The following is a 115,343-nucleotide window of genomic DNA, read 5'->3' on the forward strand; positions in this document are numbered from 1 at the left end:
TCTCTGTTTTCCTAAAGCCTTAACATCAAATCCTGCATTCCGTAGTATTTCTAATGGCATTTTCCCGGTATTATATTCAGAAACATAATACTCCTTAAATTCATCTGTATAAGTAATAGCTTTATTACTAGCTTTTTTTACAAATGGATTTACTGATAAATCTTTCAATTGTTCATCTGTAAAATAGATTCTTCCCATAACTACAATCCTCCTTTAAAATATTTTACAATAAAAAAAGACCCTATAAAATAGAGTCAGTTAAATAAATGTTTAGCACTTTTTTTCTAACTGTCCATTCTATAGGTACCAGTTTAAAACTTTATTGCAGTTTTTTTTATAAGGGTAACCCAGCGTTGGTATAATAAATGAAAGTATTACATCAAATTATAAGTGGGAGTGATTAGAATGGAGCAGAAGTCAAAGTATAAGAGTATATCAAAATTTATAATTATATGTATTTTTGTAGCATATATTGCAATAATATTTAAGATAGTTGTATTTAAATATCATGGATTTATAGATATATTTTCAAAAAAGTCAGTTAGTTTTACAAGCTTAAATTTAATTCCATTTAAGCTATGGGCGGATTTCTTTGAAAATGCATCCGGTATGGGATGGGCATGGGCTATATCTAATTTATTTGGTAACATAATAATATTTATTCCACTAGGATATTTATTGCCTTTAATATTTAAAAAGGCTAAGAATATATTGCCAGTAGCCTGTATGGCATTTGTATTTAGCTTAGTGCTTGAGTCTTTACAATATGTATTAGCAATAGGAAGTTCTGATATTGATGATATTATTTTAAATACATTAGGTGGAGTAATAGGATATTTATGCTATAAAATAGTTGCTAAAGTATTAGTAACTAATAAAAAAATATATATAGGTACAATAATACTAACAGTTTTATTTTTAGTAAGTGGATTTACTGTTGCAAAGTATGAATTTGGAAATATGCTTGGAATAACAAAATTTGAGCAAGAAGTAATCGGAGGAGATGTTATACCAGAATCAAGGGCCGATTATATAGGAGCTTTTATTAGTTATGATGATAATATTATAAATATGTATGATGGTATGATTGTAGATAGCAATGTAGACACTTCATTAATGGAAAAATTAAATGTAAAAGTTAATAAAAATACAAAGATATATTTAAATACAATGAAAAGTAAAGAAAATAAAATGACTGCTGAATATAATGAATATACGGACCCAGTAAGTAGTATAGAAAAAAATTCTACTTTATCTATTTGGGGAAAAGAGGTAGATGGCACGATAGTAGCAGAAATAATTGTTATACAAAAACCAATCATAAATCAAGAAGAGTCTACTATAACTCATACAGAGGATAAAAGAAATAAGAAGACTACAGACAATAGATCAAAAGATGATATTCAAATTCCAGAAGAAAAGTCTGATATAGAAGGTTGCTTTAAAGAGTATGAAAATGATGTAATAATAATTAACCGTATAGATAATTTCGAAAGTGGGGAGTCTACTATTTCCGTTTCATCAGATATTAAGGTGAAAATAAAAGTACAGGATGATACAAATTATATTATTAAAGTTATAACTTCAGCAGGAGAAGTAAGGTCTATAAAATCAACTTCTATAGATGATATGAAAAAGGGCGACAAGTTAGATGTTTGGGGAGCAAGTGTTGATGGAGCACTAATAGCTGATAAGATAGTAATTATAAGGATAGAATAAAATTAAAATTAAATGAAATCCACGATAGAATTCTATCGTGGATTATTATTTAAAAGTAATATATTTTTATAAAATTTCTAATATTTCTATATTATATTTTTCTCCGGGAGCATCAACTTCAACCTTAGCTCTAGCTTTTTTGCCAGATAATGCTTTTCCTAAATCAGACTCTATACTTATACACATATTTTGAGGGTCTAAATCCATAGTAGTTACTAGTGTAACAATAGTTTCGTAGTCATCCTCTATAAATTTAATTTTAGCTTTACTATTAATTCCTAATGTTAATTTATTTAAATGCGTATCATCTATTAGAGTTGCTGTTGAAATCATAGTCATTAAATATTGAATTCTATTATCATTTTCTCTATAGTTTGCGCAAGCTTCTTTATATTCTGCGTTTTCTGATCTATCGCCATGTGCAGCAGCTACTAATTTTTCCTTTGATATTTCAGCCCTTTTTACTGTTAATCTATATTCCAATTCTTCTCTTAATTTTTTTATATTTTCTTCTGTTAATTCATTATTCATAAAAATTTAGCCTCCCCTAAAATATATTTCCCTATATATTATATAATATATAGAAAAAAATGAAAGGTATTTAGTTATATTTATTCTACTATATTGATAAAGAGAATTAAGAAGGAAATTAAGAAGGAAATTAAGAAGGGAATTAAGAAGGGAATTGATAGCTTTTTACTTGACTCAAATATAGGAAAACTTATGTTTGCTATATTATGAAATACAACATATAATGAACTAGAAGATTTAGATAAGATAGATGATTGGTGTTAAGTTGTCACAATTAATTGTGCCGCGCTATTGTTTAATAAATTTGTATATTTGATATATATTGAAGTATTTATACTTCAAGCTTTAAGTCACGGTACTTAAGGCTTTTTTTGAGTAAAAGTATAGAGGATTTACATAAGTAATCTGCAAATAAATAATAGACTAGTATTCTTGATTTTGAGTCTGTTAATTATCTTACGATGACAAATAATTTATAAAGACATGTCTAAAAATTTTTATTAAAAGCATTAGGTATTTAAAAAATAGACTAAAACATTAATTTGTTGTTTTTAAAAAATATCTAAGCAAAGAAACTATATAAAAATTAAGGGGGACATATAAGATGATAGTAGGCGTATTAAAAGAAATTAAGTGTGGAGAATCAAGAGTAATAGTAACACCGGTAGAGGCAGAAGAATTAATAAATGATGGACATGAGGTGTTAGTTCAGAAAAATGCAGGGTATATAGCGGGCTTTAATGATGAGGAATATGCAAGAATAGGTGCTAAAATTATAGATAATAGAGAAGAGATATATGGTAAATGTGATATGGTATTAAAGGTTAAAGAATTTTTTGAAGAAGAATACCATTTATTAAGAAGTGGACAAATACTGTTTGCATGTATACATCCAGCTTCAAATAGAGAAGAGGTAGATGCATTATTAAAAAATAAAGTAATAGCGTTTACTGCAGAAGATACACATAGATATGGGTCACCTAATTGCGAAGTAGCTGGGAAATTAGGTGCATTAATGGGCGTGCAATACTTATTAAATAGTAATGGTGGAAAAGGTCAATTAATTAGTGGAATAGCAGGGGCACCCGGTGCAAATGTTATAGTTCTTGGAGCTGGGATAGTTGGAAAAGGAGCTATACAAATATTGTCATCACTTGGAGCACAGGTAACAGTTATGGCTAGAAGTATAGCAACTATGAGAAGCTGTCATGAAATATATCCGGCTAATGTGAGAACAATGTTTTCTAATCAGTCAAATATAAAAGCACTTTTACCTACAACAGATTTAGTAGTAAATTGTGTTAAGTGGCCAAAGCATAGAGAAGATAATTTAATAACTAGAGAAATGCTTTCATTAATGAAAAGAGGTTCAGTAATAGTTGATATAAGTGCAGATGTAGGTGGTGCAATTGAAACATATAGACCTACAACTCATGAAGATCCTGTTTATGAAGTAGATGGAATAATTCACTATGGAGTAGATAATATACCAGGAGCCGCGGCTCATACTACCTCAATAGCATATGCTGCAAGTGTACTACCTCATATAAGAGCTATTGCAAATAAAGGAGTAAGAGAAGCTTGTAGAAAAGATGGATTTTTGAGAAGAAGCTTAACTGCATATAATGGAATACTTACTCATGAAGAAACAAGCATAATTCAAAATAGAAAATGGAGCACACCAGAAGAAATTCTAGAATTAGATTTGGATAATATAGATTTAGCTCCAATTGCAACTACAATATAATACACATTATTCAATTTTAAAGCGAGTTAAAAGGTGTTTATAATATAAAGGCAAAGGAATGGATTTAAAAATGACGAATAATACTGAATTAAAACAAAAACAATTTATAGCGGCTATGGAGCTTTATGAGGATAAAAGAATTTATAAGTTGTTTGGAAAATTTATTTCTACGGTGAATATTTCACTTCAAATTATTATAGCATATGTTGTTATACCTATTAATATAGGTATTTGGTGGCAAGTATTTTCATTTATTGTAGCGTATTTTCTTACTGACTTTATAAATGGATTAGTACATATGTATATGGATAATAATGAAAATTACAAATCCGTAGCAGGCCCACTAATAGCAAGTTTTCATTTGCATCATAAAACACCTCTCTACAAAAAAAACAATCTTTTATTGGTCTATTTCAATGAATCAGGTTCAAAGATTTGGCTTTCGGGGTTTTTAATAATTGTTTCAATAGTAATGAGTATATTTAATATTAATAGGATAATTTTATATATCATATTATATTTTAGTATATTATCATCGGTAGCTGAGGTTGCTCACTATCTTTGCCATGGATCAAATACAAGATTAGTAATTTTTTTGGGGAGAAGTCATTTATTACTTGATAAACATCATCATGGAAGGCATCATATTGAAGATAATGTTAATTATGCATTTTTAAATGGTATGTCTGATCCCTTAATTAATATAATTGCTAAGAGGTTTTATTGTGGATATAAAAATACAACAGATAAACATTATGCATATTATAAAGGGAAGGGCACAAAAAACAGGGGACAAGCCTAGTAATTAAGGGTTCATCATTAAATAAATAATGATGAACCCTATTTGTTTTAAACTTCTATTTGTTTTAAACTTCTATTTGTTTAGTAGCTATAGTATCTTCTGTTTTAGTTACTACTGAAGCATTAGCACTAGCCATATTAGCTAAAACCATGCTCATTATGCCTTCCATTGCATTAGGTGTTTTTCCATCAGTGCCACCCATAATTATTGTTTGTGGAACTAGTGGAGATTTACTTATTTTTAGTGCGTCTGCAAAGGCTATCATAACACTTTGTTGTACTTGTAATTCTGGTCCGCCATAGGCTTCAACTAAAGCTTTAGCCGCAGTACCTTTTGCAATACCAACCTTTGTTTCTTGTTCTGCAGTAGCATCTGCAACGGATTTAATATTTAATGCTTGTGCTTTACCAACTGTTTCAAGTTTAAAGGCTTCTGCACTAGCTTGTAGTTGCACTTGCTTGGCATTAGCTTCTGCATTTAGTTCAGTAGCTTTTGCATTAGCAGCAGCTTCAGCTTCTTTTGTATACCTTGAAGCATCAGCTTCTTGAGTTCTCTTATATTTATCAGCTTCAGCAAGCTTTTGTGTTTTTAGTGCAAGCTGCTCTGCGAGTCTTAATTCTGATTTACCTTTATTATCTGCAACTTCTATGTCGATACTTGATTGTGTAAGAGCTGTTTGAGCAGAACTTTTTGCAATTGCCTCATTAAGTTCTCTTTGTTTTTCAGCTGATTTTTGTTTAGCTTCATTAGTTTTTATTTCTTCCATAGCAACTTGTCTGTCTCTTAATTGTGCTAGTATAAGTTCAATTCTCTTATCTGTTGCGGATGCGGCAGGTGTGCCAATTAATACTTCTTGTAATTCTAAGTCATACAACTTGAATTTCTCTTTCATTTCCGCTGAGGCTTGGTCTTGAATAGTACTTCTATCTTGAACTAATTCAATAAGTGTCTTGGTTTGACCAATATTTTTGAAGTAACCAGATATCATAGGATCAAGTGATTGTTCAATAAGCATTTTAATATCACCAAATCTTTGGATAACTGAAGAAGCTTTCCTATAATCAATATTAAATACCACTGTAAGCGGTAAATTTGGTTCAAAGGCATCTTTAGTTATAAGACTTATTTCTTTCAAATTATCATCTAATTTATGATCGCCGGTTTGACCGCTAATCCATTTTAATATAACATTAGTAGTTGGAACTGGAACAACTTTACCTGCATATGTGTTAAAGGCATATTTACCTGGCATCATAGAATCTCGCCAAATACCTTTTTTACCTTGTTCAACTAGCTCTCCATGTGAATAAGTTGATCCAGATACATCTTCACCTTTATCACCAAAGTAGCTTACAACTACGCCAACATATCCAATATCTATTATACTTTTTGGTACTATATCAACGTTTGCAAACATTCTGTTTATAAAATAAACTCCATCTGTTAATACTTGCATTTGCTTACCTTTTCTACCGTTAGCAGCTAGGAATTTTTCTGGTTCCTGGAAATTATTATGATAAAATTCATTAGTTATACCATCTCCAACTATAGGAGCAATAATAGCACCATTATCTGGAGTAGGGCCTTCATTAATAGTAACAATACCTATAGTATCTTTACTTCTTATAGTGTTACTAGATTCATATTGTTCAACTGTTTTTGAACTTGCTATAACTACAGGATTAAATCCACCCACTTTAGCTAAATCACTTCTCATTGTTTCTATTTGTGCGGATTCATCTTTTGAAGTAAATATTGAATGTACTTTATCTCTTGTAATTATAATAAATTGAGCTAAATTAAATGCATAAGTACCTTCACGAAGAATTTGTCTTTGTGGACCTTTTTGTCCTCCGTTACCTAGAAAGGCAGCCACATCTTGAAAAGATTTACTGGAAGATACAACTCTTCCTAGAGTTTGACCATCACCTAGGCTTTCACCAGATCTTGAAAATACATAAGCTATTTGACCTTGTGGTATGGTTACTAACCTTACCTTTTTTACTTTATACTTAAAAGGAGTCTTAAAATGGACTCCAGCTCTAAGTACTTGTGGTTGATAACCAGCCTCGCCTTTAAGAGCAATAAGACCATCAGAAGGTACAGACCCACCCATACTCCACCATTTTTCAACAATACCGACTTCGTCGGTTCCGATACTTGTAAACCCTATTCCATAGAGTAATAAAACTAATACGACTAATACTGCTCCTACTATAATTAAAATTGACAATGGTTCCATAATCTTAACCCCCAAATTTTATTTGTATAAAGATTTTATACTTTACTATTTTATACTATTAGTTGTTTATAACTTTTATGTATCTACAAACTATAGTAATAAATCTTTATATTGGATATATTCGACAGAGTTATACAATACCCTTTATATAAAAAGATAATTATATTAGAAGGAGACCCCTTTTACAAATTAAAAACAAATACTATTTTAATTTGCTTTTTAAATTTTCTTTATAAATATACATCCTTTCATCTGCAATCTTAATAAGTTGGCTATAGCTTACAGCATCAGATAAAAAAGTTGCAATTCCATAGCTATAATTATAGGTAACTTTATTTCCTTCTAAAATGATAGGATTATCAATAAAATACTTATTTAGTTCTTCAAACTTTTCTGATAGGGCATCAACTGGTGTATTAGAAAATACACCAATGAACTCATCGCCACCATATCTGGCTAAAATATCAGTTTCACTTATAGAGCTTTTAAGTTTATTAACAAAGCTTTTAATAAACTCATCTCCTTGCAAATGACCATAAGTATCATTAACTAATTTTAATCCGTTTAAATCAAAAATAACTAATAAAAAAGAATTATTGTGTCTTAGCGCTTCACTTAAAACCTTATCGAAAATTTCTTCAAATGATCGTCTGTTATAGATATTAGTTAATTTATCATATTTAGATAAATACATTATTTCATTATATAAATTATGTGTGCTTATAGTATTTTCTATTTGATATTTCATATAATTCATAATATCTATATCATCTTCATTAAATATATCTTTTTCATCACTATCAATATTCATCATACCAAATAATTTATTATTAATTATTATAGGAGTACTAATACATGATACAATTTTCCAGTCATTTTGACCAAGAACAACATATTTGCTACTATATAAATTAAATACATCATCTATTATTATAGTAGAAGTTATTTTACCCTTTGTTTTAAGATAATGGAATGAAGATTCTAATGGTAAAATAAAATCTTTTGTTTTTTCATCATCATATCCAATGGAGCTAGCTATTACTAAGTTAATATCTTCTTTTAATAATAAAACACTACCATATTTTGCTCCTTTCATAAGTGCAATACATTTACTTAGTATTAAATCAAATAATTCATTAATGTTAGTTAGTTCAATGATAGATTGGTTTACTTCAATCATTACTTCCTTAAATTTTAATAATCTATTAAGCTTATGTTCATTTTTTTTGAGCTCTGTTATATCGATGATAACGCCTACGATTCCAATAGCTTCATAATTAGATAATATACTTGATTTATTAAAAATTACATCCTGTTTTTCCCCGTTGATACCTATTAATTGTGTTTCATAATTTTGGTTGCCCTTTCTGTCCATTAATTCTAAATCTGCTTTATGATATACCTCAGCAAGTTCAAATTGGTGGATATCATAAACTGTTTTGTTAATTATCTGATCTTTTGATAGTCCTACATATTCTTCAAATGCATAATTACAATCTGTGTATTTACCATTAATATCTTTGCAAAATATTGGAGTTGTTATTGTATCTAAAAGAGTCCTTAAAAAATTGAAATTATTGTGAAGATTTAATTCACTTTCCTTTAGCTTTTTTTTAGTTTTTATTAGCTTTTGAATATTAATAATTAAGAAAATAATTATTAATGTAAAAAAAGAAAGTAATGAACAAAGAAGTATGGTCCATTGTTTTTTTGTAATTGAATACATAGAGCTAGGTTCATTTATTATTATACTGTTTTTGGGTAATTGAGATTTGTTTATTTTAAAGCGAACTAATTCATTATAGTCAAACATATAATTGGAACCAATATCATTCATTATAGGAATATTTTTTATTAGTTCACCATTTATAATCTTTTCGGCAATTTTACCAGCATAAACGCCTTGATCAAATCCAGAACTTATTTTTCCACCGATAATACCATTGCCTAAAAGGATATCCCAAATTCCATAGATCGGAATACTGGTTTTATTTTTTAGATTATGTATAATTTCAACAGGATATAAGGTAGAGCCATCATTTGTTTTAATTGAAGTTGATGTGAAAAGGACAACACTATTTTTATCATTTGAATTTATTTTTTTGATGGTATCTTCTAAGGTGATATTTTTTATTTCTTGAAAATGTACATTAGAATAGTTACCATAAATTAATTTATTTAAATCAGTAGAGAGTTCAGTTCCTGTTATAGTAGTATCATCAATAATAATTATATTTTTAGTATTTGGATGCATTGTTAGTATTAAATCTATGTTACCCTTAATATCAATACTCTCTAAAACACCGGTTGAATTTTCAATTAATTTATCTTGTGATTTATAACTTTCAAAGTTATTTAGTCCAGTAAAAATTAAAGGTGTGCTTGGAAAAAGTTCCTCTCTATGTTTTTGAAAAAAGTCATACGCCCAATTATCACTACATATAACCATATCAAATTTACTGTTTTTATATTTATCTTTATACAAAGTAAGTAACTTATCATAATAATTTTCATCATTATTATTGAGAGCATCCATGTATTCTATCTTAATATTAATATATTCACCATAATTTTTTAGAATTGAAAGAAATCCTTGTTCTATAATATCATTCCACTCATAACCACGATGATATGAAGTAAGGATAAGGATGTTTTTCTTAAAAGAGGTTGCATAAACATTAATAGTTAAAAGAAATGTTATGAAAATAAAATAAAAAAACACTTTAAATTTTTTTGGCAATTTTAAACACCTCAAATATATACAGCAAAATAGTGTATAAATTTTATTTTTTAATCTTAGTTTACACTGTTTTGAGCTGGAAAGGAAGCTAAATGTGCATAATAAATAGTTGTTAAATAAAGGTATGATGCTCAATAATTTCTAAATTTATAGTAAAATTAGAAATAAGATTTAAAGCATTATTATGAAATATAGGGATTAAGCATGACTAAAGTTTAATTAAGTAAAATGAATAAAAATGAGGAAATATGAATTAATATTGCTTTATTTGAAAAAAACTGTATAATAAATATGAAATTTATAATTTATTAGGAGGAAAACAAATGATTAAGAACAGAAGCTTTTGGTGGTATATTTTACTAACTACGATTACCTTTGGTATTTACGGTATAATATTTATGTATGACTACACAGAAGATTTAAACAAAATTTGTGAGGGGACAGGCAAGCCAAGCAAGAATTACCTAATAGTAATTCTATTAAGTATTATAACTTGTGGAATATACTACTATGTATGGTTATATAAACAAGCAAATAGAATGAATAAACAAGGATTTAGCTATTCAATAAATATTCCTGAAACTGGTTCTACTATTTTACTTTGGAATATACTTGGTAGCCTTTTATGTGGTGTTGGTCCATGGGTTGGAAAATACATAATGATTAAGAATTTAAACTTGCTAGCTGAAGAGTATAATAGAAAATTTGCTAATTAATTTTATAAATTAATAAATAAGGAGCTACATATGTAGCTCCTTATATTTTGGGAGAGATAATATGGATTTTATAAAAAAAAAATTAGAAAAACATGAAATAATAATATTAATGTTCTTGATTTTCTTTTTAACTGGTGGAGAGTGCATAATAAAAAAAATAACTGGTGTGCCATGTCCAAGTTGTGGCATAACAAGAGCCTTTTATTATTTTGTAAATTTGGATTTTAAACAAAGCTTTTATTACCACCCATTATTTTGGTTAATACCTATTGTTTTAATTATTGTTATTTATGGAAAGAAGCCTTTGTTTAGAAGTAAAAAAATTGAAGTAACTTTTTATATTATAATAACTGCCCTTATATTAGGAGTATATATAATTAGAATGGTTAATTTATTTCCTTATATATCACCTATGGATTACAATAAATCATCATACATATGGAGATTATTGAACTTTATAAATAGAATCACAGAAGACTTTAGTTTCTTTTGAATATTTCTTTGTGCTATTTAAAATATTAAGGGTATTATTTTGCTTCATTACTGGAGTTAATTGTATTTAAAAATAAGGTTTGAAACTTTTTTTAAAACTCAACTTCAGATGGATTAATTGTAAAATTAATGATAAATATTATTTAATTAACAAAAAGAATAAAAAAACCCAAAAAAACATTTACACTAAAAAGAAAATAATGTATAATAAAGTCATAAAAATCTAAAAATAATATTTTGGATTTTATAAGATATCATTATGATATTAAAAAAAGGGGGACAAGAATATGTTAGAATTCAACCAAAACATGCAAAATACTTGTAACAACATGGAAGAAGTTTCTGTAGCACCAGGAGCATGTTGCTGCTGTAGCTGTTGCTGTTGTGTAGCAATCGGTGTAAATAACGGAACTGCTTCAACATCAGCTAATTTAACGCCTGGAAACTAATAAGTGGACAAGCATTATCGCCTTAGTAATTATAATTAATATTTTATAAAAGGGAGATGACATTATGTTAGAATTCAATAAAAATGTACAAAATACTTGTAACAATATGGAAGAGGTTTCTGTAGCACCAGGAGCATGCTGCTGTTGTAGCTGTTGCTGTTGTGTAGCAATTGGTGTAAATGGAACTGCTACATCAGGAGTGACAGCAGGAAAGTAATATAATTGTACAAGCAATTATATAGTTAAGAGGTCCGTGAAGGTTATTTATAAACTAGTTAGTTAACTATAAATACCTTGCGGGCCTTAAAACTATATAAATAATTAATTGTTAATAATGTTAAATATGATAACAATACAGTTTGATAAAAAGAGGTGAATTATGCTTAAAAGAAAAAATAAAAACAAAGAAAAAGAAAAAGAAAAAGAAAATAAAAAACCAGTTAATAAGTACCCTTATGAAATGAAAATAATATCATTTAATACTCAATACTGTAGTATGAGTGCATATGCAGATACTACAGTTTTAAAGACTCCAGATTCAGTTTTAAAAGGAAGTCTTTATTCAAAGGAAAATAGATTTAATTCAGAAGAATATCTTTTAAATTATAGAACGAACAACAACAATTTGGGATTTAGAGCAGGTCTTTCAAGTTTTTTTCAACAAAATGCAGCTATGACTGCAGCTAACAAGAATTTAGAAGAAGAGATAACAGATGTAATAAAACTTCCAAAAGCTAAAGGTATAAAGGCACCACTAGGTGCAAGCATTGAGCAAAGAAGAAGTGTTAGAAATTATACAGAAAATAAATTATCTATGCAGGATTTAGCAAGCTTACTTTATTATGGACAGGGAATATCAGGAGCAATAGAGCTTAAGGATGCTATAGCAGGTAATGATAACATAAAGCTTAGAAATAACCCATCAGCAGGGGGATTATATCCTATTAATCTATATGTATATTTAAAAAATGTTCAAGACATAGAAGATGGTTTTTATTTATACTACCCTTATGCACATGGTATAAAGCCAATTAATTTAAATGATGAAAATATAAATCAGTATGATTTTGCTGAATTTTCAAATATAACTGCAAATAATGTGAATGTATTTTTTATATATGTGTACAACATGTATATTAATAGCAGAAAATATGGTGATGCAGGAGCAGCCTTTGCTTTTATTGAAGCGGGAGAAATAGCACAAAATGTACAGCTAACAGCAACAGCACTTGGATATGGAAGTTGTGATATTGGTGGATATGAAAAACAATATTTAGAAAAAAAACTTAAATTAGATGGTGTAACAAATCATGTAATCCATATGACTATAGCTGGAAAAGAAGGGGAATAGTATGGAAAAAAATTATTGTATAAATGACAGTCTTAGAATTTTTGATAATGGACAAAACGAAATAAGATTTAAATTAGGTCTTTGGAATTATAATGAAGCAGTTCTTGATTTGAAAAATGAAAGGGATGAATTTAAGATTTCGTTAAGGGAAATCTTAAAAAAATTAAGGCTTGGTATGGAAGTATCAGAAGAAAGTGTTCATGATATGGATATAACAGATGAAAGTAAAAATAATATATTAAATATATTAAATGGATTATCTTTAGCTGGAATGCTTATAAATGAGGAACAAAGGAAGCTTTCCAATGAAATAACAATGAGTTTATTAGGTGATTATAAATACTTTATAAGAGAAGACTTAGTAAATAGTAAGGGAAGGAAATTATTATTTATATCTGATAATACTTTTTCAAATAGTATGGCAAAACTTTTAATTGAAGAAATGGAACTTAATATGGATATAGCATCAGAAGATTTAATAAATACTATAAGAGATGTAGATTTAACAACTAATATAGATGCTATAAATATAATTGAAAATATAAATGCTATACAAGCGCTTATAAAAGATTATGAAGGTATAGTTTTATGCCTAAAGAGGCCAGAACTTACAATGATTAGAAATGTAAATAGAGTTGCTATAAAAAGAGAAATACCAGTTATATGCTCATTTATAGATGGACCATTTATTACAGCATTTAGCACTAATTATCCAAAGACAGGATGTTTAGAGTGTTTCGAACAAAGAACACTAACTAGATTAGAGGATCATATATCTTATCATGCATTTGAGAATTTTAAATTTTCAAATGAGACAAAAGACATGAATAAAGGAATAATACCAGTTTTAAATACAAGTACTAATTTAGTAGTTTCAGAAGCTTTCTTATTATCTAATTATGGAACAAGTAAATTTGAAAATAGAGTATTAAATATTTACGTTCCAACATTAGAAATACAAGTACAAGATTTATTAAGAGTTCCGTATTGTCCTGCCTGTGGAAATGTATCAAAAGCAAAATTCCAAGAGCTTAATGTATCTTCTAGAACCGTAGTAGATAACATAATAGATAGCATAAGATAGGAGCTTAAATTATGAGATTTTATCCAAGTTTTAATAAGGTTTTAGATACATTTAATAAGGTTTCAGGCAATCAAACAGGAATAATAAAAGCCACTGCAATGCCTCTTATAAATCAAGATAAGAGTATAAGTTTAAAGAGTATAACAGGAAATATGCCTAAATACCATAAGGTATTACTAGAGAGACAAAGCGGAGATGTACAATATCATGTAATTGGATATGGAAACTTTTATGAAGAAGCGTTAATAAAGTATACAGGAGAGAGCGTAGAGAGATATTCTTCTATGGTAGCACCAAAGCTTGTTGAAGATAAGGTTGTATATGATACATATAAGAATATGTGTAAAAGAGGAAAAGTTATGCCTCTAAAGTATATAGATGTATTTACAAAAGAACAATTAGAGGAAATGTCAACATACATAAGTGATTTTTCAAAGGAAAAAATTACTGAAGATGATGTTGTAGGCTGGCTTCAATGTCCTTCTCTTGTAAATAAAGGTGAAAACATATGGGTGCCTGCAATAATGCTATTTGTTGGGTATCAAGTTAATTTAGAAAAGGGTGAAAAACAATATATACAAGGATTTAGTACGGGTACAGCATCCCATACTGATCTTAAAAAAGCACTTGTAAATGCAATTGTTGAATATTTGCAAATAGATTCATTTATGATAACTTGGCATACTAAACGTAAATGCAAAAGAATTAATATAGATGATGAAACTGTAAAAAAAGCACTTGATGAAATTGGATTAGGTGATGATTCTATATATGAAATCATACCAGTTGAAATGACATTGCCAGATAATTCAGTTCCAACTTTTGGTACGTTTTTAAGAAGAAAAGATAATAAAATGCCCTATTTATTATTTGGAGTTCAAGGTGATTTTGATGTGAAAAATGGTGTTTATCGTTCAATTATGGAGGGCATATCAATAGCTCATAGTGGATATTTCAATACTATATATAATAGAGATTTAATAGAGCATGTTATGAATAATGATTCGAAATTTTTAGATTTAGATTTAAATGTATTATATTATAGTGCACCTAAACATATTGATGAGAAAAATAAACTTATAGAAGAATTTATAGATGGAGAAATTAACTTAAGTGACATAAAAACAATAGAAAATTTAGATACTGATTCACAACTTAAAGAATTATTAAAAACAGTATCAGAAATAAGTGAGTATGCCGTTTATATGGACATGACATCACCAGAACTTAGAGATAAAGGATGGTATACAATGAGAGTTTTAATACCAGAAATACTTGAAATGTGTATTCCAGAATTCCCGTTTAAAGATCATCCAAGAATGAAAGAGCATGGAGGTATAATAAATGAATACCCACACCCTATGCCTTAATATACTTATAATACTATTTACTATAAGCCCTGTGTTACTAATTGGTATTGTTTCAAACTTTCCTGGAATGAAAATGAAAAAAGATGATGTGTTTTTTACAAAGGCATTAGCTTATTTATTAATAATAGAGTTTACTTTTATATTAATAATGAAATTCCATATTTTAAAAGTAAGTTTGCCTGAAAATATTTATTGGTATGTTATAGCAATAGTTTGTGTGCCTTTAATAATAGTATTAGAAATATTATTAGCATTCATAATGATTAAAGCTAAGGGCAAAAATGTAAAAAAGTTATCTTTTTGGGGAAGTGGGAAAAAGCTTGATAAATATCATATGATATTTATACTTATAATAGCTATATTTGAAGAATTAATATTTAGATGTGTATGGTTTAATATATTAGGAAATGATTTTGGTATAAATTTATATATAGTTATAGCTATATCTGCTGTAGTTTATGGGTTTAATCATTTGTTTATGGGAAGTAAAATAATAGTTCAAAAAATAGTTACAGGATGCATATATGGGCTTATATATTTTTTAAGTGGATCTATTATTATTCCTATAATTACTCATTGTGTTCAAAACTATTTTGTTATAGCAAGAGGTGAGCGTTGTGAATAATTGGTGGATAAAGATTTCGGTGCTAGGTTTTATAGTTTTGATTACAGTGCTTTTAAATCTTATAAATAGAATAAATATAAAAAGTGTAAAAGCAAAACAAACATACCTAAGTGTAAACAGAGTTATAAGTATTTCAAAGCAGTCATACATGTACAGTTTGAGAGCTATAATATATATCACTGTATCTATTATTTCATTAGTAGTTATAATAAGAATTTTTAAAGTTGATATTAGAACCTTGGTATTTATGGATGGACAAAATATATTAAAAGCAATAATGTCACTTATACTTGGGATATTCGTAAGTATGAAAATGTTTTTTATAACATCAATTTTATTTATATCATTTATACTTAAAAAAGATTTAACAGGATGTATTACAAAAGTTAAATGGATAGATAAAAGTGAAAAATATGCTTTTTATACAAAGATCATAAGACCCTGTGCAATAGCAATATTTGAAGTAATATTGTATTGTGTGATATTTAATAATATACTTTTACTCAATACAGATATAAATTTTGTTGTTTCAGCCCTTATAGTATCAGTTATTTATGGCATTGGAAAAAGTCTTTTAGTTTGTGATTTAGAGCTGAAGGTGCTTATGTTTTCCTATGGATTTTGGAGTTTGTTTACTGCAAACTTAGTTTATGGATTTACAGGAAATGCACTATATTCTATATGCTTATTTATTGTTACCGTTAGTTTTTGGGTTTTTAAAAGATAGGAGGAAAAGTAATGAATATATTAGAAATTAGAGAACTGTCTAAGGAATTCGGGGATTTTAAAGCTGTAGATGGTATAAATCTTACAGTAAAACAAGGTGAAATTTATGGTTTACTAGGGCCAAATGGAGCAGGAAAAAGTACAATTATAAACATGATTTGTGGGCTTCTATCTAAAAGTTCTGGTGAGATATTTATTTTAAATAAAAATGCTCAGAAGAACTCCAATGATATAAAAAGAGAAATAGGAATAGTACCTCAAGAAATTGCTATATATGAAGATTTGACCGCTTTAGAAAATGTCATATTTTTTGGATCTATATATGGTCTTAAAGGAAAAGATTTAAAAGAAAAGGCAATGAAAGCTTTAGAATTTGTGGGATTACTAGATAAGAAAAAGCAATTTCCATCAAAATTTTCAGGTGGTATGAAAAGACGATTAAATATAGCTTGTGCACTTGTACATGAGCCAAAGCTAGTTATAATGGACGAGCCAACAGTAGGGATTGATCCACAATCAAGAAATCATATTCTAGAGTCAATTAAAAAATTAAATGAAACTGGCACTACTATAATATATACAAGTCACTATATGGAAGAGGTAGAAGCTATATGCACTAAGATTGCCATAATTGATAATGGGAAGGTTGTTGCAGAAGGAACTAAGGAAGAATTAAAGGCGCAGTTTAAAGAATTTAATAAAATTATACTAAAGGTATCTAACATAGAAAATGTGGATATATCTAAGTTAAAGGAAATACATGGAGTAGATAAGGTTGACTGCATGGGGAATACTATAGAAATAAGTACTAACACAAGTATTGATAATTTAGATAAGATACTTATGGTTATTATGGATTCAGAGGTTTCTATAAAATCTATAGAAAAAACAAGTATTGATTTAGAAACTGTATTCCTTAATCTTACTGGGAAAAAATTGAGGGATTAAGGAGTGATATAAGTGATTTTAAATATAATAAAAAAGGAAATATTACAAAACCTTAGAGATAAAAAAGCGATGTTTTGGATGATTTTTTTCCCTATAATTATGATATTTATATTAGGAAATGCATTATCATCCGTCATTGGAGAAAGTAGCACAGCAGTACCTAAAACTAAAATTGTATACACTATAGAAAAAGAAACAGACGATACTAAAAAACTTGAAAATTTCTTTAATGATTCTAAAGAAGAGCTTAATATGGATTTTATAAAAAATGATGATAAAGAAAGTGTACTTAATGATATAAAAAGAGGAAAATTTGATTGTTATTTAGATATCGAGAATGCAGAAAACATAACCGTATATAGTAATGACATAAAAACTTTCAATGCAGCGTTAGTTACAAATCTTTTAGAAATCTATGGAGAAAAAAATAATGCACTTTCAAGTATAGCAAATGAAAATCCACAAGGATTACAATTTGTAGATGTTGATTCTAAACCAGATTTTATAAAAATTAGAAGTTTAGATAAGTTAGAGAAGCCTACAGCTTTAGATTATTATTCAGTAACTATGCTTACAATGATAATTCTATACGCAACTTTAACAGGGGCTATGACTATATTAGGAGAAAGAGTTAGAAGAACAATGCCAAGAATAGCATGTAGTCCTATAAATAGGGGGACATTATTCTTTGGGAAGCTTATAGGTGCCTTTGTAATTGTAACTATTCAAGTAGGTATATTATTTCTTTTCACAAAATATGTGTTTAGAGCAAATTGGGGAAGTGATTTATTACCTATAATAGGAATTCTTTTAACACAGATACTTATGGCAATATCATTAGGTATGGGGCTTTCTAGATTGTTTAATAACCCAAACTTAATTAGTGTATTTTCAAATTTAATAATAATTTTATTGAATTTCTTAGGTGGAGCATATATTCCTTTAGAAATATTTGGACCAAACAATATATTAATTTCAATATCAAATATATCTCCTTTAAAATGGACTAACGAATCCATATTTAAGATAATATATGGACAAGACTATTCTTTAGTGGCAATGGCTATATTTGTTAATTTAGCTGTAGCGTTAGTCTTTATGGTTTTACCTTTGGTATTTAGAAGAAGGGGGGAAGTTTAATGAGAGATATATTAAATATTACAAAAAATGTTTTGAAATTAATATTTAGGAAAAAATCAAGTATACTAGTTTTTATGCTTCTTCCTATAATGAGTATATTTATAAGTAAATATTTTAACACCACAACACAGCAGGATATAAAGATAGGGATTTATGATGAGGATAAGAGCACGGTATCAAAGGATCTTGCTGAATACCTTATAAATAAAGAAAATTTTAAGGTCTTTTATATAGAAAAAGATTATATAGATTCAAAGATATTAAATAAAGCTGTTGATTCTGTAATAGTCTTAGATAAGGGATTTGAAGAGAGCATAATTAATGGAAGTTTATCTAAAATTGATATGGTTTCTATAAAGGGGCAAGAGGTAACTGTTTGGCAAGAAAACTATATAAACTATTATATATCTGATCTTTTAGATATAAGTAAGTCATGTAGTGGTAACTCAGAACAGTTTTTTAAAGTTTATAATGATTTTAAAGAGCAAAAATTATCAATTAAAAATGAAAAGGTAAGTGATATTACACAAAGTCTTGGAGTTTCAAAGCAAAGTATAGCATTCCTTTTAGTATTTATGCTTACAGGAGCAACTATATCAGCTGGAACAATTGCTAGAGATAAGTCAAATAGAGTATTTAAAAGACTTATGGCATCACCCCTTAAAATGTATAAATATATATTAGGAAATTTTATTGCTAATTTTATAATGAATATACTTCAGATAGTTGTAATATTAATAGCAGCAAAGATTTTGAAATTAGATTTCCATATGAGTATGGCAATGATATTTATAACATTAGGAGTATTTTCATTAGTTTCAGTAGCACTTGGAATGTTTATAGCATCTATTAGTAGTTCTAGTGCACAGGTTGGACAAATATCTAATGCTATAATAGTTCCAACATGTATGCTTTCAGGATGTTTTTGGCCAATAGAGCTTATGCCAAGTATAATGCAGAAAGTAGCACTAATACTTCCGCAAACATGGGTTATAAAAACTGTGGATTCCCTTCAATCAGGAAAAGTATTTACTGATGTAGTTCCATATATACTTATAATTTTAGCTTTTGCGGTAGGTCTTTTCTTATTATCAGTTATAAATATTAAAAAAGATGAACAATTAGGAAGCTATGTTTAGAAAATATTAAAAGTACAACCTTCAATTATAAGATTGGAGGTTGTTTATTGTTGTGGATAAGTTGGAAAATATTACATCGGTTTAGTAGGCAATAGTAACGAGACTGACAAAATATTGTTATATTGTTATGTTATAATAATATAACAAATTTCAATGGGAAGAGGAGAACGTAATGGCACTAAAGATGTTTGGATTTATAGATGATATAATTAATACTTTAGAAGATGAGAGGGAATATCTTGAAAGAGTTGGCAAGGATATAGAAGGATATTTTGAGGATATTTTAAGAGGAAATCATGAAGGCTATATAAATATAAATACTAGGGTTAAGTCGAGTAGTAGCTTGAAGGAGAAGATTTTAAGAAATAACTACTATAATAAGAAGCTATCACCAAGAGAATTAGTTTATAGTCGTTCGGATTTAATTGGAATAAGGATAGAGTGTAGATTTATTAAGGATGAAGATGAAATATATAAAGTAATACAAGAGCATTTTAAATTAAAAAATAAAAACAATGAAAAAATATTCCTTGAAGTAAGCGGAATTCAACCTCAAAAGCAAAAAAATGGATTTAAGATATATAAGATAGATGGAGTTTATGAGGAAGATAATATAAAAGTTCCATTTGAACTTCAGATAAAAGCATTAGTAAACATATTTTGGAGTGAAATAGAACATAAAATTATATATAAGAATAATTCGTATTTACTAATGGATTCATATCTAAAAGATATTATGAAATCAATAAAAAAGAATTTAATGATGATAGATAATCAATTACTTATAACATATAATCAATTTAAGGTGCAAGGATCAGCTGTTTATTTAGAAAGTAAAAGCAACTTTGAAAAATTCCTATCAAAAATCATTTATGATGCATATGCTCTGAAAATGAAAAATGATATAGGGTTTGTTGTAGATTTTAAAAAGTCTTGCGATACAATAATAAAATATTTTCTTAGAGGGGAAGAAGGAAAATATGGCAATAAGATGATAAAGACCCTTGAAAGATTAAATGAAATATATACACTTGATACTAAATTTGATGAAGAAATTTTATTTGAAAGGGATATTAATTTTAAAGATGAATTTTCAGAAATAGTTGGTAAAAAAATATTAGAATCTATAAATAGTGAGTTTCAATGGAATTTATTCTTTAGAATAATATTTGAAATTGAACGTGGAAATAATTCCGAGGATTTTGAAGCTTTTATTGAGTTTTATAGAGATAGGTTTAGTGAAAATAGTAGGTTCTTGAAACTAAATTCAACTTTAGGAAATGAAGAAGGAATTATGATAAAGGGTGATATTATGAGGGTAATTGCTAAAGCATTTACAGAAATAGATTCAATTGAATTTGTTAATGAAAACAATATAAAAAATATAAATTCTATTATTAATTATGAGGTAAATAATATTTATGAAAATATATCCTCATATGGAGAATGGGAAAGCAAGATGGATATTTATTTAAAGGTAATACATATAAAGATTTTAGCTATATTTAATTTTTAGAGAAGACATTTTAAAAAAATGGAGCAATTAGGATAGTCTATTATTTTTTTAACCTTCCTAATATAGAAATTAATGTCTTCATTTCTATTAAGTAATTACTAGAAATAAAGACTTTTTCTTATTTTCTTATTGAATTAATATTAATTGTTGTATTTGATAAGGGTAAATAATGCTTGTTGAAAGCAATTGGATATTTACTATCTGAATATATAGCTTCCTCAATTAAGTAGTATTGTGATTCGGAGGAAATAGAATATTTTTTAGTTGCGAATGTACCAGAAGATGAAAGCTTAATATGTATAGATGTACTACTACATTTGTTATAAATTTCATCTTCTATAAAATGAAGAATCTCATCATTATTATTTAAATCAAGGTTAAAAGTAGATATAGTTTCGATTGGTATAATTGTATATGTATAGGCAATGGCATTTTCATTAGATTTATACCATCTGTCAATGCTAACTGCTGCAACTGTTATCCTACCTAAAACCTTTGTAAAATAGTCAGTTGGAGGCTCAATGTGAAAATTAATTTCAACAGAATCTACATCATGTTGCAAACATTTATAAACAACATTACCTATCTTTTCAAGACCTACACTTTTGTCTTTATGAGATTTAATAATGAAATTACCTTTTCCATGAATATTTTTTATTAAACCATCATCTTGTAATAAAGCTAATGCCTGGCGCAAAGTACTTCTACTAACGCCTAAATCTTTAGCCAAATCAGGCTCAGATGGTAATCTACAATCACCTGCAAAGGTTCCTTCATTTATCATTTTAAATAATTTATTATATACAGCAACATATCTTAATTCTTTTGATTTTTCAATAATATTAATCATAATATCCCTCTTTCTGTTAAATAGACAAGTTAAATACAAGTTCGAGTATAATTTATATACTATAATAGTATTATAGTGTAATATAGTTAATTATACTATGAATAATTAAAAAATATATTTTGAAAACGGTGACAGGACATTTAATTTGTGATAATATATGTATATAGAAACAGACAACTAAATAGACAAGTAAAGAACCTGTGATATAAATAAAGATTTAGGAGGGGTATTAAATGATTTATTCTCAAGGAGTAGAAAAACAATATCATATTAATGTTGCAAAAGGGGAAGTTGGAAAATATGTAATTATGCCAGGGGACCCAAAAAGATGTGAAAAGATAGCAAAGTATCTTGATAATGCAAAATTAGTGGCAGATTCTAGAGAATATGTTACATATACAGGATACTTAGATGGGGAAATGGTAAGTGTTACTTCAACAGGAATTGGAGGTCCATCAGCTGCCATAGCATTAGAAGAATTAGTTAGATGTGGAGCAGATACATTTATTAGAGTAGGAACTTGTGGTGGAATGGATTTAGATGTAAAAGGCGGAGATATGGTAGTTGCTACAGGAGCTATTAGAATGGAAGGAACAACTAAAGAGTACGTTCCAATTGAATTCCCAGCAGTAGCTAACTTAGATGTAATAAATTCTTTAGTATTAGCATCTAAAACATTAAATAAAGTTTATCATGCAGGGATTGTTCAATCAAAGGATTCATTCTACGGTCAACATTCACCTGAAACAAAACCAGTATCATATGAATTAATGAATAAATGGGAAGCTTGGTTTAGATGTGGATGTTTAGCTTCAGAAATGGAAGGGGCAGCCTTATTTATAGTAGGTAGTTATTTAAAGGTAAGAGTAGGAGCAGTATTCTTAGCTATAGCTAACCAAGAAAGAGAAAAGGCAGGATTAGAAAATATACAAGTACACGATACCGAAAGTGCAATAACAGTAGCAGTAGAGGGTATTAGAAATTTAATTAAAGCAGATAAGGAAAATAATAAATAATTTAGATAGATTAAATTTAACCTAAAAATAGGTATTTAGAAGGAGCATTAATATGAAAAAATATAAAAGAATTTTTACAATAGTAATAGATTCATTAGGAATTGGAGAAATGGAGGATGCAAAGGAATATGGAGATATAAATGTTGATACATTAGGACATATTGCAGACTCAGTAGAAAATTTCAAAATTCCTAATCTTGAAAAAATGGGTATTGCAAATTTACGTCCAGTAAAACATCTAAAGAAACAAGAAAAACCTCTAGGATATCAAATGAAAATGAAAGAGGCAAGTGTAGGAAAAGATACAATGACAGGTCATTGGGAAATGATGGGGCTACATATTACAAAGCCTTTTAAAACTTTTACTGACACAGGTTTCCCTAAAGAATTATTAGATGAGTTATCTAAGAGAACAGGACATAAAATAGTAGGAAATAAAAGTTCAAGTGGTACAGAAATACTAGATGAACTTGCAGAGCACCAAATGAAAACTGGAGACATGATTGTATATACTTCAGCAGATTCTGTGCTGCAAATATGTGGACATGAAGAGACTTTCGGGTTAGAGGAATTATATAGATGCTGTGAAATAGCAAGAGAGTTAACTTTAAAGGATGAATGGAAAGTTGGGAGAGTTATTGCAAGACCATATCTTGGAGATAAAAAGGGCGAATTTAAAAGAACTAGCAATAGACATGATTATGCATTAAAACCATATGGAAGAATTGCATTAAATGAATTAAAAGACAATAACTATGAAGTTATTTCAGTTGGAAAGATCAATGATATTTTTGATGGTGAAGGAATTACAGAATCAAATAGATCAAAGAGCTCAGTACATGGAATGGAACAAACATTAGAAATTATGGATAGAAACTTTGAAGGTTTATGCTTTGTAAATTTAGTTGATTTTGATGCATTATGGGGTCATAGAAGAAATCCAGCAGGATATGCTAAAGAATTAGAAATGTTTGATGTTAGTTTAGGTAATGTATTAAATAAGCTTAGAGAAGATGATTTATTAATTATTACTGCAGATCATGGAAATGACCCTACTTATAAAGGATCAGATCATACAAGAGAATATGTACCATTTTTAGCATATTCACCTTCAATGAAAGGCAATGGAGTATTAGATATATGTAATAGTTTTGCTGCAATTGGAGCTACAGTAGTTGAAAACTTTGGAGTTAAAATGCCAGAAAATACTATAGGTGAATCAGTATTAGAAAAATTAAATTAATAAAGTTTATGATTATAGAGCTAGTAACATTATGAATTAATTTTAATGTTAATTTAAAAAAGATTTTAGGAGGATGAATTATGAGTTTACACATTAATGCACAAGAGGGCGCAATAGCTGAAAATATTTTATTACCGGGAGATCCATTAAGAGCAAAATTTATTGCAGATAATTTTTTAGAAGATGTTGTTTGTTATAACGAAGTAAGAGGAATGCTCGGATTTACAGGTACATACAAAGGTAAGAGAGTTTCTGTACAAGGAACAGGAATGGGAATACCGTCTATGTCTATATATGCTACAGAATTAATGGCAGAATATAAAGTTAAAAATGTAATTAGAGTTGGTACTTGTGGATCTTATTCTGAGGATGTAAAGGTTAGGGACTTAGTAATTCCTATGTGTACATCAACAGATTCAAACATTAATTTAACAAGATTTGGAGGAAGAACTTATGCTCCAACAGCTAACTTCGCATTATTAAAGAAAGCTTATGATGTTGCTGTAGCAAAAGGATATGATCCAAAGGTAGGTCAAGTGTTTTCATCTGATACATTCTATGGAGATGATAATGAAGATTGGAAGACATGGGCTAAATTTGGATGTATCGCAGTAGAAATGGAAACAGCAGCATTATATACTATAGCAGCTAAATATAATGTAAATGCGCTAACTTTACTAACAGTAAGTGATCATTTAGTTACAGGCGAGGTAACTACTTCAGAGGAACGTCAAACAACATTTAAAAGTATGATGGAAGTAGCACTAGAAACATTAATAAGTTTATAAGAGTTAGTTATTTGTTAATAAACTAAATAAGAAAATAATATTTTTAAGAGTTAGGTAAAATATAATACCTAACTCTTTTTTTAAAGCTCCTTTATGGAAAAAGAATAAATTAATAAAATGTTACTTAAGGAGGTAATCTATAATGGATCTAGCGATTGTAAGCTTAGATGGTAAAATAGGTAACACTGAATCATTACTATACCAATTTGCCATTAGAATTTCCTTATTATCTACTTTAATTTCGCCACTTTCATAATCAGCTATAAATCCAATCATAAGTGAATCTTCAGTTGACCAGGGACTACTTCCAAAATAGGTGACATTTTTAATCTTTATACCTACTTCTTCAAATACCTCTCTTTTAACAGTTTCTTCTAATGTCTCACCTTGCTCTACAAATCCTGCAATAACACTATAAAGACCTTCAGTAAAATTTGAATTATGTGCTAGTAGTATTTTATCTTCATTTTTTATTCCAACTATTATAGCTGGAGAAATCCTAGGATATTGAGTAAAACCACAATTTGGACATTTTTTTGATTGTTCATCATAGTTTACATCTGTTAGAGTCCCACATTTCCCACAATACTTACTTGAGTTATTCCAACTTAATAGTTGATATGATTTTATACCTTTAAAATAGACACCCCTGTTATCGATCCATCTTTCATCCTTTAAACTTCCCCATTCTAAGGTATTAGGCAAAATATATGAATCTGAAATTTCAGCACAATAATATGATATGTTACTTGAAATTCCCACGAAAAAAATATTTTCAAGGTTTTCTTTCAATAAAGTGCAATCTTGCAATGTAGGTACTTGAATATTTAAGTTATCTTTTTTAATTAATAGTTTATTACCTTTATAAATAAACCATAAAGATAGGTTATCATCTTCTTTTATATCTAAACAAAGATTAATATATGATTCTGGGGTATGCATGTGTAAATCACCTCGCTACTATTATATATATGAAATATCATAACATAATTTAATATTTTTAGGTGGAAATATAAGTAGATTGGTAAGCGTGTTGTTAATTGGAAAAGTTTACAAAGTTAATCGTATAAGTTAAAATATTACTATGTTGTATTGTAGTGAATTTATAAAAAAATAAATTTTAGACTGTAGGCATAGTAAAACAAATAGCAAGAATATTATCTTGTTATTTATTTGATATGCCTTATGCAAGATGAAATATCAATATTTTATGAATTGATGGGAGAAATCTATGAAAAAGTTATTAAGTTTAGTTATGTGTATTTTAATAATTGGGTCAGTTAGTTGTAGTAGGGCTAAGGAATTGGTGGAAAAAAAGGTATCTACAGAAGTAACTAAAGAAATAGGAAATTTTATTGAATTTATGAATTATGGCTATTTTGATGAAAGTGAATTTGTCGAAAAATATACTTTAACAGATGGGAAATTAAAGGACTTGCCTTATAGTCAAATATGGGATTTGCAAAGAGCTAGTGCTAATGATTTTATGAATGAGGATATTGAAGTTTATAAAATTTTAGTGAAAAATCATAGGTTAAGCAATTTACCGGGAAATAAGTTAAGTGAAACTGAAGTATTTATTATGCTTTCTGATGGAAATATAATGGGTGGATATTCTATACCTAAATTAGATACTGTAGGTAGTGTTTATTCTATTGATGGCTGGGATAATGATGAATTAACAAAGGAACTTAAAGCTAATCCTGTTGTTGAAACCAAAAGTACTGATAAAAAAATAATCGCAACAGAGGTTTATACAGGGTATATTAAAGCAAATAGCACTGATTGGTGGAATGTAGAAAGAAATAAGTTAGATAGAGAACCTATACAAACCGTTCTTGATTATAAAATCACTAGCATTAATATGACAAATGAGTTTGAGGACTTCTTTACGGTAAGTATTGGTTACGATATTAAATCAGTAAAGGAATCATCACAATGGGTAGCTGGTAATGGAGAAGATGGACCAGATAATTGGATAATTAATAAGTCAGGCTTTGCAGATATTATGAAGGTTGGGGAAAATAAATATATAAAGATTAAGGGGTACACAGGGTACTATACTAGGGGAAATACATATAAAGATTAATTTACACAAATTTAACATTTTATTACAAAGTTGCACATTTGATTATTATTGATGATTTTCTTATATAAAAGTTAGAGTTATTCTAATTTTAGAAGAAATTCTAAATTGTATTTTGGAAGGTGAAATATTATGAGAAATTATCAACACATAAGCACATTAGCGCCTACAGGAATTGAAAAAAAGAAAGCATATTTAGTTGGTGCTGGGATAGGGTCACTTGCGGCAGCTGCATATTTGATTCGTGATGGACATATGGATGGTAAAAATATTACTATTTTAGAAGAATCAAATATGATTGGTGGAGCTATGGATGGGTATGGCAATCCAAAGGACGGTTATATAATTCGTGGTGGAAGAGAAATGGAAGAAAACTATGAATGTTGTTGGGATTTATATAGTCAAATACCATCTATAGAAGATCCAAGTAGGACTGTTTTGGATGAATTTAGAGAATTAAATATAGCAGATCCAAATGAATCTACTTGTAGAGTAATAGAAAACTGTGGTGAAAAGTTAGATTTCTCTTCACTGGGTTTAGATGAAAGTCATATAAAACAATTAACTAAGCTTTTCCTTGTTACTGAAGAGGATTTAGGAGCTACAACTGTTGAACAATTTTTTGATAAATCTTTCTTAGAAACAGATATGTGGTGTTATTGGCGTTCAATGTTTGCCTTTGAAAATTGGCACAGCCTTGTAGAAATGAAACGTTATATGGAACGCTTTATGCATTTGCTTCCAGGAATGAGTCGTCTTAAGGGAATTATGTTTACAAAGTATAATCAATACGATTCTATGATACTTCCTTTAATAAACTGGTTAAAGGAGGAGAAGGTAGTATTCAAAAATGATTCAAGAGTAACTGATTTAGATATTGATATAAATGAAAAAAGCAAAACTGTTACGGCTATTCACTTAATACGTAATGGAAAGGAAGAAATAATTAATACGACAGTTGATGATTTAGTATTTGTTACTAATGGTTCTATGACAGAAAATTCTACTCTTGGTACTATGGACAAGGCTCCAGTATTAAATACAGGAGTAGGTGGATGCTGGAATCTATGGAAAAACATCGCTAAGAAAGATGCTATCTTTGGCAGACCAGAAGTATTCTGTAGTGATATAGAAAAAAGTAAATGGGAATCATTCACTATTACCTGTACTGATTCTAAAGTAGCAGATATACTTAAAAAATTAACTGGTAGAGATCCATACTCTGGAAAAGTTGTTACTGGTGGTATTATTACAATTAAGGATTCAAGTTGGTTATTAAGTATAACTTGTAATAGACAACCTCACTTTGTTAATCAACCTAAAAATGTATTAGTATTATGGGCTTATGGATTATTCCCAAATAAAATTGGTGATTTTGTAAAGAAGAGAATGTGTGATTGTACTGGTGAAGAACTGGTAACAGAACTTCTTTATCATTTAGGTGCAAAGGATGATATTGCTGAAATTATAAAAACAGTAAATGTAATTCCTTGTATGTTACCATATGTAACTAGTCAATTTATGCCTAGAGTTAAAGGGGACAGACCATCAGTTGTACCAAAAGGATGCACTAATCTAGCATTTTTAGGTCAATTTACAGAAATTCCAGGAGATTGTGTGTTTACTGTTGAATACTCTATTCGTTCAGCTATTATGGGAGTATACACATTACTTAAGCTTGAAAAACAAGTTCCTGAAGTTTATCCATCTAAATATGATATTAGAGTAATTGCTGCTGCTACAAAGACATTATATAGTGGAAAGCCACTACCAGCAGAAGGCATAGTTAAAAAGCTATTAAAAAATACAACTCTTGAAGGATTAATATAAGGCACTAGAAAAAAGTGCGAGGAAGTCAAATAAGGCTTCCTCACACTTTTATATAGAAATAACTTTTTTATGATTTATATTTTAATAATGCTCTATGAGTATTACCACTTATTATTTTATTAAGATTATCAATAATTTCAACAGGATCTTCAACCATATTAGATCTTATCCATTCAAGTAATAAACCAACTAATGCAACCTTATAGAAATTAACAATAAATTCTTTTTCTTTTTCGGGTACATTCATTTCTACAGATATCTCTTGGACAACATCAAAAACAAGATAGTAAACAACCCTATATAAATGTGTTTCTAGCTGCTCTCTTCCAATAGAATTATAGGTGTTTAAAACAAGCTTTTTATTTTCTGCTAAATAATAAAAGATATTTAAAAATCCTTGTTGCCATGAATCACAAGTTTTTTTTTCTTCCATAACAGAAGCTATTTCATTTTTAAAAATCCACTCCAAAAGATTATAAATATCTTGAAAGTGATAATAAAATGTACGGCGATTAACTTCACAGTCATTAACAATATCATTTACAGTAATTTTAGATAATGGAATTGTAAGCATTAGCTTTTTTAAAGATTGGGCTAAAGCTTTTTTTGTCATTTGTGACATTCCTTGCATCCCCTTTTTTGATATCACTATAAATTATTATTCAATAATACAATAGGTAATATATAACTATTATAACATTTTGATTAATTATTTTAAAGGATGTTTTATATAAAAATTGGTATCAAATGCTGCCTAGTATTTAGTAATTTTAATCGAAGATACAGTTAACTCTTATAGGTTTTAAGAAATAAATCTCTATAAAAATCAAAGCCATTTGAAGTGTTAACTAAACCACAATCATGTACACACCAAGGAGTTTCTTGCCTTGGAACTACAACTTTATACCCCTTATTTATAAATTCTAAACATTGGGATAAATCATAAAAATGCCATCCTTTGAAGATATCATATCTCCATTTTAAGTCATATTGAGTAGCAATTAATAATCCATCTACTGCTTCTATTTCCTCATAATTAGAATTTATCTTATTAAATTCTAATAAAGACAAATGCCCTGTATGACTCTCGTAGACTCGTCCAACTGTAATAGAACTTTCCCACCATACTCCACTAGCTGGAAGTGTTTTTGCACCACACATACCTATAAGACCTATATCTTTATCTAAATTAAAAATATTTAAAAGATCATTTATAAAATTCATATTCCGTATATATACATCTTGATGTAAATACACCTTATATTTAGCAGTTGAAGATTCCATACATTGATTATAAGCAAAAGCAATTCCATTTGCATTTCGCATTGGAATAACCTCTACATTAAAACCATTTGGAACTATTAAATTACTAATATAAAACTTACATTCCTCAAAAGCTAATTCATTATTTACAACTATAATAAAGGCTATCTTCTTATCATCCATTAAATTCTTTCAGCTCCCTTAGCATTTAAATTTTAAATAGTCTGTTTAGATTCTCACAAATTTTAATCCAACTTAAATTTTCCTGTGAATAAATTTGAGAATTTATACAGTTGCTCTTTAATAGATCCTCATTAAAGCAGCTATCTAGTAAAGCTTCTTCTAATTTAGTTCTGTTGTTTACAGGGAATATTCTACCGTATTTACCGTAATCAATAATATCTATAGCCCCATCAACATCAGTTGAAATTAAATAACATCCATTAGAAACTGACTCTGAAAATACATTAGCACAAGCTTCAGAAGCTGATGTTAAACAAAATATCTTAGCCTCTTTAAATCTCTCTTTAAGTTGATTTTTCTCTAGCTTTCCTGTTAATTTAATTCTTTCTCTTAAATGGGGATTTTCAGTAAAATAATTTTTTAGATAAATTAAGAAGTTATCCTCTATCCCTCCAACTAATTCTATATTCCAGCCCTTAATTTTATCTTCAATATTCTTAAAGGCTTCTAATAAAAGTTGGTTATTTTTATCAGGACTTCCTATTCTACCTGCAAACATTATAGTATTGGTTTTATCTTCGTAATTTATAATTTCATCATTTATAAAGTTATAATATCCATTAGGGATGAACTGTATATTTAGATTCCATATTGAATTTAATAAATGTTCTAATCTTCTGCTTTCTACAGTTATTAAATCACACCTTCTTAATGCGCTGAGTAACCCTTCATTCATAGATTTATTTAAATTACTCATCCAATATACATTAGCATCTAATTTTAAATAGATTTTTCCTAAAGGATTTACAGATTTATAGGCGTTTATCATTTGAATATTGTAATCATATAAACCAATCATCATAAGAACCTGAGTATTTTTTAATTTTTGAAGTACATCTTCTTCGTTTTTTATTAAATTAACTTCTAAATTATCAAGATATATTTTATTATCATATAGCTCATCATTTATTGAATAGCATAATATCTCACTTTTATATCCGTGATATTTTTGCATTATAAAGGGTATAACTCCAACATCTTTAGTTAAAAGCACATTTCCCATATTTGGCATATATAGTGTAAAATTTTTCATAATAAAATCACTCCAGCAAAATATTTATATTTCTTTTTAATAATTCAGCTACTACCATATCTTTTACTTGTTTTTTATTTATTATATGATTAGCTACTAAATAATCTATATCATCTACGAAATCTTCTTTATATTTATTGTACATATCAAAAATATATTCTAAGCTTTTATTAAGGTCTATATTGTTGTCTAATCTCATCAACTTAAATTTCAAATTAACCATATCATCATTTTCATATCTAGTAAGATCTAGTTTGTTTTTAGCTTTTACAATATATTGATATATACTATATTGATGTCTTAAATTTTCATTTCCAAGTGCACATAGAGCGTGTATAAGAGTGGAATCGCTAGGGGACAGTTCAAGGGGATTTGCAGTTATACTTGTTACTTCATAGCTAGCAAAGTTAAATAATTCTTCTATTTCAGCTAAAGTGAAGAATCTTATATGGGTTTTATTTAAAATACCTATATCTTCATACTTAAATCTTCCATTTATAATATTTTTAAGTACACTTACATGCATAATATTAGGAAGATTAGCTAATATATATCCATCTTTCTTTAAATATTTTTTCATTTTCTTTATTAATTCCCATGGATCTATAACATATTCAAGCATATCAGCCAATAAGATATAATCAAAGAATTTAGTTTTGTAAGGAAGTTCTAATTTTTCAATATCTCCAACTAGTACACTACATACTCCTTTAGCAACTTTAGCTACGGCTTCTGATGTCTCTATACCATAAAGATTAGCATTTCTATATTTATTATTTATTTCTAATAATGTCCCACCTATTCCACATCCAACATCTAAGACATTAAAACTTTCCATTAGATCTGAATCAATAAGACCTATTATTCCAGACTTTACACGTTCATGGTAGTTAGTATCAAATCCCCACTTTTCTTGAATTTTAATTTTGTTGTTAAAGAGAACCTGTGAAAATATTGAGCCCTCATTTGCAAAAGAAACACTTCCAAAGTGATGAATAAAAGTATCTTTACACAAAAATAATTTATAGCCTTCACTAAGTATTCTTAAAGAAAGATCATCATCTTCATAATTTCCTGGAGTAAACCTTTCATCTAATAAACCTATCTTGTCTAAAACTTCTCTTTTTATCATATAACAGTAGCCTATTAATTTAAGTCTATAATCCCAAGCGCTTGGGGTTGATACATTTATTTTAGTTGAAAATTCCAACATTTCCGATATGTTGGTATAATTTACCTGTATTTCTTGGAAATTTGAACAATTGTTAGAAATACATCCAACTGCTCCTATATCATTACTACTATACAATGCCATTTGTAAATTATTTAGCCAGTTAGGCGTAACTATAGTATCATTATTTAGAAGTAATAGGTTATCTCCCTTTGATATGACCATTCCTTGATTACATCCTGCTGGAAAACCTTTATTTTCTTTATTATATATAACCTTCAGATTTTCTTGATTCTCTAACCATTCTACTGTATCGTCTGTTGAATTATTATCAACTACAATAATTTCATAATTCTCCAAAGGAGTAAATTTTCTAATGCTTTCAATGCACAATTTAGTAAAATTTAATTGATTATAGGTAAGTATTATAATACTAGTAAACTTCATACTTTCATTATTTGCCTCATAATCATAATCCTTTATAAACTCTTGACTTTCCATAGTAGGTGCTATATATCCTTTCATAATTAAACCTCCATTAATAACTTATAATATTCATAGCTATTTCTTTTGTTACAACTCATATATTTTGTACAGCACGCTTGCACAAAATATTTAGGGCATTTTTGATTTGTTATTTATTTTCACTTTTCTTAATGCACCAAATAAGGCTATATACATACTATAGATATAGTAAATATTATTCTATATATACGTACTTATTAGTAAAAAATATATAAGGGATCTTTAAAAAATAATTAGTCAGATTCTTGTCTTTTTTGATTTGTTATTTTCTTTTATATCCTTAAGGAGGGAAATGAAATTAACGAAATGTCAGTTACATCTAATATAATTAAAGATAAAAAATTTTGGTATGGAAAAACAGTATTAATAACAGGACATACAGGATTCAAAGGATCCTGGCTTAGTATTTGGCTTACTTTACTGGGAGCTAAAGTTATAGGGTTTTCCTTAGAAGAATCAAATCCACTTAGTATTTTTGAAAAAGCTAAATTATCCGACAAGGTAATTGATACTAGAGGGGATATAAGAGATTTAACTAAGCTTAAGGATGTATTTAACAAATATAATCCTGAAATAGTATTTCATTTAGCAGCGCAAGCTTTAGTTAGAGAATCTTATAAAAATCCTTCCTATACCTATGAAGTAAATGTAAATGGAACTATGAATGTTTTAGAGTGTATAAGAAGTAGTGAAAATCCAATAACTGCTGTATTAATTACTACTGATAAGTGTTACGAAAATAAAGAAATTATGTGGGGATATAGGGAAAATGATGCATTAGGTGGATATGATCCTTATAGTTCTTCTAAAGCTTGCTGCGAAATATTAATAAGCTCTTGGAGAAATTCATTTTTTAATCCTAGTCAATATACAAATCATAAAAAATCTATTGCATCTGCAAGAGCTGGGAATGTTATTGGTGGTGGAGATTTTGCAAAAGATAGAATTGTTCCAGACTCAATAAGAGCTTTAGAGGAAAATAAAAAGATAAAAATAAGAAATCCAAAAAGCACACGTCCTTGGCAACATGTACTTGAACCACTTTTTGGATATATGGTATTAGCTAAAAAGATGTATGAAAACCCACTTGATTATTGCGAAGGTTGGAACTTTGGACCAAATATAAATTCAGTTATAGATGTAAAATCCTTAACTGAAAAATTAGTTTATCTATATGGGATGAAAGATATGATAGAAATAGAAAAGAATAATGATCTTCATGAAGCAAATTTATTATTTTTAGATACTACTAAGTCAAGATTAAAGTTAAACTGGCAAGGTAAACTTGATATAGATAAAACGTTGAATCTAACTATTGATTGGTATAAGAGATATAAAAGTGAAGATGTATTCACTTTGTGTAGTGAGCAAATTCAATATTATATGAAGATAATAGGTGAGTAGATATGAGTAAAAAGTATTTAGTTACTGGTGCAACAGGCTTTGTTGGATCCTGTTTAGTTAGGAAATTAATAGATAATAATGAAGAAGTTCATATAATAGTTAGAAAAAAATCAGATAATTGGAGACTAAAAGATATTATTAAATTTATTAAAGTCCACTATGTTGATTTAAATGATGAAAATGAAATAAAAGAGTTATTTGAAAAAAATTCCTTCAATATAATATATCACTTAGCAACCTATGGAGGATATAACTTTCAAATGGATATTAATAATATAATTAATACTAATTTAATTGGAACTTGGAATTTATTTAAATATTGTAAGGACAGCGGAATAGAAATGTTTATAAATACAAGTAGTTCCTCAGAATATGGTGAGAAAAATGAGGCTATGAAAGAGGATATGTTACTTAATCCTAATAATATGTATGGTGCAACTAAGGTAGCGTCAACCGTTCTATGTAATACCTACGCAAAATCAAATGATATACCCTTAATTACCTATAGACTATTTTCACCCTATGGACATTTCGATTCTACTAGTAGATTAATTCCAACCGTAATAAAGTCCTGTTTGAAAAATGAAGATATATATTTAGGAAGCAAAAACTCTAAAAGAGATTTTATATTTATAGATGATGTTATTGATAGTTATTTAATATCTTCAAAAATTAATAATAAATATGGTGAAATATATAATATTGGAAGTGGCAGAGAATATGCGGTAGAAGAAATTGTTAATAAAATAGTATATCTAACTAAAAGTAAAAGTAAATTGTATTGGGGAAATGATTTAGGAAGACAATATGAACCAAAATCCTGGGTTGGTGATATAAGTAAGATTCAAGCAGAAGTTTCTTGGAAACCAAAAGTTGATATTGATGAAGGTTTAATAAAAACAGTTAAATGGTTTAAGGAAAATCTGATTTTGTATAAATAATATGGAGGTGTTTATGAAGGTATCAGATTATATAGTAGAGTTTATTAAAGAATTTAATATAGATACTATTTTTGGATATCAAGGTGGAGCCATTACACATTTAGTGGATTCCATATATAAAGCAGAAGGAATAAGTTTTGTTTCATTATATAACGAACAAGGGGCAGCTTTTTCCGCAGAAGCTTATTCAAGAACAAGTGAAAATATTGGGGTTTGTATTGCTACTAGTGGGCCTGGAGCTACTAATTTAATTACAGGCATAGGAAGTTGTTTTTTTGATTCAATTCCTTGTGTATTTATAACAGGTCAAGTAAACACCTATGAATTCAGAAGACGTGACAATATACGGCAAGAGGGTTTTCAAGAAACAGATATTATTAAAATAGTAAATTCTATAACAAAATATTCAGTTATGGTAACTAAAGCAGAGGATATAAAATATCATTTAGAAAAGGCTTTTTTCTTAGCAAAAAACCAAAGGAGCGGGCCAGTTCTTATTGATGTTCCAATGAATATTCAAAGAGCAGATATAGATATTTATAAATTAAAAGGATTTTATGATTCAGATGAATATATTAAATTAATTGAGAATGTGAATGATGAAGAAAGTTTAAATGAAGAGACTTTAAATGAGGTAATCGAATTACTCAACTTATCAACAAGACCTGTAATTTTAGCTGGAGGAGGAATAAGACTTTCAAAATCTATAAATGAATTAAAAGAATTAATAGATATAACTGGGATTCCAACAGTTACAACTCTTATGGGATTAGATTCTGTAGATAATGAAAATAAGAAATTTGTTGGATACATGGGAACTTACGGGCTAAGATATTCTAATTTAGCAGTAGCAAACTGCGATTTATTAATTGTGCTTGGCTCTAGGTTAACATCAAGGCAAACAAGTCCGAGTCCTAAAATGTTTTCAAGAGAGGCAAAGATAATTCATGTTGATATTGATAGTAATGAACTTAATCTAAAAGTAAAAGAAGATATTAGTATTAAATGTGATTTGAAAACATTTATAAAAAAGTTAATTGATAAAATAAAAATAAAGGAATTGAAATTAAATTTTAGCTCATGGATGGATAAAATAGACTCATATAAAGATCAATACCCAACTTATCCAACTCAAAAAGAAAAGGGGAAATTAGATCCAAATGAGGTTATGTATTTAATTAATAAACTTTGCAATAAAAACACTATTTTTTGTTTGGATGTAGGCCAAAATCAAATATGGGCTGCACAATCTATGGTTATAAAAAACAAACAAAGAGTATTAACTGGAGGGGGAATGGCGGCAATGGGATTTGCACTGCCGGCAGCTATTGGAGCTTGGTATTGCAGAAAAAATTCAAAAATAGTAGCCATAGTGGGTGATGGTGGATTTCAAATGAATATCCAAGAGTTACAAGCTGTAGTGAGAGATAAAATACCTGTGAAAATTATTCTTATGAACAATCATTCTTTAGGAATGATACGTCACTTCCAAGAGTTATATTTTAATTCAAATTACTATGGAACAATAGATGGATATTCGGCACCAGATTTTATAAAGGTATGTAGCGCATATGGAATTGATTCTCATAGAATAAATTCCATTAATCAAATTAATAATATTGAAAAACTTATCAATGATGATAAAAGTCATTTTATTGAAATAGATTTAAGTAATATTACCTATGTAATTCCTAAACTAGAAATGGGAAATCCAATTGAGGACCAATCGCCATTAGTTGATAGAAATGAATTTTATAAAAATATGATAATAGAACCTTTTGAAAAAACTAAAAATTAATTTTTTAGTTTCCTTATAAATATAATATTTAGGTAAGAAAGTTCAAAAAAATGGGGGAGAGAACTATGAATTTAATAGATATATATGTTATTAGTCATAAACCTTATAAAATGATAGAATCTGAATTATTTACACCAATATTTACAAAACGAGAAATTGTTCCAAGTGATTATAATATATTATGTTCGGATGAAGAAGATAATATTGCTAGTGAAAATTCTTTATATGCTGAGTTTTCAACCTATTATTGGGTATGGAAAAATAGAGAAATACCAAAGTATGTAGGCTTTTTTCAATATAGAAGATATATATCATTTAAAGATAATGTAACTGGCACTGATAACATTGATGAGGTAATTGATAAATATGGCTGGAATGAAGAGGAATTAGAAAACCTCCTAACTGATTGTGATATAGTGCTTCCTACATCTTTAAGTTTTAGGATGCTTGGAATGGGAAATATGTGGAATCAATATAAGCTTTGGCATAAAAATGAATATTTGAATGAAGCTTTAGAGATTATTAAAGAAAAATATCCAAGTTATATAGGAGATTGTTTTACTGCTCTTTTCAGTACTGAAATATATTATGTTAATTTATTTATTATGAGAGGGGATTTGTTTGATAGTTATATGACTTGGGTAATGGATATTTTTGATGAACTTAAAAATAGATTAAATATTGATTATACGGTTAAGGATTTTGCATATTTAGGTGAACGCTTATTTAATATATTTTTAGTTAATAAACAAAGAACTGAAAATGTGAAAATAAAAGTAAAGCAACCTGTATATTTACGAGAAAATAATTCGAATGGAATAGATTTTTGGATAGGGGATTCGGCACATATACCAGAGGCAGGTAATTAAAAAATATATAATTATCAAGTTTAAAAGGAGGAGCATAATTGTCAGACAAAGAAAAAATATTAAGGTTAAAAGTATTAGAGGATGTTAAAGAATATTATAATGAAGTTTTTAAAAATAAAGAACCTTGGGTAGAGGGTGCTAAAATAAACTATTCGGGTAGATATTTTGATGAAGATGAAATGATAAATCTTACTGAAGCAACTTTAGATTTTTGGCTTACTACGGGTAGGTTTAGTGAAAAATTCGAAAAAGAATTTGCAAAATTATTAGGAGTGAAATATTGTTCCTTAACTAATTCAGGATCATCTGCAAATCTTCTCGCCTTTATGGCTTTAACATCTCCTATGTTAAAAGAAAGAAGAATAAAAAAAGGTGATGAGGTTATAACAGTAGCAGCAGGATTTCCAACTACTATAACTCCAATATTGCAATATGGGGCAGTACCAGTATTTGTAGATATAACTGTGCCAACTTATAATATTGATGTTAATTTGTTAGATGAAGCTTTATCTGAAAAGACAAAAGCTGTTATGATAGCACATACTTTAGGTAATCCATTTAACTTGAAAAAGGTTAAAGAATTTTGTGATAAAAATAATTTATGGTTAATAGAAGATAATTGTGATGGGCTTGGTTCACAATATGAGATCAATGGAGAATTGAAATTCACAGGAACAATTGGAGATATAGGAACTTCAAGCTTTTATCCTCCTCATCATATAACTATGGGAGAGGGGGGAGCTGTATATACAGATAATCCTATTTTAAATAGGATTATAGAATCTTTTAGAGATTGGGGAAGGGATTGTTTTTGTAAATCAGGCTGCGACAATACTTGCAATAAAAGGTTTGCAATAAAATATGGGGATATGCCTCTTGGTTATGATCATAAATATATATATTCACATTTAGGATATAACTTAAAGGTTACAGATATGCAAGCGGCTATAGGTTGTGCCCAACTTAAAAAGCTACCTAAATTTATAGAAAGAAGAATAGAAAATTGGGAATCCTTAAAAGGGAAATTAGAGCATTTAAGTGAATATTTAATTTTGCCTGAAGCTGAGAAAAATTCTAAGCCTAGTTGGTTTGGATTTTTAATGACAATTAAAGATCCTTCAATAAATAGAACAGATTTACTTCAATATTTAGAAGCTAAAGGAATCCAAACTAGATTACTATTTGCAGGAAATATTACAAGGCAACCAATGTTTGAAGACTTTAAAAATAATAAAGATTCATATAGAATTATAGGAAATCTTAAAAATACAGATTTAATTACTACTAATTCATTTTGGGTAGGTGTTTATCCAGGCATGACTGATTCTATGATAACTTATATGGCATCCTCCATTGAGGAATATATTATAAAGAATACAATCAAAAATAATATAATTGGAGGATAGCATTATGAAGGTTGTAATTTTAGCAGGTGGGTTTGGAACTAGGATAAGTGAAGAATCTTACTTGAAACCAAAGCCATTAATAGAGATTGGAGAAAAGCCAATATTGTGGCATATAATGAAAATATATTCTCACTATGGTTTCAATGATTTTATTATATGTGCAGGCTATAAAAGTAATTTAATAAAAGATTATTTTTATAAATTACAGATGTATGAAAATGATGTAACCTTTAATTATGTTAATAAATTTAATATGGAAATTCATGAAAATAATAATAAAAGTAATCCTTGGAATGTTACTGTAGTTGATACAGGCTTAAATACAATGACAGGTGGAAGAATAAAAAGAATAAAAGATTATATAGGTGAGGATGAAGAATTTATGCTTACCTATGGAGACGGGGTAGCAAATGTTAATATAAATGAATTAATAAAAGCTCATAAATCTTCTGGAAAAATAGTAACAGTTACAGCAATAATACCTGTTGGAAGGTTTGGAGTAATGAAAGTAGAAAATAATTTAGTAAAAGAATTTAAAGAAAAGGTATCAGCAGAAGATAGTTGGATAAGTGGTGGATTCTTTATAGCTAATAAAAAAATATTTGATTATTTAGAGGAAGACTCAACAGTACTAGAACAGTATCCATTAAAAACTTTAGCTAAAGAGAATGAACTAGGTGTATATAAGCATACAGGCTTTTGGCAACCTATGGATACCCTGAAGGAAAAAGAGTATTTAGAAGAATTATGGTTTAATAAAAATGCTCCTTGGAAGTTATGGGAATAATATAAAGGCACTTTCAAAAAAAATAATAGACCAATTTGATAGTCTATTATTTTTTTCAAGTGCATAAAATTAGTTTGTAATAAAAGGAGAGTGGATTAATGACTGAAGAAATTAAAAAAAGACCAATATTAACTATAGCGATTCCGACTTATAATAGGTCTATGTTTCTGAATAAGTGTCTAGAAAACATTTATACTCAAATAGGGGATGATCCTAGTGTTGAAGTTTTAGTATGTAATAATTGCTCGTTAGATAATACTGAAGAAATTGTAGAAATGTATAAAAAAATATATAAAAATATAATTTATTTTAAGAATGAAAGCAATATAGGTGTATCAAGAAATATACAAAAGGTATTGGAATTATCTAATGGAGAATATATTAATTTACATGGTGATGATGATTATTTTAATGAAGGAATTTACCGAGAAATAATTAAGATGATTGCTTCTAATAGAGATTGTGATTTAATGTATTTAAAAATGAACCCTAATGACCTTATTTTAAGACGTGGAAAAGGTATGAGTAGTTATCAAATAGATTCAGGAACTGGAGGATGGATTACAGGTATGATCATAAATAATGATGCCTATAAGAAAATTCAAGAAAAAGAAAAGTTTCTATACTCAAATCTTAACCACATATACATTCAACTTGAACTATTAAGAACTAATCCAAATTATTGTGTTTTAAGTACAAACATTAACAGGGCAGACACAGGCTCAGCAGGGGCAGGTGGATATAATATTATAGAAGTAGCTATTAAAAATTATTTAGATATACTCTATAGTTTTAAAAATAATGGATTAACAGAAGAGGAGCTTGAATATCATAAAAGGGCTTCATTGGATATTACGTTTCCATTGATTTATTGGATAATACAGAGTAGATTCCCAATAACTATGGATGGGGCAGCTGAAATATTTACAGAATACTATTCAGAGGAACCGTATTTTGATACTAAACTAGCAGAACTTAAAGGTATAGTAGCATTGAAAGTTTATTAAAGTTTTTTGTTGAAATTTTATTATTAATGGATGTGTAGAGAATATGGTAATGAGTCATAGCTTTTTTGAAGCTCCATTAAATAAGAGTATTAAAGGATGGGGGGGCGGATTATGAAAGGAATTATTTTAGCAGGGGGATCAGGTACTAGATTATACCCAGTAACAAAGGCAATGTCAAAACAAATGGTACCCATATATGATAAACCTATGATTTACTATCCAATGTCAGTTTTAATGTTAGCTGGTATTACGGATATATTAATAATATCAACAGTTAGAGATATTATTAGTTTTAAGGAGTTATTTAAAGATAGCTCAGAGCTTGGAATAAATGTTAAATATGCAGTTCAAGAAGCTCCAAATGGGCTAGCAGAAGCATTTATAATAGGTGAAGAATTTATTGGTGATGATAATGTAGCTATGATACTTGGAGATAATATTTTCTATGGACAAAACTTCTCTAGTCATTTAAAAGAAGCAGCGAGTTTAAAAAGTGGAGCAATAATATTTGGATATTATGTGCAAGATCCAAAAGACTTTGGAGTTGTAGAATTTGATGGTAATGGAAAGGTGATTTCATTAGAAGAAAAACCAAAATATCCTAAATCAAAATATGCAGTACCAGGGCTTTATTTTTATGACAATTCAGTTGTAGAAAAGTCAAAAGCTTTAAAGCCTTCTAATAGAGGTGAATTAGAGATAACTGATTTAAACAAAGTGTATATGGATGAGGGCACATTAAGAGTAAATGTTTTAGGCCGAGGAATGGCTTGGCTGGATACAGGAACACATGAATCAATGTTACAAGCATCAAATTTTGTAGAAGCAATTCAAAATACTCAAGGAACATATATATCTTGTTTAGAAGAAATTGCTTTTAGACAAGGTTGGATAAATACAGATGAATTAAAGAATTTAGCTAAACCATTAATGAAGACTGGCTATGGGCAATATTTAATTGAGATAGTTAAAGAGAACACCCCAGGGGTGTAATATTTTCCAATTGTACAAGGAGTTGTATTAATTTGAGTAATTTTAATTTTATAGAAACTAAAATAAAAGATTTATATATAATAGAACCTAAAGTTTTTGGAGATGAAAGAGGATACTTTATAGAAAGTTATAATAAAAAGGCTTTTTATGAGGCGGGACTTACTATGGAGTTTGTTCAAGATAATGAATCAAAATCTAAAAAAGGTGTTTTAAGAGGAATGCATTTTCAAACTAAGAACACCCAAGGAAAACTAGTTAGAGCAACTCAAGGGGAAGTATATGATGTTGCAGTTGATTTAAGAAAAGGATCACCTACTTATGGGCAGTGGGAAGGTGTACTTCTTACTGCTGAAAATAAGAAGCAATTTTATGTTCCAGAAGGGTTTGCTCATGGATTTTTAGTAGTTTCAGAGGTGGCTATATTTAATTATAAGTGTACAGATTTCTATTCACCAGAATATGATAGTGGTCTTTTATGGAAAGATAAAGATGTTAATATACAGTGGCCCTTAGATGGAATAGATGAAATATTATTATCAGAAAAAGATAAAGTTCAAAAGACCTTAAAAGAATTAGATGTACAATTTATAAAGAAAGGGTAGGGTTATTATGAAAATATTAATAACAGGTTCAAAGGGGCAATTAGGAAATGAAATTCAAAGCATAATAAAAAATGGGAAAGCTGAAATTGGAGTTATAAGTGAAGAAATAAAGAATTCGAAAGTTGTTGCATTAGATATTGAAGATTTAGATATAACAAATTTAGAACAAGTTAAGGAAGTTATATACAGAGAAACACCTGATGTTATAATTAACTGCGCTGCAGCTACTAATGTAGATGGATGCGAAAGTAACCAAGATTTAGCTTTTAAAATAAATTCAATTGGCCCAAGAAACTTAGCAATGGTTTGCCAAGAGGTGGGTTCTAAATTACTGCAAGTTTCAACTGATTATGTATTTAGTGGAGTAGAAAGTAACCCTCGAGCAGAATTTGATTTAACAAATCCATACAGTGTTTATGGAAAAACTAAGTTGATGGGAGAAGATTATGTTAGAGAGTTTTCTACAAAGTACTTTATAGTTAGAACAGCTTGGTTATATGGATATGTTGGGAAAAATTTTGTTTATACAATGATGAGCTTAGGGAAAACAAAGGAGTCAATAGATGTAGTAGATGATCAAAGAGGAAACCCAACTAATGCAAATGATTTGGCATATCATATTCTTAAGTTAATAGAAACAGAAGAATATGGAGTGTATCATTGTACAGGTGCTGGTGAATGTAGTTGGTATGATTTTGCAAAACTTATAATGGAGTTATCAGAAAGAACTTGTGTTGTTAATCCGTGTTCTTCAGAAGAATTTAAAACAGTGGCAAAAAGACCAGAATATTCATCTCTTGATAACATGATGCTAAGATGTACTGTTGGTGATGAAATGAGAGGTTGGAAAGACGCATTAACAAGTTTTATAAAAAATATTAAGTAGAAAAAATATTAAGTAGAAAAAACATTAAGTATAAAAGGGGATATGATTAGTGAAAACTTACTTAGTAACCGGTGGAGCAGGATTTATAGGGTCAAATTTTGTATTGTATATGTTAAATAAATATGAAAATATAAAAATAGTAAATTTAGATAAGTTAACTTATGCAGGTAATTTAGAGAACTTAAAGTTAATTGAAAATGATGAAAGATATGTATTTATTAAAGGGGATATCTGTGATAGAGAATTAGTAAAGAGCATATTTGAAAAATATAAAATAGATTACGTAGCTAATTTTGCAGCAGAATCACATGTTGATAGAAGTATAAAGGAACCCGAAATATTTGCAAAAACAAATGTTATGGGAACAGTTAACTTATTAAACTGTGCAAAAGATTCTTGGGAGACAACAGAGGGGTGGAAAGAAGGTGTTAAATTTCTTCATGTTTCAACTGATGAAGTTTATGGATCACTAGGGGAAACCGGATTCTTTGTGGAAACAACACCACTAAATCCTCATAGCCCATATTCAGCAAGCAAAGCTGGATCAGATTTAATGGTTAAGGCATATGCTGATACATTTAAAATGCCAGTTAATATTACAAGATGTTCAAACAACTATGGTCCATTTCAATTTCCTGAAAAATTAATACCTCTATTAATAAATAATTGTTTAGAACATAAATATTTACCTATATATGGGGATGGAATGAATATAAGAGATTGGTTATTTGTTGGAGATCATGTTAAGGCAATAGATATGGTTATAAATAAGGGACGGCTTGGGGAAGTTTATAATATTGGTGGTCATAATGAAAAAACTAATATTCAAATAGTTGATACGGTTATAAGCTATTTAAATAAAAATGTAGATAAACAAATAACAGAAAACTTAAAGAAATACGTTGAAGATAGAAAAGGTCATGATATAAGATATGGAATAGATCCAAGTAAGATTAAAGAAGAACTTGGATGGTACCCAGAAACTACATTTGAAGTTGGTATAGTAAAAACTATAAAGTGGTATTTAGATAATAAAGAGTGGATGAATAGTATAATGAATCATCCCTATGTAAATGTTAATTGATATTTATTTGAATAAAATGTAAAATTATAGTTAATATAGAAAAATAGGGGGCTAGGTTATGAAAATAAAGTTTATTTTACCTGCATTAGAGGAATCAAAAAGTCCTTATTGGAGACCTATAAAATATTCGCTTTTTCCACCATTGGGTTTAGCAACTCTAGCCTCGTTATGTTCAGAATCAGATGAGATAGAAATAGTTGATGAACATGTTGAGAAGATAAATTTAGATGATGAACCTGACTTGGTTTGTATTGAAAGTTATATTACAAATGCACATAGAGCTTATGAAATCGCTGACAGTTATAGAAAGAGAGGTATAAAGGTAGCAATTGGAGGAATACATGCAACATCTATGCAATCAGAAGCAAAAAAACATGCAGATGTAGTTTTACTTGGATTGGGTGAAGCTAGTTTTCCTAAGTTTCTTTCAGATTTAAGAGCAGGGAAAGCTTTAGAAGTATATGAACAAGGAGAGGTATCTTTAGATGGATTACCGCTACCACGAAGAGATTTATTTAAGAAAGATAAGTATCTTGTACCAAATTCCATGGTGTTTTCAAGAGGGTGCCCTAATAAGTGCTCTTTTTGTTATGTAAACTCTTTTTATAAGAATGGAAAATCTTTTTATGCATATAAAATTGATAGAATTTTAGAGGAGATAGAAAGTATGCCTGGAAAGCATTTATATTTTTTGGATGATAATTTATTTGCAGACAAAAAACTTTCTAAAGAAATATTTAGAGAAATGAGAGGTATGAAAAAAGTATTTCAAGGTGCTATAACAATAGATTCAGTTTTTGATAATGAAACTATAGAGCTAGCTTACGAGGCAGGATTTAGGAGCGCATTTATAGGTTTTGAAAGCATAAATGAAATGAGTTTAGTAAATGCTAATAAACGTTCTAATTTAGGACAAGACTATAGTAAAGCTATTAAGAGGTTAGATGAATTAGGAATTATGATTAATGGTAGCTTTATTTTCGGATTAGATAATGATACCAAGGATGTATTTGATAGAACTACTGAATGGGCAATAAAGAGTGGGATTGCTACTGCTACAAATCATATTCTAACACCTTATCCAGGAACTGTTATATATGAACAAATGAAAAAAGATAATAGAATATTAACAGATGATTGGAGATTATATGATACAAGGCACCTTGTATTTAAACATCCAAATATATCAAAAGAAGAAATGGAAGCTGGATATAATAGAGCTTATGAAAATTTTTATAAGTGGGGAAATATAGTTAAATGTTCAGGAAACCATGAAGAGTTAGGCATGAAATTGAAACATTTAACTTATGCAGGGACTTGGAAAAAGTTTGAGCCAGTATGGAATTTTTTAATTAAAAATGAAAAGTTATTTAAGGCTAGGGGTATGTTAGTAAAAACTTTAAAATAGTATGTATTTAAAGGTAATTATTTCAATATATTTTTGAAATAATTATAATATATTTATAAGGGAGATAAATTTCAAAGTATTGAGGGGGATATTTATGAAGTGTCTAGTTATTCATGGCAGCCCAAGAAGGGGAAATACATGGGATGTATTAAATTTAGTAAAAGAAGAAATGAAGAAAAATGGTGATGTTGAATTTATTGATATTGAGCTAAGGAAACAAGGGATTCCAAGTTGTGTTGGATGTTTTAATTGTATTATGAAAGGTGAAAATAAATGTCCTCATAAAGATATTATAAGTAATATTACTACTAAACTTGAAAAAGCAGATGCATTAATTATTACATCTCCTGTTTATTCACTTCAAGTTACAGGTTTATTAAAAGATTTCATAGATCATATGTCATATAATTTCCATAGACCAAGATTTTTTACTAAGAAAGCATTAGTTATAACTACAACTGCAGGTGCTGGACATACGGATGTAGCTAATTATATAAAGAAAGTACTTCATTACTGGGGATTTAATTATGTTAATACCTTACCAATTGCATATAGAGGATTAGAACTAAATAATAAAAATAATGAGAGAATTCATAAAGCTGCTAAAAACTTTATGAATGATTTAAACTCAAATAAACTTCATAAGCCAAGTATAAAATCAGTAGCAATGTTTAACATATGGAGAGGTATGGCTAATGAAAAAAATAAATTTGGAAGCGCAGACTATGATTATTGGAATGAGACAGAGTTAAATAAATATCCATTTTCTCCAAAAGTAGAAATAGGTATATTAAAAAATGGAATAGGAAATTTTATATATAAAATGATGAAAAAACATAAGTAATACGCTAAAGTTAAAATTAGTGTATTACTTATTTTAAATAGGTAGTTGAAGAAACTACATAATCTTTAAACACTTTTGAAATTGGAGACATATAGGAATCCTTAAGGTAACCCATATAAATAACTCTATCTTTAATCTTTTCTTTAATTTTTATAATGGATAGAGTATTTGTATTAATAACTGGTGTATTTGGAACTAGTGAAATACCAGCACCAGCAGCGACTAAACCTTCGAGCATGCTAGATTCGCTAGGTTGTATAGAGATTTTAGGAATATAACCTAAGTACTCAGAGTATGAAAGCATATTGTCTTTACTTGACTCGCAAAATGCAACAAATGATTCATCTTTTAATTCTTTTAAAGAAATCTCAGTTCTAGTTGAAAGAATATGATTTTTAGGAACTATTAAAACATATTCTTCTCTTTTTATAGGAATTGATTCAATGTCAGTGTGAGAATCAATACTATCTACATAATCATAAAATCCTAAATCTATTTTCCCACTTTTTAAATCTTTTAATATTCCTGGGACAGATTGATGATTAAATTTAAAGTTACTATTAGGACTTTTATTTAAAAAATCACTAATTATAAAAGGCATAAAATATGTTCCAATACTAGATGTAGAAGAAATAGAGATTGTTCCAGTTACTGGATTGATTATATCTTGAAGTTCCTTTACGCCTTGTTCTATTTCAGTTAAAGCTAAATTACTATGAGTTAAAAATATTTTGCCAAAGCGAGTAAGTTTAATGTTTCGACCACTCTTTTCAAATAAAGGTACATTTAATTCATTTTCTAATTTTGATATTGATTTGCTTAAAGCTGGTTGAGTTACAGATAATAATTTTGAAGCAGTTGTAAAATTCTCAGTTTCAGCTATTATTTTAAGGTACTCTAATTGTTGTAAATTCATTTTAATCCTCCTTGGATAATTCAGGTATATTATTTGATAGAAATCTAAAAAATAGTATTTCATATAACTATAACTAAAAGTTATAGTTATATGAAAAAAGTGAATTAGACGTAGTAAGTTTATAGGTGATATAATCACAATATAATATTTGATGATCCACTTAATATATTTAGTAATTATAAATTTTATTTATGGATATGTCAAAAGGGGGAGCCTCAAATTATGAGTAATATATTTAATAAAGAAATAAAAGAAGTAATGACAAAGAGACATTCAGTAAGGAACTATGAAAATAGACTTTTATCAAAAGAGATAATAGGAAAAATAGAAAAGTATATAAATGAAGCGAAAAATCCTTTTAATGGAAACGTAAGAATTAAATTAATACAAAAAGATGATAGTAATAAAGACGTAAAACTTGGAACATATGGAGTAATAAAAGGGGCTAATTATTTTTTAGCAGTTGCTTCAGAAAAGGGAGAACTTGATTTAGAATCCCTTGGTTATGTTTTTGAAAAAGTAGTTTTATATTGTACATTTTTAGGGCTTGGAACTGTATGGATGGGGGGGACCTTTAGTAAAAGTACATTTGCAAAAGCTATGAATATAAAAGAAAACGAAACTATTTCAATAGTTTCACCTTTAGGATATGAAGGTGGTAAAAAATCATTACTTGCATCAATGATGGGAAGTAAGAATAAAAAACGAAAAAGCTATGAAGAAGTTTTCTTTAATAATAATTTTAACAATTCACTTTCAAAAAAAGATGCAGAAAGTTATAGTGAAGTGCTAGAAATGGTAAGAATTGCACCATCAGCTATGAACAAACAGCCTTGGAGAATATTAAAGATAGGAAATAAATTTCACTTTTACACAGCGGGTAAAATAGAAATGAATAGAATAGATATAGGAATTGCACTTTGCCATTTTCATTTAATGGCTGAAGAACAAAATCTAAATGGAGAATTTAAAATTATAGATCCTAAAATAGAAAGTGAATATAAATATGTTATGTCATGGATAGGTTAAATTTATAAAAGAGGGAGACAAAATTATGATGAATGTAAATAAAGAGAAATGTATAGCTTGTCAGTTATGTATTAAAGATTGCCCAGTAAGAGATATAGAACTTGTAGATGGAAAAGCAAAAGTTAAAAATATAAATTGCATTAAGTGTGGTCATTGTATAGCTATTTGTCCTAAAGACGCTGTATCAACAGATGATTATAATATGGATGAGGTAAAAGAGTATAATAAAGAAACTTTTGATATAAATGCAGATAACTTATTAAATTCAATTAAATTTAGAAGAAGTGTAAGACATTTTAAAAATAAAGAAGTAGAAATAGAAAAACTTTCTAAAATTATAGAAGCAGGAAGATTTACTCAAACAGGAATTAATAGTCAAAATGTATCTTATGTAGTAGTAAAAGAAGGTATAGAAGAGTTAAAGGTTATGGGGCTTGAAAGCTTAAATGAAGCAGGAAAAGGAATACTTGCTAATTTAACACCAGAAACAATGGTATATAAAAGGTATGCACAAATTTGGATGAATATGTATGAAAGTTATAAAAAAGATCCAACTATAAGAGATGGATTATTCTTTAATGCACCTGCTATAATTCTTGTTGTTTCAGATTCAGAAGTTAATGCAGGGTTAGCCTCTTCAAATATGGAACTTATGACTAATGCACTAGGTCTTGGAACATTCTTTAGTGGATTCTTTATAAAAGCGGCTCAAGGAAATAAAAGTATTATGAATTATTTAGGATTAGATGAAAATAAAAAAATAGTTACATGTATGGTAATTGGATATCCAAGTGTAAAATATTCAAGAACAGTACCAAGAAAAAATGCGAATATATTATGGAAATAAAAAAAAAATTATATGTTTAGTGAAAAACTGCAATGAAATTATAAAATTTTGTTGCAGCTTTTTGTTTGCAAATAAATATAGGGGTATTAAATTTACACATCAATAGAAAATCTCCATAGAAAATCTTTGGCTTCCTCTGCATAATCAATACCTATCCTTTTGGTCTCTATTATATCAAAATCCCTATATTGATCATCAATTATATACAAATCACCTTTTACATGTATTTCTTTATAATTATCTTCCTTATTAATACCATATGCTAAGCATAATTTTGAAGGCCCATTAGTTAAATTATTTTTTTGGTATTTAGTCAATTGATTATTTTCCTTTCCATATCTCCTAATACTAATATAGTCAATTTCATTTAATGGCTTAACTGCTCTTATTAAAACAGCTTCAGCTTTACCCTCCTGTCCAGAAACTATATTAAAACAATGATATAATCCATAAATAAAATATACATAGGCAATGCCACCCTCCTTATATAGTGGGTCAGTTCTTTTTGTAACACTTCTGCCGTAGGCGTGACAAGCTTTGTCAATTTCAGCTATATAGGCTTCTGTTTCTATTATTCTTCCCTTTAAAATTCGACCATCAATTTCTCTTACTAATACCTTACCTAGCAAATCCTTTGCTAAATCTAATGCTCCTTTTACATAAAAATCTTTCTCTAACATTAAATATATTCTCCCTTTTATATTTTTTTGTTGAATTGTTTTTGTAGATATGTGCAAATTTCATTTAATGCTTTATCTGCTTTTTTTGTAAGGTTACCCATAGAAATAAAACCATGTGTAACACCTTTATATCTAGTAGAAATTACATATACACCTGCTTCCTTTAATTTGTTTCCATAAGATTCACCCTCATCCCTAAGTGGATCAAATTCAGCTGTAATTATAAGCGTATCAGGTAATCCATTAAAATTTTCAGATAATAAAGGAGATGCATATTCACTCCTCCTATCTTCTAATATTGGAGTATATAGGTCGATAAATTTCTCAGAGTTTTCCCTTGTAAGATTATAATCCATACCAAAATAAGACCAAGATTCAGTATTTAGCTCATAAATGTTTGTAGATGGATATATTAGTACCTGAGAAGTTATATGAGGGCCAGATTTATCACGTGCCATTTGAGAAACTACAGCAGAAAGGTTAGCACCAGCACTGTCGCCTACAATAGATATTAGATTTGAGTTTCCGTTAATACTTTTAGCATTTAAATAAACCCATTGAAGCACATTATACATGTCATTAAGCCCAGATGGAAAAGGATTTTCTGGTGCAAGGCGATAATTTACAGATACTACTATAGCCTTTGAATTTTTTGAAAGTTTCCTGCAAATATGATCATAGTCATCAATAGTACCACTTATCCAACTACCTCCATGAGCATATATTATCAAAGGAAAATCATTGCCATTATCAGGCGTATATATTCGTACTGGTACTTGATTTGAAGAGGTTTTTATATCCATATTTTTTATATTGGAAAAGGATATAGGCTTAGGGCTCCATTTTGTTGCACTTTTATGTAAGGCTTCACGTATTTCATATGTTGATTTTTCTTTAAGTGAAGTAGGGCTAAAGTAATTATTTATTTTTGTAACTACACCAAAAACTTTATCAAGCTTACCATAACTTGTTGTAGTTAAATTTTTAATCATAAAAGAACTATATATCATAACAAATAAGATAACAATTGAAAAAATCCAAAATACTTTTTTCTTTTGCATTTAATAAAACCTCCACCATTATATTAAGATAACCTATTAGCAAATATTCACTAGGGTTTTTAATGGAAAAATATAATGTCAGTAATAGTATACCCATATAAATTATAATAATCAGTTTAATCATATGTATAAACTGATTATTATAATTTGGCTTTATTAGATACACTAAGGGGAATTTAAAAGAGTATCTTTATGATGTTATTTTTTGAATATTCCTAAGTCTACTATATGCACAAAGTTTGAGATGTATATTGAGATAGTGATATAATAGTATAAAATAATATAAAAAATTACAAATTTCTAGTAAATAGATGGAATGAGTAAAAGGTAGAAGGAGAAATAACTATGAAATTATTTAAGAAGGCACCATGCAATGAAGCTCTTTGTATAATTAAAAATGTTGAAGATAGAATGAATGGAAAAATAGTGGAGAATCCCCAAATAGACTATCCTATTCACAAAACATTATTTAAACATTTTGACAAGCTTTTAGCAAGTGAAAAGAAAATGTCTATGGGGTCTGAACAACTAGTAAATATTACAGCTTCTTTAAGCGATTTTGATGTGAAAATGACACATTCTTCGGGTAAGCTAATAAATTTTGCAAAAGATATGTCAAGTTTAAGTGAATCTAACCTGGCTATAGTAGAAGAAATTACTGCGAATATGAATCAAGTAAATGAGACGATAGGAAATACATCTGAGACAATGGATCAGCTAGCTAGCGCTTCTAAAGCTTTAGTTTTGAAAAATGATGAGGGTATGCTTCAATTAAATGAAGTTAATATATTAAAAGAGAATGTTATGAAAGATTCAACTATAATGAGCGAGCAAATAAAGCATTTAGTTGACATGGCTGTCAAAGTAAATGAAATAGTAAATGGAGTGGAAGCAATAGCAGAACAAACAAATTTACTAGCACTTAATGCGTCTATTGAAGCAGCACGTGCAGGAGAATTTGGAAAAGGGTTTGCAGTTGTAGCTGATGAAATTAGAAAATTAGCAGATAACACTAAGATTAATTTGGATGAAATGAGGGTTTTTGTAAATAACGTACATCAAGCAGCAAATGGTGGACAAGAAAGTATGAATAATACAATGAAATCTACGAATAATATGAATTCAAAGTTAGATACTATATCTGGAACTATGAAAGAAAATGTATCTATGCTAAGGGGTACAATTGAAGATGTACATAAGATATCAGAATCAATGGGTGAGATAAAGGAAGCAGCGACACAAATAAACCAAGCTATGGATGCATCAACAAGGGATGTGGAAAAACTAAATTATATGACACAGAATATTCATTCTGATGCTACTGAAAGTGCTGGAAATGCTAAACAAATATCAAAAATTGATGAAGAGCTTAGTAATATTGCAAGGAATATGATATCTTCTTTAAATGGTGGAGTAAATGCAATAACAAATCAGGAGTTGATAAATAATCTTTCAAAGGCAAAAGAAGCTCATGGTAATTGGATGAAAAATTTAAAACGAATTGTAGATGAAAAGAAAACTTATCCAATTCAAACCAATTCAAAAAGATGTGCTTTTGGTCATTTTTATCACTCTATTACCGTAAATAATCCATATATAGTTGAAGCCTGGAATGAAATTGATAAGGCTCATGAGGGATTACACAGTATGGGGAAAAAAGTAGTTGAAGCAATTGAAGATAAGGATTTTAAAAAGGCTAACACTTTTTATTTAGACGTAGAAAAATTATCAAGAGAGGTATTTTCTCATATAAATGATACTATTGAAATTATTAAAAATAACTCTAAAGAAGGCGTAGAAGTGCTAAAATATATGAAGTAAAAAACCTATTAGAAAAAAATAACAATGATTTGCAGAAAATTCAGGATTAAAAGTAGATATAAATAATGATATGCACCTTTGGATATGATTTACATAAATTAATATAACAATAATTTTTTTAGGAGATTACTTTGGAAAAAGGATATATATTAGTAAGGCTATTTAAGGTGATGGATGCGTTACCTAAAACTAGGGGCAGTCTTAAGATTACTAATGCTGAAAATGGAAATATAGTTTATGAAAAAGATGATGCATTTGATATTAGTGGAAGAAGTGAAATAATAGAGGTAGATACTCCAGAAAAGAGCTTATCACAACAACCATATGAAAGCGGTATAATTCCTTACGGAAGGTATAATTTAGATGTTTTATCGGATGGCTTTGTAGAGGTTATTGTGGAGGGGGTAAGTGTTTTTGAGGAAAATACATCAATACAGAATATTGAACTAAAAGAGGAAGATAAGATTAGTGAATTTACTTCTTTACCAGAGATAATTGTTATACCAGAGCAACAACTAGTACTTAAAGAACAAAGAGACAAGCAGATAGGAACAATGGAATACCCATTTGTTTTGGATAAAGTATATATACCACAATTTATTGTAGTGCATTTAGGCTATCCAAATTCAGGTGCTGAAAATGTGACAGTAGGATTTGTTGATTACATTAAAAATGTTGCTTCAAGTGAAATTTATCCAACTTGGCCAGAAGAATCACTAAAGGCAAATATTTATTGCCAAATATCTTTTGCACTAAATAGAATTTATACAGAATGGTATAGAAATAAAGGATATTCATTCCAGATTACAAACTCAACTGCCTATGATCAATATTTTATAAAAGGTAGAAATATATATGAAAATATAAGTAAAATAGTTGATGAAATTTTTAGTAAATATATTATAACTATTGGAAATAAAACTCCGTTTTTTGCACAGTACTGTAATGGTACAACTGTTAAATGTGATGGATTATCACAATGGGGTTCGGTTGATTTAGCAAATGCAGGGGTAGAAGCTTTAGATATTATAAAATATTATTTTGGATATGACAAAGATTTAGTTAGAGCAACTGTTATTGAAGGAGTACCTGAGTCGTATTCAGGGGCACCCCTTAGACTTAATGATATAAATGAAAATGTAAAAATAATTCAAAAGCAATTAAATAGAATTTCTAAAAATTTTCCGGCTATTCCTAAAATTGTTTCTGTAGAGGGTAAGTTTGATAAGCAAACTGAAGATTCGGTTAAGACTTTTCAGAAGGTTTTTAACCTAACTCAAGATGGAATTGTTGGAAGAGCTACTTGGTATAGGATATCAGATATTTACGTTGGAGTAAAAAGATTAGCAGAGCTTAATCAAGAACCAGAGATAGATGAAGAAAATCAAAAACCAGGAGTAGAAAGGCACTATCCAGGCTATGTACTAAAGGAAAATTTAGTTGGAGAGGATATTAAATGGCTGCAAACTTATTTACAAGCAATATCAAGAGTTTATAAAAAAATTCCAAGGATAGAAGTTGATGGAGTGTTCAACAAAGGAACAAAGAATGCGGTAATAGCCTTTCAAAAGGAATTTGAATTAAATGATGATGGAAATGTTGGTGTTAATGATTGGAATAAATTAATATCAGTATATGATAGCTTAGATAGTGGGAAAAATATTAATAAATCAGATATACTATATAGTTATCCTGGATTTAACTTAGAGCTTGGGGATAAAGATGGATATGTTACTGTTTTGCAACAATATATAAATGTAATTGCAAAAAATAATTATAGGATAGATGAAATACCTGTAACTGGGGAGTTTGATAACAATACTAAGATTGCAGTTGAAAAATTACAAAAAGAATTTGGATTAAAAGTTAGTTGTATAGTTGACGAAATTACTTGGGAGAAAATATCTTCAACTTATGAAGATTTATATACTGGTAGAGAAATTAAAGAAAAAAGAAGTAAATCAAGAAAATCTAAGTAAATAGGGATGCGATATTTTTATTATATTGAAATTCCCTTTTTCTTATATATATATTTATTATTACTAAAAAGGAGCTCTTAGTGGAGCTCCTTTTGCATTTTTAAAATAGTTATTATTTGAGAAAATTTGAGTATTTACCAAAATTTACTTGAACTCCATCTGTGTCTAATGTATAATCACAGTAATAGCATGTTGGAGGTGATAGTTTGAATGTAATAATTTCTTCGCTTTCCCAGACTCCTATATACAAGCAGATTACTAACCAAATTAAAGAACAAATTTTTAAGGGTATTATAAAAGGAGAAGAGCAACTTCCATCTATTAGAGTTATGTCAAAGGATTTAAGAGTTGGAATAGTAACAGTTAAACGGGCTTATGAAGAGTTAGAAAAACAAAATCTTGTTATAACAATTCCAGGTAGGGGTTGCTTTGTAAATCAAATTGATTTAGATAAAACAAAAGAACTTCATCTAATTGAGTTAAAAAAGAAATTAGATGAAATCAAAGATTTTGCTGATAACTCTAATATTGAAAAAATAGAAATTACAAAAATTATTAATGATATCTATGGAGGTTAATATTATGAGAAATGCTTTAGAAATTAAAAATCTTTGTGTAAAAAATGGAGATTTTGAATTAAAATCTATAAATTTAACTATACATAAAGGAAGTGTTATGGGGCTTATAGGAAGAAATGGTGTTGGAAAAACAACATTAATTAAATCAATAGTAAATCAACTTCAACATTCAAGTGGAGAAGTATTATTTGATGGATTAAGGATGTATGGTAATGATGAAAAAGTTAAATCGAAAATTGGAGTAGTTTTTGATGATCTAATATATACCATTGTTAAGCCTAAGCACATTGTAAAAATGATAGCTCCATTTTATGATGAATTTGATATTAATAAATATAACTTATTAATGGATAAGTTTGAATTGAATCCAAATAAAAACTTAACCAAATATTCAAAAGGCATGAAAACTAAATTTAATGTAATTATGGCACTTTGTCATAATCCAGATTTAATAATTCTTGATGAACCAACTGCAGGTCTTGACCCTATTTCTAGAGCCGAAATTATTGATTTTTTTCTTGAAATTATGCAAGACGAAAATAAAGCTATTCTTTTCTCAACACATATTTTAAGCGATTTAGAAAAAATTGCTGATTATATAACACTAATGGATAAAGGAGAAATTGTTTTTTCAATGGATAAAGAAACATTAATAGAAAAATACTCTATAATTCAAGTGGATAAATCAGCAATTTCTGATGAACTAAAAAGAAATATAAAAGGCTTAAAAGAAAATATTTTTGGATACCAAGGCTTGGTTGAAGATAGAGAACCTTTTAAAAATATACCTGGTGTAAAATTTGCCCATGTTAGTATTGAAGATGTAATGATTCTTAGAGGGGGACTGAATAAGGATGCTTAAAAAAATAAGAAGTTTTCAAAGGGTCTTTTTCTTTCAAAATAATTTTGATCCAACTAAATCATCAAAACATGTAGGGAAAATATTTTTTATGTTTATCTTTTTTAGTATTGCTTATAATATTATTGTCGGAGGAGATGCTAACGTAATTGCTATTGGAATTATGCCTATAGGATTTGTTTACCAAAGTGTAAACAAAAAGATAAAACTTTGGGAGTTGTTACCGGTATCTAATAAATTTGCTATTTATAATATATTTTTTAGTTTTTACCATTTCATTTTTATTGTAGTTATGATAGTAAGTGGATTTGCCGTTGTTTCATTTATAGTTATGTGGTTATTTTCACGTGGGAATTCAAACCTTTTATTAAATAATTGGAATTGGTTTTTAGCAGATATTAAAGGGTTTTTTATATGTGGGGGTATAATTAGTATTCTGTTTTTCTTTAGTATAGGTAATATATGTATTGCTATATGCTTTATTAAAGATATAAAATATAGGATTGGTTCACTTATTACTATTTTTGTTTTATTCTTCGTATCTGCTTATGTATTTAAGTTAATCTATAATATAAAATTATCTAGTGCATTAGCTAATATAGAGAATATAAATTTTAAATATATACTTCTAGGTATTTCTTCAATACTATTTATAATCTCTTTATTTGGAGGGATTAAAATAGCATTAAATCTTCATAAAAAAATAGTTATTAATGAATAAGGAGGATTTATGATTAAGAAAATAATAGCATTTCAAAGAATTCTTTTTAAAAGTTTAATTACAAATTTGAATACAAAATATAATTTTTTATTGTTTTTAGAAATTTTTATTTTCAATATAGTAATTCTAAATATCCCAGACTTGGGTGGAGTTTTAAATAATATTCCATTACTAATTTTTTCATTACTTGCATTACACATTACTTTTAGTAGCAAAGTAAAACATTTTGAGCTTTTACCTGTATCTAAAAGATTTTATATATGTAATATATTTTTATATTGCATTTTGTTAAATATTTTTATTAACGTAATTATTATTTTTGTTATGTTTTCTTTAATAGGATTATTTCTAATTATTAATTTTGTTTTTTCAATAGGAATTATTACTGGTGGGGATGATAATTTTAGTTTAATACAAGCATTTACTCAAAATTGGAAAGAGGAGTTATTTAGTAAACTATCCCATTTAATATTTATAGCCTTTGGTACTAGTTTTGTTTTTATAAAATCAAAAGTAATAAAATTATTATCTATATTACTAACTTGTGGAACATATATAATATTACTTTTATTTGTAGATAGAAATTTGCTATTTGTTAATGGAAATATTGCACAAGATTTCTTTGGGAAATTTTCAGCATATCAACAAGCAGATACAATATTAATAATCACAGTAATATTAACGCCAATTATTTTTATATGTTCATATAGAATATGCAATTTTTTCTATGGACAGAAATTTAAAATTAGAAACTAGAAAAATATAAGAAATCTAATTCACTACAGTACTTTTAGGTACTGTAGTGAATTTTTTTTGAATTTATAATGGATTTAGGAATTTCTAAGTAGTAAGGTAGATTGACTAATACCAGTTTCTAAGTAAACTAAATCGGTACTATTTTTTATTTAGTGGATATATTAATTAATATAGATAATTAATATATTAAAGATAGTTAGGGTAACTAAGGCATATAACAATAAATATGAAGTACAAGAGAGAAAGGATGATTTAAAGTGGATATACTAAAGGAAACAGGGGAATTAGGCGACTATATAATTGCACTAAGAAGAGAATTTCATAAACATCCTGAGCTTGCACTAGAGGAATATGAAACGTCAAAAAAAATAAAAGAGGAATTAGACAAAATAGGAGTGACATATGTAGAATGTGGAAAAACAGGGGTAATTGCAACGGTAGGTAAAGGTACAGGTAGAACTATTGCATTGAGAGCAGATATGGATGCTTTAAAAATAGAAGAAAATACGGGCGTAGATTATACTTCTGAAAACTTAGGGGTAATGCATGCTTGTGGTCATGATTCACATATGGCATCACTTATTGGAGCTACAATTATTTTGAAAAAATATGAAGATGAATTGCCAGGAAAAATTATTATAATATTTCAGCCTGCAGAAGAAAATTCTAGTGGGGCAAAGCTTATAGTTGAGTCTGGACATTTAGATAAAGTAGATGAGATATTTGGGCTACATGTTTTTGGTGATATTGAATGTGGCAAGATTTCTATACAAAAAGGTAATAGAATGGCAGCATCACAGAAGTTTAAAATATTTATTAAGGGAAAATCGGGACATGCAGGTAAGCCTCATCAATGTGTTGATGCGACTTTGGTATGTGCAGCAACTGTTATGGGAATCCAAGCTATTGTAAGCAGAGAAATTGATCCTATAGATCCAGCAGTAGTAACTATTGGGCATATGGTATCTGGAGCTTCTCATAATATTATTTCTGGGGAGGCACTTATTGAAGGAACTGTTAGAATGTTTTCGGATGAAAATGCAAAGAAAATAGAAACTTCTATAAAAAGAATTGCATATAGCACAGCAATTGCACATGGAGCAGTTGCTATAATTGAATATAATATTTCTTCACACCCCGTGGTGTTTAATGATGAGGCAGCAGTTAAAACGGCATTAGAAGGAGCTAGAAAGATATTTGATAAAGAAAATATAGTGTGTATTCCAAAAATGATGCTTGGGGAAGATTTTTCAATATATCAAAAGAAAATACCAGGAGTTTTTGTATTTGTAGGTGGGGGAAACTCAAAGATAGGAAGGGATTTTCCAAATCACAATGAAAGATTTAATATAGATGAAAGGGCAGTTTTAATAAGCACTAAGCTATATTTAGCTTATGCATTAGAAGCCTAAGTTACAATGAGGAAAAATATAATTATAGAATTTAACACAGTACAAAAAATACTGTGTTGTATTTTTTTATTTACCTGAAAGTTAAGTATTTAGCTAAAAAATAAATAAGTATTACCTTTACATTTTTGAAATATACTATGCTTTAATTAAATCGATAATGTTGCAATAAATGTAAAGGTAATTTATGATATTTATAGAATGGGTATTTAATAGTTGGCATGCATTATTATAGGAATATGATATAATTGAGCAAAGATTTAAATTATAAAAATACAAATAAAAGAGGTAACATAAGATGAGTAGATATTTTAATGATCAAGAAGTTGAGTTATTAGCCCCTGTTGGGAATTTTGAAATTTTCAAATCTGTAATAAATAGTGGCGCTGATGCAGTTTATTTAGGGGGTAAAATATTTAACATGCGTATGCATAGAAAAGATTTTAACTTTACTAATTTTGAGCTAGAGGAAGCAATACAAATAGCACATTCTTTAGGGAAAAAAGTATATATAACAGTAAATAATTTATTAAGTTCAGATGATTTATTACAGGCTGAAGAGTATTTTAGATATTTAGATAGAATACAACCAGATGCTCTAATAGTACAGGATATGAGTGTAATAAAGTTAATTAAAGATTTAGGGTTGAATTTAAATGTACATTCATCTGTAATGATGAATGTACATAATTTTGATACTATAGAAAAATTACAAAAACTTGGAGTTACAAGGGTAGTTATGCCAAGGGAATTAGATTTAAATACAGTAAAACAACTATCTAGTAAAACAGATATGGAATTTGAATATTTTGTTCATGGAGATATGTGTGTGGCTCATGGAGCTCAATGTATGTATAGTGGAATGTTATTTGGGAAAAGCGGTAGTAGAGGCTTGTGTATGAAGCCTTGTCGTTGGTCTTATAAAATAAATAAAGGTGGAGAAGAGTATAATACAAGTTTCCCTATGGCAGTAAAAGATATGTATATGTATGAAAATATTCCAGAATTAATTGAAGCTGGAATTGTATCTTTTAAAATTGAAGGAAGAATGAGAGATACAGATTATCTTGTAGATTTAGTGAATTCTTATAGTGATTCTATTGATAGATATATAGAAGATCCTATTAATTATGATAGAAAGAAAGATTCTATAAAACTGTATGAAAGTAGAAAAAGAGATTTCTCAACTGCATATGCTTTTGGAAATCCTGGTCTTTTAAATATAAATGAGCGTTATGAAGGTACAGGTAAGCTTTATAGTACTGGGAAGGTATTTAGTAGCCCTATGGACGAATTTGAAATAAAAGAAGAAAGAGTAGAACATGTTAAGGCTATTCTAGAAACCCATAATAAAATTAATAATAAGGCAGAACTTAGTGTAAAAGTAAACTCCTATGAATCAGCTATGGTAGCAATAGAAGAGGGAGTGGACAAGGTATATTTATCAGGAGAGGTATTTAAACCAAACCTTCCATTTAATAAAAAGGAAATAATAGATATAGCTAAAAATAAGAAAAATTCTAAAGTATACTTAGGTATGCCAAGAATGATGTCTGAAGGAGATCTTTCAAAGTATAATCATTTACTAAGAAATAATAAATTAGGAATAGATGGTCTATTAGTTACAAGTCTAGGTAATATAAGCAAATTTGATGATTTAGGATTAGAACTTATTGGAGATTATTCATTAAATATATATAATCGAATTTCAGCAGATTTCTATAAAAATCAAGGTTTAAGTTTAGCCGCAATATCCTGTGAATCACCAGTTAAGAACACAAAGGATATATTAATAGGATCATCATTACCTTTAGAAATAATAGTACATGGTTCACCAGTTGTAATGTATATGAGTCATGATATATATGAAAATACTAAAGTGTTAGAGAAAACTAAAAATGTAGAGAGAAAATATATGGATAAAGATGTTTTATTATTAGTAGACGATAAAGGCAATGAACATCCTATATATATAGATAATGCAGGGAAAAATCACATGTTATTATCTAAAGAACTATGTTATATGCCAATACTTAAAGAATTAAGTGAACTTGGAGCTAAATGTTTTAGAATAGAGGCTTGTAATTATGATAATGATACATTAAGAAAGATTATAAAATCCTATAAAAAAGCAATAGATAATTTAGAACTTTGTAAGGAAATATTTAATGAATTTGATTATAATTGTTCAGGGTTTACATTAGGGGCAATGCAGTTTGATTAAGGTTGGCAAAAGGAAATAACTAAGGAGGAAGAGGATTTTGATTGGAGCAGAAAAGATAATTGAAAAGAAAAAGGAATATTTATTTCCATCATCTCAAGGGAATCATTTTTACAAAAATCCACCGCAAATAGTAAAGGGGGATATGCAGTATTTATATGATGATAAAGATAATAAGTACATAGATTTTTTTGCAGGAGTATCAGTAATGAACTGTGGTCATTGCAATAAAGAAATAGTGGAAGCATCAATAAATCAAATGAGAACTCTTCAACATACAACAATACTTTATTTAACAGAGCCTATGGTTAATTTAGCAGAGAAATTAGCAACTGTGCTTCCAGGGGATTTAAGGCGTTCATTTTTTTGTTGTACAGGATCAGAGGCAAATGAAGGGGCTATGCTATTAGCTAGATTATATACAGGGAAAAATGAATTTATCGCATTAAACAACGGGCTACATGGAAGAACTTATTTAACAATGAGTGCTACTGCTATACCTATGTGGAGAGCAGATCAGGATTTATCAGCATCAATACATTTTGCTAAAAATATAATAAATGAAAAACTTAATATAGATGAAGCAGCAAAAGAATCCTTAAGGAGTATTGAAAAAATAATTAATACAAGAGGCGCTGAAAATATAGCAGCATTAATAGCAGAACCGATACAAGGAAATGGAGGAATAATAACTCCGCCACTTTGGTATTTTAAAGAATTAAAAAGTATCTTAGAAAAGAATAAAATATTATTAATAATTGATGAAGTACAAACTGGTTTTGCAAGAACAGGTAAAATGTTTGCCATAGAAAACTATGATGTGGTACCAGATATAATTACAGTGGCGAAGGCACTAGGAAATGGTATGCCAATATCAGCTTTTTGCACTAATGATGAAATAGCAAAAGCATTCACAAAGCCATCTGCATCAACACTCGGAGGAAATCCAGTTTCATCAGCTACTGCAATAGCAGTTCTAGATTATATAGAACAAAATCAGCTTTGTAAAAAAGCTGAAGAACTGGGGATCATTTTAAAGGGAAAATTAGAAAATTTAAAAAACAAACATAACATAATAAAAGATGTAAGAGGCATAGGCTTAATGCTAGGTGCAGAATTAGTAAAAGAAAATGGAGAGCCTGCAAGCGAGGAAACTGACATAATATTAGAAAAGTTAAAAGATAGGGGACTAATAGTAGGTAAAAATGGATTAGGTAGAAATGTATTAGCTTTTCAACCACCATTAGTAATAACAGAAGAAAATATAGAAACTTTAATAACTAACTTAGATCAAGTTTTAGATCAAGTTTTAGATCAAGTAAAATAAATAATTTAAAAAAGTAAAGCAAGGCAAATAGGATATCACAGTAATGGTGGTATCCTATTTTGTAGTATAAATTTTTAAAATAACTGAGGGTTTCCTAACTAGACAAGATACACAAGGTTATTTACACCCACCACTTATTTTTAAAATTAATTCTTCTACAAGTTCATCTATAACATAATTTAAATTTTCAATTTCATCAAATGTAATATCTTTAATATGTATTCCACAGCAGACAACTACAGTGCTATTAATTCTGCTACATATTTTTTTTGCCGCATTTTGTACTATGATATCTTCTTTGTGACCTGTTATTGTTAGTAGAGATACTGATGAACTTATTTTATTGTTGCCATAAAGACTAAGCCTTGGAATACCAAGTGCAACAGCACCTATATGAGGAGTTTCACCGCCATATATACTTATATTCCAATCAGTACCCATGTTTATAGCTGAACAATTTATATTATGATTTCTAAATATTCTTGTTAATTGAAACATGTATATCCTCCTTTGGGGATTTTTTATAATTATAATATATATGATAGGAAAAATATATATTAAAGATAGTATAAATATATATTGAAGGTAGTAATTTGTTGAAATAGAAATGGAAATGTAGTAATATGAGAGAGTTGACCAAATATAAAAGAGTCAACATTAGGAGGTTTTTTATGTCTTTTAAGGACTTACAAACATTTATTAAGGAACTAGAAAATAAAGGTGAATTAAAAAGAGTAACAGTAGAGGTAGATGCAGACCTTGAAATTACTGAAATTACAGATAGAGTTTCAAAGGGCTACGGACCTGCATTATTATTTGAAAATGTTAAGGGCTCTAAGTATCCAGTTTTAATTAATGCTATGGGTACTTATGAAAGAATGGCAATGGCATTAGGTGTTGAAAAAATAAATGATATAGGAAACGATATAGAAGAATTTATAGATATGGCTAACTATATGGGTATAATGAATAAGATTAAATCAATACCTAGATTAAGCAGAATGGCAGCAATTCTGCCTATTAAACTGCCAATAAAGGGAGCTTGTCAACAAGTTATAAATCATGAACCCGATTTAACAGAACTACCTATACTAAAGTGTTGGCCAGAAGATGGTGGAAAGTTTATAACACTACCACTTGTTATAACTAAAGATCCAGAGACTGGAATACAAAATATGGGTATGTATAGAATGCAAGTTTACGATAAAAATACTACAGGTATGCATTGGCATTGGCATAAAGATGGAAGAGAAATATATGAGCAATATAAAAAAAAAGGTGGGAAAATGCCTATATCAGTAGTGCTTGGATGTGACCCAGCAATTACATATGCAGCAACAGCGCCATTACCTAAAATGGTAGATGAAATGATGTTTGCAGGTTTCCTTAGAAAAATGCCAATAAATATGGTTAAATCTATAACTAATGAAATTTATGTTCCAGCAGATGCAGAGTTTGTAATTGAAGGATACGTAGATGTAAATGAAGAGCTTAAAAGAGAAGGACCATTTGGTGATCACACTGGATATTACTCATTAGCGGATGATTATCCAGTATTTCATGTAACATGTATAACTCATAAAAAGAAACCTGTATACCCAACTACAATAGTAGGTAAGCCACCAATGGAAGATTGTTATATGGGAAAGGCTACAGAAAGAATATTCCTACCACTATTAAAGATGATGAATCCTGAAATAGTAGATATAAACTTCCCACTAGAAGGGGTATTTCACAGTTGTGTAATAGTATCAATTAAAAAGAGTTTTCCAGGACATGCAAGAAAAATAATGAATGCATTATGGGGAATGGGACAAATGATGTATACAAAAATGATTATTATAGTAGATGAAGACATAGATCCTCAAGATGTATCTACAGTAGCTTGGAAGGTATTTAATAATATTGATGCAAAGAGAGATGTAGTAATTTCAGAAGGTCCATTAGATGCATTAGACCATGCAGCTGCCACAGCTTTTTATGGTAGTAGAATGGGAATAGATGCTACAAAGAAATTGCCAAGTGAAGGGCACACTAGAGAATGGCCAAAAGATATAGAAATGTCAGATGAAATAAAGGAACAGGTAGATAAAAGGTGGTCAGAATATGGAATTAAGTAAAATGAAAAATAGGATTACAGACTATGGAACACTAGTTATGTTTTCACATACTATTTTTTCATTATCATTTGCCTTGATTTCTATGTTGCTGGCGGGAAATGGAAAATTAGATTTTGAGACAATATTTTGGATAATAGTAGCTTTCTTAGGGGCGAGGACAGGAGCTAATGCTTTAAATAGAGTAATAGATGCAGAAATAGATGCGAAAAATCCTAGGACAGCTACTAGACAAATTCCTCAAGGTTTAATGAAGAAAAAAGAAGTGTTGATTTTTGTAGTAATATGTTTTGGAGTTATGGTTTTTGGAGCTTGGAAACTTAATACAGTTTGTTTAATACTTTCACCAATAGCCTTATTTTTAATGACAATTTATTCTTATACAAAGAGATTTACATGGACATGTCATATAATACTTGGTATAACTTCAGCAGCAGCGCCAGTTGGTGCATGGCTTGCAGTTACTGGTGAAATCACATGGCTTCCATTAGTTATGGGGGCAGCTAATACTTTATGGGTAGCTGGTTTTGATATTATTTATGGTGCTCAAGATTATAAATTTGATACGGAAAATGGAATTTGCTCAATACCATCAAAGTTTGGTGTTAAAAATGCGTTATTAATATCAAGTGCATTTCATGTGATTGCATTAGGAGCCTTAGTTATTGTAGGATTATTAACTAAGCAACTTGGCATTATATATTACATAGGGTTATTTATAATTGGAATGTTATTTATAGTGCAACATGGAATGGTAAGCTCGGATAATTTAAAGAATGTTAAAGTAGCATCATATAATGTTAATCAAGTTATAAGTATTGTATTTTTAGTCTTTGGATTAGTAGACTGTTTAATGTAAATAGTAGATAGACTTGTTTAATTATTGGGTATAACAAAATAAATAATAGACCAGTATCATTTATTTTTAGTATATTATTTATTTTACAATGCCTTAAGTGATAGGGAGGTAAACTATGAAAAAAATAGTGATTGGAATTACAGGAGCAAGTGGAAGTATATATGCTAAAAGATTAATTGAAGTGTTAGTTAACTTGGGTATTCAAACTAATGTAGTAGCTACAGAAAAAGGAAAACAAGTATTTAAATATGAACTTTCTATGGATTTAGATACATGGATTGGAGAGCTAAGTTTACAACATAAAAATATAAAACTTGAAGATAATGATAATTTATTTTCAGGAGTAGCTAGTGGATCTAATAAATATGATGCGGTAATAATACTGCCTTGTTCTATGGGCACATTAGCCCAGATAAGTCATGGCTTATCTCAAAATCTATTATGTAGAGCTGCAGATGTTGCAATGAAAGAAGGAAGAAAATTAGTAATAGTTCCAAGGGAAACTCCACTTAGCACTATACATTTAGAAAATATGCATAGATTATCAAGTATGGGAGTTACAATTATTCCTGCAATGCCAGGTTTTTATCATCATCCAAAATCAATAGATGAATTGGTGGATTTTTTAGTTGGTAAGATATTAGATTATCTTAATATAAATAATGAATTATTCAAAAAATGGGAGGATACAACAAATGGAAATTAAAAAAATTATAGCAGCTACTATGGTGTTAGCGATGGCAACAACAATGGTGGCATGTGGAAATAAAAAAGAAGAGACAGCTGAAAAAGGGGCAAAAACTACTTTAAGAGTAGGGGTAATGGGGTCTATTGATGCAGTGCCTTTAGTAATAGCTAAAGAAAATGGATATTTTGAGGAACTAGGAATAGATCTTGATCTTCAAATATTTAAGGCTGCGAAAGATAGAGATGCAGCATTGCAAGCAGAACAATTAGATGGAGTATTATGTGATGAAGTTGCTATTTCAATTTATCAAAATTCAGGAATGGATATGAAAATAACGGGTACAACTAATGGATCATGGACTTTAGTAGCTGGAAAAGATTCAGAAATTAACTCTATAGATGATTTAGTAGGTAAAAAAGTTGGAATATCAGAACGTACAATGATTGACTATTTAGCTGATAATATAGCTAATGAAAATGGTATAGATGCAAGTTCAATAGAAAAGGTAGCAGTACCAGCTATGCCAGCAAGATTAGAGGCTCTTAAAAATAATCAAATAGATGCGGCAATTTTACCAGCACCATTTAATGATACAGCAATTGCAGATGGTGGACGCGAAATAACTAAGATATATAATAAAGATATAATGATATCTACAACTGCATTTCTGCAAGAAATTATAACTAAGAACCCAAAAGATATAAAGAATTTTTATAAGGCTTATGATAAAGCAATTGACTATATAAATAATAATGATATAAGTAAATATGAAGATATAATAATATCTACTGTTGGATATTCAGAAGATATGAGAGGTAATATTGAATTGCCAGAATTTAAAAATAATTACCTACCATCAGAAGAAAAAGTTCAAACAGTATTAGATTGGTCAAAGGCTAAAGGAATAATAACTAAAGAACTTAAAGCTAAAGATGTAATAAGTGATATAGCAATTAATTAGTTTTGGAGGAAAATTTATGATGCAAATAAAAGATGTATCTGTTTTCTATGAATCAAAAAAAGAAAAAGTTGAAGCTTTAAGACATATAAGTTTTAAAGCAGAAAATGATGATATATGTGCAATAATAGGGCCTTCGGGTTGTGGGAAAACTACACTATTAAATGTACTATCAGGAATAATAAAAAACTATGAGGGGAAAGTTCTTCTAAATGCAGAAGAACTTAACCCTCATATTCATAAAATAGGGTTTATTCCTCAAAATTTTGGACTTTTACCTTGGAAAACAGTAAAGAAAAATTGCCTTTTGCCTTTTAAAATAAGAGGTGAAATAGTTGAAAAAGAAACAGTTGAAAAAATGGATTTAATGATGAAAAGATTAAATATAAATGAATTTCAAAATAGATTTCCTAGTGAATTAAGTGGGGGTCAAAAGCAGAGAGTTTCAATTGTAAGAACTTTTTTAATGAAACCAGACCTGTTATTAATGGATGAAGCATTTTCTGCTTTAGATGCTATTATAAGAGAAGAGGCACAGGAGCTATTTTTAGAAATATGGAATGAAAATAAAATGACTACATTTTTTGTAACTCATAGTATTGATGAAGCTTTGTACATGGGGAAAAAAATAATAGTAATGTCTAATACACCAGGAGAAATCATAGAAGTAATAGACAATAATTTATTTAATAATAAAAATTATAAAATAGATAAAGATTACTCAAAGTTATTTTCACATATAAAAAACCTGATAAGGAGGGGCTGGAATAAGTGAGAGAAATAAAAAAGATAGGTACATTTGTAAAGGGATTTATAATATTAAATGTTATTTGGTATATTTTCAGCATAGTTATGAATTCGAGAATTGTGCCAAAACCACAGGATATATATAGGTACATGCCCACATTATTCAAAAATGGATTTTATATACATATAACTGCAAGTTTGTATCGAGTAGTGATAGGTTTGTTGATATCTCTTGTGATTGGTATAATTATAGGATTATTAATGGGATACTCTAAAAAAGTAAATAAACTATTAAATCCATTAATATATTTTACATATCCAATTCCAAAAACAGCATTATTACCGGTTGTGATGACAATTTATGGGTTAGGGGATGGGTCAAAGATAACATTAATAGTTTTAATAACCCTGTTCCAGATAATAGTATCAGTAAGAGATTCGGTATCAAATATAATAAACGAAAATTATAACCCTTTAATTAGCTTAGGAGCAAGCAAGCTTCAGCTATTTTATCATGTAACTATTCCTGCAATATTACCAGAAATATTAACTAATATTAGATTATCTATAGGGACATCTTTTTCAATACTTTTCTTTGTAGAGGCCTATGGAACAAATAAAGGTTTAGGATATTTTATACAAGATGCTTGGTCAAGAATTAATTATGTAGAAATGTATTCTGGAATAGTAATGTTAAGTTTTCTAGGTTTGATATTATTTATACTAATAGACTTTTTTGAGGGCATAGTATGTAAATGGAAAATGTGAAATTAAACATTGGGGAAAAATATAAAAGTTATTGACTTAGATTTTAGTTAGAACTATAATAGTTACAACGGGAGTGAGAAAAATGAAAATAAGCAGTAGATTTTCTGTAGCAGTTCATATTTTATCTATACTATCTATGGAAGATAGCAAATTATGTACTTCTGAATGGATAGCAGGAAGTGTAAATACTAATCCAGTTGTTATAAGAAGAGTAATGGGAATGTTAAAGAGAGCAGGTCTAGTTAATGTTATAGCAGGAGTTGGTGGGGCCTATTTATTAAAGGATTTAGACCAAATAAAATTGCTAGATATATATAGGGCTGTAGATGTTGTGGAAGAAGGAGAATTATTTCAATTTCATGAATCGCCAAATATAAATTGTCCAATAGGTGCAAACATTCAAGCTGTTCTTGAAGTTGTACTATTAAGTGCGCAAGAGGCTATGGAACAAGTATTAGGAAATGTAACAATGGAATATGTAGTTACAGGTATAAGAAAAAAAAATGAGAATTAAAGTCAATTTTTTTATCAATGATGTAACCATTTAAGTTACAACGATAAGCCGTTAAATAATTACTATAATTGAAAAGTCTAAATATATTAGTCGTTGTAAAAAACAAGAATACTGACTAGTTATTTATTTGATAATATCTTAAAAAAATGTTTAAAATATAATTAAGAGGAGAGGTTTAAATTGATTAAAAAGCAACCAGTTTTATTTATAGCTCATGGAAGTCCAATGAATGCAATAATAGAGAATTCCTATAGTAAAAGTCTTAACAAATTAGGGGAAGAACTAGATAAGCCTAAGGCTATTATGATTATATCAGCTCATTGGTATATAAATAATACTTTTTTAACAAAGCAAGATTCACCTAAAGAAATATATGATTTTTATGGGTTTCCAGAAGAATTATATAAGGTGAAATATTCAACTAGTGGAGCTAAACCTTATATAAACTTAGCATTTGAAGAACTTAAAAATTACGATGTAAAGTTAACTGACACATGGGGATTAGACCATGGTGGGTGGAGTGTATTAAAGCATATTTTTCCTAAAGCAGATATACCTGTATTTGAATTAAGTTTAAATGCATTAGAAAAGGAAGAATATCATTATAATTTAGGAAAAAAATTATCTAAGCTTAGAGAACAGGGAATACTAATTTTAGCAAGTGGGAATATAGTTCATAACCTAGGGAAAATGAAATATAATGAAGAGGATAAACCTTACAAATGGGCTTTAGATTTTGATAATTTTGTACGGGACGCTATTATTAATGATGAACATGATAAGTTAATTAATTATAAAGATTTTGGGCAAGATGCTTTAGCTTCTGTTCCAACAAATGAACATTTTTTACCCTTATTATATGTTTTAGCATTAAAGGAAGATGAAGATAAAGTTGAATTTATATTTGATGAAATACATCATGGATCTTTGTCTATGAGATCTATAAAAATAGGATAAGGACTATAAAAAAATTCTTTTGAAAACATTAACATTACCTATTGACAATGTTGTACGTACAGGATAATATATAAACATAGCAAACGTGTACGTACAAGATTTGCAACGGGATGGAGGTAAATAAAAATGGGAAAATATATAAAAGAATCAAAAGAACTTTTAAATCACATAGGTGGTAAAGAAAATATATCTGCTGTTTCTCATTGTGCAACTCGTATGAGATTTGTACTAAATGACCAGTCCTTAGCAAGTAAAGAAGAGATAGAAAAGTTGAAAATTGTAAAAGGTACTTTTACTCAAGCAGGACAGTTCCAAGTTATTGTAGGAAATGAAGTAGCAGAATTTTATAACGATTTTATAGAAGTTGCAGGAGTAGATGGTGTAAGTAAAGATGTTGCTAAAGATGCAGCAAAGACAAATATGAGTCTTCTGCAAAGAATAATGGCTAATTTAGCAGAAATATTTTCACCACTTATACCAGCAATAATAGTTGGTGGATTAATTCTAGGGTTTAGAAATATTATTGGAGACATTAAATTTTTTGAGGATGGAACAAAATCACTAATTGAAATATCTCAGTTTTGGGCAGGGACACATAGCTTTTTATGGTTAATAGGAGAAGCTATATTTCATTTCCTACCAGTAGGAATAACCTGGTCAATAACTAAGAAAATGGGGACAACTCAAATTCTTGGTATAGTACTAGGACTTACTTTAGTATCACCACAACTTTTAAATGCTTATGCAGTATCCAGTGGGCAAGTACCTCCAGTATGGGATTTTGGATTTGCACAAGTTCAAATGATAGGGTATCAAGCTCAAGTTATACCAGCAATATTAGCAGGATTTGTATTAGTATATCTTGAAAGATTAGCAAGAAAAATATCACCAGCTTCGATTTCAATGATAATAGTACCATTTTGTGCACTAATACCAACAGTACTTATAGCACATATAGTTTTAGGACCAGTAGGTTGGGCTATAGGATCATGGATTTCAACAGTAGTATATGCAGGATTAACTTCAAGCTTTGGATGGTTATTTGCAGGAATATTTGGATTTGGTTATGCTCCATTAGTAATCACAGGATTACATCACATGACAAATGCCATAGATCTTCAATTAATGGCAGAAGTAGGTGGAACATCATTATGGCCAATGATTGCTTTATCAAATATTGCACAAGGATCAGCTGTGTTAGCTATGATATATTTACATAGAAAAAATGAAGAGGAAAAACAAGTATCAATACCAGCTTGCATTTCAGCTTACCTAGGGGTAACAGAACCAGCTTTATTTGGTATAAACTTAAAATATGGCTTTCCGTTCATAGCAGGGATGATAGGTTCATCAGTAGCAGGAATAATATCAGTTTCTAGTAATGTAATGGCAAATTCAATAGGAATCGGTGGAATTCCAGGAATATTATCAATTCAACCAAAGAGTATGGGAATGTTTGCAGTAGCAATGGTTGTAGCGATTATAGTACCATTTGTATTAACAATTGTAATTGGAAAAAAGAAACTTAAATTATAAGGAGTAAGGTGGGGGTGAATGCCCCTTCTTTTACTGTTAAGGAGTTAAATAGTATGAAAGATTTTAAAAAAAGCGTTGTATATCAAATATATCCTAAATCATTTAAAGATTCAAATGGAGATGGAATTGGAGATTTAAACGGAGTAATAGATAAACTAGATTATTTAAAGGAATTAGGGGTAGATTATATATGGTTAACACCTTTCTATATTTCACCACAAAAAGATAATGGATATGATGTAGAAGATTATTATAATATAGATCCTAGTTTTGGGACAATGAATGATTTTGATAAGCTTGTAGAGGAAGCTAGAAATAGAGATATTTATGTTATGCTAGATATGGTTTTTAATCATACATCTACAAAGCATAAATGGTTTAAAGAAGCTTTAAAGGGAAATGAAAAATATAAAAACTTTTATATTTTTAAAGATGGAAAAGAAGAAAAAGAACCAACTAACTGGGTATCAAAATTTGGAGGTTCTGCTTGGGAGTATGTAGAAGATTTTGATCAATATTATCTTCATTTATTTGACGTTACTCAAGGGGATTTAAATTGGGAAAATGAAGAAGTTAGAAAAGAAATATATAATATAGTTAATTTTTGGATTGAAAAAGGCGTAAAAGGATTTAGATTAGATGTTATAAATTTAATATCCAAGCCATTAGTATTTGAAGATGATAGTAGTGGAGATGGAAGAAAATTTTATACAGATGGACCTAAAATACATAAATATTTAAAAGAGCTTAATGAAAAAACCTTTGGAAACAAAAAAGATATAGTAACAGTTGGTGAAATGTCCTCAACTACAGTAGATAATTGCATTAAATATTCAAATCCAAAAGAAAATGAATTATCAATGGTGTTCAATTTTCATCATTTGAAAGTAGATTATGAAAATGGAGATAAATGGACGAAAGTGGATTTTGATTTTAAAATGCTTAAAAGTATTTTTAAGGAATGGCAAGAAGGCATGGAATATGGAAATGGATGGAGTGCTACATTTTGGTGTAATCATGATCAACCTAGAGCAATATCTAGGTTTGGGGATGATAAAAAATACCATAAAGAAAGTGCGAAAATGTTAGCAACAACAATCCATATGATGAGAGGAACACCATATATATATCAAGGAGAAGAATTTGGAATGGCAAATCCATACTTTGATAAAATAGAGCAATATAGAGATATAGAATCAATAAATTATTATAATATATTAATGGCTCAAGGAGTAAAAGAAGAAGAAATACTAGAAATTTTAAGAGCTAAATCAAGAGATAATTCAAGAACTCCAATGCAATGGAATAATGAGTTAGAAGCTGGTTTCACTAAGGGAACACCTTGGATACCTGTTGGCAAGCATTATAAAGATATAAATGCAGAAAAGGCTATTAAAGATAAAGATTCGGTATTCTATTACTATAAAAAACTTATATCATTAAGAAAAGAATATGATGTTATTGCATATGGAAATTTTGAAATGATATTAGAAGAGGATAAGAATGTTTTAGGGTTCACAAGAAGTTATAAAAACACTTCTATTGTAGTTTTAAATAATTTTTATAATTATGATGTAGAAGTATCTTTGCCAAAAAATATATTTGAAAAAAGTAAGAAGGTATCTATATTAATATCAAACTATAATAAAAAAGTGGTAGAAAAAGAGAAATTATTACTTAGAGCTTATGAATCTATAGTTTACTATATTGAAAATTAGTAGCTAAATATGTTAAAATATTTATGGTGATAGAATGGATAGTAAATATTTAAGCATATACAATAATATTTTAAGTAAAATAGAAAATGGGATATATCAAGTAAATGATAAATTACCTTCAGAAAATATATTAATGAAGGAATATAGTGTATCTAGAGATACTATAAGAAAATCATTAAATATATTAGAACAAAATGGATATATACAAAAAACAAAAGGTAAGGGTTCATTTGTATTAGATATAAATAAGTTTAATTTTCCAGTATCAGGTGTTGTAAGTTTTAAAGAGATAACAGATAAGCTTGGGAAATGTTCAGAAACTATAGTAGAGCTTTTAGACTGTATAATTCCTAGAAAATCTATATCAAATAAATTAGAACTTGCTCCAGAGGATAAGGTTTGGGAAATAATTAGAACAAGAGCAATAGACGGTGAAAAGGTAATTTTAGATAAAGATTATGTTGTAGAAAAATTTGTGGAAAACTTGTCAGAAGATATATGCAAAAAATCATTATATGAGTATGTAGAGAATGATTTAGGGTTAAAAATAGCTTATGCAAAAAAAGAGATAACTGTTCAGATGACAACAGAAGAAGATAAAAAATATTTAGATATGAGAAGCTTTGAAATGATAGTAGTAGTTAAGAGTTATACATATTTAGATGATACAAGCCTTTTTCAATATACAGAATCAAGACATAGACCAGATAAGTTTGTTTTTGTAGATTTTGCAAGAAGACATTAAGATAATAGCCAATGTTAAATATATAACTGAAAATCATCTAGGAGAAGCAAAGCCGAATTAATTTTAGTAGGTTTTGACAGAGTCTTTCACCATTAAAAGAAAGGCATATTGTTAGATATGTATCTAAGAGATATAAAATAACTTGTTTATTATAGGTTTATTTTATAGAATTAGGGTGGTAACGCGGTTAATCCCGTCCTTTGTTTATAGCAAGGGGCGGTTTTTTTTTGTGTATTTAAAAAGGGAGAATTTTATGAGTATAGAGAGTGAGATTATTAATTAGTAGCAAATTTATTAAGTTTTGTTCCTAATTTAGTACAGCCTTCAGGAAAAATAACTCTATTAGTTTTTAGAGCACTTATGTAGCTGTAGCCAGATAGCAATGAAACAAATATTTGATGACAATATACCGTTTTCTCTTTTAAATGAGAATTATGAAATGAACACTTTGCTATAACTTTTATATACTTTGATTGTGGCTTAGTCAGATATAAATCAAAGTTTAACTGATTAAAAAATTTGTCTATTGAAAGTTCTTTTGATATAATTAATTTTTATTTTATTAAATCGTAAAATTATTCAAGTGTTTTGAGCTATTACAGTAATAATATAAATATGGAATTTTATATAATAAGATAAAAAAATAAGCAAAATAAGAAAAATATGTTGTTTATGTAGACAAGTGGGTTTATAATGACAAAGAAGATTGTAGGTGTTATATGAGTAGAAAATTATTAAAAAAAATAATTAAAGAACTAGCATTGGTTAGCGGATATACAAAAGATCAAGAAGAACAAGTAGAGTATACTATAAGGGTTCTATTTTTAGAAATAATAAAAATTATTTTGTTATTATTTATATTTAAAATAATTGGATATTTTAATGAGGGATTAACGCTATTAATATGCATGGTTTTAACCAAACCTTTTATTGGTGGATACCATGAGAAAACACAAATCAAATGTTTTATAGCAACTTTACTAATAGCTAGTATGATAATTATTTTATCGATAAAAAGTAAGCTAGACTTTTTTAGTATAATAGTATTGGATATGATTAGTATTTTTATAGTGTATAATAGAGCGCCTATATTAAATGATGATATGCCAATAACTAAATTAGAATTAATCAATAAAAATAGAAGAATAGGAATTACAATGACTATTTTAGCCAGTGTAATATCTTTAATTGTGTTTGAAATAGCAGAATATTCTGAGATAATAGTATGGACAATCTTCATTAATGCTAGTTTAATGTTTAATAAAAAATAAATTTATTAATTAAAAAAGGTGGTGAATAATATGAATTTCAAAAAATATATTGGAGCAATTTTACTAATGTTATCAGGTAGAATGATAAATTTAGGGGCAGCATCTATGGCAGGTATTGGAACTGAAGATATGCCTGATTCTATTAAAAATTTAAGATAGTATATAAATAGTCAGGGGGACAAACTTTGATAATAAATGTTGTAGATTTTATAAATACTGTAATACAAGCAGTCTTTTTATCATACATTCCATTTTACTTTATAGAAAAAGGAGAAAAAGGGGAAAAAGAAAGTTATAAAAAAGTTATTATAGTTAGCATAATTTTATTTTTTACAATAGTGATAGGTACGGCTTTTGGGGGAAATACAACTATAGGATCACTAATAATCTATATTATAAATATCATAATTATTGGAGTTTCTTATAAAAAAGATTATAAAAAAGCAATAATAGCCAACGGATTAGGTTATTTTTGTATCCAAATTAATGTCCTTATATGCGTAAGTATATATTTAGGACATATAAAAGGTATAGTACCTATTGAGTATTTAGATCTTACAATAATAATATTTCTTTATTGTCCACAATTTATTATGGAGTATTTAATTTTCAAGTACATAGATAAAATGAATATTATTTATAAGGATATAGTTATAAGGAAATACTCATTATCTACAGTACTAATAATTATTTTTTCAATACAATATATGGTATCATATATTTGGATAATGAATGAGAAATTTAAGGAGAATTCATTATCTAGAGATATCATAATGATTGCGGCAATAGCTTTTCTTTTTGTTGTAGTTACGTATTTTTCAAATTTGCAGAAAAGAATTAATGAAATTTCAAAAATTAATAAAGAATTAGATTTAAAGATTACTGAACTAAAAAAGGTAAAGCATGATTATGGGGCTCAAATCTCATACTTATATGGAGTGCATCTAATGGGGAATCATGAAAGATTAGGAGAACTATTGAAGGATATTATTAAGGGGAATAACAGTATATCCAATGCAGTGGAACTAACAAATAGTTCAGATTCGATTATTTCAATAGCTATGAGACAAGCTGTTTCTAAAGGCATAAATGTGGTCATAGATGAAAAAGTTGATTTGGATGAATTTATAATGTCAGAATTAGAATTACAAAGAGTGATTTTAAATATAGTAGGTAATTCCATTACAGCCATGGATGGAAAAGGCCTTATTACAGCCAAGACTTATAAGTGTATAAATAGTATAGTAATAAAGATACAGAATAATGGACCAAGAATTAAAGAAAATACAATAGATAAGATTTTCAATTTAGGCTTTTCAACTAAAAAACATGGTGATCATGGTTTTGGTTTAGCGATAGTAAAAGAGATTGTTGAAAAATATAAGGGAACTATAAAAGTAATAAGTACAGATGATTTTACAGAATTTAAAATAATATTACCAATTAAAAGAAAAGAACCATTAACAAGCTGAGTGCTATACTTAGCTTGTTAATGGTTGATTAATTTTGAACTTGATGTTTTAGGTAAATGATAACTTTAAAAGATTATTATTACATAATAGACAAAAAATATCTGCCAATATATTGACAGGAAACAAATGTTGATATATCATATAAATAACATATAAATCCAAATAAATTCTATGAAGAGAAAAAGTAAGTAATATTTTTGTTCCACAGAGAGTTGGTATTTTGCTGTAAGCCAATGTTCAATATATAACTGAAAATCATCTCGGAGAAGCAAAGCCGAAATTAATTTTAGTAGGTTTTGACGGAGTCTTTCACCGTTAAAAGAAAAGCGTATTGTTAGATATGTATCTAAGAGCTATAAAATAACTTATTTATTATAGGTTTATTTTATAGAATTAGGGTGGTAACGCGGTTAATCCCGTCCCTTGTTTATAGCAAGGGGCGGGTTTTTTTTGTGTATTTAAAAGGGGGAATTTTATGAGTATTGAAAGTGATATATTAATTATTAGTAAGAAAAATAAAAAAGTTATGGATAAATGTATAGTAATTAGTTATTTTGAAAAAGATTACTGACAATTAAAAAAGGGGGCAATTTAAAATGAATAAATTATCAAAGAAGGATTTAGTATTTATAAGCTTAATGCTTTTCTCATTATTTTTTGGTGCTGGAAACTTAATATTTCCACCATTTTTAGGACAAACAGCAGGGAATCAATCTTGGATTGCAATGCTAGGATTTTTTATAACAGCAGTAGGATTTCCTGTTTTAGGGGTAATAGCAGTAGCAAAATCAGGTGGGTTAAATAATTTAGCAAAAAGAGTTAATCCAATATTTGCAGCAATATTTACAGTTCTTATATATTTATCAATAGGACCCTGCTTAGGTATTCCAAGAGCTGGAAGTTTACCTTTTGAAATGGCGGTATCACCATATCTGCCACAAGGTGTATCAAAAACATTAGCATTGTTTTTATTTACATTAGTATTTTTCTTAGTGGCATATTGGCTTTCTTTATCACCAGCTAAGCTAGTTGATCGTATGGGTAAGGTTTTAACGCCTATATTATTAATATTAATTTCACTTGTTTTCATAGCAGGTGTATTTAAACCATTAGGTGGTTATGGACAACCAACAGGGGACTATATGGCCTCACCATTTGTTAAAGGATTCTTAGAAGGCTATTTAACAATGGATACAATAGCAGCTTTAAATTTTGGGATAGTTATTGCCTGGGCAATAAAATCTAAAGGTGTTAAGGATGAAAAAGTAATGGTTTCAGCATCTATAAAGGCGGGCGTAATAGCAGGAATATTATTAGTTATTATTTATTCAATGCTAGCTCATTTAGGTGCTACTAGTGGTGGAAGATTTGGAGCAACAGAAAATGGGGCACAAACATTAACAAATGTTATAACTTATATATTTGGGAAACCAGGAGCTTTGCTACTAGCTGTTATATTTACTTTAGCTTGTTTAACAACTTGTGTTGGGCTTATAACTTCATGTAGTCAATATTTTATGACATTAACTAGTAAAATATCATATAAGAATTGGGTTAGAATACTATCTCTTTCAAGTATGACTCTTGCAAATATGGGGCTGACAAAAATACTTGCAATATCAGTACCTGTATTAAATGCAATTTATCCAATATCAATAATGCTTATAGTACTTGCAATGGTAGATAATTTTTTAAAAGGGAATTCGACAGTTTATAGTTTAACAATATTATTTACAGGTGTAGTAAGTATAGTTGATGCATTAGGACAAGTAGGGATAAAGTTAGGATTTGTAATGGATTTATGCAGCAAATTACCACTTTATTCACAAGGGTTAGGATGGATAGTTCCTGCAATTGTAGGCTTAATATTAGGTGTAATAATTAAAGTTGTTAAAGAAAAATTTGCAAATAATAAATTAGTAGAAAGTGCAGATATTTATGCTGAAATTAGATAAGGCATATTTAAAAAAACAACAGACCAATATTTCTGATAATTACTAGTTGTATATTAAATGCAATTATAAATAAGCTACGTTGCTATCAATTTATTTAGCGACGTAGCTTATAAAAATTGATTGTATGGCAAATTTAGGATAACATATAGTGGTATAGATTTAAAGCTTGTTAGGGAGTGAGAGATTTGCAAAAGATTTTAATTATTGAAGATACTGAGAAAATTAGAAATGAACTTAAAGAATTATTAATTAGATATGGTTATGAAGTCGAAGCACCAAGTGATTTGGATAATATTGTTGATCATGTAAATAAAGAAAAACCACATTTAATATTATTAGATATAAATTTACCTGTTTATGATGGGTATTATATATGTAGAGAAATTAGAAAGACATGTGATGTTCCTATAATAATAGTTACAAGTAGGGACAGTGAAATGGACGAGCTTATGAGTATGAATTTAGGTGCAGATGATTTTGTTACTAAGCCTTACAATATTCAAATTTTATTAGCACGTATAGCATCAATAATTAAGAGAACCTATAAAAACAATATTTCAGATGTTTTGATTTATAAAGAGTTAACTTTAAATTTATCAAGGGGAACTATTTCAGTGGATAATTCTGAGTTTGAAATAACTAAAAATGAACATAAAATACTTAATTGTTTAATGAAGAATAAAGGTAATATAGTAACTCGAGATGAGTTAATGGAATATCTATGGACTTCTGAATTATTTATAGATGATAATACACTAACTGTAAATGTAAATAGGTTAAGAAAAACTCTACAAAATACAGGGATGAAAGATGCAATAGAAACTAGAAGGGGAATAGGGTATATAATGCCATGAATTTTATAAGTTACATAAAAAATAAGATTATACTTTTAGGTATTAATTTAATGATATTTCTTTTCTTTAGTTTTTTATTTTATATTTATAAGGTGGATTTAGCCTTTATTATTTTAATATTTATAATATGGTTATTACCAATAGTAAGCTATTTAGTAATTGATTATTATAATAGAAAACAATATTATAAAATTGTTTTATCTTCATTAGACAACTTAGATAAAAAAACATTGATTGGAGAAGTTATAGAAGAATCTTCATTTGTGGATGGGCAAATTTTATATACTGTTATAAAAGAGATAAGTAAATATATGAATGATGAAATAAGTAAAGAAAGATTTTCAAAGCAAGAATATAGAGAGTATATTGAAACCTGGGTTCACGAAATCAAAATACCAATATCATCTAGCAAACTTGTAATAGAAAATAATAAGCATAAGTCTACCTTGAGTATTTTAGAAGAATTGAATAAAGTTGAAGGATTAATAGATCAAGCTCTTTATTATGCTAGAAGTAATGATGTTGAGAAGGATTATATAATTAAAGAATTTTATTTAAAATCCTGTATAAATACTGTTATAAAAAAGAATTCCAAATATTTTATACAAAATAAAATTAAGTTAGAAATGGATGAAATTAAAGAAACTGTATTTAGTGATGTTAAATGGGTGGAGTTTATATTAAATCAAATAATTAATAATTCTATAAAATATTCCAAGATAAAAGATTCAGTAATAAAAATATATACTATAAAAAATGAACATAGTGTTATTCTTTATATTGAGGATAACGGCATAGGCATCGAAGAAAAGGATATAAGAAAAGTATTTACTAAGGGTTTTACGGGGGCGTCGGGAAGAGTTTATGAGAAATCTACAGGTATAGGTTTATATCTATGTAAAAAGCTTTGCAAAAAAATAGGATTAACTATTAATATAAGTTCCCAAATAAATAAAGGAACAAAAGTAGAAATTATATTTCCAAAAAGTAAAATGATGATTTTAGAGTCGTAAAATTTACGACTCTATTACTTTACCATATCTTAAAAAAAATCTAATGTGACAATAATGTAAGTTCATTGTAAGGATAACTTATTACTGAAAATGGTGATTTGCTTTAAAATAATAAATGTAGCTACTACTTAAAGATTTATGTGTAAAGTAGGTAGCTAAATGAAAAAGACTAGAAAATATATAAGAAAGATAAGTAAACTGAAAAAATCACAATAATAAAGAATTATGATTTATTTGAAGAACTTAATAAGGGGAGGAAATTTAAATGGCAACTATATTAAAAGTAGAGAAAATTGAAAAATATTATGGAAATAAGGGAAATGTAACTAAGGCAGTAGATAATATTTCTTTTGAAGTTGAAGAGGGAGAGCTAATAGGAATAATGGGGCCTTCAGGTAGTGGGAAAACTACTTTGCTTAATTGTATTGCAACAATAGATACTGTTACTAGTGGTCATATATTTATAGATGGAGAAGATATAACAAGTTTAAAATCAAAGGATATAGAAAAATTTAGACGTGAAAAATTAGGTTTTATATTTCAAGATTTTAATTTATTAGATACTTTAACTGCTTACGAAAATATAGCTTTAGCATTAACTATTTTAAGAGAAAAGCCTAGTGTTATAGATGAAAAAGTTAAAGAAGTAGCAAAGAAACTTGAAATTTTAGATACTTTAAATAAATTTCCTTATCAGTTATCAGGTGGGCAAAAACAAAGAGTGGCATGTTCAAGAGCAATAGTTACAAACCCAACACTAATACTGGCAGATGAACCAACGGGAGCACTTGATTCTAAATCAGCTAGAATGTTGCTTGAAGCTTTAGATAATTTAAATAAGACACTTAATGCAACTATTGCAATAATAACACATGATGCTTTTACGGCTAGTTATTGTAAAAGAATATTATTTGTTAAGGATGGAAAAGTATTTAATGAATTAATAAGGGGAACTGATAGTCGAAAAGAATTCTTTAATAAAATAATTGAAGTAGTAACATTACTTGGAGGTGACTCAGAAAATGTACTTTAATTTATCAATAAGAAATGTTAAAAGAAGCTTTAGGGATTATTTAATATATTTTTTAACTATAACATTTGGAGTATGTATATTCTATACCTTTAATTCAATAGAATCTCAACAAGCTATGCTCGAGTTATCGGAAGTGCAAATGAGTATAATGAAAATGCTAACAAATATGATTTCAGGGGTATCAGTATTTATTTCATTTATTTTAGGATTTTTAATAATATATGCAAATAGATTCTTAATAAGAAAAAGAAAAAAAGAACTAGGTATATATGTATCCCTTGGTATGGGAAAAGGTAAAATATCTTCATTATTAGTATTTGAGACAATATTAATAGGTTTAATTTCTTTAGTTACAGGGTTGGTACTTGGGGTGATTTTATCACAAGGGCTATCAGCATTAACAGCAAAGTTATTTTTAGTAGATTTAAATAAATATAAATTTGTATTTTCAAGTTCAGCTATGATTAAAACAATAATATATTTTGGAATTATGTTCTTGTTAGTTATGATATTTAATTCATTTACAATAACTAAATATAAATTAGTAGATTTATTAAATGCATCAAAGAAAAGTGAGGATTTAAAAGGTAAAAATATTTATGTTTCAGTATTTTTATTTATTATATCTCTTACTTCTTTAGGAATAGCTTATTATCTTATTATACAAAATAGATTAGCAGCTACGGATAAATGGTTTTGGTTGTCTATAGTGTTGGGTATTATTGGTACATTCTTATTCTTTAGATCATTAGCAGGATTTGCTTTGAAGCTTATTCAATCTAATAAAAAATTATATTTAAAAAACTTAAATATGTTTACCCTAAGACAAATAAATAGTAAGGTTAACACAACATTTATATCAATGTCCTTTATATGTTTAATGTTATTTTTAGCTATTTGCATACTTTCATCAGGGCTTTCAATTAAGAATGCTTCAGATGAAAATATAAAGTTTTTAACACCATATGATGCTACATTTAAGATGGATTTATTGAAAAACCCAGAAGGTGGAAAAGTAGAGACTGTAATAAAGGAAATGGCAGGCATTGATATAAAATTATATTCTGATAATTATAGTGAATTAGATGTATATAATTCAGATGTAATGTTTAAAGAAATAATTAAAGATACAACAGACCCATCAGTAAAAAGTAAACTTGAAGTTCTAATGGATTTTAATGTTCAGATAATAAAAGTTTCAGAGTTTAATAAAGCAATGAAACTACAAAATGAAAATGAAGTTACATTAAAAAAGGATGATGTGTTATTTTTAAATAACTTTAAGATTGTTGAATCTTCAATAAATGAATTCTTAAAAAATAATAGTAGTATAAATATAAATGGAGAAAATTATAATTTAAATTCTAAAAAAACTATTTGTGAAAATATAGAAACAACAATGATGGAAGGGAATTTTTTAACATTTATATTGCCAGATGAAAAAGTACAAGGGGTAACACCTGTAAAGCGAATTCTTAATCTAAACTATAAAGATGATAAAAAGGAGCAGGAATCATTATTACAAAAAGATATGACTAGATTAATGAATGATAATAATAGTGAGGATAAGTTGAAAGCTATAGATGGAGATACTAGACAGATAGCTATTGAATCTAGGAGTGGATTATCAACAACTATAGTATATCTTGGAATATATTTAGGTATAATATTTTTAATTACAAGTGGAGCAGTTCTAGCAATACAACAATTGTCAGAAGCCGCAGATAATAAATGTAGATATGAGGCATTAAATAAAATAGGTGTTGATAGAAAAATGAGAAATAAATCAATATTTGTTCAAATACTAATTTACTTTATGATGCCACTATCATTAGCAGTAGTTCATTCAATAGTAGGAATGTATGTAGCAAATGAAGTTGTAGTAATATTTGGAGGAGCAAATAGTTTTAATGCATCCTTAATTACGGGCGGGGTAATATGTATTATATATGGAGCATATTTTCTAGCAACTTATAATGGATGTAAAAATGCTATAAAATAGTTGGGAGAGAGATTCCTATGATAATGGGAGAATGAAAATTCAATCTTATCATAGGAACCTCTTTTAATTTATTTTTATTAATCAGTAACTTAATTATATTGACCAATATTTTGGGCGAACTATAACATTGGGTAGTTTTGTATGGGAATCGCCCTTGGCTACATTAATTTGAGATTGAGTAAGAAAAATACTATTTGATAGATTAGCTCCACTAAGATCAGCGTCTCTCAAATCAGCTCCAATAAAATCAGCCCCACTTAAATCAACATTTCTAAGATTCGACGCTATAAGGCATGCTCCTCTTAAATCGGCACCTATAAGATTAGTTTTTCTCAAGTCTTTTCCAAAATAAGATTTCATTTTTGAATTGACTTTCTTTTCTCTACAAGCTTTAGTTCGAACTAGCTCACTAGTATTTTTAAGAAATATATTGGCCTTATTTCGATAAGCCACAACATCTAATTCTAAAAGAGAATCAATGTTAAGAAGAGTAAGATGTTCAATATCATCTATTAATGAAACTATTTCCTCTTTTATGCTATAATCTGTTTGTAGGCCAAGTGCTTGGTTAATATACCATAGCATTTCATGGAGCTGCCTCATAATCAAGAATGCATCAAACATTCTATTGGCTGATTCTGGTTTTTGTCTCCAGTCATTGCCACCACATGTAACTTGAGCTACCTTTTGACCTGCACCAAAACAATCATAAGCGGTGCATCCTTTAAGACCTTTACTCCTAAGAGTTTTATGAACAGAGCAAGTAAAATTAGATTGTAAGTTTATGCAAGCCTTACCAGCGTCTTTATTTATGGGGAAGCCCTCGGAAGCTGAAAAGTACAATGCTATACAGCATAATCCAAAACATTTTTCACAATCAACTTTCAACTCTTTATTATATTTATCTTCATGTGTATATACCATATTCATTTACCTCATATTAAAAAATTATAAATAACTTTTACTTCAAAAGTATATATTTTGTATTTCAACAACTGTATAATACTTGTGTAGTTAATTATTACTATTATGTATAAATTATAACATGTTTTTAAAATATCGCACTATTTAATTTTCAAAGAACCCTTTTATTCACATTCTCTACAAATTTAGAATTATTAACTAAAACTGAGTTGTTTTTAGGTTTTAACCTGTGAATACTTAGCATGGAGATTGAATTATAATATATTATTATTTAACTTAAGGAGGATTATATGAAACAATATGAGTATAGAGTAGAACAAATACAAATTGAATTAAAAGGTATTTTTAAAGCTCTTAAAAGTAAATATAATGAAGAAATTGAGTATAGGCTAAACTTACTTGGTGAGAGAGGGTGGGAACTATCGGGAGTAGATGGAACTTGGTTTTATTTTAAGAGAGAAGTTAACACCTATCAAAATAAATAGATATAAAAGAATGTAGTTGATAAAATGCCTATAACAATTGTAATAGGCATTTTACTAGTTATTTATTTTACAATATCTTAAGGCCTATAATCTAAAATTTAAAAATCACGTTCAAGAATACTAATTTTATCAGGATCTTCAAAATCACTTATAGAATTTATATCAAGTTTTTCTAAAAGTTCATCAAGAATTTCACTGTGAAGTGGAACTTTTATAGGGGAGTCATAAGCAAATTCATCTACAGCTATTTTCCCTTGTTCTTTAGGAATCATAGTTTTAGGACCACCAACACATCCACCAACACAACCCATACCTTCAATAAAGTTTGCATCAAGTGTGCCGTTTAAGGCTCTTTCAAGAACTTCTTTACATTCTTTAACACCAGAAGCTTTAACTGGTCTTAAGTGTTCAAATTTAGTTGGGTAAAGTTCTTCTATAGTTTCAGAAACTGCAATGGAAACACCTCCACTGCGGGCATAAAGCCTTCCACCACGAGAAGCGTATTCAATAGAAGGAATTCCTTTTAAGTCGTTAGGTTTAATATCTAAGGATCTAAAAATAGAATCAACTTCCTGGAAAGTTAAAACAAAATCTATAGCACCGACTATATCTTTATCTTTTGCCTCTGCTTTTTTAGCAATACATGGTCCTATAAAGACTACTTTAGCATCTTTATTAAGCTTTTTAATAACTCTACCAGCTGCAATCATAGGTGATACAGATGGGGATAAATCTGGAATAAGATCTTTGTAAACTTTTTTAAGCATTCCAACCCACATAGGGCAACAACAAGAAGTTATCATCAAATCAGTTGGTCCATTTACATGTTTATTAAATTCAACAGCTTCTTTTATAGTTAACATATCAGCAGCAAAAGCTACTTCTATCATGTCATTAAAACCAATTTTAATAAAGGCTGCTCTTAGCTGATCCATAGTAACATCAGATCCAAATTGACCACTGATAGAAGGTGCCACAGCTGCAATAACTGTTTCGTTATTTTTTATTAAATCTATTATAGGAACAAATTCTATTTTGTCTAAAAACTTTCCAGATTTACATGCATCTACGCATAATCCACAATCAACACAACGTTCATCATCTATATAAGTAGATTTACTTTCTTTATCGTAGCCTATTGCATCAAAAGGACAAGCTGCTTGACATTTGAATTTATTATTATCATCTCTAGTACACTCACAATCACACTCTTTAAGTTTTTCAACTATCTTTTTGTTAACAGAATAATTTGTTATTGCTTTCTTTAAGTTATACATATAATTATTATCATATTCTAGATTAGAACCACATAAAGATGAAATAATAGTAAAGGTTTCTTGGGGAGATTTTTCATGATTTCCCATAACACGAGTAAGAGTTTCATCAAAATTACCATCATAATATGATTTAACTAAAAGATTAAACATATCAGCATATTTATTATTCATACAATTACCTCCAACGAATAAGGCATATTCAAAAAACAACAGAGTAATATGCCTAAAATAAAAATCTATATACTTAGTATATATAGATTTCAAAAAATAATACTTAAATTCAAATAATAAAGATTTTATAGTTTAAGGTTATGATACTTTGTTATAATAATGTATAAAAGTATTAGAAAATAATAAATTAAATCTATTTTATTATGACTTAAGGAGTAGAAATGGAACATATAGATGCAAAAACAATTATTTCTCAATATATAGAGAATAATCAATGGTTTGGGATTAATTATAATATGAATATTTATAAAGGTTGTTGCCATGGATGTATTTATTGCGATTCGAGAAGTAGTTGTTATGGAATAGAAGATTTTGATAGAGTTAGGGCTAAAGATAATGCCGTTGAAATAATTAGAAAAGAGTTAAGAGGAAAAAGAAAAAAAGGGGTAGTAGGAACTGGAGCTATGAGTGATCCATATAATCCTTTTGAAAAAAGAGAAAGATTAACAAGAGGAGCTCTTAAGCAAATAAACAATTTTAATTTTGGAGTTGCAATTGCTACTAAAAGTTCACTAATTACAAGAGACATCGACATATTAAAGAAAATTAAAGAACATTCACCAGTTTTAATAAAGATGACAATTACTACACTAGATGATGAATTATGTAGTAAGATAGAGCCTAATGTGAGCCTTTCATCTGAACGGTTTAGTGCTATAAAAGAACTTAGTGATAACGGCATATATACAGGGGTATTACTTATGCCAATATTACCTTTTATAAATGATGATGAAGAAAATATAATAGGAATAGTTAAGAAGGCACATGAATGTGGTGCAAAATTTATTTTTGCATACGGAATGGGTGTAACATTAAGAGAAAATCAAAGGCAACATTATTATGAAAAATTAATAGAGTTATTTCCTGAGGAAAAATTAGCTAAAAAATATATTGAGATATATGAGAATAGATATGAATATCAATCTATTAATTCAAAGATGTTGTGGCAGTGCTTTAAGCGTGAATGTGAAAAATATAATATGTTATATAAAATGGAAGATATTATATTAAGTTATAAGGATATAAATAATAAAAAAGAGCAAATTAGTTGGTTTTAATTATAACAAAAGGAATTAAAAGTATGATATAATTATACATAAAATGTATAATGTATCTGAAAATAGATTAGCAGAATGAATAATTATTTTTGAAGATCATTAATAAAAATATATGGAGGGCTATTATGGAATTAAATTGGAGCTTAAAAGAAATATACACATCATTTAATAGTAAGGAATTTAAGGGGGATATTGAAAAGCTTACTGAACTTATAGAAGATATTAATACATGGGCAACAGAAACAGTTAAAGATAATCAAAATGTAGTAGTAAAACTTGAAGATTATATAAAAAGATTTTCAGAATTTACTAAGCTAATTAGTAAACTTGGTTCATTTGCAGAACTTACTGTAAGTGCTGATACAACTAATATAGAAGCATTAAAATATTGTGATATTATTGAAACTAAATCAACTAAAATAGTTGAAGCATCTACAAAACTTGAAAAGTGGATAAGTAATATAGAAGATATAGATTTAGTAATAGGTAAATCAGAGTTACTTAAAGAGCATGAATTTGTATTAAAAAACATAGTAGAGTTGAGCAAATATCTACTTACTGATAGAGAAGAAAATATAATAGCGACTATGCAAAATACAGGCTCAAGTGCCTTTGGAAAGCTTAAAGATAAGCTAATATCTTCATTAAAAGTAGAAATTGAAGAAAATGGAGAAGTTAAGGAATTACCACTTACTGTAGTTCTTAATATGGCTTATGATAAAGATTCAGATGTTAGAAAAAGAGCTTATGAAGCAGAGATAGAATCTTATAAAAAAGTAGAAGAGGGAGTAGCCGCAGCACTTAATGCAATAAAAGGTGAAGTTTTAACTGTTTGCGATTTTAGAGGTTATAAATCACCACTAGAAAAAACTCTTGTAGAATCAAAAATGGATGAAGAATCATTAGAAGCAATGTTATCTGCAATGAGAGAAAGCATGCCTGTGTTTAGAAAATATTTAAGAAGAAAGGCAGAAATATTAGGACATAAAAATGGTCTTCCATTTTATGATTTATATGCTCCAATTTCAGATGCAGATATGAAATTTACCTATGAAGAAGGGGCAAAGTTTGTAGAGAAGAACTTCAGAACTTTTAGTGATAACTTAGGTGATTTTGCAGCAAAAGCTATTAATAATAATTGGATAGATGTTAAACCAAAAGAAGGTAAAATTGGTGGGGCATTTTGTGCAGAGCTTCACTTTATAGGTGAATGTAGAGTGTTATTAAATTATGGAGATAGCTTTAGTGATGTAATAACAATGGCACATGAGCTTGGTCACGGATTCCATGATGAATGTTTGAAAAATGAATCTGTACTAAATATAGATTGTCCAATGCCAATAGCTGAAACTGCATCTACTTTCTGTGAAACAATAATTAAGAAAGCAGCCGTTAAAGATGCTACAAAGGAAGAGGCACTTGCTATTTTAGAAGCAGAAATTAGTGGATGTACACAAGTGATTATTGATATATACTCTAGATTTTTATTTGAAAAGTCACTTTTTGAAGCTAGAAAAGAATGTGCACTAAGTGTAGAGCAAATAAAAGAACTTATGTTAAATGCGCAAAGAGAATCTTATGGTGATGGGCTTGATCCAAATTTCTTGCATCCGTATATGTGGACTTGGAAGCCTCATTATTATTATGCAGATAGTAATTTCTATAACTTCCCTTATGCATTTGGATTATTATTTGCTAAAGGATTATATGCTAAATATATTGAAGATAGAGAGGGATTCCCAGAAAGTTATGAAAAACTTCTTGAAATTACAGGCAAAAATAAAATTGCAGATGTAACAAAAGTTATGGGAATTGATATCCATAATAAAGAATTTTGGAAAAATTCTTTAAAGACTGTAGAAGATGATATAGAAAGATTTATTGAACTTAGCAAAAACTAAAATATAATAATTAATAATAAAAAACACATGCAATTTTGCATGTGTTTTTTTTGCATAAGAAATATAAAACAATGTATGTGAAATAATTCATTGGGGATAAAAAATGGACCGGTGTTATATCAAATAATGAGGGATAAAGATGACTGAGGTGATAATAGAAAATATTATTATAGTTTGTTTATATGTATAGAACCCTAATAAAAGGGCTCTATACATATTATGATACTGCAGGAGCTTCTATTAAAGTTGCAAATATAAATTGATGTTGATGATTTTCTACAACTGTAGTTACGCCAGTTACTAAATGAACATGTTTACCATTGCCAACTGGTATTGCTGGACCAGTAGTAACACATATTTCATGAAAGTGATCTAAAAAATCTGTTCTAGTTTTTATTTTGTGAACATGAGATCCATGTTCAGGAATAGCTTCACCAGAAATACCTGCAAAACGATGGTTGTGTCTATCGTCACCTTCCTCAGCAAATTTAGTGCTTCCTAAAAATTCATGAACGTGAGTTTGCTTCTTACAAGGGTCTGAACAATTATTAGTATACATAAATGACCTCCTTATATAATCAAGATACTAATAGGATATGCAAATTTATTAGTAGTGTGATTGTTTTTATTTTAAACGATATTATAGCTTACCAAACTGGGATAACTTTTGTTGAAAAGTAGAAGTACACAGTTTGGAAAGTAGATTTTTTTCAAGGATAGATTTCTAAACTATTGATGAAATGTTAGATGATGCATTAAATCAAATTGAGAATAAAAAATAGGGTGCTAAAATAGAAAATATGATAAAGATTGCTATAGTTTTAGTAGTAAAGATATTTTTATAAAAGGATAATTATAAGATATATCCAAAAATAAAAAAACTATGCAAATTTAATTGCATAGTTTTAATTTTTATACTTTTATATTTTTTCAACGTTTACGGCAGTAGGTCCTTTTGGACCATTTTCAACGTCAAAAGTAACATTTTCACCTTCTTGTAGACTTTTTCTTTCACCTTCAGCTTTAATATTTGTATGATGAACGAATAAATCCTTTTCACCCTCACATTCTATAAAACCAAAACCTTTTTCATCATTGAACCATTTAACTGTACCTGTTTTACTTGCCATTAAAATCTCTCCTTAAATTCTAAATATCATTATATAGATTAAATAAAATTGTTTATTTTAATCTATAATACATAGTATTTACAAAAAAAATAAAAATATACTGTATTTTATAAGAAATAATTGGTGAATAAGTTTCTAGATGGTATAATTTAAATAGAATTGCTTGAAAATAAGGCACTTTCAAAATAATTAGGTATTTGAAGATAGGGATCAGTAGTTAATTTTGAAGATTCCGTAGAAAGGGGAATATATAAATGAATAAAAGAAAGTTATTGTCAATAGTTTTAATAATAGCTATGTTATCAATTACAACTATGGGGTGCTCTAAAGTGAGCAAAGCAGAAAAAGTATTAGATAATTATAAAGAATTATGGACTAAAGAAGATTTTAAAGGTATGTATGGGTTATTAAGTCAAACGTCTAAAGATGAAATATCAGAGGAAGAATTTTTAGAAAGATATAATAATATTTACTCGGCAATAGAAGCTACTCATTTAGTTATAGAAGCTAATGGTAAGGGCGAAAAAGTTGAAAAAAACATAGTTATTCCATTTAAAGTAACTATGGATACAATAGCAGGAAAAGTAGAATTACCAGATTTTAAAATGACTATTGTTGAAGAAGAAAAGGAACTAAAAGTTAAGTGGAATGAAAGTTTAATTTTCCCATCAATGGTTACTGGAGATAAAATAAGGGTTGTAGATGATTTAGGAAGTAGAGGTAAAATATTAGATAAGGATGGAAAGTCATTAGCTGAAGATGGAAAAATAAGTGTTTTAGGAATACATCCAGCAGTATTTAACCAAGAAAATAAGGAAGAAAAAATAAAGAATATGGCTACAATATTGGATATAAGTGAAGAAACAATAACTACTAAACTTAATGCGAGCACTAATCCTGAGCAATTTGTTGAAATAGTAAATATATCTAAAGATGATAGTAAGATTTCAAAGTTAGCTAATAGAGAAGCTGGCGGTATATTAATACAAAATAGAGATGGCAGAGTTTATACTGGGGGAGCAGCCTTTGGTAGATTAGTTGGATACATTGGACATGTTACTGAAGAAGATTTAGCAAATAATGTAGACAGAGGGTATACACAAACAAGTTTAATTGGGAAAGCTGGTCTTGAACAAGTTTATGAAGAATCATTAAGGGCAAAAAATGGTGGAGAAATTTATATTGCAAGAGGCGAAGAAAAGATAGCTATAGCTAAAAAGGGAGCAGAAAATGGGACGGATATAAAACTTTCTATAGATTCAGCTCTTCAAAGTAAGGTATATAGTGAATTTAAAGAAGAAAAGGGTGCAGCAACAGCAGTTAATCCTAAAACAGGAGAAGTTTTAGCATTGGTAAGTGCTCCATCTTATGATTCAAATATATTTCAAACATATGTAACTAAAGAACAAAATGCATTATGGGAAAAAAATAATCATGCAGATGAAATAAATAGATTTAATAAAACTTATTCACCAGGTTCTACAATGAAGTTATTGACTTCTGCAATTGGTTTAGAAAATGGAGTGTTAAAACCAGAAGAGAAGAGACCTATTGAAGGAATGTCATGGCAAAAAGATAGTACATGGGGAGATTTTAAAGTTACAAGAATACACGATACACCAGCAGTTAATTTAATAGATGCTGTAAAGTATTCAGACAATATATATTATGCACAAATTGCTTCTGAAGTAGGAAGTGAGAAATTTATAGATGGAGCTAAAAAGTTTGGGTTTGGAGAAAAATTAGAATTTGAATATCCAATGGAAGAATCAAGTATATCAAATGATGGAACAATAAATAGAGACATACTACTTGCTGATTCAGGTTATGGACAAGGTGAATTAATGGTAACACCTTTAAATGTAGCATTAGCTTATAGTGCATTAGGTAATGCGGGAAATATAATGCAACCAAGATTAGTGATAAGTGAAAATTCTGAGGCGAAGGTTTGGAGAGAAAAAGCAATATTACCTGAAAATGTACCTGTATTAATAAAATCATTTTCAGCATTGATAAATGATGAAGATGGTACATCTACATTAGCTAGAATACCAGGAATAAATATAGCTGGTAAAACTGGAACAGCAGAAATAAAGAAATCACAGGAAGATAAAGATGGAAAAGAGAATGGATGGTTTGTTGCCCTTAATACAGATGATTCTAAAATTGCAGTATCTATGATTTTAGAAGATGTAAAAGGAAGAGGGGGAAGTCAATTACCAATTCCAAAGGTTAAAAATATAATAGAATATTATATGAAAAGATAATAAAAACGAGTAAATGTTTTCATTAAGTGATATAACCCTACATAGTAAATGTAGGGTTATATCTTGTAAAAAAGGGGGTACTATAAACTTATAAAAGTGAAAAATAATAATGTACCTTTATATAAAAATGTGGCATAATATAAAAATGTAAAAAATTAATCCACAAATTTAGCTTGTGAGGAGTTTGAAATGAAAATAGGATTTGATCATAAAAAATACTTAGAAGAACAATCAAAATATATACTAGAGAGAGTAAACAACTATGACAAACTTTACCTAGAATTTGGTGGTAAATTGTTGTTTGATCTTCATGCAAAAAGAGTTTTACCTGGATTTGACGAAAATGCTAAAATAAAACTATTACATAAATTAAAAGAAAAGGTTGAAATAATTATTTGTGTATATGCAGGGGATATCGAAAGAAACAAAATGCGAGGAGATTTCGGTATTACATATGATGTTGATGTTTTAAGATTAATAGATGATTTAAGAGGATATGAGCTTGATGTTAATAGTGTTGTAATTACAAGATACAACGGGCAACCATCTGCAACAACATTTATTAATAAACTAGAACGTAGAGGAATAAAAGTTTATAAACATGAAGCAACTAAGGGATACCCAACAGATGTAGATATGATTGTAAGTGATGAAGGCTATGGTAAAAACCCATATATAGAAACAAGTAAGCCAATAGTAGTTGTTACAGCACCAGGCCCTGGAAGCGGTAAACTTGCAACTTGTTTAAGCCAAATGTATCATGAAAATAAAAGAGGGAATGTTGTTGGATATTCTAAATTTGAAACTTTCCCAGTTTGGAATGTTCCACTAAAACATCCTTTAAATATAGCATATGAAGCAGCAACAGTGGATCTGAAAGATGTAAACATGATTGATTCATTCCACATGGATGCATACAATAAATTATCTATAAACTATAACCGTGACATTGAAACTTTCCCAGTTCTTAGAAGAATTATCGAAAAGATAACAGGAGAAGAAGCAGTTTATAAATCTCCAACAGATATGGGTGTTAATAGAGTAGGTTATGGAATAATTGATGATGAAGTTGTACGCGAAGCTTCAAGACAAGAAATAATAAGAAGATATTTCAAAACAAAATGTGAATATAAAAAAGCTTATACGGATAAGGAAAGTGCTGATAGAGCAAAACTTATAATGGAAGAATTAAACCTTAAAGAAACTGATAGAAATGTAGTTGTTCCAGCTAGAGAATATTCATCAAAACTTAAAGAAACAGCTGGTAAAAATGAGATTTGTCCAGTAGTTGCTCTAGAGCTTAATGATGGAACAATATTAACTGGAAAATCATCAACAACAATGGATGCGACAGCAGCAGTTATATTAAATGCAGTTAAGCATTTTGCAAATATAACTGATGATATACACTTAATTTCACCAGTTATAATAGAACCAATTTTAAACTTGAAATCAAAGACTTTAAACAGTATGAGTACAGCATTAACTTGCGAAGAAGTACTTATAGCACTTAGTATTTGTGCTGCTACTAACCCAATGGCACAAGTAGCACTTGATAAATTAACAATGCTTAATGGCGGTCAAGCGCATTCAACAACTATACTAAGTATAAATGAAGAACAAACCTTCAGAAAGCTAGGAATAGATGTAACATGTGATGATGAATACCCATCAGCAAATCTTTATTATAACTAAAGTTAAATAGGCTAAAATAAAAGAATCTCTTATTGTATTATAAGCAATAAGGGATTCTTTTTATTTATAAGTAATTTGAAAAAAATAATAGACCAATTTGATAGTCTGTTATTTTTTTCTAATGCCTAAGGAAAATACAAGTTAATTATAGAAAAATAGATTATAATAGATATATAGGATTAATAATAGATTGGGGGAATAAAAATGTTTAAAGGGGTAGAAAGTGAAGCTATTTATGATAATCAAAAAATTGAATATAGAATAGTAACTAATTATGAAGATGCATATAGATATAATTCGCCAAGAGGACAAAGCGCACCTAAAGCAGAAATATTTATGGATATAAATGAAAAAAATTATAAATCAGAAAGTACAAAGAGGGAAAGACAAGATAAGGCTATAAGAAATAGATCAAATAGAAAGAATAATCATAAAGATTCTAGTGATGAAACTAAAACTATAGGAGCAATAATAATTGCAATTATATTTTTTGTTTTAAAGTTAATATTTTAATAGAGTAGAAAAGTTAAAAATAATAGAAATTAATGATACCTTATAAGTGCGATTTATATATAGAAAAGAATTTCATTTGAAATTCTTTTCTATATTATGCATGAAATGATAACGTTTTTTTAGGGGGATTTGTCAATAGTTAATTTAAATTTATAGAAGTATAATATAAACATAAGATACAGGAGGCGATATATTATGGCAAGTTTATCATTAAAACATATATATAAAGTTTATGAAGGCGATGTAACAGCAGTTAAGGATTTCAACCTAGAAATTGAGGACAAGGAGTTCATTATATTTGTAGGACCATCAGGCTGTGGTAAATCTACAACATTAAGAATGATAGCAGGCCTTGAAGATATTTCAAAGGGTGAACTTTCAATAGATGGAAAAGTAGTTAATGATGTAGCACCAAAGGATAGAGATATAGCCATGGTATTCCAAAGTTATGCATTATATCCACATATGACAGTTGCTGAAAATATTTCATTTGGTTTAAAATTAAGAAAAATGCCTAAAGATGAAATAGAGAAAAAAGTTAAGGATATAGCAAAAACATTAGATATAGAACATTTATTAGATAGAAAACCAAAAGCATTATCAGGTGGACAAAGACAAAGAGTTGCACTTGGAAGAGCTATAGTTAGAGAACCTAAGGTATTCTTAATGGATGAACCGTTATCAAATCTTGATGCGAAATTAAGAGTTCAAATGAGAACAGAAATATCAAAATTGCATAAAAGATTACAAACAACATTTGTATATGTAACTCATGATCAAACAGAAGCTATGACAATGGGTACAAGAATAGTAGTTATGAAAGATGGTATTGTACAACAAGTTGCAAGCCCTCAAACGTTATATAATAACCCTGAAAACATGTTTGTTGCAAGCTTTATAGGAAGCCCACAAATGAACTTTATGACTGGAACTATAGTAGAAGACGCTGGTAAGATGTATATTAAAATTGAAAATGATAAAATATTATTGCCAGAATCTAAAGCTAAATTACTAAAGGAACAATCATACATTGGAAAAGAAATAGTAATGGGAATAAGACCAGAAGATATTAAAGATGATGAAGAATATATAGCAGAACATCAAGACGCTGTATTTGATGGTGAGGTAGATGTAGTTGAATTAATGGGAGCTGAAAGTTATATTTATATGAAAAAAGCCAACAGCAACTTAACAGGAAGAGTTACTGGAAGTACTAAATTAGTAAGTGGACAAAAGGCTAAGTTCGCAATAGTAACAGAGAAAATTCATATATTTGATAAGAAAAGTGAATTTGCTATTAAGTAATTATTAGATTTAGATAGAGTTTGTTTAAAAGTAGACGTTGATTTAGATTAAGTATCACTAGATTATCTAGGGTATAGAATAGTAGGATAATGAATTTTAAAATAACTGTCCGAGATAGTGGTGGATTATACTATACATCTTGGATAGTTATTTTATGTATCTTAAAAAAATAAATAGTGAATATTATATAAGGGATCTTCAAAAAATAACTAGTCAGAGATTCCAAAGGGGGGAGCTTATGAATAATATACTAATTTTATTAGATGAAATGTGCAATAAATTAAATTTAGAGTTAAAATTAATAGATAGTAATAAAGTTGAAATATATAATAATATAGCTTCAAAGGAAGATCTAATTACCAGAAGTATTTTAATAAATAGAAATATATATGATATATTTCTTACAAAAGCAAATTTTCCGTGTTTATCAATAATAGAGTTTACTTTAAATAAATTCATAAAAGAAAAAAACAATATGTGTCTAGAAGATTTATTAAAAGGAGATCAAGATTTTGATAACTTCAATAAATCCCCAATATATAAGGTTGGAAAAATAATTATAATAGATTGTAATGAAGCAAATGAAGTTATTGAATTAGTTAAAAGTACTTATTATGGACAAAATATTTATATAGATAAAGCTTATAATAAAATAGTTTTAATAGGTGATTTAGAAGATGAAAAAGAACATGGAATAAGTTTAAGAGAAACAATTACAAGTAATATAAAAACTAAGGTGTCTATAGGTATAAGTAGTATTGATGGAACCTTTGAAGGGCTTGTGAAAGGCTATAATAATGCAAAGAAAGCAATAAAAATAGGGAAAACATTTAATATAATTCCAGAAGTATATTTATATGATGAAATGAATTTTGAAAAAATTGTTTATAATATTAATGATAGCTATTATAAAGAACTGAAAGATGAATATAATAGAATGTTTAAAAATTTAAACAAGGAATTAATATTAACTTTAGAAGAGGTATTGAAAAGTAATTTATCTTTAACTAAGGCATCTAAAAATTTATATATACATAGAAATACTTTAATGTATAGAATAGAAAAGATTTACAAAGAAACTGGACTAGATATAAGGAATTTCAGAGATGCAACTTATTTATATATGCTATATATGAACAATAAAAAATGAGAACTAAGAAAAGGCTGAGTTTTCACACAATAGTGTAAACTCAGCCTTTTGTTTATTAATTGAAATTTAAAGTCTATATAAATTTATGCTACGTCTTCTACGTTTTCTCCACGAATTTCTGCCGCAGTACGTATTTTATAGTTTTTAAACATAATAGATCCTAAGTAACCACTAAAGACACTAACTATAATACAACCTGCGGCTGTTATTAATACTTTAGAAGCTGGATTATATGCGAACATTACTGCAAAACCAGCTATAGGAGTGGCTGTTCCTGGAGACATATTTACAAGTCCCATTAATGCGATTATTACTCCAGATAGAGCACCACCTATAAAGTTAGTTATATAAACTGGTATAGGATTTGCTGTAATTATATCTGCTTGAGTTAGAGGTTCTATAGCAACTGCTATAGTATCTTTTTTACTTCCAAATTTAAGTTTGCTAAATAATACAAAATTCATGAATGATGAACCAAATACTGATAATGCTCCTATAGCCATAGGTGCGCCTGTAAGTCCAAGCATTGCTGTTAAAGCCATTGAACTAAGTGGTGCTGTGGCAACAACAGTTATTGTTCCTCCAAGTACTATTCCCATTATTATTGGGTTAGAAGTAGAGGCTGATGTTAAAATTTGACCAATATTTAATAATGTTGAATTTACTAGTGGAGTCATACCTAATCCTATTAGTCTACTTAATGGAGCTGCAATTATAATTATAATTATTAAGTCTAATCCAGCAGGTAATTTCTTTTCTAAATACTTAACTACAAATGACATAATGTATCCAGCGATAAATCCAGGTAATATTCCAAACCCAGAGCAAGATAGTCCAACTAAGACTGCATATACTGGTGAAACACCAAGAGCTAAAGGCACAAGTGTTGCAGCCGCTACTCCTGATAAACTACCATTGGCTAAACCAACCTCGCCTAAAAATTTGAGTTTTAATACACCACCAAAAAATGCACCGTGAAAGGCTTCAACTAGAAAGCTTGCACATGCAGCACTTGCTAGGGCACCCATTGCTTTCATTCCTTGTGGTGCTTTGTAACTAAATAATGTAAATAAAGCTAATACTAGTAGTAAAAGACCAGTCCCTATTAAAATATCCATTATTTTTTCCTCCTTAGATTGTTTAAATTATTTATTTTTAAATACTTTGTTTTTAAGTTCTAGACCAGTTTTAGTAATAGCAAGTCCACCAAGAGCTGTTTCTCTTAATGATGCTGGCAAATCTACTCCGATTTTATACATTGCAGATAATGCATCATCAAATGGTATTTTAGATGTTACTCCAGCCATAACTAAATCAGCTGTAGAAAGAGCACTAATTGCACCAGCTACATTCCTTTTTGCGCAAGGAATTTCAACTAATCCTGCAACCGGGTCACAAACTAGTCCTAATATATTTTTAAATACAATGGCACCAGCGTCTAGACTCATCGCTGGGGTTCCACCCATCATTTGTACAACAGCTGCTGAAGCCATAGCTGCTGCTGAACCACATTCAGCTTGACATCCACCTTCTGCACCTGCAAAGGTTGCGTTCATTCCAATGATCATCCCAACAGCAGCTGCTGCGAATAAGCCTTCTATCATTTCATCAACACTTTTATCAAGTCTTTCACCAGCTGCTAATATTACTGCTGGAAGTATTCCACATGATCCAGCTGTTGGACATGCTACTATTTTACCCATGGCTCCATTAACTTCTGAAGATGATAATGCCATAGCCATAGCCTTGACAGCAGTATCGCCTAAAAGGGATTTACCTGCTTCTAAATATTTTTGTAATTTATAAGCATCGCCTCCGATAAGACCACTTAATGAATAAACTTTACGTTCACGTCCATCGGTAGCACCTTTTCTCATTACATCAAGAGTTTCTTTCATATGTGAAAATAATTCCTCTCGGGAAATACCTTTTTCTTCAATCTCGCGATTTATTGCATATTCACTTAATTTTATGTTTTCTGTTTTGCATATTTCAATAAGTTGACTAGCTGACTTTGCTATCATTATTTTTACCTCCTGTTTCTGGATTAATAACTATAACCTTGTTTATTCCATTGATTTTTTTTATATCTGCCATTAAAGAATCGGGAACAACAGTATCTACTTCAAAAGTCATAGTTGCAGATTTCCCTTTTTCGCCTCTAACAAGTTTCATAAAAGCAATATTGATTTTATGAGAATAAATAAGTTCTGACACTTTTGCTACTGTTCCTGGAATATCATTATGACAAGTAATTATAGTAGGATATATACCAGTTATTTGTACACTATTACCATTTATCTCAATTATCTCTACATTACCACCACCAATAGATGAACCCATTACTTCAAAGGTATTACCTTTAATATCTGTTATTAAAAATTTAACAGTGTTTGGATGGACTTGTCCAAGATCTTCTTCAACAAAGTTTACAATTAATCCTTTATTTTCAGCAATTTCAATAGAATTTTTAAGTCTGTCATCGCTTGGCTCCATTCCAAGTATTCCTGCAACAAGAGCTCTATCTGTTCCGTGGCCTTTATAAGTTTTACCAAAAGAACCATGAAGTAAGAATGTAACCTCTTTTATATCATTTCCAACAATAGTTTTTGCTATTTTACCAAGTCTAGCAGCTCCAGCTGTGTGGGAAGATGATGGACCTACCATTATAGGGCCTAGAATATCAAAAACGCCAAAATTTTGCATAGTAACTATCATTCCTTTCATCAATATAATATTTTATTATATTTTTTCGCTAGTGTAGTAATTTTCCACAATCGGATACTTTTTTCGACTAAGTTCACTTAAATACTAAACGGTTTCACCTCGCTTGTCAAGAAATAGAGTATTGAGGATTTTATTATTAAAATAACTATTCAGATTGTGGGATATTTTCTTTCAATGCGCCAAAATAAAAAATACTACAATAAATTATAGTGTTTTAATTTGGTTGCGGGGATAGGACTTGAACCTATGACCTTTGGGTTATGAGCCCAACGAGCTGCCAACTGCTCCACCCCGCGATATTAAGTTGTGTAATTAGTTTTCCTAACCACAAGACTTATAATAGTACACTAATCGTAATAAGTCAACTTAAATATAATTTTTTTAGGACTAAAGAGTAAATTAATTTATATTATTTCTTTTAAAAATTAGTTTTTTCAAAAACCTGAAGTTAAATAATTCATAAAAAGGGATTAACCTACTGAAAAAAATGGACAAATAATATATAATAATACTAACTAAATAAAATATAAAAAAATGAATTTATTAGAAACAGGGGGAGAAAATTATGACTAATAATCAATTTGCAGTTCAAATAAAAGATTTAGAAATGAATTTTGGGGATAAAAAGGTTTTAAAGGGAATAAATTTAGACATACCAGCAGGTAAAATAATAGGTTATATTGGACCAAATGGTGCAGGGAAAAGTACAACAGTTAAAATAATATTAGGGCTTATTGAAGGTTACACTGGGGAAGTTAAAATATTTGGAGAAGATATTTCAACTGGAAATGAAGAATATAAAAAAAGGATTGGATATGTTCCAGAAGTTGCAGAGCTTTATGATAGTTTAACAGCTAAAGAATATTTAACTTTTGTTGGACAATTATACGGGTTAGAATATGAAATTGTAGATAAAAAAGCTTTAGAATTAATGACTATTTTAGGAATTGGAGATGCCTATGATTCAAGGATAACTACTTATTCAAAGGGAATGAAACAAAAAGTAACTATAATATCAAGTTTGCTTCATAACCCAGATATTTTATTCTTAGATGAACCATTAAGTGGATTAGATGCAAATAGTGTAATGATAATTAAAGAGATATTAGCAGAACTGGCCCATAATGGGAAAACTATTTTCTATTCATCACACATTATGGAAGTTGTTGAAAAATTAAGTGATAGAATTATTCTTTTAAATGATGGAAATATAGTTGCAGATGGAAACTTTAATGAGCTTAAAGAAAGCTCAAAAGAAGGATCACTAGAAGAAATATTTAATCAACTAACAGGCTTTAATAACCATAAAGAATTAGCAGAAAAATTTATTTCAGTTATTTGTGAGGTATAAGCTATGAAAGAGTTTAAAGTTTTAAAAATAATAGATAAGTTTAAAGGTATCTATAAAAAAGCTGGAGTAGATTATGATGTAATGAGATTAATAATTAGCACTAAATTATTAATGGATGGAAGAAGAACCTCTGTTGCTTTTAACAATGGAAAAAAACAAAAGCCAGATTCAAACCAATTTACAAAAGCTCTTATGATGTATGCATTTATGGGATTCTTTTTAATGATGACATTAGTAATTAAAATAAATATAATGTATCAATTGTCTGTTTATTTTGGCGGATTTATGTTTCTAATTTTAACCGTATTTATATCGGATTTTTCATCAGTAATATTAGATGTTAAAGATAAAAATTTAATTGGAAGTAAAGGGATAAGTTTAAAAACAGTAAATGCAGCAAAGTTAACTCATGTGTTTATATATATGATGTATTTAACTATTGCCCTTGGAGGGTTTTCCATATTAGTATCGGCTAGGTATGGTATATGGTTTATGCTAGTTTTTATACTAGAGATTATTCTTATAGATTTATTTATGGTTATTGTAACCGCGTTAATTTATTTTTTGGTTTTAAAGTTTTTTGATGGAGAAAAACTAAAGGATATGATAAATGTAGTGCAAATAGTTTTAAGTTTAACTATGGTAGTTGGTGGACAAATTATTCCAAGATTATTTAATGTTATGGATCTTAAAATAACCTATACTCCAAAGTTATGGCATTATTTATTTCCACCAATGTGGTTTGCAGCTCCATTAGAAATGATAGATAGCGGTCATGTTAATGGAACACTTATAGCAATGAGTATATTAGCAGTTGTAATGCCAATAGTTTCAATTGTTATTTATATTAAATTAGCGCCAACATTTGAGCAATATCTTCAAAAGTTAAATAATAATACTTACAAAAGTAAAAGTAAGAAAGAAAAATTATCATTTAGGATTAGTAAAATAATATGTAGGAATAAAGAAGAAAGAGTATTTTTCAATTTTACAAATAGTATTATAAGTAGTGAAAGAAGCTTTAAACTTAAAGCATATCCAGTTCTTGGCCTTGCAATTATTTTTCCATTTATATTTATGAGTATTGGAATGCATGAGTTTGCAGGTATAATGGAATGGAGAGCTAAAATGGTAAACTCAAAAAGCTTTATAAGTTTATATGGGGTAGCGATAATGATACCTAACATATTAATTTTACTAAGGTATTCAGAAATGTATAAAGCAGGCTGGGTATATACAACAATGCCTATTAAAAATACATCATCAATATTCAAGGGAAGTATAAAAGCTGTTATGTATAAGCTTTTAGCACCTGTTTTTATTTTTGAAAGTATAGTATTTATAATAATATTCTCACCAAAAGTTATTGTACAAATAGTAGGTGTATTACTCGCAAGCATATTATTAATAATGATAATATTTATGACTATGGAAAAAGCATTGCCATTTACACAAAAGCAAGAAGTTGCAGAAGTTTCAGGAAATATATTACCTGTAATAATAACAATGTTAAGTACCGGTTTATTAGTAGGAACTCATTTTGCAGTAACATTTATACCAATTGGAATCTATATTTATATCCTTATTTTAATAATAGTAGATATTATTCTTTGGAGTAAGGTGTTTAATGTTAAATGGAAGTCACTTAAATAATTATTCTTTTGAAAGTACCTAAGGAAGGGTAAAATAAAAGACCAGAATACCTGCTTGTTATTTAGAAATCATAAAAGTTTAGTAGTCATATTTTATAGAATTTAAGATCTATTAAATATGGCTATTATTATTAAAGAGATAGGAGAAATTGATTCATGGAAAGAGAAAGAACACTGGTAGGAGTTATAATATCTGCATTTATCGTATTTATAGCAATTAGTGATAAAACCTTAGTTAATGAATATATAATAAGGTATATACTTGTTTGTGTTATACTTATCGTTATTCAGCTTGCATCATATTTTAGTGGAAAATACAGAAGAATTATTGATTTATTTCAAATAGTATTCTCAATAATATTAATAACTAAGGGAATGGAAATTGTTGTTATTGTAGTGCCTTCAGTAATATATTCTCTTTTAATAAATAAATATAGAAAAATATCTTATGTATCTTCTATGGCTGGATTTTTATTAATTATAAATCCAGAGAATATAGCATTGTTTTTACTTTATTCTTCAATAATTTATCTTTATATGGATAGTTTATATAAAAGAGAAGTATCAGAAAAAGATTTAAAAAATAATTATAAAATAGAAAGAGAAGAAAATCATAAATTAATTGAAAAGCTTGCTTATATGGACAACTATCGTAATCATACAAATATAATGGCGCAGATTAATGAAAGAAATTATATAGCACAAAGTTTACATGATAAATTAGGACATAGTGTAACAAGTTCTATAATGCAATTACAGGTTTCAAAAGCTATGATTGATAAAGACAAAAATCTTTCTATGGAGTATTTAAACAGTGCAATAGAAAATCTAAGTGAAGGAATGGATGATATAAGGTTAATACTTAGAAGTTTGAAACCACAAGAAGAGATTATAGGAATTGAGAGTATAAAAACTTTATTATCAGAATTTCAAAATAATAGTCGCATATGTGCAGAGCTAAAGGTTACTGGAGATATAGCTACCATAGATTCAAGTTATTGGATTGTTATTGAAGATAATCTAAAAGAAGCTTTAACAAATGCTTATAAATATTCTAATGCTACAAAAATTGAAATGTATATCGAAGTTTATAATAAATTTATAAGAATAGAAATAAGAGATAATGGAAAAGGCAGTGAAAAAATAGCGAAGGGTTTAGGGCTTAGAGGTATGGAAGAAAGAGCTAGATCAATTGAAGGAGCTATTAGCTTTTTAAGTAATAATGGATTTTCTATATCAATGATAATTGGATTGTAGGTGAAAAGTAATGAATATAAAAGTATTAATATGTGATGATGATAAATTAATAAGAGAAAGTCTTAAAATATTATTGCCTTTAGATAGTGAAATAACGGTTGTTTCTGAAGCTTGTAATGGACTAGAAGCTATTGAAATTTGTAAAAATACAAAGGTTGATGTAGCGTTACTTGATATTAGAATGCCAAAAGTAAATGGAGTGGAAGCAGTTAAAAAAATTGTTAGTGAAACAAATACAAAATGTCTTATATTAACTACTTTTGATGAAGAAAAGTATGTAAATGAAGCTCTAAGGTATGGGGCAAAGGGGTATATTTTAAAAAATAATTCACCAGAGCAAATAATAAATGCTATAAAATCTGTTTATAATGACACTATAGTTATGAATGAAAATATTTTAGGGAAAATTAGAGGTAATGAAGTAGAACCTAAAATTTCTAGTGGAAAATTTACAGAACGTGAAGTAGAGATAATAAAAGCTATAGCAGAGGGTTTAAGTAATAAAGAAGTAGGTAAAAAATTATTTATATCTGATGGAACAGCAAGAAATTATATTACAACAATATTAGATAAAACAGGTTTAGAACATAGAACACAAATTGCAATTCAATATTTAAAAGGAAATATATAAGGAAATCTATAAGGTAATGACATTTGTCATAGGTAAAAGGTGAGTTTTCTAACTGTTGGAAAACTCACCTTTTTTATATAATAGGATTATAGGATTGAAAGTAAGGTGTTTCAAAATAAATAACCAGTCAAAGATTTATAGGACTTTTTGAACTACACAAGAAGGTAACCATGTCTAAGATTGGATAAATATGAGGAGGAAATTAAATGAAAATATTAGAGGTTAAAAAATTATATAAAGAATATGGAAATAGTGTTGCTGTTGATGGAGTTAACTTTTGTATAAATGAAGGAGAAATATTTGGGCTTTTAGGACCAAATGGTGCAGGTAAAAGTACAATTATTAGTATGATAACAGGATTAATTAAAAGTAGTGAGGGAGAAACAATTTTTGAAGAAAAGGAAAGTAAAATAAATAAGTGGAAGCAAAATATCGGGTTAGTTCCACAAGATTTTGCATTATATTTTGATTTAAGCGCAGAGGAAAACATTAAGTATTTCTGTTCATTATATGGATTTAGAGGAGAGGACCTAAAAAAGCGTGTAGATAATGCTTTGGAATTTGTTGGACTTTTAGATGTTAGAGGAAAAAGAGTAAATCAATTTTCAGGAGGAATGAAAAGAAGGCTTAATATGGCATGTGCAATAGCTCATACTCCAAAGCTTATAATAATGGATGAACCAACAGTTGGCATAGACCCACAATCAAGGAACCATATATTGGAATCAGTTAAGAAGTTAAGGGATGAGGGAGCAACTATTATATACACATCTCATTATATGGAAGAAGTAGATGAAATTTGTGACAAAATTGCAATTATGGATCATGGGAAAATAATAGCAGAGGGAAATAGTGAATATTTAAAATCGTTAGTTAGCGATAAAAATATATACTCTATAACTCTTAAAAATAAAATTGAAGGTATAGAAACTGCATTGAAAGCTGTAACAGGAATTGAAAAAGTTATTGCAACTGAAAATGAATTGAAATGTTATTACCTAAAAGAAAGTAATGTTATAGAAGGTTTAGTAGCGGCTATTTCAAAGAAAAAGGGAGTAGTTGAAAATATAAAAAATGAAACACCTAGTTTAGAAACAGTATTCTTAGCCTTAACAGGCAAAAAACTAAGAGATTAGAGGTGAAAAAATGATACTTTTATCAATGCTTGAAAAAGAACTAAAACAATTTTTTAGAAACAAGGGAAGTGTAATAATGTTATTTATTTTCCCAATAGCACTAATAACATGTTTAGGATTTTCGTTAAAGGGTATTATGAGTGGAGATATTAATATTTTTCAAGGCGGAAAAGTTTTATATTCTATTGAAAATAATAGTAAATATGAACATGGATTCAATAATTTTAAGGAAGAATTTCAAAAAGAAACAGGAACTAGCTTTGAAGAGATAACAAAGAAAGAAGAGGCAATGGATTTAGTTAATAAAGGTGAGGCAATTTCTTTAATAACAATAAATGAAAGTGGCTATGATTATTATAGGTCAGAAGAAGGAGAACCCATAAATTCAAAAATATTTAGAAGTATAGTAGAACAAACATTAACTACCTATGCTTTAGTTGATACTGTATTAGAAGTAGAACCAAGCTCTTTGCAAGAAGTCTTAATAGCTGAAAAAGCTAAATATGTTGAAGAAGGTTCAATTGGAAGAAATTCAGTATCATCTTTTGAATACTATACATTTGCAGAACTTGCACTTATTATTTTATATATTTCAACTACTATAGCTGAATCTGTTTTTGCAGAAGGTAGTTTAACAACTATAAATAGGATAAGGTTATCTAAGGCAAATGATCTTAAATTAATAATTTCAAAAGCAATACTGGGGTTAATAATAGGAATATTACAAATTACAGAAGTTTATTTATTTTCAACATTTATATTAAAAGTAAATTGGGGAGAAAACTTACCTATAATGATAGCTGTATTATTAGCACTAACAGTATTCGCATCAATACTTGGAATAGTTATTGGGTTACTTGTTAAAGAAAGTAAAAGTATAAACAGTGCTCTGCAAACTATAATTATAACAATTTGTATGGCAGGGGGATGTTATGGTCCACTTGTAATGCTTAAACAAATACCTATATTGTCAGATATTATAAAATTTAGCCCTGTTTATTGGGTTAATTCAGCAATGGTAAGTTTAAACACTGGCGTTGTAAATAATTATGCAATAACAGCTATAAGTATGTGCTTGGGATCTACACTTGCTTTAATACTTGGTTATGTGATTATTAAGAAAGTAAACGGAGGGAAGTCAATTGCTTAGAGTTATATTAAATACATTTAATGTATTAAGAAAGAAAAAAGGATTTTTATTATTATCAATAGTACTTCCTGCTATGTTAATAATTCTTTCTAGTTATGTATTAGGACAGGAGGGTGAATATAGAGTAGGTATTGTTAATAAGGATAATGGTATAATTTCAAATTCGGTATTAGGGAGAGTTGAATCTATTGATGGAATTAAAATAGAAGAAATTAAAGAGGAGGACTCTGAAAATTTACTAGCGGGAAAAGAATTAGAGTTAGTTATAATAGTAAATGACAATTTCACAAAGAATATATTAAGTGGTAAAATTGATAATATAAATGTTAAATCTGTTTCTGAAAGTGATGTTAAACCAGTTATAATAGGCGTTTTGAACTCTGAAACTAACAATTTACAAGTGTTAAGTAAACTAGCGAATGGTGATGAAATAAAATTTAAGGAATTAGAAGAAAAATATAATAATAATATGCCAGAATATAAGTTAAATGATAATAAAGAGAAAAGAGTATCAATTATGAGCTCTATAGGAATCATAATAATGATGATATTAATATCTGGGCAAGTGATAGTAAGGTTTATTATAGATGAGGAAGTAAATGGAACTAAAGCAAGAACACTTTTAAGTGGAGTTTCAGAAAAAAGTTACTCGGCAGGTGTTTTTACTGTATTTTATTTGTGCTCAGCACTAACATCAGTAGTATATTATGGAATATGTAAAGTTTTAGGTTTCAATTTTGGATTAGATAATAGTATATATTTTTTAATAATACTATTATTAGTGAATCTTTTAGCAGTAACCTTTAATTTATGTATTGTATCTTGTACTAAAAACCCAAGTCTTGCATCAAATATAAGTGTTTTATTTATAATACCAACATCAATGTTATCAGGATCATTTTGGGGCTTTAGCATGATGCCAGATTATATGCAAAAAATAGGTAATATTTGCCCCCAAAGATGGGCAATAGGGGCAATAGAAAAATTGCAAGCTGGAGAAAGTTTAGTAGATGTAGCACCAATGTTACTATCATTAATAATATTATCATTAGCATTATTTTTACTAAGTATATTCTTTTCAAGTAAAGTAGAGGATAGAAAATGTTAGAAAAAAATAATATATATATAAAGCATGGTAAAAAGATAAGATAAGAACACTGACTTGTTATTTATTAAAAAATGTTTAATAATGAAAAAAATATATATAAAGTAATAGGCAGATAGAAGAAAAAAATTCTATATGCCTATTTTTTTTACATATTAGGGAACGATATAAATACATAAAACAACTAAAATGCTAGAACCATAAACTTAGGCATAATAAAATAAATAACAAGAATACTTACTTATGAAAGGAGAAATTAATTTTTATGGAAAATGAAGCTTATTGGATTTTAAGTTCAGAAGGAAAAAATTATGAAAAATTAAAAAAGGATATAACAACAGAGTGTTTAATCGTAGGGGGAGGAATTCCAGGAATAACAACAGCCTACCTTTTATCTAAAAAAGGGGTTAAAGTAACTGTTGTAGATGCTGGGAAAATATGTGGAGGTTGCTCTGGTAGAAATACAGGGAAAGTAACGTCGCAGCATAATATTATATATTCAAAAATAAAAAGTGAATATAATTTAAAAAAAGCAAAATCTTATTATGAAGCAAATAATAAGGCTTTAAATTTAATGGAGAGCATAATAAAAGAAAATAATATAGATTGCAGTTTTGAGAGGTTACCTGCTTATACATTTACTGAAAGTGATGATTATATAAAAGATATAGAAGATGAATTTGAAGTTTGCAAGGCAATTGGTATAGATTGTGAATATCATAAATCTTTGCCATTGCCCTTAAATATAAAAGCTGCTATATCATTTAACAAGCAAGCTCAATTTAATCCTAAAAAATACATAGATGCATTAGCTGAAATTGTAATAAAGCAAGGTGGAGAAATTTATGAAAATACAACTATTAAAGATGTGGATAAAAGGAAATTAAATAAGATAACAAGTGAAGATGGATATGTTATTTACGCATATAATTTAGTAATAGCCTCCCACCATCCTTTTTATGATGGAATGAGTTTTTATTTTGCAAGATTAGAGCCAGAAAGGTCATACATAATAGCAATGAATAAAACGAAAGATTTTCCAAAAGGGATGTTTATTAATGTAGAAAGCCCAAGTAGAACTTTAAGAAGTTACGAAGGCGATGGGGAAAATCTATTATTAGTAGGAGGAGAAAAACATAGGGTTGGAAAAGGAGATGAGGATAAGAATTATTATGACATTTTAGAATCTTATGCAAAAGAAAAATTTGGAGAGGATGAAGTAAAATATAAATGGTCAGCTCAAGATTGGTTATCTACAGACCATATACCTTATATAGGATATATAAATGCAGAATTTGATAATATATATGTAGCAACAGGTTTTTCAAAGTGGGGCATGACTAATGGAACTGTAGCGGCAATGATAATTTCAGATTTAATTACTAGTGGGGATGATGAATTTAAAGAAACATTTACTCCATCAAGATCAAAATCATATTTATCAAAAGAATTTATTAAACAAAACGTTAATGTAGCTGTAGAATATATTTCTGGAATGCTTAGATGTGGAGATAAAGAAGTATCAATAGAAAATGGTGAAATGAAGATTGTTAGAATTAAAGGAGTTGATTATGGTGCATTCAAAGATGAAAATGGAAAATTATTTATAGTTAATATTAAATGCACTCATTTAGGTTGCGAGCTAAGATGGAATAATTGTGAACGCAGCTGGGATTGCCCTTGCCATGGTTCAAGATTTGATTATATGGGAAATGTTTTAGAGGGACCTGCAATTAACCCTTTAAAATCCTATGGAGAAGGTCCTAATAAAGTAGAACCCAATATATTATAAAAAGTTTAAATATTTGAAACCCCTATAGGAATAAATAGCCTATAGGGGTTTTTATGGCAATATAACAAGTGTATAATTATTGTTGTAAGGCATTTAAAAAAATAACAGGTAAAGGTGAAAGAATGAGATATAAAATTGCAATTTTAGCAGCGGTAACTACTTTTCTTAATGCAACAATAAAATATAATATTGAAAATAATAATAGTGTTACTGTAGTAAATCAAAAAATTGGAATAGAGAATTTACCAAAAGAATTTGAGGGGTTTACCATTCTGCAGGTTACTGATTTGCATAGTAAAAGTTTGGGTGAAAGTCAAGAGGGATTAACAGAACTTATAAATGAATTGAAATTTGATATAATAGCTATTACTGGAGATATGCAAAATAGACAAGATAATGATTATGAAAAATTTATTGCTTTATTAAAAGGAATAAATAATAAAGAAGAGATTTTTTATACACCAGGTAATCATGGACCTATGGTTTATAAAGATGAAGTTAGTTTTAATAGTTTTACTAAAAGAAATATAAATAATTATAAGGGTAAAGAGGTAATAAGTAATAATAGCAATAGAAATAAGGATAATTTGAGTAACAATAATGATATAGGAGAAAGAGAATTAACTGAAGCTGGAATAAAAATGAAAGAACTAGGAGTTAAGTTTTTAGATAATGTATATTCTATAAAAAAAGGAAAAGAAATATTGTGGGTCTCTGAATTGATTTACTCTGATGAATTTAATGAATTGGCTAAAGGGAAATATAATGAAAATGATATAAAGTTAGCGTTAACACATTACCCAATGAATAAAAGAGGTTATGAAGGAGATATAGGTAAATTTCTAGGAAGGTATGATTTAGTTTTAGCTGGGCACTATCATGGAGGGCAATGGAGAATACCTTATGTAGGAGGTATATTTATACCAGATTTAAACCAAAGTGGATGGTTTCCATCTAAAGAGCGAATAAGTGGACTCACAAAATGGGGAGGCTTTAAACAGTATGTAAGCAGGGGAATTGGAGCTGGTGGAGCAGTAGAAATTTTAAGATTTAGATTTTTTAATAAGCCCGAAATAAATTTAATAAAATTAGTTAAAAAAACAAATCTATAGAGTTGGGCATCTCACTAGTTAATATTAAAAAATCTTTTATTTAGAAAATATTTAGTAAGTTAATAGTTGCACCTTGGACTTTAATGTAATAAAATTAAAGTGAGAAAATTTGTAATTAGGGGTGTTTTATGGAAATCAATTATATTGAAAAAATAATTGAAAATTATATATCAGACAAAGTAAATAAATCAATAAAGGAAAAGTTTATTGAGGCAGCAGTACATTTTAATATTAGCTCCAGTATATGCACAAAAAATGATCTTATGAGAATAGACTATAGATTTAAAAATATTAAAGACTTAAATGTTTATCAAATATTTAAAATATATTCTGTCTACAGCTACATTTTATATAGAGCAGTAGAAGTTGGAAGTATTAGAGGTGAAGACAGACTTGAAGTTTCGCAGAGTGTTCTTAGTATTAGTACTTTAATAACTGGTTATGCAACTATGAAGTATGATGATGCAGATATAATATTAGGTTTTACTGATGAAGCTATTAAGCTCGGAATAAGTAAAGAGTTCAATGATAAAATAAGAACTAAATTAGATTTATGTTAAAATAGAAAATTAAAATAAATTTATAAAAATATCCAAGAAATACTTATATTAAAGTAGTGTTTTTTGGATATTTTTGTTAGACAGGTTAAAGACTATGACTATTTATTTTTTTGGACCTCCAGTAGTAGTTTTATTTAAAAATATTTTTAGTATGTCAATATTTAATATATAAAAAAATGTTGGGAATATTTTAAAGTTTAATAAAATAGTATGTTATATTATGGTATAATAATATTCATAAAGTTCTATGCAAAGGATTACAGGAAATAGGATAAAAAAGTAAATAGGTTAAATTTAATCTAAAAGAAACATGTGTTACAGTGTTTTAAAATAAAAATAAAAAAAAGGAGAGTTTACATAAAAAAAGTAGCATTATAATAAACTAGTATTTAGAGTATTATAATTTTTTATGTAATAAATTATATGATTAATAAAAAAAATATTTACAGTATAATTCCCGTAATAATAATAATAAACTTATTATTATTTGTTAAAATGAATGAATTTATTATTGTTAATGGGGCAGTCATTATATATATTATCATTAAATTAATAATGAGTAGAAATAATAAAAATATAAGTGATAATTCAAGCTTAGTTATACAAGATAATAGTAATGAAAACTCAGTTACTTTAAAGAAATCACTTTTAAAGTTGGATGAAACAGGTGCTAAAATATTTATGGCTCATGGAGGATTAAATAAAGTATCATCAGAAATTAATGAGTGTTCAAAGAAAATTTTAAACTTAACAGAAGATAATAATAAAAGTGTAAATAGTTTAGATAATTCATTTAAAGTAATACAAAGCAAAATAAATACAATGGATAGTATTCTAAATGAAGTGAATTATGCTGCAAACACAAGCGAACAAACTATTTTAATAGAGGGAAAAAGATTAAAAGACGTAGAAAAGACTGTGGAAGAACTTAAAGAGTATTATAGAAATATATTAGATCTTTGTATTAAATTAAATAAGTCCTTTGATGAAATATATAGATCTACATCAAGTATTAGTGAAATTGCAAAGCAAACAAATCTTTTAGCTTTAAATGCTACTATTGAAGCGGCTAGAGCTGGAGAAAATGGAAGAGGATTTTCTGTAGTTGCAAGTGAAATTAAAAAGCTATCCACATCATCAGGAATTTTTAGTTCTAATATAAGTAAACAGCTAAATATAATGAAGAAAGAGATAAGTACATTAAACTCAACTTCAGAAGAAACACAAGAAGTCATTAATATAACAGCTGAATCAGTATATAATTTATCAGCTTCATTTAATTCTATAGTAATAAATAGTAAAGAATTGAAAGAAAAAACACATAGAGTAAAAGAAAACTCGATAAATATTGTTGGAATGGCTAAGGATATAGAAAATGTTACAGAAGGGTTAAGGGAATCACATTGTACAACCTTATCAACAGTTCAACAAGTTGGTATGGATATAGATATACAACAAAATATACTTAAAGATTTTTCTAGCATAATGGAAGAATTAACAGGTAGCTCTAATGCATTACTTGACTTGTCATTTGGTAAGGATTTAACTAGCAAATTAGAAGATATATGCATGAAGGTATGTAATACAGATATTAAAAAAGATATAAAGGCCCTAAGAAATTTTGCAAAAGAATTGGGAGTGAACGGTATTTATTATAGTAATTCTAAAGGGTGTTTTGAACATGCATCAGAACCAGTAGATAATAGTTTTAATATTTTTGAAATAAACAAAGATTATTATAGCTTTTTTAAAAGTGATAAAAAATATAAACTTTATCCATTATCTAAAAGGTTTGATAATGGGAAGACATCAATGTATCTAATTACAAAAAGACAAGATAAACCTGGAATAGTTTCAATAGAAATTTATCTAGAATCTTTATTTAAATTAAGTGAAATGGAGAGTTAAAGAAAAATAAAGCAGAGTTTGATTAGTTATTTTTGAACATCCATAATCTAGAATATAATAAAATAGAGCCTGGTATCCGGCGAAGGACTGACCAGGCTCTATAAGTAATTAGCACTTTTATGCCAACTGCTCGTTTATAATAACATGGATAGGAATTAAAAGCAATAAAAAAGTTAACGAAAATACATTTTATGCTGAAAT

General features: G+C 28.4%; 104 protein-coding genes, 1 tRNA gene, 1 pseudogene and 1 other annotated feature. Of the genes and pseudogenes, 83 read left to right on the plus strand and 23 right to left on the minus strand.

Annotated features, from left to right (window positions below; translation table 11 throughout):
- The coding region (locus BLS77_RS00005; RefSeq protein ID WP_341423375.1) for an HTH domain-containing protein at positions 1-198 on the minus strand (198 nt) is incomplete at its 3' end.
- Between the two features lie 207 nt (positions 199-405).
- Between BLS77_RS00005 and BLS77_RS00010 the strand changes: the two genes are divergently transcribed.
- Positions 406-1,719, plus strand: a complete 1,314-nt coding sequence (locus BLS77_RS00010; protein ID WP_089964608.1) for a VanZ family protein — start codon at positions 406-408, stop codon at positions 1,717-1,719.
- 66 nt (positions 1,720-1,785) lie between these two features.
- Here the strand turns inward: BLS77_RS00010 and BLS77_RS00015 are convergent, their stop codons facing one another.
- Positions 1,786-2,250 carry a GreA/GreB family elongation factor gene (locus BLS77_RS00015; protein WP_089964609.1) on the minus strand — a complete coding sequence of 155 codons (465 nt, stop codon included), beginning with the start codon at positions 2,248-2,250 and terminating at the stop codon, positions 1,786-1,788.
- A 604-nt stretch (positions 2,251-2,854) separates the two neighbouring features.
- Between BLS77_RS00015 and BLS77_RS00020 the strand changes: the two genes are divergently transcribed.
- Both BLS77_RS00020 and BLS77_RS00025 read left to right on the plus strand, forming a co-directional pair.
- Positions 2,855-3,997: an alanine dehydrogenase gene (locus BLS77_RS00020; protein ID WP_089964611.1), complete on the plus strand. Its 1,143-nt coding sequence runs from the start codon at positions 2,855-2,857 to the stop codon at positions 3,995-3,997.
- A gap of 58 nt (positions 3,998-4,055) precedes the next feature.
- Positions 4,056-4,799 (plus strand): fatty acid desaturase CarF family protein, encoded by a 744-nt coding sequence (locus BLS77_RS00025; RefSeq protein ID WP_089964613.1) that lies wholly within the window; start codon positions 4,056-4,058, stop codon positions 4,797-4,799.
- A 64-nt stretch (positions 4,800-4,863) separates the two neighbouring features.
- Here BLS77_RS00025 and BLS77_RS00030 read toward each other — a convergent pair whose 3' ends face one another.
- Both BLS77_RS00030 and BLS77_RS00035 read right to left on the minus strand, forming a co-directional pair.
- Entirely contained in the window at positions 4,864-7,041 is a 2,178-nt protein-coding gene (locus BLS77_RS00030; RefSeq protein WP_089964615.1) for an SPFH domain-containing protein, read from the minus strand.
- 202 nt (positions 7,042-7,243) lie between these two features.
- Positions 7,244-9,781, minus strand: a complete 2,538-nt coding sequence (locus BLS77_RS00035; protein ID WP_089964617.1) for a sensor domain-containing diguanylate cyclase — start codon at positions 9,779-9,781, stop codon at positions 7,244-7,246.
- A 323-nt stretch (positions 9,782-10,104) separates the two neighbouring features.
- On the opposite strand from BLS77_RS00035, the gene BLS77_RS00040 reads away from it, so the two are divergent.
- The 13 genes from BLS77_RS00040 to BLS77_RS00100 all read left to right on the plus strand — a co-directional run bounded on the left by BLS77_RS00040 (position 10,105) and on the right by BLS77_RS00100 (position 21,337).
- Entirely contained in the window at positions 10,105-10,497 is a 393-nt protein-coding gene (locus tag BLS77_RS00040; RefSeq protein WP_089964618.1) for a DUF4234 domain-containing protein, read from the plus strand.
- A gap of 61 nt (positions 10,498-10,558) precedes the next feature.
- Positions 10,559-10,990, plus strand: a complete 432-nt coding sequence (locus BLS77_RS00045) for a DUF2752 domain-containing protein (protein ID WP_089964620.1) — start codon at positions 10,559-10,561, stop codon at positions 10,988-10,990.
- A gap of 286 nt (positions 10,991-11,276) precedes the next feature.
- Positions 11,277-11,438: a streptolysin S family TOMM toxin gene (locus tag BLS77_RS00050; RefSeq protein WP_089964622.1), complete on the plus strand. Its 162-nt coding sequence runs from the start codon at positions 11,277-11,279 to the stop codon at positions 11,436-11,438.
- Positions 11,439-11,502: 64 nt separating this feature from the next.
- Positions 11,503-11,655: a streptolysin S family TOMM toxin gene (locus BLS77_RS00055; protein WP_089964624.1), complete on the plus strand. Its 153-nt coding sequence runs from the start codon at positions 11,503-11,505 to the stop codon at positions 11,653-11,655.
- Between the two features lie 162 nt (positions 11,656-11,817).
- Entirely contained in the window at positions 11,818-12,789 is a 972-nt protein-coding gene (locus BLS77_RS00060) for a SagB family peptide dehydrogenase (protein ID WP_089964626.1), read from the plus strand.
- Between the two features lies 1 nt (position 12,790).
- Positions 12,791-13,873 carry a hypothetical protein gene (locus BLS77_RS00065; RefSeq protein ID WP_089964628.1) on the plus strand — a complete coding sequence of 361 codons (1,083 nt, stop codon included), beginning with the start codon at positions 12,791-12,793 and terminating at the stop codon, positions 13,871-13,873.
- 11 nt (positions 13,874-13,884) lie between these two features.
- Positions 13,885-15,243 carry a YcaO-like family protein gene (locus BLS77_RS00070; protein WP_242873892.1) on the plus strand — a complete coding sequence of 453 codons (1,359 nt, stop codon included), beginning with the start codon at positions 13,885-13,887 and terminating at the stop codon, positions 15,241-15,243.
- Positions 15,218-15,868, plus strand: a complete 651-nt coding sequence (locus BLS77_RS00075; protein WP_089964633.1) for a CPBP family intramembrane glutamic endopeptidase — start codon at positions 15,218-15,220, stop codon at positions 15,866-15,868. The genes BLS77_RS00070 and BLS77_RS00075 overlap by 26 nt, the downstream gene beginning before the upstream one ends.
- Positions 15,861-16,595 (plus strand): SagF family protein, encoded by a 735-nt coding sequence (locus tag BLS77_RS00080; protein WP_089964635.1) that lies wholly within the window; start codon positions 15,861-15,863, stop codon positions 16,593-16,595. The genes BLS77_RS00075 and BLS77_RS00080 overlap by 8 nt, the downstream gene beginning before the upstream one ends.
- Before the next feature lie 11 nt (positions 16,596-16,606).
- Entirely contained in the window at positions 16,607-17,542 is a 936-nt protein-coding gene (locus tag BLS77_RS00085; RefSeq protein WP_089964637.1) for an ABC transporter ATP-binding protein, read from the plus strand.
- A 12-nt stretch (positions 17,543-17,554) separates the two neighbouring features.
- Entirely contained in the window at positions 17,555-18,682 is a 1,128-nt protein-coding gene (locus BLS77_RS00090; RefSeq protein WP_089964639.1) for a SagG family ABC transporter permease subunit, read from the plus strand.
- The gene (locus BLS77_RS00095; protein WP_089964641.1) at positions 18,682-19,821 is read left to right on the plus strand and encodes an ABC transporter permease; all 1,140 of its coding nucleotides are present in this window, start codon (positions 18,682-18,684) and stop codon (positions 19,819-19,821) included. Before BLS77_RS00090 ends, BLS77_RS00095 begins: the two co-directional genes overlap by 1 nt.
- Before the next feature lie 172 nt (positions 19,822-19,993).
- Entirely contained in the window at positions 19,994-21,337 is a 1,344-nt protein-coding gene (locus BLS77_RS00100) for a GTP pyrophosphokinase (RefSeq protein WP_089964642.1), read from the plus strand.
- 118 nt (positions 21,338-21,455) lie between these two features.
- On the opposite strand, the gene BLS77_RS00105 is transcribed toward BLS77_RS00100, so the two are convergent.
- Entirely contained in the window at positions 21,456-22,187 is a 732-nt protein-coding gene (locus tag BLS77_RS00105) for a GntR family transcriptional regulator (protein ID WP_089964644.1), read from the minus strand.
- 233 nt (positions 22,188-22,420) lie between these two features.
- Here BLS77_RS00105 and udp point away from each other — a divergent pair, with 233 nt between their 5' ends.
- The 3 genes from udp (at position 22,421) to deoD (ending at position 25,234) form a co-directional block, all read left to right on the plus strand.
- The gene (gene udp / locus BLS77_RS00110; protein WP_089964646.1) at positions 22,421-23,203 is read left to right on the plus strand and encodes a uridine phosphorylase; all 783 of its coding nucleotides are present in this window, start codon (positions 22,421-22,423) and stop codon (positions 23,201-23,203) included.
- Positions 23,204-23,255: 52 nt separating this feature from the next.
- The gene (locus tag BLS77_RS00115; protein ID WP_089964648.1) at positions 23,256-24,446 is read left to right on the plus strand and encodes a phosphopentomutase; all 1,191 of its coding nucleotides are present in this window, start codon (positions 23,256-23,258) and stop codon (positions 24,444-24,446) included.
- A gap of 80 nt (positions 24,447-24,526) precedes the next feature.
- Complete coding sequence (gene deoD / locus BLS77_RS00120; protein ID WP_089964651.1) at positions 24,527-25,234, plus strand: purine-nucleoside phosphorylase; 708 nt, start codon at positions 24,527-24,529, stop codon at positions 25,232-25,234.
- Positions 25,235-25,354: 120 nt separating this feature from the next.
- Here the strand turns inward: deoD and nudC are convergent, their stop codons facing one another.
- A complete protein-coding gene (gene nudC, locus BLS77_RS00125; RefSeq protein WP_089964653.1) occupies positions 25,355-26,176 on the minus strand; it encodes an NAD(+) diphosphatase in 822 nt (273 codons plus the stop codon).
- Positions 26,177-26,465: 289 nt separating this feature from the next.
- Here nudC and BLS77_RS00130 point away from each other — a divergent pair, with 289 nt between their 5' ends.
- Together BLS77_RS00130 and BLS77_RS00135 are read left to right on the plus strand one after the other, a co-directional pair.
- Positions 26,466-27,323: a hypothetical protein gene (locus BLS77_RS00130; RefSeq protein ID WP_089964655.1), complete on the plus strand. Its 858-nt coding sequence runs from the start codon at positions 26,466-26,468 to the stop codon at positions 27,321-27,323.
- 129 nt (positions 27,324-27,452) lie between these two features.
- Positions 27,453-29,150 carry an oleate hydratase gene (locus tag BLS77_RS00135; protein ID WP_089964657.1) on the plus strand — a complete coding sequence of 566 codons (1,698 nt, stop codon included), beginning with the start codon at positions 27,453-27,455 and terminating at the stop codon, positions 29,148-29,150.
- 67 nt (positions 29,151-29,217) lie between these two features.
- Here the strand turns inward: BLS77_RS00135 and BLS77_RS00140 are convergent, their stop codons facing one another.
- The 4 genes from BLS77_RS00140 to BLS77_RS00155 form a co-directional block, all read right to left on the minus strand.
- Positions 29,218-29,772, minus strand: a complete 555-nt coding sequence (locus tag BLS77_RS00140) for a TetR/AcrR family transcriptional regulator (RefSeq protein WP_089964659.1) — start codon at positions 29,770-29,772, stop codon at positions 29,218-29,220.
- A 164-nt stretch (positions 29,773-29,936) separates the two neighbouring features.
- Positions 29,937-30,596 carry a glycosyltransferase family protein gene (locus tag BLS77_RS00145; protein ID WP_089964661.1) on the minus strand — a complete coding sequence of 220 codons (660 nt, stop codon included), beginning with the start codon at positions 30,594-30,596 and terminating at the stop codon, positions 29,937-29,939.
- 25 nt (positions 30,597-30,621) lie between these two features.
- Positions 30,622-31,689, minus strand: coding sequence for a glycosyltransferase family 4 protein (locus tag BLS77_RS00150; protein WP_089964663.1), 1,068 nt, complete (start codon positions 31,687-31,689; stop codon positions 30,622-30,624).
- Between the two features lie 7 nt (positions 31,690-31,696).
- Positions 31,697-33,385: a glycosyltransferase gene (locus BLS77_RS00155; protein WP_207648668.1), complete on the minus strand. Its 1,689-nt coding sequence runs from the start codon at positions 33,383-33,385 to the stop codon at positions 31,697-31,699.
- A 306-nt stretch (positions 33,386-33,691) separates the two neighbouring features.
- Between BLS77_RS00155 and rfbG the strand changes: the two genes are divergently transcribed.
- From rfbG to BLS77_RS00220, 13 genes are all read left to right on the plus strand, one after another.
- The gene (gene rfbG / locus BLS77_RS00160) at positions 33,692-34,789 is read left to right on the plus strand and encodes a CDP-glucose 4,6-dehydratase (protein WP_089964665.1); all 1,098 of its coding nucleotides are present in this window, start codon (positions 33,692-33,694) and stop codon (positions 34,787-34,789) included.
- A gap of 2 nt (positions 34,790-34,791) precedes the next feature.
- Positions 34,792-35,730, plus strand: a complete 939-nt coding sequence (locus BLS77_RS00165; protein WP_089964667.1) for an NAD-dependent epimerase/dehydratase family protein — start codon at positions 34,792-34,794, stop codon at positions 35,728-35,730.
- A 13-nt stretch (positions 35,731-35,743) separates the two neighbouring features.
- On the plus strand, positions 35,744-37,528 hold the full coding sequence (locus tag BLS77_RS00170; RefSeq protein WP_089964668.1) for a thiamine pyrophosphate-binding protein: 1,785 nt from the start codon (positions 35,744-35,746) through the stop codon (positions 37,526-37,528).
- A gap of 65 nt (positions 37,529-37,593) precedes the next feature.
- Positions 37,594-38,397 carry a DUF4422 domain-containing protein gene (locus tag BLS77_RS00175; RefSeq protein WP_175490717.1) on the plus strand — a complete coding sequence of 268 codons (804 nt, stop codon included), beginning with the start codon at positions 37,594-37,596 and terminating at the stop codon, positions 38,395-38,397.
- 38 nt (positions 38,398-38,435) lie between these two features.
- On the plus strand, positions 38,436-39,803 hold the full coding sequence (rfbH, locus tag BLS77_RS00180; protein WP_089964672.1) for a lipopolysaccharide biosynthesis protein RfbH: 1,368 nt from the start codon (positions 38,436-38,438) through the stop codon (positions 39,801-39,803).
- A 4-nt stretch (positions 39,804-39,807) separates the two neighbouring features.
- Positions 39,808-40,590, plus strand: a complete 783-nt coding sequence (rfbF, locus tag BLS77_RS00185; RefSeq protein WP_089964674.1) for a glucose-1-phosphate cytidylyltransferase — start codon at positions 39,808-39,810, stop codon at positions 40,588-40,590.
- 98 nt (positions 40,591-40,688) lie between these two features.
- Complete coding sequence (locus tag BLS77_RS00190) at positions 40,689-41,597, plus strand: glycosyltransferase family 2 protein (RefSeq protein WP_089964676.1); 909 nt, start codon at positions 40,689-40,691, stop codon at positions 41,595-41,597.
- A gap of 111 nt (positions 41,598-41,708) precedes the next feature.
- Entirely contained in the window at positions 41,709-42,590 is an 882-nt protein-coding gene (rfbA, locus tag BLS77_RS00195; protein ID WP_089964679.1) for a glucose-1-phosphate thymidylyltransferase RfbA, read from the plus strand.
- Positions 42,591-42,622: 32 nt separating this feature from the next.
- Positions 42,623-43,192, plus strand: a complete 570-nt coding sequence (gene rfbC, locus BLS77_RS00200) for a dTDP-4-dehydrorhamnose 3,5-epimerase (RefSeq protein WP_089964681.1) — start codon at positions 42,623-42,625, stop codon at positions 43,190-43,192.
- Between the two features lie 7 nt (positions 43,193-43,199).
- Entirely contained in the window at positions 43,200-44,078 is an 879-nt protein-coding gene (gene rfbD / locus BLS77_RS00205) for a dTDP-4-dehydrorhamnose reductase (protein ID WP_089964683.1), read from the plus strand.
- A 49-nt stretch (positions 44,079-44,127) separates the two neighbouring features.
- The gene (gene rfbB / locus BLS77_RS00210; RefSeq protein WP_089964685.1) at positions 44,128-45,162 is read left to right on the plus strand and encodes a dTDP-glucose 4,6-dehydratase; all 1,035 of its coding nucleotides are present in this window, start codon (positions 44,128-44,130) and stop codon (positions 45,160-45,162) included.
- Positions 45,163-45,220: 58 nt separating this feature from the next.
- Positions 45,221-46,570 (plus strand): B12-binding domain-containing radical SAM protein, encoded by a 1,350-nt coding sequence (locus BLS77_RS00215; RefSeq protein WP_089964687.1) that lies wholly within the window; start codon positions 45,221-45,223, stop codon positions 46,568-46,570.
- Between the two features lie 94 nt (positions 46,571-46,664).
- A complete protein-coding gene (locus BLS77_RS00220) occupies positions 46,665-47,414 on the plus strand; it encodes a flavodoxin family protein (protein WP_089964689.1) in 750 nt (249 codons plus the stop codon).
- A gap of 28 nt (positions 47,415-47,442) precedes the next feature.
- Here BLS77_RS00220 and BLS77_RS00225 read toward each other — a convergent pair whose 3' ends face one another.
- Complete coding sequence (locus BLS77_RS00225) at positions 47,443-48,330, minus strand: LysR substrate-binding domain-containing protein (protein WP_089964691.1); 888 nt, start codon at positions 48,328-48,330, stop codon at positions 47,443-47,445.
- 222 nt (positions 48,331-48,552) lie between these two features.
- On the opposite strand from BLS77_RS00225, the gene BLS77_RS00230 reads away from it, so the two are divergent.
- Both BLS77_RS00230 and BLS77_RS00235 read left to right on the plus strand, forming a co-directional pair.
- Positions 48,553-49,359, plus strand: coding sequence for a nitroreductase family protein (locus tag BLS77_RS00230; RefSeq protein ID WP_089964693.1), 807 nt, complete (start codon positions 48,553-48,555; stop codon positions 49,357-49,359).
- Between the two features lie 25 nt (positions 49,360-49,384).
- The gene (locus tag BLS77_RS00235; RefSeq protein ID WP_089964695.1) at positions 49,385-50,206 is read left to right on the plus strand and encodes a nitroreductase family protein; all 822 of its coding nucleotides are present in this window, start codon (positions 49,385-49,387) and stop codon (positions 50,204-50,206) included.
- A gap of 92 nt (positions 50,207-50,298) precedes the next feature.
- Here the strand turns inward: BLS77_RS00235 and BLS77_RS00240 are convergent, their stop codons facing one another.
- Both BLS77_RS00240 and BLS77_RS00245 read right to left on the minus strand, forming a co-directional pair.
- Entirely contained in the window at positions 50,299-50,886 is a 588-nt protein-coding gene (locus BLS77_RS00240) for a DNA-3-methyladenine glycosylase (protein ID WP_089964697.1), read from the minus strand.
- Between the two features lie 17 nt (positions 50,887-50,903).
- Positions 50,904-51,947, minus strand: coding sequence for an alpha/beta hydrolase (locus tag BLS77_RS00245; RefSeq protein ID WP_089964699.1), 1,044 nt, complete (start codon positions 51,945-51,947; stop codon positions 50,904-50,906).
- Positions 51,948-52,292: 345 nt separating this feature from the next.
- On the opposite strand from BLS77_RS00245, the gene BLS77_RS00250 reads away from it, so the two are divergent.
- The 9 genes from BLS77_RS00250 to BLS77_RS00290 all read left to right on the plus strand — a co-directional run bounded on the left by BLS77_RS00250 (position 52,293) and on the right by BLS77_RS00290 (position 63,618).
- The gene (locus tag BLS77_RS00250; RefSeq protein ID WP_089964701.1) at positions 52,293-53,768 is read left to right on the plus strand and encodes a methyl-accepting chemotaxis protein; all 1,476 of its coding nucleotides are present in this window, start codon (positions 52,293-52,295) and stop codon (positions 53,766-53,768) included.
- Between the two features lie 131 nt (positions 53,769-53,899).
- Positions 53,900-55,747, plus strand: a complete 1,848-nt coding sequence (locus BLS77_RS00255; protein WP_089964703.1) for a peptidoglycan-binding domain-containing protein — start codon at positions 53,900-53,902, stop codon at positions 55,745-55,747.
- Positions 55,748-55,953: 206 nt separating this feature from the next.
- Complete coding sequence (locus BLS77_RS00260) at positions 55,954-56,325, plus strand: GntR family transcriptional regulator (protein ID WP_089964705.1); 372 nt, start codon at positions 55,954-55,956, stop codon at positions 56,323-56,325.
- Between the two features lie 4 nt (positions 56,326-56,329).
- Entirely contained in the window at positions 56,330-57,187 is an 858-nt protein-coding gene (locus BLS77_RS00265) for an ABC transporter ATP-binding protein (RefSeq protein ID WP_175490718.1), read from the plus strand.
- Entirely contained in the window at positions 57,180-57,905 is a 726-nt protein-coding gene (locus BLS77_RS00270; RefSeq protein ID WP_089964709.1) for a hypothetical protein, read from the plus strand. Before BLS77_RS00265 ends, BLS77_RS00270 begins: the two co-directional genes overlap by 8 nt.
- A 9-nt stretch (positions 57,906-57,914) precedes the next feature.
- Positions 57,915-58,661 carry a hypothetical protein gene (locus tag BLS77_RS00275; RefSeq protein ID WP_089964711.1) on the plus strand — a complete coding sequence of 249 codons (747 nt, stop codon included), beginning with the start codon at positions 57,915-57,917 and terminating at the stop codon, positions 58,659-58,661.
- Between the two features lie 257 nt (positions 58,662-58,918).
- Positions 58,919-60,073 (plus strand): M20 metallopeptidase family protein, encoded by a 1,155-nt coding sequence (locus tag BLS77_RS00280; protein WP_089964713.1) that lies wholly within the window; start codon positions 58,919-58,921, stop codon positions 60,071-60,073.
- Positions 60,074-60,368: 295 nt separating this feature from the next.
- Positions 60,369-62,294, plus strand: a complete 1,926-nt coding sequence (locus tag BLS77_RS00285; RefSeq protein ID WP_089964715.1) for a peptidase U32 family protein — start codon at positions 60,369-60,371, stop codon at positions 62,292-62,294.
- Positions 62,295-62,331: 37 nt separating this feature from the next.
- The gene (locus BLS77_RS00290; RefSeq protein WP_089964717.1) at positions 62,332-63,618 is read left to right on the plus strand and encodes an aspartate aminotransferase family protein; all 1,287 of its coding nucleotides are present in this window, start codon (positions 62,332-62,334) and stop codon (positions 63,616-63,618) included.
- A 117-nt stretch (positions 63,619-63,735) separates the two neighbouring features.
- On the opposite strand, the gene lpdD is transcribed toward BLS77_RS00290, so the two are convergent.
- Positions 63,736-64,116, minus strand: coding sequence for a prenylated flavin chaperone LpdD (lpdD, locus tag BLS77_RS00295; protein ID WP_089964718.1), 381 nt, complete (start codon positions 64,114-64,116; stop codon positions 63,736-63,738).
- A 173-nt stretch (positions 64,117-64,289) separates the two neighbouring features.
- Here lpdD and BLS77_RS00300 point away from each other — a divergent pair, with 173 nt between their 5' ends.
- From BLS77_RS00300 to treR, 11 genes are all read left to right on the plus strand, one after another.
- Positions 64,290-65,738: a menaquinone biosynthesis decarboxylase gene (locus BLS77_RS00300; protein ID WP_089964720.1), complete on the plus strand. Its 1,449-nt coding sequence runs from the start codon at positions 64,290-64,292 to the stop codon at positions 65,736-65,738.
- Positions 65,725-66,594 carry a UbiA-like polyprenyltransferase gene (locus BLS77_RS00305; protein ID WP_089964722.1) on the plus strand — a complete coding sequence of 290 codons (870 nt, stop codon included), beginning with the start codon at positions 65,725-65,727 and terminating at the stop codon, positions 66,592-66,594. Before BLS77_RS00300 ends, BLS77_RS00305 begins: the two co-directional genes overlap by 14 nt.
- Positions 66,595-66,709: 115 nt before the next feature.
- The gene (locus BLS77_RS00310) at positions 66,710-67,300 is read left to right on the plus strand and encodes a UbiX family flavin prenyltransferase (protein WP_089964724.1); all 591 of its coding nucleotides are present in this window, start codon (positions 66,710-66,712) and stop codon (positions 67,298-67,300) included.
- The gene (locus BLS77_RS00315) at positions 67,290-68,243 is read left to right on the plus strand and encodes an ABC transporter substrate-binding protein (protein ID WP_089964726.1); all 954 of its coding nucleotides are present in this window, start codon (positions 67,290-67,292) and stop codon (positions 68,241-68,243) included. The genes BLS77_RS00310 and BLS77_RS00315 overlap by 11 nt, the downstream gene beginning before the upstream one ends.
- A 16-nt stretch (positions 68,244-68,259) precedes the next feature.
- Complete coding sequence (locus BLS77_RS00320; RefSeq protein ID WP_089964728.1) at positions 68,260-69,015, plus strand: ABC transporter ATP-binding protein; 756 nt, start codon at positions 68,260-68,262, stop codon at positions 69,013-69,015.
- Positions 69,012-69,755 carry an ABC transporter permease gene (locus tag BLS77_RS00325; protein ID WP_089964730.1) on the plus strand — a complete coding sequence of 248 codons (744 nt, stop codon included), beginning with the start codon at positions 69,012-69,014 and terminating at the stop codon, positions 69,753-69,755. Before BLS77_RS00320 ends, BLS77_RS00325 begins: the two co-directional genes overlap by 4 nt.
- Before the next feature lie 82 nt (positions 69,756-69,837).
- Positions 69,838-70,269, plus strand: a complete 432-nt coding sequence (locus tag BLS77_RS00330; RefSeq protein ID WP_089964732.1) for an Rrf2 family transcriptional regulator — start codon at positions 69,838-69,840, stop codon at positions 70,267-70,269.
- 180 nt (positions 70,270-70,449) lie between these two features.
- Positions 70,450-71,226: a 4,5-DOPA-extradiol-dioxygenase gene (gene ygiD, locus BLS77_RS00335; RefSeq protein WP_089964735.1), complete on the plus strand. Its 777-nt coding sequence runs from the start codon at positions 70,450-70,452 to the stop codon at positions 71,224-71,226.
- A gap of 126 nt (positions 71,227-71,352) precedes the next feature.
- Entirely contained in the window at positions 71,353-72,762 is a 1,410-nt protein-coding gene (gene treP / locus BLS77_RS00340; RefSeq protein WP_089964738.1) for a PTS system trehalose-specific EIIBC component, read from the plus strand.
- Positions 72,763-72,815: 53 nt separating this feature from the next.
- Complete coding sequence (gene treC, locus BLS77_RS00345) at positions 72,816-74,480, plus strand: alpha,alpha-phosphotrehalase (protein WP_089964739.1); 1,665 nt, start codon at positions 72,816-72,818, stop codon at positions 74,478-74,480.
- A 34-nt stretch (positions 74,481-74,514) separates the two neighbouring features.
- Positions 74,515-75,225: a trehalose operon repressor gene (gene treR, locus BLS77_RS00350; protein ID WP_089964741.1), complete on the plus strand. Its 711-nt coding sequence runs from the start codon at positions 74,515-74,517 to the stop codon at positions 75,223-75,225.
- A gap of 284 nt (positions 75,226-75,509) precedes the next feature.
- Here the strand turns inward: treR and BLS77_RS20685 are convergent.
- Positions 75,510-75,770, minus strand: a pseudogene (locus tag BLS77_RS20685) (IS701 family transposase); the annotation flags it as partial.
- A 174-nt stretch (positions 75,771-75,944) separates the two neighbouring features.
- On the opposite strand from BLS77_RS20685, the gene BLS77_RS00360 reads away from it, so the two are divergent.
- From BLS77_RS00360 to BLS77_RS00390, 8 genes are all read left to right on the plus strand, one after another.
- Positions 75,945-76,496, plus strand: a complete 552-nt coding sequence (locus BLS77_RS00360) for an accessory gene regulator B family protein (RefSeq protein WP_089964743.1) — start codon at positions 75,945-75,947, stop codon at positions 76,494-76,496.
- Positions 76,497-76,526: 30 nt separating this feature from the next.
- Positions 76,527-76,655, plus strand: coding sequence for a hypothetical protein (locus BLS77_RS20460; RefSeq protein ID WP_278336629.1), 129 nt, complete (start codon positions 76,527-76,529; stop codon positions 76,653-76,655).
- Between the two features lie 26 nt (positions 76,656-76,681).
- On the plus strand, positions 76,682-77,968 hold the full coding sequence (locus BLS77_RS00365) for a sensor histidine kinase (protein ID WP_089964745.1): 1,287 nt from the start codon (positions 76,682-76,684) through the stop codon (positions 77,966-77,968).
- A 162-nt stretch (positions 77,969-78,130) separates the two neighbouring features.
- Positions 78,131-78,395 (plus strand) — a binding site (T-box leader).
- A gap of 169 nt (positions 78,396-78,564) precedes the next feature.
- Positions 78,565-79,923, plus strand: coding sequence for a branched-chain amino acid transport system II carrier protein (brnQ, locus tag BLS77_RS00370; protein WP_089964747.1), 1,359 nt, complete (start codon positions 78,565-78,567; stop codon positions 79,921-79,923).
- Positions 79,924-80,108: 185 nt separating this feature from the next.
- Positions 80,109-80,777 carry a response regulator transcription factor gene (locus tag BLS77_RS00375; protein WP_089964749.1) on the plus strand — a complete coding sequence of 223 codons (669 nt, stop codon included), beginning with the start codon at positions 80,109-80,111 and terminating at the stop codon, positions 80,775-80,777.
- Positions 80,774-81,790, plus strand: a complete 1,017-nt coding sequence (locus tag BLS77_RS00380) for a sensor histidine kinase (RefSeq protein ID WP_089964751.1) — start codon at positions 80,774-80,776, stop codon at positions 81,788-81,790. Before BLS77_RS00375 ends, BLS77_RS00380 begins: the two co-directional genes overlap by 4 nt.
- Positions 81,791-82,055: 265 nt before the next feature.
- Positions 82,056-82,823 (plus strand): ABC transporter ATP-binding protein, encoded by a 768-nt coding sequence (locus BLS77_RS00385; protein WP_089964753.1) that lies wholly within the window; start codon positions 82,056-82,058, stop codon positions 82,821-82,823.
- Positions 82,813-84,825: an ABC transporter permease gene (locus tag BLS77_RS00390; RefSeq protein ID WP_089964755.1), complete on the plus strand. Its 2,013-nt coding sequence runs from the start codon at positions 82,813-82,815 to the stop codon at positions 84,823-84,825. Before BLS77_RS00385 ends, BLS77_RS00390 begins: the two co-directional genes overlap by 11 nt.
- A gap of 93 nt (positions 84,826-84,918) precedes the next feature.
- Here BLS77_RS00390 and BLS77_RS00395 read toward each other — a convergent pair whose 3' ends face one another.
- A complete protein-coding gene (locus tag BLS77_RS00395; RefSeq protein WP_089964757.1) occupies positions 84,919-85,749 on the minus strand; it encodes a pentapeptide repeat-containing protein in 831 nt (276 codons plus the stop codon).
- 290 nt (positions 85,750-86,039) lie between these two features.
- Between BLS77_RS00395 and BLS77_RS00400 the strand changes: the two genes are divergently transcribed.
- Positions 86,040-86,234, plus strand: coding sequence for a hypothetical protein (locus BLS77_RS00400; protein WP_089964758.1), 195 nt, complete (start codon positions 86,040-86,042; stop codon positions 86,232-86,234).
- A 98-nt stretch (positions 86,235-86,332) separates the two neighbouring features.
- Here the strand turns inward: BLS77_RS00400 and BLS77_RS00405 are convergent, their stop codons facing one another.
- Positions 86,333-87,682 carry a [Fe-Fe] hydrogenase large subunit C-terminal domain-containing protein gene (locus BLS77_RS00405; protein ID WP_089964759.1) on the minus strand — a complete coding sequence of 450 codons (1,350 nt, stop codon included), beginning with the start codon at positions 87,680-87,682 and terminating at the stop codon, positions 86,333-86,335.
- A gap of 221 nt (positions 87,683-87,903) precedes the next feature.
- On the opposite strand from BLS77_RS00405, the gene BLS77_RS00410 reads away from it, so the two are divergent.
- Complete coding sequence (locus BLS77_RS00410; protein WP_089964761.1) at positions 87,904-88,800, plus strand: SPL family radical SAM protein; 897 nt, start codon at positions 87,904-87,906, stop codon at positions 88,798-88,800.
- Between the two features lie 125 nt (positions 88,801-88,925).
- Positions 88,926-90,701 (plus strand): M3 family oligoendopeptidase, encoded by a 1,776-nt coding sequence (locus tag BLS77_RS00415; protein WP_089964763.1) that lies wholly within the window; start codon positions 88,926-88,928, stop codon positions 90,699-90,701.
- Positions 90,702-90,918: 217 nt separating this feature from the next.
- On the opposite strand, the gene BLS77_RS00420 is transcribed toward BLS77_RS00415, so the two are convergent.
- Positions 90,919-91,260: a YmaF family protein gene (locus BLS77_RS00420; protein ID WP_089964765.1), complete on the minus strand. Its 342-nt coding sequence runs from the start codon at positions 91,258-91,260 to the stop codon at positions 90,919-90,921.
- A gap of 361 nt (positions 91,261-91,621) precedes the next feature.
- Positions 91,622-91,831 (minus strand): cold-shock protein, encoded by a 210-nt coding sequence (locus BLS77_RS00425; protein ID WP_089964767.1) that lies wholly within the window; start codon positions 91,829-91,831, stop codon positions 91,622-91,624.
- 254 nt (positions 91,832-92,085) lie between these two features.
- Between BLS77_RS00425 and BLS77_RS00430 the strand changes: the two genes are divergently transcribed.
- From BLS77_RS00430 to BLS77_RS00450, 5 genes are all read left to right on the plus strand, one after another.
- The gene (locus BLS77_RS00430; protein WP_089964769.1) at positions 92,086-94,098 is read left to right on the plus strand and encodes a penicillin-binding transpeptidase domain-containing protein; all 2,013 of its coding nucleotides are present in this window, start codon (positions 92,086-92,088) and stop codon (positions 94,096-94,098) included.
- Positions 94,099-94,287: 189 nt separating this feature from the next.
- Entirely contained in the window at positions 94,288-95,793 is a 1,506-nt protein-coding gene (locus BLS77_RS00435) for a DUF1846 domain-containing protein (RefSeq protein WP_089964771.1), read from the plus strand.
- 204 nt (positions 95,794-95,997) lie between these two features.
- Entirely contained in the window at positions 95,998-96,306 is a 309-nt protein-coding gene (locus BLS77_RS00440) for a hypothetical protein (protein ID WP_089964773.1), read from the plus strand.
- 195 nt (positions 96,307-96,501) lie between these two features.
- A complete protein-coding gene (locus BLS77_RS00445; protein WP_089964774.1) occupies positions 96,502-97,611 on the plus strand; it encodes an ABC transporter ATP-binding protein in 1,110 nt (369 codons plus the stop codon).
- Positions 97,612-97,849: 238 nt separating this feature from the next.
- Positions 97,850-98,761, plus strand: a complete 912-nt coding sequence (locus BLS77_RS00450) for a PucR family transcriptional regulator (protein ID WP_175490719.1) — start codon at positions 97,850-97,852, stop codon at positions 98,759-98,761.
- Between the two features lie 83 nt (positions 98,762-98,844).
- On the opposite strand, the gene BLS77_RS00455 is transcribed toward BLS77_RS00450, so the two are convergent.
- The 4 genes from BLS77_RS00455 to BLS77_RS00470 form a co-directional block, all read right to left on the minus strand.
- Complete coding sequence (locus tag BLS77_RS00455) at positions 98,845-99,879, minus strand: PTS sugar transporter subunit IIC (RefSeq protein WP_089964778.1); 1,035 nt, start codon at positions 99,877-99,879, stop codon at positions 98,845-98,847.
- 27 nt (positions 99,880-99,906) lie between these two features.
- Entirely contained in the window at positions 99,907-100,785 is an 879-nt protein-coding gene (sdaAA, locus tag BLS77_RS00460) for an L-serine ammonia-lyase, iron-sulfur-dependent, subunit alpha (protein WP_089964780.1), read from the minus strand.
- A complete protein-coding gene (gene sdaAB / locus BLS77_RS00465; RefSeq protein ID WP_089966458.1) occupies positions 100,766-101,467 on the minus strand; it encodes an L-serine ammonia-lyase, iron-sulfur-dependent subunit beta in 702 nt (233 codons plus the stop codon). The genes sdaAA and sdaAB overlap by 20 nt, the downstream gene beginning before the upstream one ends.
- A gap of 241 nt (positions 101,468-101,708) precedes the next feature.
- Positions 101,709-101,784, minus strand: a tRNA-Met gene (locus BLS77_RS00470).
- Between the two features lie 269 nt (positions 101,785-102,053).
- On the opposite strand from BLS77_RS00470, the gene BLS77_RS00475 reads away from it, so the two are divergent.
- From BLS77_RS00475 to BLS77_RS00525, 11 genes are all read left to right on the plus strand, one after another.
- Positions 102,054-102,839, plus strand: coding sequence for an ABC transporter ATP-binding protein (locus BLS77_RS00475; protein ID WP_089964782.1), 786 nt, complete (start codon positions 102,054-102,056; stop codon positions 102,837-102,839).
- Between the two features lie 3 nt (positions 102,840-102,842).
- Complete coding sequence (locus BLS77_RS00480; RefSeq protein ID WP_089964785.1) at positions 102,843-104,492, plus strand: hypothetical protein; 1,650 nt, start codon at positions 102,843-102,845, stop codon at positions 104,490-104,492.
- Positions 104,493-104,647: 155 nt separating this feature from the next.
- Positions 104,648-105,748 carry a sensor histidine kinase gene (locus BLS77_RS00485; RefSeq protein ID WP_089964787.1) on the plus strand — a complete coding sequence of 367 codons (1,101 nt, stop codon included), beginning with the start codon at positions 104,648-104,650 and terminating at the stop codon, positions 105,746-105,748.
- 10 nt (positions 105,749-105,758) lie between these two features.
- Complete coding sequence (locus BLS77_RS00490) at positions 105,759-106,379, plus strand: response regulator transcription factor (RefSeq protein WP_089964789.1); 621 nt, start codon at positions 105,759-105,761, stop codon at positions 106,377-106,379.
- 206 nt (positions 106,380-106,585) lie between these two features.
- Positions 106,586-107,515: an ABC transporter ATP-binding protein gene (locus BLS77_RS00495; protein WP_089964791.1), complete on the plus strand. Its 930-nt coding sequence runs from the start codon at positions 106,586-106,588 to the stop codon at positions 107,513-107,515.
- 10 nt (positions 107,516-107,525) lie between these two features.
- On the plus strand, positions 107,526-108,665 hold the full coding sequence (locus BLS77_RS00500) for an ABC transporter permease (RefSeq protein WP_089964793.1): 1,140 nt from the start codon (positions 107,526-107,528) through the stop codon (positions 108,663-108,665).
- Positions 108,658-109,773 carry an ABC transporter permease gene (locus BLS77_RS00505; RefSeq protein ID WP_089964795.1) on the plus strand — a complete coding sequence of 372 codons (1,116 nt, stop codon included), beginning with the start codon at positions 108,658-108,660 and terminating at the stop codon, positions 109,771-109,773. Before BLS77_RS00500 ends, BLS77_RS00505 begins: the two co-directional genes overlap by 8 nt.
- A 262-nt stretch (positions 109,774-110,035) precedes the next feature.
- Positions 110,036-111,562, plus strand: a complete 1,527-nt coding sequence (locus BLS77_RS00510) for an FAD-dependent oxidoreductase (RefSeq protein ID WP_089964797.1) — start codon at positions 110,036-110,038, stop codon at positions 111,560-111,562.
- A 68-nt stretch (positions 111,563-111,630) separates the two neighbouring features.
- Positions 111,631-112,674, plus strand: coding sequence for a metallophosphoesterase (locus BLS77_RS00515; protein WP_089964799.1), 1,044 nt, complete (start codon positions 111,631-111,633; stop codon positions 112,672-112,674).
- Positions 112,675-112,802: 128 nt separating this feature from the next.
- Entirely contained in the window at positions 112,803-113,234 is a 432-nt protein-coding gene (locus tag BLS77_RS00520; RefSeq protein WP_089964801.1) for a hypothetical protein, read from the plus strand.
- A gap of 555 nt (positions 113,235-113,789) precedes the next feature.
- Entirely contained in the window at positions 113,790-115,142 is a 1,353-nt protein-coding gene (locus tag BLS77_RS00525; RefSeq protein WP_175490720.1) for a methyl-accepting chemotaxis protein, read from the plus strand.
- The last annotated feature ends 201 nt before the right edge of the window (positions 115,143-115,343 follow it).

Origin of the sequence: Clostridium gasigenes (assembly GCF_900104115.1) — a bacterium.
Classification (GTDB): Bacteria; Bacillota; Clostridia; order Clostridiales; family Clostridiaceae; genus Clostridium; species Clostridium gasigenes.

What these genes read in the sequence shown, in the direction of transcription:
- BLS77_RS00310 (WP_089964724.1), top strand. Translation starts at nt 66,710, where the DNA reads ATGAAAAAAATAGTGATTGGAATTACAGGAGCAAGTGGAAGTATATAT.
- BLS77_RS00230 (WP_089964693.1), top strand. Translation starts at nt 48,553, where the DNA reads ATGAGTAATATATTTAATAAAGAAATAAAAGAAGTAATGACAAAGAGA.
- sdaAA (WP_089964780.1), bottom strand. Translation starts at nt 100,785, where the DNA reads ATGATAGCAAAGTCAGCTAGTCAACTTATTGAAATATGCAAAACAGAA.
- BLS77_RS00050 (WP_089964622.1), top strand. Translation starts at nt 11,277, where the DNA reads ATGTTAGAATTCAACCAAAACATGCAAAATACTTGTAACAACATGGAA.
- BLS77_RS00135 (WP_089964657.1), top strand. Translation starts at nt 27,453, where the DNA reads ATGAGAAATTATCAACACATAAGCACATTAGCGCCTACAGGAATTGAA.
- BLS77_RS00435 (WP_089964771.1), top strand. Translation starts at nt 94,288, where the DNA reads ATGAAAATAGGATTTGATCATAAAAAATACTTAGAAGAACAATCAAAA.
- BLS77_RS00240 (WP_089964697.1), bottom strand. Translation starts at nt 50,886, where the DNA reads ATGTTAGAGAAAGATTTTTATGTAAAAGGAGCATTAGATTTAGCAAAG.
- BLS77_RS00455 (WP_089964778.1), bottom strand. Translation starts at nt 99,879, where the DNA reads ATGGATATTTTAATAGGGACTGGTCTTTTACTACTAGTATTAGCTTTA.
- treP (WP_089964738.1), top strand. Translation starts at nt 71,353, where the DNA reads ATGGGAAAATATATAAAAGAATCAAAAGAACTTTTAAATCACATAGGT.
- BLS77_RS00140 (WP_089964659.1), bottom strand. Translation starts at nt 29,772, where the DNA reads ATGTCACAAATGACAAAAAAAGCTTTAGCCCAATCTTTAAAAAAGCTA.
- BLS77_RS00045 (WP_089964620.1), top strand. Translation starts at nt 10,559, where the DNA reads ATGGATTTTATAAAAAAAAAATTAGAAAAACATGAAATAATAATATTA.
- BLS77_RS00265 (WP_175490718.1), top strand. Translation starts at nt 56,330, where the DNA reads ATGAGAAATGCTTTAGAAATTAAAAATCTTTGTGTAAAAAATGGAGAT.
- BLS77_RS00495 (WP_089964791.1), top strand. Translation starts at nt 106,586, where the DNA reads ATGAAAATATTAGAGGTTAAAAAATTATATAAAGAATATGGAAATAGT.
- BLS77_RS00415 (WP_089964763.1), top strand. Translation starts at nt 88,926, where the DNA reads ATGGAATTAAATTGGAGCTTAAAAGAAATATACACATCATTTAATAGT.
- BLS77_RS00320 (WP_089964728.1), top strand. Translation starts at nt 68,260, where the DNA reads ATGATGCAAATAAAAGATGTATCTGTTTTCTATGAATCAAAAAAAGAA.
- BLS77_RS00065 (WP_089964628.1), top strand. Translation starts at nt 12,791, where the DNA reads ATGGAAAAAAATTATTGTATAAATGACAGTCTTAGAATTTTTGATAAT.
- BLS77_RS00100 (WP_089964642.1), top strand. Translation starts at nt 19,994, where the DNA reads ATGGCACTAAAGATGTTTGGATTTATAGATGATATAATTAATACTTTA.
- BLS77_RS00395 (WP_089964757.1), bottom strand. Translation starts at nt 85,749, where the DNA reads ATGGTATATACACATGAAGATAAATATAATAAAGAGTTGAAAGTTGAT.
- BLS77_RS00390 (WP_089964755.1), top strand. Translation starts at nt 82,813, where the DNA reads ATGTACTTTAATTTATCAATAAGAAATGTTAAAAGAAGCTTTAGGGAT.
- BLS77_RS00410 (WP_089964761.1), top strand. Translation starts at nt 87,904, where the DNA reads ATGGAACATATAGATGCAAAAACAATTATTTCTCAATATATAGAGAAT.
- BLS77_RS00225 (WP_089964691.1), bottom strand. Translation starts at nt 48,330, where the DNA reads ATGAATTTACAACAATTAGAGTACCTTAAAATAATAGCTGAAACTGAG.
- BLS77_RS00215 (WP_089964687.1), top strand. Translation starts at nt 45,221, where the DNA reads ATGAAAATAAAGTTTATTTTACCTGCATTAGAGGAATCAAAAAGTCCT.
- rfbD (WP_089964683.1), top strand. Translation starts at nt 43,200, where the DNA reads ATGAAAATATTAATAACAGGTTCAAAGGGGCAATTAGGAAATGAAATT.
- nudC (WP_089964653.1), bottom strand. Translation starts at nt 26,176, where the DNA reads ATGCATACCCCAGAATCATATATTAATCTTTGTTTAGATATAAAAGAA.
- BLS77_RS00085 (WP_089964637.1), top strand. Translation starts at nt 16,607, where the DNA reads ATGAATATATTAGAAATTAGAGAACTGTCTAAGGAATTCGGGGATTTT.
- BLS77_RS00095 (WP_089964641.1), top strand. Translation starts at nt 18,682, where the DNA reads ATGAGAGATATATTAAATATTACAAAAAATGTTTTGAAATTAATATTT.
- BLS77_RS00025 (WP_089964613.1), top strand. Translation starts at nt 4,056, where the DNA reads ATGGATTTAAAAATGACGAATAATACTGAATTAAAACAAAAACAATTT.
- BLS77_RS00520 (WP_089964801.1), top strand. Translation starts at nt 112,803, where the DNA reads ATGGAAATCAATTATATTGAAAAAATAATTGAAAATTATATATCAGAC.
- BLS77_RS00075 (WP_089964633.1), top strand. Translation starts at nt 15,218, where the DNA reads ATGAATACCCACACCCTATGCCTTAATATACTTATAATACTATTTACT.
- BLS77_RS00405 (WP_089964759.1), bottom strand. Translation starts at nt 87,682, where the DNA reads ATGAATAATAAATATGCTGATATGTTTAATCTTTTAGTTAAATCATAT.
- treR (WP_089964741.1), top strand. Translation starts at nt 74,515, where the DNA reads ATGGATAGTAAATATTTAAGCATATACAATAATATTTTAAGTAAAATA.
- BLS77_RS00150 (WP_089964663.1), bottom strand. Translation starts at nt 31,689, where the DNA reads ATGAAAAATTTTACACTATATATGCCAAATATGGGAAATGTGCTTTTA.
- rfbF (WP_089964674.1), top strand. Translation starts at nt 39,808, where the DNA reads ATGAAGGTTGTAATTTTAGCAGGTGGGTTTGGAACTAGGATAAGTGAA.
- BLS77_RS00245 (WP_089964699.1), bottom strand. Translation starts at nt 51,947, where the DNA reads ATGCAAAAGAAAAAAGTATTTTGGATTTTTTCAATTGTTATCTTATTT.
- BLS77_RS00485 (WP_089964787.1), top strand. Translation starts at nt 104,648, where the DNA reads ATGGAAAGAGAAAGAACACTGGTAGGAGTTATAATATCTGCATTTATC.
- BLS77_RS00525 (WP_175490720.1), top strand. Translation starts at nt 113,790, where the DNA reads ATGAGTAGAAATAATAAAAATATAAGTGATAATTCAAGCTTAGTTATA.
- BLS77_RS20460 (WP_278336629.1), top strand. Translation starts at nt 76,527, where the DNA reads ATGAATTTCAAAAAATATATTGGAGCAATTTTACTAATGTTATCAGGT.
- BLS77_RS00015 (WP_089964609.1), bottom strand. Translation starts at nt 2,250, where the DNA reads ATGAATAATGAATTAACAGAAGAAAATATAAAAAAATTAAGAGAAGAA.
- deoD (WP_089964651.1), top strand. Translation starts at nt 24,527, where the DNA reads ATGAGTTTACACATTAATGCACAAGAGGGCGCAATAGCTGAAAATATT.
- BLS77_RS00145 (WP_089964661.1), bottom strand. Translation starts at nt 30,596, where the DNA reads ATGGATGATAAGAAGATAGCCTTTATTATAGTTGTAAATAATGAATTA.
- BLS77_RS00360 (WP_089964743.1), top strand. Translation starts at nt 75,945, where the DNA reads ATGAGTAGAAAATTATTAAAAAAAATAATTAAAGAACTAGCATTGGTT.
- BLS77_RS00105 (WP_089964644.1), bottom strand. Translation starts at nt 22,187, where the DNA reads ATGATTAATATTATTGAAAAATCAAAAGAATTAAGATATGTTGCTGTA.
- BLS77_RS00235 (WP_089964695.1), top strand. Translation starts at nt 49,385, where the DNA reads ATGATGAATGTAAATAAAGAGAAATGTATAGCTTGTCAGTTATGTATT.
- BLS77_RS00380 (WP_089964751.1), top strand. Translation starts at nt 80,774, where the DNA reads ATGAATTTTATAAGTTACATAAAAAATAAGATTATACTTTTAGGTATT.
- BLS77_RS00165 (WP_089964667.1), top strand. Translation starts at nt 34,792, where the DNA reads ATGAGTAAAAAGTATTTAGTTACTGGTGCAACAGGCTTTGTTGGATCC.
- BLS77_RS00285 (WP_089964715.1), top strand. Translation starts at nt 60,369, where the DNA reads ATGAGTAGATATTTTAATGATCAAGAAGTTGAGTTATTAGCCCCTGTT.
- BLS77_RS00020 (WP_089964611.1), top strand. Translation starts at nt 2,855, where the DNA reads ATGATAGTAGGCGTATTAAAAGAAATTAAGTGTGGAGAATCAAGAGTA.
- BLS77_RS00425 (WP_089964767.1), bottom strand. Translation starts at nt 91,831, where the DNA reads ATGGCAAGTAAAACAGGTACAGTTAAATGGTTCAATGATGAAAAAGGT.
- BLS77_RS00450 (WP_175490719.1), top strand. Translation starts at nt 97,850, where the DNA reads ATGAATAATATACTAATTTTATTAGATGAAATGTGCAATAAATTAAAT.
- lpdD (WP_089964718.1), bottom strand. Translation starts at nt 64,116, where the DNA reads ATGTTTCAATTAACAAGAATATTTAGAAATCATAATATAAATTGTTCA.
- brnQ (WP_089964747.1), top strand. Translation starts at nt 78,565, where the DNA reads ATGAATAAATTATCAAAGAAGGATTTAGTATTTATAAGCTTAATGCTT.
- BLS77_RS00315 (WP_089964726.1), top strand. Translation starts at nt 67,290, where the DNA reads ATGGAAATTAAAAAAATTATAGCAGCTACTATGGTGTTAGCGATGGCA.
- BLS77_RS00030 (WP_089964615.1), bottom strand. Translation starts at nt 7,041, where the DNA reads ATGGAACCATTGTCAATTTTAATTATAGTAGGAGCAGTATTAGTCGTA.
- BLS77_RS00305 (WP_089964722.1), top strand. Translation starts at nt 65,725, where the DNA reads ATGGAATTAAGTAAAATGAAAAATAGGATTACAGACTATGGAACACTA.
- sdaAB (WP_089966458.1), bottom strand. Translation starts at nt 101,467, where the DNA reads ATGCAAAATTTTGGCGTTTTTGATATTCTAGGCCCTATAATGGTAGGT.
- rfbA (WP_089964679.1), top strand. Translation starts at nt 41,709, where the DNA reads ATGAAAGGAATTATTTTAGCAGGGGGATCAGGTACTAGATTATACCCA.
- BLS77_RS00275 (WP_089964711.1), top strand. Translation starts at nt 57,915, where the DNA reads ATGATTAAGAAAATAATAGCATTTCAAAGAATTCTTTTTAAAAGTTTA.
- treC (WP_089964739.1), top strand. Translation starts at nt 72,816, where the DNA reads ATGAAAGATTTTAAAAAAAGCGTTGTATATCAAATATATCCTAAATCA.
- BLS77_RS00010 (WP_089964608.1), top strand. Translation starts at nt 406, where the DNA reads ATGGAGCAGAAGTCAAAGTATAAGAGTATATCAAAATTTATAATTATA.
- BLS77_RS00190 (WP_089964676.1), top strand. Translation starts at nt 40,689, where the DNA reads ATGACTGAAGAAATTAAAAAAAGACCAATATTAACTATAGCGATTCCG.
- BLS77_RS00440 (WP_089964773.1), top strand. Translation starts at nt 95,998, where the DNA reads ATGTTTAAAGGGGTAGAAAGTGAAGCTATTTATGATAATCAAAAAATT.
- BLS77_RS00130 (WP_089964655.1), top strand. Translation starts at nt 26,466, where the DNA reads ATGAAAAAGTTATTAAGTTTAGTTATGTGTATTTTAATAATTGGGTCA.
- BLS77_RS00175 (WP_175490717.1), top strand. Translation starts at nt 37,594, where the DNA reads ATGAATTTAATAGATATATATGTTATTAGTCATAAACCTTATAAAATG.
- BLS77_RS00480 (WP_089964785.1), top strand. Translation starts at nt 102,843, where the DNA reads ATGAAAGAGTTTAAAGTTTTAAAAATAATAGATAAGTTTAAAGGTATC.
- BLS77_RS00060 (WP_089964626.1), top strand. Translation starts at nt 11,818, where the DNA reads ATGCTTAAAAGAAAAAATAAAAACAAAGAAAAAGAAAAAGAAAAAGAA.
- BLS77_RS00115 (WP_089964648.1), top strand. Translation starts at nt 23,256, where the DNA reads ATGAAAAAATATAAAAGAATTTTTACAATAGTAATAGATTCATTAGGA.
- BLS77_RS00475 (WP_089964782.1), top strand. Translation starts at nt 102,054, where the DNA reads ATGACTAATAATCAATTTGCAGTTCAAATAAAAGATTTAGAAATGAAT.
- BLS77_RS00430 (WP_089964769.1), top strand. Translation starts at nt 92,086, where the DNA reads ATGAATAAAAGAAAGTTATTGTCAATAGTTTTAATAATAGCTATGTTA.
- udp (WP_089964646.1), top strand. Translation starts at nt 22,421, where the DNA reads ATGATTTATTCTCAAGGAGTAGAAAAACAATATCATATTAATGTTGCA.
- BLS77_RS00330 (WP_089964732.1), top strand. Translation starts at nt 69,838, where the DNA reads ATGAAAATAAGCAGTAGATTTTCTGTAGCAGTTCATATTTTATCTATA.
- BLS77_RS00445 (WP_089964774.1), top strand. Translation starts at nt 96,502, where the DNA reads ATGGCAAGTTTATCATTAAAACATATATATAAAGTTTATGAAGGCGAT.
- BLS77_RS00055 (WP_089964624.1), top strand. Translation starts at nt 11,503, where the DNA reads ATGTTAGAATTCAATAAAAATGTACAAAATACTTGTAACAATATGGAA.
- BLS77_RS00070 (WP_242873892.1), top strand. Translation starts at nt 13,885, where the DNA reads ATGAGATTTTATCCAAGTTTTAATAAGGTTTTAGATACATTTAATAAG.
- BLS77_RS00385 (WP_089964753.1), top strand. Translation starts at nt 82,056, where the DNA reads ATGGCAACTATATTAAAAGTAGAGAAAATTGAAAAATATTATGGAAAT.
- BLS77_RS00270 (WP_089964709.1), top strand. Translation starts at nt 57,180, where the DNA reads ATGCTTAAAAAAATAAGAAGTTTTCAAAGGGTCTTTTTCTTTCAAAAT.
- rfbG (WP_089964665.1), top strand. Translation starts at nt 33,692, where the DNA reads ATGTCAGTTACATCTAATATAATTAAAGATAAAAAATTTTGGTATGGA.
- BLS77_RS00490 (WP_089964789.1), top strand. Translation starts at nt 105,759, where the DNA reads ATGAATATAAAAGTATTAATATGTGATGATGATAAATTAATAAGAGAA.
- BLS77_RS00155 (WP_207648668.1), bottom strand. Translation starts at nt 33,385, where the DNA reads ATGAAAGGATATATAGCACCTACTATGGAAAGTCAAGAGTTTATAAAG.
- BLS77_RS00500 (WP_089964793.1), top strand. Translation starts at nt 107,526, where the DNA reads ATGATACTTTTATCAATGCTTGAAAAAGAACTAAAACAATTTTTTAGA.
- BLS77_RS00170 (WP_089964668.1), top strand. Translation starts at nt 35,744, where the DNA reads ATGAAGGTATCAGATTATATAGTAGAGTTTATTAAAGAATTTAATATA.
- BLS77_RS00250 (WP_089964701.1), top strand. Translation starts at nt 52,293, where the DNA reads ATGAAATTATTTAAGAAGGCACCATGCAATGAAGCTCTTTGTATAATT.
- BLS77_RS00420 (WP_089964765.1), bottom strand. Translation starts at nt 91,260, where the DNA reads ATGTATACTAATAATTGTTCAGACCCTTGTAAGAAGCAAACTCACGTT.
- BLS77_RS00510 (WP_089964797.1), top strand. Translation starts at nt 110,036, where the DNA reads ATGGAAAATGAAGCTTATTGGATTTTAAGTTCAGAAGGAAAAAATTAT.
- BLS77_RS00400 (WP_089964758.1), top strand. Translation starts at nt 86,040, where the DNA reads ATGAAACAATATGAGTATAGAGTAGAACAAATACAAATTGAATTAAAA.
- BLS77_RS00040 (WP_089964618.1), top strand. Translation starts at nt 10,105, where the DNA reads ATGATTAAGAACAGAAGCTTTTGGTGGTATATTTTACTAACTACGATT.
- BLS77_RS00220 (WP_089964689.1), top strand. Translation starts at nt 46,665, where the DNA reads ATGAAGTGTCTAGTTATTCATGGCAGCCCAAGAAGGGGAAATACATGG.
- BLS77_RS00300 (WP_089964720.1), top strand. Translation starts at nt 64,290, where the DNA reads ATGTCTTTTAAGGACTTACAAACATTTATTAAGGAACTAGAAAATAAA.